Origin of the sequence: Leclercia sp. 1548 (assembly GCF_050435045.1) — a bacterium.
In the GTDB taxonomy this organism is placed as follows: Bacteria; Pseudomonadota; Gammaproteobacteria; order Enterobacterales; family Enterobacteriaceae; genus Enterobacter; species Enterobacter adecarboxylatus.
Map to the genome: position 1 here is coordinate 570,472 of NZ_JBNDJP010000001.1, position 112,479 is coordinate 682,950.

At 54.9% G+C, this 112,479-nt stretch carries 112 protein-coding genes, 3 tRNA genes and 6 other RNA genes (2 of these 121 cut by a window edge); 66 read left to right on the top strand and 55 right to left on the bottom strand.

The window, feature by feature from the left end:
- The 5 genes in view from ABIE02_RS02795 to flgB are tightly spaced (at most 26 nt apart) and all read right to left on the bottom strand, a layout consistent with a single transcriptional unit that may run on beyond the window.
- Positions 1-85, bottom strand: the 5' portion of a protein-coding gene (locus tag ABIE02_RS02795) for a flagellar basal body rod protein FlgF (RefSeq protein ID WP_032617535.1). It extends 671 nt beyond the left edge of the window; the window shows 85 of its 756 coding nt (coding positions 1-85); its start codon is at positions 83-85; the stop codon falls past the left edge of the window.
- Between the two features lie 20 nt (positions 86-105).
- On the bottom strand, positions 106-1,368 hold the full coding sequence (flgE, locus tag ABIE02_RS02800; protein ID WP_117386057.1) for a flagellar hook protein FlgE: 1,263 nt from the start codon (positions 1,366-1,368) through the stop codon (positions 106-108).
- Positions 1,369-1,394: 26 nt separating this feature from the next.
- Positions 1,395-2,099, bottom strand: a complete 705-nt coding sequence (flgD, locus tag ABIE02_RS02805) for a flagellar hook assembly protein FlgD (protein ID WP_032617533.1) — start codon at positions 2,097-2,099, stop codon at positions 1,395-1,397.
- Between the two features lie 11 nt (positions 2,100-2,110).
- On the bottom strand, positions 2,111-2,515 hold the full coding sequence (gene flgC, locus ABIE02_RS02810; RefSeq protein WP_032617532.1) for a flagellar basal body rod protein FlgC: 405 nt from the start codon (positions 2,513-2,515) through the stop codon (positions 2,111-2,113).
- Between the two features lie 2 nt (positions 2,516-2,517).
- The gene (gene flgB / locus ABIE02_RS02815; protein ID WP_032617531.1) at positions 2,518-2,934 is read right to left on the bottom strand and encodes a flagellar basal body rod protein FlgB; all 417 of its coding nucleotides are present in this window, start codon (positions 2,932-2,934) and stop codon (positions 2,518-2,520) included.
- 161 nt (positions 2,935-3,095) lie between these two features.
- Here flgB and flgA point away from each other — a divergent pair, with 161 nt between their 5' ends.
- The 3 genes from flgA (at position 3,096) to flgN (ending at position 4,563) form a co-directional block, all read left to right on the top strand.
- Entirely contained in the window at positions 3,096-3,752 is a 657-nt protein-coding gene (gene flgA, locus ABIE02_RS02820) for a flagellar basal body P-ring formation chaperone FlgA (protein ID WP_077226832.1), read from the top strand.
- Positions 3,753-3,845: 93 nt separating this feature from the next.
- Positions 3,846-4,133 carry a flagellar biosynthesis anti-sigma factor FlgM gene (gene flgM / locus ABIE02_RS02825; RefSeq protein WP_077226833.1) on the top strand — a complete coding sequence of 96 codons (288 nt, stop codon included), beginning with the start codon at positions 3,846-3,848 and terminating at the stop codon, positions 4,131-4,133.
- 7 nt (positions 4,134-4,140) lie between these two features.
- Positions 4,141-4,563 (top strand): flagella biosynthesis chaperone FlgN, encoded by a 423-nt coding sequence (gene flgN, locus ABIE02_RS02830; RefSeq protein WP_032617527.1) that lies wholly within the window; start codon positions 4,141-4,143, stop codon positions 4,561-4,563.
- A gap of 71 nt (positions 4,564-4,634) precedes the next feature.
- Here the strand turns inward: flgN and murJ are convergent, their stop codons facing one another.
- The 4 genes from murJ to rimJ form a co-directional block, all read right to left on the bottom strand.
- Positions 4,635-6,170, bottom strand: a complete 1,536-nt coding sequence (murJ, locus tag ABIE02_RS02835) for a murein biosynthesis integral membrane protein MurJ (protein ID WP_032617526.1) — start codon at positions 6,168-6,170, stop codon at positions 4,635-4,637.
- A gap of 150 nt (positions 6,171-6,320) precedes the next feature.
- Positions 6,321-7,244: a Gfo/Idh/MocA family protein gene (locus tag ABIE02_RS02840; RefSeq protein WP_077226834.1), complete on the bottom strand. Its 924-nt coding sequence runs from the start codon at positions 7,242-7,244 to the stop codon at positions 6,321-6,323.
- A gap of 2 nt (positions 7,245-7,246) precedes the next feature.
- On the bottom strand, positions 7,247-7,897 hold the full coding sequence (locus tag ABIE02_RS02845) for a YceH family protein (RefSeq protein ID WP_059308276.1): 651 nt from the start codon (positions 7,895-7,897) through the stop codon (positions 7,247-7,249).
- A 9-nt stretch (positions 7,898-7,906) separates the two neighbouring features.
- Positions 7,907-8,491 (bottom strand): ribosomal protein S5-alanine N-acetyltransferase, encoded by a 585-nt coding sequence (gene rimJ, locus ABIE02_RS02850; protein ID WP_032617523.1) that lies wholly within the window; start codon positions 8,489-8,491, stop codon positions 7,907-7,909.
- A 389-nt stretch (positions 8,492-8,880) separates the two neighbouring features.
- Here rimJ and mdtH point away from each other — a divergent pair, with 389 nt between their 5' ends.
- The 9 genes from mdtH (at position 8,881) to ABIE02_RS02895 (ending at position 15,565) form a co-directional block, all read left to right on the top strand.
- On the top strand, positions 8,881-10,089 hold the full coding sequence (gene mdtH / locus ABIE02_RS02855; RefSeq protein WP_059308277.1) for a multidrug efflux MFS transporter MdtH: 1,209 nt from the start codon (positions 8,881-8,883) through the stop codon (positions 10,087-10,089).
- Positions 10,090-10,195: 106 nt separating this feature from the next.
- Entirely contained in the window at positions 10,196-10,756 is a 561-nt protein-coding gene (locus ABIE02_RS02860; RefSeq protein WP_032617521.1) for a lipoprotein, read from the top strand.
- Positions 10,757-10,865: 109 nt separating this feature from the next.
- Positions 10,866-11,912 (top strand): dihydroorotase, encoded by a 1,047-nt coding sequence (gene pyrC, locus ABIE02_RS02865; protein WP_230431369.1) that lies wholly within the window; start codon positions 10,866-10,868, stop codon positions 11,910-11,912.
- Between the two features lie 74 nt (positions 11,913-11,986).
- Entirely contained in the window at positions 11,987-12,232 is a 246-nt protein-coding gene (gene dinI, locus ABIE02_RS02870) for a DNA damage-inducible protein I (RefSeq protein ID WP_032617518.1), read from the top strand.
- 269 nt (positions 12,233-12,501) lie between these two features.
- A complete protein-coding gene (gene bssS / locus ABIE02_RS02875) occupies positions 12,502-12,756 on the top strand; it encodes a biofilm formation regulator BssS (RefSeq protein ID WP_032617517.1) in 255 nt (84 codons plus the stop codon).
- A gap of 117 nt (positions 12,757-12,873) precedes the next feature.
- Positions 12,874-13,992 (top strand): N-methyl-L-tryptophan oxidase, encoded by a 1,119-nt coding sequence (gene solA / locus ABIE02_RS02880; protein ID WP_032617645.1) that lies wholly within the window; start codon positions 12,874-12,876, stop codon positions 13,990-13,992.
- Positions 13,993-14,047: 55 nt separating this feature from the next.
- Complete coding sequence (locus ABIE02_RS02885) at positions 14,048-14,161, top strand: YceO family protein (RefSeq protein WP_103792939.1); 114 nt, start codon at positions 14,048-14,050, stop codon at positions 14,159-14,161.
- A 260-nt stretch (positions 14,162-14,421) separates the two neighbouring features.
- On the top strand, positions 14,422-14,988 hold the full coding sequence (locus tag ABIE02_RS02890; RefSeq protein WP_059308279.1) for a cytochrome b: 567 nt from the start codon (positions 14,422-14,424) through the stop codon (positions 14,986-14,988).
- Between the two features lies 1 nt (position 14,989).
- Positions 14,990-15,565 carry a YceI family protein gene (locus ABIE02_RS02895; RefSeq protein WP_032617514.1) on the top strand — a complete coding sequence of 192 codons (576 nt, stop codon included), beginning with the start codon at positions 14,990-14,992 and terminating at the stop codon, positions 15,563-15,565.
- A gap of 45 nt (positions 15,566-15,610) precedes the next feature.
- Here the strand turns inward: ABIE02_RS02895 and ABIE02_RS02900 are convergent, their stop codons facing one another.
- Complete coding sequence (locus ABIE02_RS02900; RefSeq protein WP_059308280.1) at positions 15,611-16,660, bottom strand: rhodanese-related sulfurtransferase; 1,050 nt, start codon at positions 16,658-16,660, stop codon at positions 15,611-15,613.
- A 221-nt stretch (positions 16,661-16,881) separates the two neighbouring features.
- Between ABIE02_RS02900 and ABIE02_RS02905 the strand changes: the two genes are divergently transcribed.
- The 3 genes from ABIE02_RS02905 to ABIE02_RS02915 all read left to right on the top strand — a co-directional run bounded on the left by ABIE02_RS02905 (position 16,882) and on the right by ABIE02_RS02915 (position 19,681).
- A complete protein-coding gene (locus ABIE02_RS02905) occupies positions 16,882-17,808 on the top strand; it encodes a Kdo(2)-lipid IV(A) acyltransferase (RefSeq protein WP_032617512.1) in 927 nt (308 codons plus the stop codon).
- Between the two features lie 149 nt (positions 17,809-17,957).
- Positions 17,958-19,208, top strand: a complete 1,251-nt coding sequence (gene mdtG, locus ABIE02_RS02910; protein ID WP_032617644.1) for a multidrug efflux MFS transporter MdtG — start codon at positions 17,958-17,960, stop codon at positions 19,206-19,208.
- Positions 19,209-19,306: 98 nt separating this feature from the next.
- Complete coding sequence (locus ABIE02_RS02915; protein ID WP_032617511.1) at positions 19,307-19,681, top strand: MysB family protein; 375 nt, start codon at positions 19,307-19,309, stop codon at positions 19,679-19,681.
- Here the strand turns inward: ABIE02_RS02915 and ABIE02_RS02920 are convergent, their stop codons facing one another.
- From ABIE02_RS02920 to mdoG, 3 genes are all read right to left on the bottom strand, one after another.
- Positions 19,682-19,909: a YceK/YidQ family lipoprotein gene (locus tag ABIE02_RS02920; RefSeq protein WP_032617510.1), complete on the bottom strand. Its 228-nt coding sequence runs from the start codon at positions 19,907-19,909 to the stop codon at positions 19,682-19,684.
- Positions 19,910-20,028: 119 nt separating this feature from the next.
- Positions 20,029-22,557: a glucans biosynthesis glucosyltransferase MdoH gene (gene mdoH / locus ABIE02_RS02925; protein WP_032617509.1), complete on the bottom strand. Its 2,529-nt coding sequence runs from the start codon at positions 22,555-22,557 to the stop codon at positions 20,029-20,031.
- Positions 22,550-24,085 carry a glucans biosynthesis protein MdoG gene (gene mdoG / locus ABIE02_RS02930; RefSeq protein WP_127472146.1) on the bottom strand — a complete coding sequence of 512 codons (1,536 nt, stop codon included), beginning with the start codon at positions 24,083-24,085 and terminating at the stop codon, positions 22,550-22,552. The genes mdoH and mdoG overlap by 8 nt, the downstream gene beginning before the upstream one ends.
- Positions 24,086-24,358: 273 nt before the next feature.
- Here mdoG and mdoC point away from each other — a divergent pair, with 273 nt between their 5' ends.
- Positions 24,359-25,519: a glucans biosynthesis protein MdoC gene (gene mdoC, locus ABIE02_RS02935; protein ID WP_032617507.1), complete on the top strand. Its 1,161-nt coding sequence runs from the start codon at positions 24,359-24,361 to the stop codon at positions 25,517-25,519.
- A 34-nt stretch (positions 25,520-25,553) separates the two neighbouring features.
- On the opposite strand, the gene ABIE02_RS02940 is transcribed toward mdoC, so the two are convergent.
- The 5 genes from ABIE02_RS02940 to csgB form a co-directional block, all read right to left on the bottom strand.
- The gene (locus ABIE02_RS02940) at positions 25,554-27,038 is read right to left on the bottom strand and encodes a phospholipase D family protein (RefSeq protein ID WP_191968307.1); all 1,485 of its coding nucleotides are present in this window, start codon (positions 27,036-27,038) and stop codon (positions 25,554-25,556) included.
- Complete coding sequence (ymdB, locus tag ABIE02_RS02945; RefSeq protein WP_059308282.1) at positions 26,974-27,516, bottom strand: O-acetyl-ADP-ribose deacetylase; 543 nt, start codon at positions 27,514-27,516, stop codon at positions 26,974-26,976. The genes ABIE02_RS02940 and ymdB overlap by 65 nt, the downstream gene beginning before the upstream one ends.
- Before the next feature lie 525 nt (positions 27,517-28,041).
- On the bottom strand, positions 28,042-28,368 hold the full coding sequence (gene csgC, locus ABIE02_RS02950) for a curli assembly chaperone CsgC (protein WP_032617505.1): 327 nt from the start codon (positions 28,366-28,368) through the stop codon (positions 28,042-28,044).
- A 60-nt stretch (positions 28,369-28,428) separates the two neighbouring features.
- A complete protein-coding gene (gene csgA, locus ABIE02_RS02955) occupies positions 28,429-28,884 on the bottom strand; it encodes a curli major subunit CsgA (protein ID WP_059308284.1) in 456 nt (151 codons plus the stop codon).
- A gap of 41 nt (positions 28,885-28,925) precedes the next feature.
- Positions 28,926-29,375, bottom strand: coding sequence for a curli minor subunit CsgB (csgB, locus tag ABIE02_RS02960; RefSeq protein WP_032617502.1), 450 nt, complete (start codon positions 29,373-29,375; stop codon positions 28,926-28,928).
- Positions 29,376-30,122: 747 nt separating this feature from the next.
- On the opposite strand from csgB, the gene csgD reads away from it, so the two are divergent.
- Genes csgD through csgG form a run of 4 tightly spaced genes read left to right on the top strand, consistent with a single transcriptional unit; the run spans position 30,123 to position 32,457 of the window.
- A complete protein-coding gene (csgD, locus tag ABIE02_RS02965; protein ID WP_032617501.1) occupies positions 30,123-30,773 on the top strand; it encodes a biofilm master transcriptional regulator CsgD in 651 nt (216 codons plus the stop codon).
- A gap of 4 nt (positions 30,774-30,777) precedes the next feature.
- A complete protein-coding gene (csgE, locus tag ABIE02_RS02970; protein WP_032617500.1) occupies positions 30,778-31,167 on the top strand; it encodes a curli production assembly/transport protein CsgE in 390 nt (129 codons plus the stop codon).
- 13 nt (positions 31,168-31,180) lie between these two features.
- On the top strand, positions 31,181-31,597 hold the full coding sequence (gene csgF / locus ABIE02_RS02975) for a curli production assembly/transport protein CsgF (protein ID WP_059308287.1): 417 nt from the start codon (positions 31,181-31,183) through the stop codon (positions 31,595-31,597).
- 26 nt (positions 31,598-31,623) lie between these two features.
- Complete coding sequence (gene csgG, locus ABIE02_RS02980) at positions 31,624-32,457, top strand: curli production assembly/transport protein CsgG (RefSeq protein WP_032617498.1); 834 nt, start codon at positions 31,624-31,626, stop codon at positions 32,455-32,457.
- Positions 32,458-32,499: 42 nt separating this feature from the next.
- On the opposite strand, the gene ABIE02_RS02985 is transcribed toward csgG, so the two are convergent.
- The 4 genes from ABIE02_RS02985 to ghrA form a co-directional block, all read right to left on the bottom strand.
- Positions 32,500-32,982, bottom strand: coding sequence for a DUF1097 domain-containing protein (locus ABIE02_RS02985; protein ID WP_230431368.1), 483 nt, complete (start codon positions 32,980-32,982; stop codon positions 32,500-32,502).
- 96 nt (positions 32,983-33,078) lie between these two features.
- Positions 33,079-33,633, bottom strand: a complete 555-nt coding sequence (locus ABIE02_RS02990; RefSeq protein ID WP_032617497.1) for a TorD/DmsD family molecular chaperone — start codon at positions 33,631-33,633, stop codon at positions 33,079-33,081.
- Positions 33,634-33,653: 20 nt separating this feature from the next.
- On the bottom strand, positions 33,654-34,391 hold the full coding sequence (locus tag ABIE02_RS02995; protein WP_117386046.1) for a phosphatase: 738 nt from the start codon (positions 34,389-34,391) through the stop codon (positions 33,654-33,656).
- Between the two features lie 83 nt (positions 34,392-34,474).
- Complete coding sequence (gene ghrA / locus ABIE02_RS03000) at positions 34,475-35,413, bottom strand: glyoxylate/hydroxypyruvate reductase GhrA (RefSeq protein WP_103792948.1); 939 nt, start codon at positions 35,411-35,413, stop codon at positions 34,475-34,477.
- Positions 35,414-35,641: 228 nt separating this feature from the next.
- Between ghrA and ABIE02_RS03005 the strand changes: the two genes are divergently transcribed.
- The 4 genes from ABIE02_RS03005 (at position 35,642) to ABIE02_RS03020 (ending at position 36,281) form a co-directional block, all read left to right on the top strand.
- A tRNA-Ser gene (locus ABIE02_RS03005) sits at positions 35,642-35,729 on the top strand.
- A gap of 45 nt (positions 35,730-35,774) precedes the next feature.
- A non-coding RNA gene (locus ABIE02_RS03010) (RtT sRNA) lies at positions 35,775-35,913 on the top strand.
- Between the two features lie 45 nt (positions 35,914-35,958).
- Positions 35,959-36,097: non-coding RNA, RtT sRNA (locus tag ABIE02_RS03015), on the top strand.
- Positions 36,098-36,142: 45 nt separating this feature from the next.
- Positions 36,143-36,281: non-coding RNA, RtT sRNA (locus ABIE02_RS03020), on the top strand.
- 258 nt (positions 36,282-36,539) lie between these two features.
- Here the strand turns inward: ABIE02_RS03020 and ABIE02_RS03025 are convergent.
- A complete protein-coding gene (locus ABIE02_RS03025) occupies positions 36,540-37,445 on the bottom strand; it encodes a LysR family transcriptional regulator (RefSeq protein ID WP_285125467.1) in 906 nt (301 codons plus the stop codon).
- Between the two features lie 110 nt (positions 37,446-37,555).
- On the opposite strand from ABIE02_RS03025, the gene ABIE02_RS03030 reads away from it, so the two are divergent.
- The 6 genes from ABIE02_RS03030 (at position 37,556) to ABIE02_RS03055 (ending at position 39,900) form a co-directional block, all read left to right on the top strand.
- Positions 37,556-38,416 (top strand): pirin family protein, encoded by an 861-nt coding sequence (locus ABIE02_RS03030; RefSeq protein ID WP_164540107.1) that lies wholly within the window; start codon positions 37,556-37,558, stop codon positions 38,414-38,416.
- 20 nt (positions 38,417-38,436) lie between these two features.
- A complete protein-coding gene (locus ABIE02_RS03035; protein WP_336994754.1) occupies positions 38,437-39,114 on the top strand; it encodes an isochorismatase family protein in 678 nt (225 codons plus the stop codon).
- Between the two features lie 146 nt (positions 39,115-39,260).
- Positions 39,261-39,348 (top strand) — tRNA-Ser (locus tag ABIE02_RS03040).
- A 45-nt stretch (positions 39,349-39,393) separates the two neighbouring features.
- Positions 39,394-39,532: non-coding RNA, RtT sRNA (locus ABIE02_RS03045), on the top strand.
- 45 nt (positions 39,533-39,577) lie between these two features.
- A non-coding RNA gene (locus ABIE02_RS03050) (RtT sRNA) lies at positions 39,578-39,716 on the top strand.
- Positions 39,717-39,761: 45 nt separating this feature from the next.
- A non-coding RNA gene (locus ABIE02_RS03055) (RtT sRNA) lies at positions 39,762-39,900 on the top strand.
- Between the two features lie 357 nt (positions 39,901-40,257).
- On the opposite strand, the gene phoH is transcribed toward ABIE02_RS03055, so the two are convergent.
- The 4 genes from phoH to efeU form a co-directional block, all read right to left on the bottom strand.
- Positions 40,258-41,046 (bottom strand): phosphate starvation-inducible protein PhoH, encoded by a 789-nt coding sequence (gene phoH, locus ABIE02_RS03060; protein WP_032617494.1) that lies wholly within the window; start codon positions 41,044-41,046, stop codon positions 40,258-40,260.
- Between the two features lie 499 nt (positions 41,047-41,545).
- On the bottom strand, positions 41,546-42,829 hold the full coding sequence (gene efeB / locus ABIE02_RS03065) for an iron uptake transporter deferrochelatase/peroxidase subunit (RefSeq protein WP_336994755.1): 1,284 nt from the start codon (positions 42,827-42,829) through the stop codon (positions 41,546-41,548).
- A gap of 4 nt (positions 42,830-42,833) precedes the next feature.
- Positions 42,834-43,961 carry an iron uptake system protein EfeO gene (gene efeO, locus ABIE02_RS03070; RefSeq protein ID WP_144837479.1) on the bottom strand — a complete coding sequence of 376 codons (1,128 nt, stop codon included), beginning with the start codon at positions 43,959-43,961 and terminating at the stop codon, positions 42,834-42,836.
- Positions 43,962-44,129: 168 nt separating this feature from the next.
- Positions 44,130-44,963, bottom strand: a complete 834-nt coding sequence (efeU, locus tag ABIE02_RS03075; protein WP_032617491.1) for an iron uptake transporter permease EfeU — start codon at positions 44,961-44,963, stop codon at positions 44,130-44,132.
- Between the two features lie 251 nt (positions 44,964-45,214).
- Here efeU and ABIE02_RS03080 point away from each other — a divergent pair, with 251 nt between their 5' ends.
- Positions 45,215-46,399 carry a NupC/NupG family nucleoside CNT transporter gene (locus ABIE02_RS03080; RefSeq protein ID WP_032617490.1) on the top strand — a complete coding sequence of 395 codons (1,185 nt, stop codon included), beginning with the start codon at positions 45,215-45,217 and terminating at the stop codon, positions 46,397-46,399.
- Between the two features lie 762 nt (positions 46,400-47,161).
- Here ABIE02_RS03080 and ABIE02_RS03085 read toward each other — a convergent pair.
- On the bottom strand, positions 47,162-47,581 hold the full coding sequence (locus tag ABIE02_RS03085) for a DUF3574 domain-containing protein (RefSeq protein WP_200142995.1): 420 nt from the start codon (positions 47,579-47,581) through the stop codon (positions 47,162-47,164).
- Positions 47,582-47,845: 264 nt separating this feature from the next.
- Positions 47,846-49,354, bottom strand: coding sequence for a sodium/proline symporter PutP (gene putP, locus ABIE02_RS03090; protein ID WP_059308297.1), 1,509 nt, complete (start codon positions 49,352-49,354; stop codon positions 47,846-47,848).
- A 420-nt stretch (positions 49,355-49,774) separates the two neighbouring features.
- Here putP and putA point away from each other — a divergent pair, with 420 nt between their 5' ends.
- Positions 49,775-53,737: a trifunctional transcriptional regulator/proline dehydrogenase/L-glutamate gamma-semialdehyde dehydrogenase gene (putA, locus tag ABIE02_RS03095; protein ID WP_144883964.1), complete on the top strand. Its 3,963-nt coding sequence runs from the start codon at positions 49,775-49,777 to the stop codon at positions 53,735-53,737.
- Between the two features lie 116 nt (positions 53,738-53,853).
- Positions 53,854-54,249: a lysozyme inhibitor LprI family protein gene (locus tag ABIE02_RS03100; RefSeq protein ID WP_130589041.1), complete on the top strand. Its 396-nt coding sequence runs from the start codon at positions 53,854-53,856 to the stop codon at positions 54,247-54,249.
- Here the strand turns inward: ABIE02_RS03100 and rutR are convergent.
- Positions 54,246-54,884, bottom strand: coding sequence for an HTH-type transcriptional regulator RutR (gene rutR, locus ABIE02_RS03105; protein ID WP_032617479.1), 639 nt, complete (start codon positions 54,882-54,884; stop codon positions 54,246-54,248). The genes ABIE02_RS03100 and rutR overlap by 4 nt on opposite strands.
- Positions 54,885-55,173: 289 nt before the next feature.
- Between rutR and rutA the strand changes: the two genes are divergently transcribed.
- From rutA to rutG, 7 genes are read left to right on the top strand one after another with little or no spacing between them, the layout of a single operon-like run.
- Positions 55,174-56,265: a pyrimidine utilization protein A gene (gene rutA, locus ABIE02_RS03110; RefSeq protein WP_130589042.1), complete on the top strand. Its 1,092-nt coding sequence runs from the start codon at positions 55,174-55,176 to the stop codon at positions 56,263-56,265.
- Positions 56,265-56,957, top strand: a complete 693-nt coding sequence (gene rutB / locus ABIE02_RS03115) for a pyrimidine utilization protein B (protein ID WP_059308300.1) — start codon at positions 56,265-56,267, stop codon at positions 56,955-56,957. Before rutA ends, rutB begins: the two co-directional genes overlap by 1 nt.
- Before the next feature lie 11 nt (positions 56,958-56,968).
- Positions 56,969-57,355 carry a pyrimidine utilization protein C gene (rutC, locus tag ABIE02_RS03120; RefSeq protein WP_059308301.1) on the top strand — a complete coding sequence of 129 codons (387 nt, stop codon included), beginning with the start codon at positions 56,969-56,971 and terminating at the stop codon, positions 57,353-57,355.
- 7 nt (positions 57,356-57,362) lie between these two features.
- Positions 57,363-58,175: a pyrimidine utilization protein D gene (gene rutD / locus ABIE02_RS03125; RefSeq protein WP_151583917.1), complete on the top strand. Its 813-nt coding sequence runs from the start codon at positions 57,363-57,365 to the stop codon at positions 58,173-58,175.
- Complete coding sequence (locus ABIE02_RS03130; protein WP_148568938.1) at positions 58,172-58,762, top strand: malonic semialdehyde reductase; 591 nt, start codon at positions 58,172-58,174, stop codon at positions 58,760-58,762. The genes rutD and ABIE02_RS03130 overlap by 4 nt, the downstream gene beginning before the upstream one ends.
- A 9-nt stretch (positions 58,763-58,771) precedes the next feature.
- Positions 58,772-59,263, top strand: a complete 492-nt coding sequence (gene rutF, locus ABIE02_RS03135; protein ID WP_336995053.1) for an NADH-dependent FMN reductase RutF — start codon at positions 58,772-58,774, stop codon at positions 59,261-59,263.
- A gap of 20 nt (positions 59,264-59,283) precedes the next feature.
- A complete protein-coding gene (gene rutG / locus ABIE02_RS03140) occupies positions 59,284-60,612 on the top strand; it encodes a pyrimidine utilization transport protein G (protein ID WP_059308305.1) in 1,329 nt (442 codons plus the stop codon).
- Here the strand turns inward: rutG and ABIE02_RS03145 are convergent.
- A complete protein-coding gene (locus ABIE02_RS03145; RefSeq protein WP_032617469.1) occupies positions 60,600-61,523 on the bottom strand; it encodes a DMT family transporter in 924 nt (307 codons plus the stop codon). The genes rutG and ABIE02_RS03145 overlap by 13 nt on opposite strands.
- Before the next feature lie 141 nt (positions 61,524-61,664).
- Positions 61,665-61,841, bottom strand: coding sequence for a general stress protein (locus tag ABIE02_RS03150; protein WP_032617468.1), 177 nt, complete (start codon positions 61,839-61,841; stop codon positions 61,665-61,667).
- 394 nt (positions 61,842-62,235) lie between these two features.
- Here ABIE02_RS03150 and wrbA point away from each other — a divergent pair, with 394 nt between their 5' ends.
- The 3 genes from wrbA (at position 62,236) to ABIE02_RS03165 (ending at position 64,026) form a co-directional block, all read left to right on the top strand.
- Positions 62,236-62,832, top strand: a complete 597-nt coding sequence (gene wrbA, locus ABIE02_RS03155) for an NAD(P)H:quinone oxidoreductase (RefSeq protein ID WP_032617467.1) — start codon at positions 62,236-62,238, stop codon at positions 62,830-62,832.
- Between the two features lie 20 nt (positions 62,833-62,852).
- Positions 62,853-63,080 carry a YccJ family protein gene (locus tag ABIE02_RS03160; RefSeq protein WP_032617466.1) on the top strand — a complete coding sequence of 76 codons (228 nt, stop codon included), beginning with the start codon at positions 62,853-62,855 and terminating at the stop codon, positions 63,078-63,080.
- Positions 63,081-63,453: 373 nt separating this feature from the next.
- On the top strand, positions 63,454-64,026 hold the full coding sequence (locus tag ABIE02_RS03165) for a DUF1349 domain-containing protein (RefSeq protein ID WP_336995052.1): 573 nt from the start codon (positions 63,454-63,456) through the stop codon (positions 64,024-64,026).
- Positions 64,027-64,229: 203 nt separating this feature from the next.
- Here the strand turns inward: ABIE02_RS03165 and agp are convergent, their stop codons facing one another.
- A complete protein-coding gene (agp, locus tag ABIE02_RS03170) occupies positions 64,230-65,471 on the bottom strand; it encodes a bifunctional glucose-1-phosphatase/inositol phosphatase (RefSeq protein WP_336995051.1) in 1,242 nt (413 codons plus the stop codon).
- 148 nt (positions 65,472-65,619) lie between these two features.
- Here agp and ABIE02_RS03175 point away from each other — a divergent pair, with 148 nt between their 5' ends.
- The gene (locus ABIE02_RS03175; RefSeq protein ID WP_336995050.1) at positions 65,620-66,072 is read left to right on the top strand and encodes a winged helix-turn-helix transcriptional regulator; all 453 of its coding nucleotides are present in this window, start codon (positions 65,620-65,622) and stop codon (positions 66,070-66,072) included.
- Positions 66,073-66,178: 106 nt separating this feature from the next.
- Here ABIE02_RS03175 and ABIE02_RS03180 read toward each other — a convergent pair whose 3' ends face one another.
- The 5 genes from ABIE02_RS03180 to ABIE02_RS03200 all read right to left on the bottom strand — a co-directional run bounded on the left by ABIE02_RS03180 (position 66,179) and on the right by ABIE02_RS03200 (position 70,324).
- The gene (locus tag ABIE02_RS03180) at positions 66,179-68,107 is read right to left on the bottom strand and encodes a putative bifunctional diguanylate cyclase/phosphodiesterase (protein ID WP_336995049.1); all 1,929 of its coding nucleotides are present in this window, start codon (positions 68,105-68,107) and stop codon (positions 66,179-66,181) included.
- Positions 68,108-68,124: 17 nt separating this feature from the next.
- Positions 68,125-68,619, bottom strand: a complete 495-nt coding sequence (locus ABIE02_RS03185; RefSeq protein WP_130589047.1) for a molybdopterin-dependent oxidoreductase — start codon at positions 68,617-68,619, stop codon at positions 68,125-68,127.
- Positions 68,620-69,105: 486 nt separating this feature from the next.
- Positions 69,106-69,630 (bottom strand): DUF4865 family protein, encoded by a 525-nt coding sequence (locus ABIE02_RS03190; protein WP_336995048.1) that lies wholly within the window; start codon positions 69,628-69,630, stop codon positions 69,106-69,108.
- Positions 69,627-70,016, bottom strand: a complete 390-nt coding sequence (locus ABIE02_RS03195) for a tautomerase family protein (RefSeq protein WP_336995047.1) — start codon at positions 70,014-70,016, stop codon at positions 69,627-69,629. The genes ABIE02_RS03190 and ABIE02_RS03195 overlap by 4 nt, the downstream gene beginning before the upstream one ends.
- A 5-nt stretch (positions 70,017-70,021) precedes the next feature.
- The gene (locus ABIE02_RS03200) at positions 70,022-70,324 is read right to left on the bottom strand and encodes a carboxymuconolactone decarboxylase family protein (protein ID WP_059309130.1); all 303 of its coding nucleotides are present in this window, start codon (positions 70,322-70,324) and stop codon (positions 70,022-70,024) included.
- 100 nt (positions 70,325-70,424) lie between these two features.
- Between ABIE02_RS03200 and ABIE02_RS03205 the strand changes: the two genes are divergently transcribed.
- The gene (locus tag ABIE02_RS03205) at positions 70,425-71,297 is read left to right on the top strand and encodes a LysR substrate-binding domain-containing protein (protein WP_077227314.1); all 873 of its coding nucleotides are present in this window, start codon (positions 70,425-70,427) and stop codon (positions 71,295-71,297) included.
- A gap of 95 nt (positions 71,298-71,392) precedes the next feature.
- Positions 71,393-73,069: a 2-isopropylmalate synthase gene (gene leuA / locus ABIE02_RS03210; protein WP_336995046.1), complete on the top strand. Its 1,677-nt coding sequence runs from the start codon at positions 71,393-71,395 to the stop codon at positions 73,067-73,069.
- Here the strand turns inward: leuA and ABIE02_RS03215 are convergent.
- Entirely contained in the window at positions 73,021-73,815 is a 795-nt protein-coding gene (locus ABIE02_RS03215) for an AraC family transcriptional regulator (RefSeq protein WP_150870452.1), read from the bottom strand. The two genes, leuA and ABIE02_RS03215, sit on opposite strands and share 49 nt — an antisense overlap.
- Positions 73,816-73,818: 3 nt before the next feature.
- Complete coding sequence (locus ABIE02_RS03220) at positions 73,819-74,538, bottom strand: YcxB family protein (protein WP_223610749.1); 720 nt, start codon at positions 74,536-74,538, stop codon at positions 73,819-73,821.
- 296 nt (positions 74,539-74,834) lie between these two features.
- Here ABIE02_RS03220 and ABIE02_RS03225 point away from each other — a divergent pair, with 296 nt between their 5' ends.
- The 4 genes from ABIE02_RS03225 (at position 74,835) to ABIE02_RS03240 (ending at position 79,147) form a co-directional block, all read left to right on the top strand.
- The gene (locus ABIE02_RS03225) at positions 74,835-75,719 is read left to right on the top strand and encodes an SDR family oxidoreductase (RefSeq protein WP_077227318.1); all 885 of its coding nucleotides are present in this window, start codon (positions 74,835-74,837) and stop codon (positions 75,717-75,719) included.
- 492 nt (positions 75,720-76,211) lie between these two features.
- Positions 76,212-77,204 (top strand): hypothetical protein, encoded by a 993-nt coding sequence (locus ABIE02_RS03230; RefSeq protein ID WP_144884012.1) that lies wholly within the window; start codon positions 76,212-76,214, stop codon positions 77,202-77,204.
- Between the two features lie 306 nt (positions 77,205-77,510).
- Positions 77,511-77,747, top strand: coding sequence for a DUF1272 domain-containing protein (locus ABIE02_RS03235; protein WP_077227320.1), 237 nt, complete (start codon positions 77,511-77,513; stop codon positions 77,745-77,747).
- Between the two features lie 26 nt (positions 77,748-77,773).
- Complete coding sequence (locus tag ABIE02_RS03240) at positions 77,774-79,147, top strand: M24 family metallopeptidase (protein ID WP_419720662.1); 1,374 nt, start codon at positions 77,774-77,776, stop codon at positions 79,145-79,147.
- Between the two features lie 146 nt (positions 79,148-79,293).
- Here the strand turns inward: ABIE02_RS03240 and ABIE02_RS03245 are convergent, their stop codons facing one another.
- From ABIE02_RS03245 to ABIE02_RS03260, 4 genes are all read right to left on the bottom strand, one after another.
- Complete coding sequence (locus ABIE02_RS03245; RefSeq protein ID WP_191152937.1) at positions 79,294-80,268, bottom strand: alpha/beta hydrolase; 975 nt, start codon at positions 80,266-80,268, stop codon at positions 79,294-79,296.
- A 175-nt stretch (positions 80,269-80,443) separates the two neighbouring features.
- The gene (locus tag ABIE02_RS03250) at positions 80,444-81,019 is read right to left on the bottom strand and encodes a helix-turn-helix domain-containing protein (protein ID WP_077227323.1); all 576 of its coding nucleotides are present in this window, start codon (positions 81,017-81,019) and stop codon (positions 80,444-80,446) included.
- A gap of 214 nt (positions 81,020-81,233) precedes the next feature.
- Positions 81,234-82,355, bottom strand: a complete 1,122-nt coding sequence (ompC, locus tag ABIE02_RS03255; RefSeq protein ID WP_077227324.1) for a porin OmpC — start codon at positions 82,353-82,355, stop codon at positions 81,234-81,236.
- Between the two features lie 169 nt (positions 82,356-82,524).
- Positions 82,525-82,974: a helix-turn-helix domain-containing protein gene (locus tag ABIE02_RS03260; RefSeq protein ID WP_077227325.1), complete on the bottom strand. Its 450-nt coding sequence runs from the start codon at positions 82,972-82,974 to the stop codon at positions 82,525-82,527.
- 610 nt (positions 82,975-83,584) lie between these two features.
- On the opposite strand from ABIE02_RS03260, the gene ABIE02_RS03265 reads away from it, so the two are divergent.
- Positions 83,585-84,199, top strand: a complete 615-nt coding sequence (locus ABIE02_RS03265; protein ID WP_077227326.1) for a response regulator transcription factor — start codon at positions 83,585-83,587, stop codon at positions 84,197-84,199.
- An 82-nt stretch (positions 84,200-84,281) separates the two neighbouring features.
- On the opposite strand, the gene ABIE02_RS03270 is transcribed toward ABIE02_RS03265, so the two are convergent.
- From ABIE02_RS03270 to ABIE02_RS03290, 5 genes are read right to left on the bottom strand one after another with little or no spacing between them, the layout of a single operon-like run.
- Complete coding sequence (locus ABIE02_RS03270) at positions 84,282-89,846, bottom strand: ATP-binding sensor histidine kinase (RefSeq protein WP_336995044.1); 5,565 nt, start codon at positions 89,844-89,846, stop codon at positions 84,282-84,284.
- On the bottom strand, positions 89,846-90,229 hold the full coding sequence (locus tag ABIE02_RS03275; RefSeq protein ID WP_117385653.1) for a response regulator: 384 nt from the start codon (positions 90,227-90,229) through the stop codon (positions 89,846-89,848). The genes ABIE02_RS03270 and ABIE02_RS03275 overlap by 1 nt, the downstream gene beginning before the upstream one ends.
- A 44-nt stretch (positions 90,230-90,273) precedes the next feature.
- Positions 90,274-90,528: a DUF1427 family protein gene (locus ABIE02_RS03280; protein WP_077227329.1), complete on the bottom strand. Its 255-nt coding sequence runs from the start codon at positions 90,526-90,528 to the stop codon at positions 90,274-90,276.
- Between the two features lie 2 nt (positions 90,529-90,530).
- Positions 90,531-90,782: a DUF1427 family protein gene (locus ABIE02_RS03285; protein ID WP_077227330.1), complete on the bottom strand. Its 252-nt coding sequence runs from the start codon at positions 90,780-90,782 to the stop codon at positions 90,531-90,533.
- 53 nt (positions 90,783-90,835) lie between these two features.
- Positions 90,836-91,528 carry a hydrolase gene (locus tag ABIE02_RS03290; protein WP_077227331.1) on the bottom strand — a complete coding sequence of 231 codons (693 nt, stop codon included), beginning with the start codon at positions 91,526-91,528 and terminating at the stop codon, positions 90,836-90,838.
- Between the two features lie 322 nt (positions 91,529-91,850).
- Between ABIE02_RS03290 and ABIE02_RS03295 the strand changes: the two genes are divergently transcribed.
- Positions 91,851-93,728 carry an amidohydrolase gene (locus ABIE02_RS03295; RefSeq protein ID WP_077227332.1) on the top strand — a complete coding sequence of 626 codons (1,878 nt, stop codon included), beginning with the start codon at positions 91,851-91,853 and terminating at the stop codon, positions 93,726-93,728.
- Positions 93,729-93,984: 256 nt separating this feature from the next.
- Positions 93,985-94,194 carry a DUF1471 domain-containing protein gene (locus ABIE02_RS03300; RefSeq protein ID WP_077227333.1) on the top strand — a complete coding sequence of 70 codons (210 nt, stop codon included), beginning with the start codon at positions 93,985-93,987 and terminating at the stop codon, positions 94,192-94,194.
- Between the two features lie 762 nt (positions 94,195-94,956).
- On the opposite strand, the gene ABIE02_RS03305 is transcribed toward ABIE02_RS03300, so the two are convergent.
- Positions 94,957-96,411 carry an amidase family protein gene (locus tag ABIE02_RS03305; RefSeq protein WP_336995042.1) on the bottom strand — a complete coding sequence of 485 codons (1,455 nt, stop codon included), beginning with the start codon at positions 96,409-96,411 and terminating at the stop codon, positions 94,957-94,959.
- Positions 96,412-96,534: 123 nt separating this feature from the next.
- Positions 96,535-97,023: a GNAT family N-acetyltransferase gene (locus ABIE02_RS03310; RefSeq protein ID WP_077227653.1), complete on the bottom strand. Its 489-nt coding sequence runs from the start codon at positions 97,021-97,023 to the stop codon at positions 96,535-96,537.
- 85 nt (positions 97,024-97,108) lie between these two features.
- Here ABIE02_RS03310 and ABIE02_RS03315 point away from each other — a divergent pair, with 85 nt between their 5' ends.
- Positions 97,109-98,083, top strand: coding sequence for a LysR family transcriptional regulator (locus tag ABIE02_RS03315; RefSeq protein WP_223263920.1), 975 nt, complete (start codon positions 97,109-97,111; stop codon positions 98,081-98,083).
- Between the two features lie 227 nt (positions 98,084-98,310).
- Here ABIE02_RS03315 and ABIE02_RS03320 read toward each other — a convergent pair whose 3' ends face one another.
- Both ABIE02_RS03320 and ABIE02_RS03325 read right to left on the bottom strand, forming a co-directional pair.
- Positions 98,311-99,459: an FAD binding domain-containing protein gene (locus tag ABIE02_RS03320; protein ID WP_336995041.1), complete on the bottom strand. Its 1,149-nt coding sequence runs from the start codon at positions 99,457-99,459 to the stop codon at positions 98,311-98,313.
- Entirely contained in the window at positions 99,456-100,115 is a 660-nt protein-coding gene (locus ABIE02_RS03325) for a DsbA family oxidoreductase (RefSeq protein ID WP_336995040.1), read from the bottom strand. The genes ABIE02_RS03320 and ABIE02_RS03325 overlap by 4 nt, the downstream gene beginning before the upstream one ends.
- Before the next feature lie 107 nt (positions 100,116-100,222).
- On the opposite strand from ABIE02_RS03325, the gene ABIE02_RS03330 reads away from it, so the two are divergent.
- Positions 100,223-101,143 carry a LysR family transcriptional regulator gene (locus tag ABIE02_RS03330; RefSeq protein ID WP_336995039.1) on the top strand — a complete coding sequence of 307 codons (921 nt, stop codon included), beginning with the start codon at positions 100,223-100,225 and terminating at the stop codon, positions 101,141-101,143.
- Positions 101,144-101,302: 159 nt separating this feature from the next.
- On the top strand, positions 101,303-102,406 hold the full coding sequence (locus ABIE02_RS03335) for an NADH:flavin oxidoreductase/NADH oxidase (RefSeq protein WP_144840094.1): 1,104 nt from the start codon (positions 101,303-101,305) through the stop codon (positions 102,404-102,406).
- A gap of 106 nt (positions 102,407-102,512) precedes the next feature.
- On the opposite strand, the gene ABIE02_RS03340 is transcribed toward ABIE02_RS03335, so the two are convergent.
- Positions 102,513-103,574, bottom strand: a complete 1,062-nt coding sequence (locus ABIE02_RS03340) for a LacI family DNA-binding transcriptional regulator (protein ID WP_071886474.1) — start codon at positions 103,572-103,574, stop codon at positions 102,513-102,515.
- Between the two features lie 221 nt (positions 103,575-103,795).
- Between ABIE02_RS03340 and ABIE02_RS03345 the strand changes: the two genes are divergently transcribed.
- The 7 genes from ABIE02_RS03345 to ABIE02_RS03375 all read left to right on the top strand — a co-directional run bounded on the left by ABIE02_RS03345 (position 103,796) and on the right by ABIE02_RS03375 (position 108,728).
- Positions 103,796-104,236 (top strand): PTS sugar transporter subunit IIA, encoded by a 441-nt coding sequence (locus ABIE02_RS03345; protein ID WP_103793005.1) that lies wholly within the window; start codon positions 103,796-103,798, stop codon positions 104,234-104,236.
- A gap of 8 nt (positions 104,237-104,244) precedes the next feature.
- Positions 104,245-104,511, top strand: coding sequence for a PTS sugar transporter subunit IIB (locus ABIE02_RS03350; protein ID WP_032617437.1), 267 nt, complete (start codon positions 104,245-104,247; stop codon positions 104,509-104,511).
- 31 nt (positions 104,512-104,542) lie between these two features.
- Positions 104,543-105,805 (top strand): PTS ascorbate transporter subunit IIC, encoded by a 1,263-nt coding sequence (locus tag ABIE02_RS03355; protein ID WP_032617436.1) that lies wholly within the window; start codon positions 104,543-104,545, stop codon positions 105,803-105,805.
- A 22-nt stretch (positions 105,806-105,827) separates the two neighbouring features.
- Positions 105,828-106,505: a D-allulose 6-phosphate 3-epimerase gene (gene alsE, locus ABIE02_RS03360; RefSeq protein WP_032617434.1), complete on the top strand. Its 678-nt coding sequence runs from the start codon at positions 105,828-105,830 to the stop codon at positions 106,503-106,505.
- A 235-nt stretch (positions 106,506-106,740) separates the two neighbouring features.
- Complete coding sequence (locus tag ABIE02_RS03365; RefSeq protein ID WP_077227644.1) at positions 106,741-107,211, top strand: PTS sugar transporter subunit IIA; 471 nt, start codon at positions 106,741-106,743, stop codon at positions 107,209-107,211.
- Between the two features lie 55 nt (positions 107,212-107,266).
- Entirely contained in the window at positions 107,267-107,578 is a 312-nt protein-coding gene (locus ABIE02_RS03370; protein ID WP_077227643.1) for a PTS fructose transporter subunit IIB, read from the top strand.
- 43 nt (positions 107,579-107,621) lie between these two features.
- A complete protein-coding gene (locus ABIE02_RS03375; RefSeq protein WP_032617431.1) occupies positions 107,622-108,728 on the top strand; it encodes a PTS fructose transporter subunit IIC in 1,107 nt (368 codons plus the stop codon).
- 179 nt (positions 108,729-108,907) lie between these two features.
- Here ABIE02_RS03375 and ABIE02_RS03380 read toward each other — a convergent pair.
- Positions 108,908-108,995: transfer RNA gene (locus ABIE02_RS03380), tRNA-Ser, on the bottom strand.
- A 178-nt stretch (positions 108,996-109,173) separates the two neighbouring features.
- Between ABIE02_RS03380 and ABIE02_RS03385 the strand changes: the two genes are divergently transcribed.
- The 3 genes in view from ABIE02_RS03385 to ABIE02_RS03395 are tightly spaced (at most 26 nt apart) and all read left to right on the top strand, a layout consistent with a single transcriptional unit that may run on beyond the window.
- Entirely contained in the window at positions 109,174-110,997 is a 1,824-nt protein-coding gene (locus ABIE02_RS03385; RefSeq protein WP_148568922.1) for an ABC transporter permease, read from the top strand.
- 1 nt (position 110,998) lies between these two features.
- Complete coding sequence (locus ABIE02_RS03390; RefSeq protein WP_059308329.1) at positions 110,999-112,078, top strand: ABC transporter ATP-binding protein; 1,080 nt, start codon at positions 110,999-111,001, stop codon at positions 112,076-112,078.
- A 26-nt stretch (positions 112,079-112,104) separates the two neighbouring features.
- Positions 112,105-112,479, top strand: partial view of an ABC transporter substrate-binding protein gene (locus ABIE02_RS03395; RefSeq protein WP_103793008.1) — the 5' portion only. It continues 729 nt past the right edge of the window; the window shows 375 of its 1,104 coding nt (coding positions 1-375); its start codon is at positions 112,105-112,107; its stop codon lies off the right edge, out of view.

Sequence of the window (112,479 nt, forward strand, 5' to 3'; positions counted from 1 at the left end):
CGTTCGCCAGGTTACTGGCGGTGACTGCCTGCTGATTGAGCGTCTGACTGGCAGCGCCCATCGCGGTATATATTGCGTGATCCATTAAGCTATCCCGTCAGCTACTTAGCGGAGGTTAACCAGCGTGTTGAGGATCTGATCCTGCGTTTTGATGGTCTGCGCGTTCGACTGATAGTTACGCTGCGCGACGATCATATTGACCAGCTCTTTACTCAGGTCGACGTTGGAGGCTTCCAGCGCGCCGTTGGTCAGGGTACCGAAGTTACCGGAACCGGCGGTGCCCAGCAGCGCCACGCCTGAAGACTGGGTAGCAGACCAGACGTTGTTACCTTCAGACTGCAGGCCTTCGTTGTTGGCGAAGTTCGCCATGACGATCTGACCCAGCACCTGGTTTTGTTCGTTGGAGTAGTTACCTACCACGGTACCGTCATCGTTGATCTGATAGCTCACCAGGTCGCCCGGCTTGTAGCCGTTCTGGTTGGTTGCCACGATGTTGTTCGCCCCGGTGTTCTGCTGCATGGAGTTCAGGAAGCTCAGGGAGAAGGTCACCGGCAGCGCACCGCTCAGTGGATCGGTCGTCACGTTGATCGCCGGGTTGCCATTTGGGGTCGCGCTCAACACGCCAGCGGCGTTGTAGTTGTAGATACCGTCCAGGTTACCATTGCTGTCGAAGTTCATCTGTGCAGCTTTGGTAATTTTACCGTTCGTCACGCTACCGTCCTGGGTGTAGAGATCCCATTTGTTGTCTGCTTTTTTTACGTAGTAGACATACATGTTGTGGGCGTTACCCTGGTTATCGTAAACGGTGATAGTGCCTTTCTTGTTGAAGCTGTCTGAATCCGGGTTGGCATTGGTCGCGTCAAACGCAATGTTCGGCACGCTGTCCGTGGAGTTCAGGTTGATCTGCTGCGCCGCAGTGCTGGTCGCTTTCGCGGGCATCAGGTCATTAGGGATGGTGATCGCCTGTGGGTTAGCACCGGTCTGAACCGTCGGAGGGCTACCTGCTGCCGGATAGCCGGTCAACTGTAAGCCCTGCATGTTCACCAGGTTGCGGTTTTCGTCCAGGCTGAACTGGCCGTTACGGCTGTAAAAAACAGAACCGTTGCTGTCGAGCATACGGAAAAAACCGCTCTGGCTGATAGCCACATCCAGACCACGACCGGTGTTGGTGGTGGTACCATCTGAAAAGTCCTGGGTGATCCCGGCGACTTTTACGCCCAGACCGACTTTGGAACCGGCGAACATATCCGCGAATGACGCGCTACCGGACTTAAAGCCGTAGGTCGCGGAGTTGGCAATGTTGTTACCAATGACGTCGAGGTTAGTGGCTGCAGCATTCAGGCCGCTGACCGCTTGTGAAAAGGCCATGAGTTACTCCTGGTAAATGTTAGGGCTTAAATAATCTGCCGAACTTCGTCGAGTGTGGTGGTACCGTAAGTGCCGAGATCCAGCGTGTTACCGCCACCGCTGCGGATCACACCCTGCACCATCGCAAACTGCAGTGGCTGGGCCACCAGCTGCGTGCTGCCGCTGCTGGCGGAAATCGCTACGTTGTAAGAGCCGTTTGGTGCCGTGCTGCCGTCGGTCTGAGTACCATCCCAGGTAAAGGTATGGACGCCCGCTTTCAGCTCGCCAATGTCAATGGTCCGTATCACTGCACCGGACTTATCGGTGATAGTGGCCGTCACTTTGTCTGCGCTCTGCTGCAACTCAACACCAAATGGCGTGGTTGAGGTGGTGGTCGAGCCTTCGGCACCACTGGTGCCCGCCAGAACGGTCGAACCAGGGATCATCACGCCATGGCCAATCAGCGTGCTGGCCTGCATCGACTGGCTGTTGTCGATCTGCCCGGAAATAGAACCCAGCGTGGTGTTCAGTTTCTCAATGCCGCTCACCGTACTGATCTGCGCAAGCTGCGTGGTCAGTTCGTTGTTCTGCATCGGGTTGGTTGGATCCTGGTTTTTAAGCTGGGCGACCAGCAGCGTCAGAAAGCTGCCCTGCAGATCGGAAGCATTGCTTCCGGTGAGGGAGTTACTGCCGGTAGTGCCACCGACGCCAGTCGTAGCCGTCCTGTCATTTACATTGACTGCAATGGACATTGATCTCTCCTTTACTGGCCCAGAGTGAGCGTTTTAAGCATCATGCTCTTCACGGTGTTCAGCACTTCTACGTTAGCCTGGTAGCTGCGGGACGCCGACATGGTGTTAACCATTTCACCCACCACATCCACGTTCGGCATTTTGACGTAGCCACTGGCGTCGGCCAGCGGGTTGCCCGGCTCGTACACCAGTTTGTCCGGGGCCTGGCTCTCAATCACGTTGGCCACTTTTACCCCGCCGGTTGCCGCACCCGGTGCAGCATCCACCTGGAACACAACCTGTTTAGCGCGGTAGGGTTGGCCATCCGGGCCGGTCACGCTGTCGGCGTTCGCCATGTTACTGGCGGCCACGTTCAGACGTTGGGATTGCGCGGTCAGCGCGGAACCCGCGATATCAAAGATATTGAGTAAGGCCATTATTAGTTGCCTCCCTGCAGAACACTCATCATGCCTTTAATCTGTCCACCGAGAACGGTCAGCCCCATCTGGTACTTGAGACTGTTATCAGCGAACTGCGTACGCTCCCGATCCATATCGACGGTGTTACCGTCCAGAGATGGCTGATCCGGGATGCGATAAAGTAAATCGGTATTGGGGGTCGTGACGGTCTCTGCAGGAATATGACGTGCAGAGGTCAGCGCAAGGGCAACACCGCTGTTTTCGGCCCGACCACGCTCCATCACTTTCTTTAATTCACTGGAAAAATCGATATCACGCGCCTGAAACCCGGGGGTATCGGCGTTTGCGATATTGGCGGCCAGAATCTCCTGACGCTGGGCACGCAAGTTGAGCGCTTCTTGCTGAAAACGTAGCGCGGCGTCGAGTTTATCGAGCATGTCTCCTCCGCTGATGGCAAAATTTCAGTGGATAGCTTAAATCTCAACCCGTCTCCGTCATCGACGGAATAAGCGCAAAATGCGTCGCTATTTATTGCGTTGATGCCCACCCGCTACAGGTAGAATCCTGCTCATTCTGTAATCCGACGGTAACGGACGATATGGCACTCAAAGGTGGTTTGACCGCAACCCTGCTCCTCTGGAGCGCTCTCTCTCAGGCACAGGATCTGAATGCTCAGCTGACGGCGTTTTTTGCCCAGCGACTGGCTGGATTTAGCGATGAGGTTTCGGTTCAGATCCGCACGCCAGCCAACATGCTCCCCACCTGCGAAACGCCTGAATTCAGCGTCGCTGGCAACACCCGACAGTGGGGTAACGTGAGCGTCACGGCACGTTGTGACACGGGAAAACGGTTTATACAGGTTGCAGTTCAGGCGACGGGCGATTATGTTGTCGCGTCCCGGAACATCCCCCGGGGTGCGGCCTTGCAGCCAGACAGCGTTACGCTGAAACGCGGCAGGCTGGATCAGCTCCCGCCGCGCACGATTCTGGATATTCACCAGGCGCAGAACGCCGTTAGCTTGCGCGATCTGGTGCCCGGGCAACCTCTGCAACTGTCGATGCTGCGCCAGTCATGGCGAGTCAAAGCCGGACAGCAGGTCATGGTGATCGCCAGCGGCGAAGGCTTTAGCGTTAACAGCGAAGGGAAAGCGTTGAACAATGCGGCCGTGGCGCAAAACGCCCGCGTCAGGATGATTTCAGGCCAGGTAGTGAGCGGCACGGTCGATTCTGATGGGAATATTCTGATTAACCTATAATCTTTTTAAAGATTATGCGGCGACTGCCGATAAATCATTAACAAATGATAATGTCAGGCGCTAACGCCGCCAACCCTCGATGAGGACACCATAATGAGCATTGATCGTACATCGCCCCTGAAGCCGGTTAGCACTGTACAACCTCGCGAAATGAATGACACTGCGACAGCTAAAACGCGCACGCAAAAATCTGCTGCGACTAACAGCACCAGCGTCACGCTGAGCGATGCCCAGGCAAAACTGATGCAGCCAGGCAGCAACGATATCAACATGGAACGTGTTGAAGCGCTGAAAACCGCGATCCGTAACGGTGAGCTAAAAATGGATACCAGTAAAATCGCTGACGCGCTGATCCAGGATGCGCAAAGTTTCTTAGAGTAATCGCCGTATGAGTCGTCTGACGGAAATAATGGATCACATGACGGTCGTATTAAACGACCTGAAAACGGTTATGGACGCCGAGCAGCAGCAGCTCTCTGCCGGGAATGTCAACGGCAGCGCACTGCAGCGCATTACCGAAGATAAAAGCTCCCTGCTGGCCACTCTGGATTATCTGGAGCAGCAGCGACGTACCGAGCAATCTGCGCGCCATAGTGCAAATGATGATGTGGCCGATCGCTGGCAAACTATTACTGAAAAAACTCAGCATCTGCGCGACCTCAATCAGCACAACGGCTGGTTACTTGAAGGACAAATCAGCCGCAACCAGCAGGCGCTGGACGTGCTGAAGCCGCACCAGGAACCGGCCCTGTATGGCGCGAATGGCCAGACATCCAGCTCACGCAGTAGTGGGAAGAAGTTTTCGATCTAATTGCCCGAACGGGACAGACAGAGAACGGGGAGTACCGACAGGTACTCCCCTTTTTTGCTTTAGATTTTGCTTTAGGCCGTACGGCGGGCGAACTCTTTTACCTTAAAGCCCAGCACGGCGAGGGTTGCGAAGTAGGCCACAACACCCACCACCACTACCGCCATCAGGCGCAGCAGTCGATAAGGCATCGTGCCCAGCGACCAGTCCGGCATCACGTACAGCATGCCAACCAGCGCCGCAGCCATCACCAGCACCGCAATGACCAAACGTAACAGGAAGCTCGACCATCCCGGCTGCGGGGTAAAGATCTGCTGCTTTCTCAGCTGCCAGTAGAGCAACCCGGCGTTAAGGCAGGCCGCCAGACCGATGGAGAGCGACAGACCGGCATGCTTCAGCGGGCCAATAAAGGCCAGGTTCATTACCTGCGTCATAATCAGGGTGACGATGGCAATCTTCACCGGGGTCTTGATGTCCTGACGCGAGTAGAAACCCGGGGCCAACACTTTCACCACGATCAGCCCCATCAGGCCGACGGAATAGGCCACCAGCGCCCGCTGGGTCATGGCGGCGTCAAAGGCGGTGAATTTTCCGTACTGGAACAGGGAAACGGTCAGCGGTTTGGCGAGAATGCCCAGGGCCACCGCGCTCGGCAGTGCCAACAGGAAGCAGAGGCGCAGCCCCCAGTCCATCAGACGGCAGTACTCATCATGGTTGCCGCTGGCAAAGCTGCGGGAGAGTGACGGCAGCAGGATGGTGCCCAGCGCCACCCCCAGCACCCCGGACGGGAACTCCATCAGGCGGTCGGCATAGTACATCCAGGAGACCGACCCGGAGACAAGGAACGAGGCAAAGATGGTGTTGATGATAAGGGAAATCTGACTCACCGAGACGCCGAGGATCGCCGGCCCCATCTGCTTCACTACCCGCATCGCTCCGGCATCACGCAGGTTAATGCGCGGCAGCACCAGCATGCCGATTTTCTTCAGGTGCGGCAGTTGATACGCCAGCTGTAGCACGCCCCCCACCGTCACCGCCCAGGCCAGCGCCAACACCGGCGGATGGAAGTGCGGCGCGGCGAACAGCGCAAAGCCGATCATGCTGACGTTCAGGAACGTCGGGGCAAACGCCGGGACCGAGAAGCGGTTCCAGGTGTTGAGGATCGCCCCCACCAGCGACGCCAGCGAGATCAGCAGAATATAGGGGAACGTAATGCGCAGCAGCTGCGAGGTCAGGGCAAATTTATCGGCAGTATCGGCAAATCCTGGCGCGGTGACCATGATCACCCAGGGTGCCGCTAACATCCCGATCACCGTGACGATCGCCAGGGCAAGGGTCAGCAAGCCCGAGACGTAGGAGACAAACACCTTAGTCGCATCTTCCCCCTGTTTACTTTTGTATTCAGCCAGGATGGGGACGAAAGCCTGAGAGAATGCGCCTTCGGCAAAGATACGGCGCAGCAGGTTGGGCAGTTTAAAAGCAACAAAAAAGGCGTCAGTCGCCATCCCTGCGCCAAAGACCCTCGCCACAATGGCGTCGCGCGCAAAGCCGAGCACGCGCGAAAACATGGTCATCGAGCTGACGGCAGCCAGCGATTTTAATAGGTTCATTAATGTGAGCGTCCACTACCTGAAACAAAACGCCTGCAGAGCAGGCGTAATTTCGCCGGGCGGCGCGATGCTTACCCGACCTGGAAAACTGAAAACGCGCCTAGTCTACTCGTAAACATAGGAATTGCTATGGGCAGATGTTACAGCGAGTTATTCGCTCATGGCCTCGCGCCAGAGCTTCTCCACGATACGCTGGGCGCGGATCGCCTGTTCCCCCGAGGTTTCAGGAACCGTCTGATTTTGCACGCATTCGATAAAGTGACGCGCGCAGCCCGCAAAGCCGCGCTGTTCGAGGGTGCTTTGCCAGCCCGGGATTGCTGGCGTAATGACACCTGTCCCCCGCTCCTCACGCCACTCGCGCATGTCGGTAATATCCAGAAGCGCACCGTCGGTCACCGCCTGGATCCACTCCCGCTGGCTGCCCGCCCGGCGGTGCATAGAGGTGGTTATTTGCACATTGCCCGCGCTGAAATGGTGCTCAGCATAGACCATCGCCCCCTGATCGTTGGTTTGCAGCGTGCCGCCGGTGAGCCGGGCCTCATCCCCCGCCAGCCACAGCGCGGTATCCACCACATGAAGATAATCATCCAGCAGGGTAAAGCGCAGATCGTTTGGCCCGATACTGTCGGCCCGGTGCTTGTCCATCCGCAGCGATGCCGCACCGGTGAGCTGCGTTTTGAGCTGCCGATAGAGGGGCGCGAAGCGGCGGTTAAAGCCGACCATCAGGGTAAGCTTCTTCTGTGCAGCGAGATCAATGAGCCGCTCGGCGTCGGCCAGGTTGTCGGCCAGCGGTTTATCGACGCAAACATGCACGCCCGCCTGTAGCAGCTCGCTGACAACCTGATAGTGAGTGACGGTGGAGGTGTGGACAAAGACCACATCACAGTCGCGGGCCAGATCCTGTAGCGACGGATAATAAGGCATGCGCACGGACTCGCAGATCCGCAGCGCCTTATCCCGCGACGGCGACCAGGCACCCTGCAATGTCCAGTCTGTTGCAGTGCTCAGCACCGGCAGCCAGGCTTTCTGGGCGATTCCGCCCAGCCCTACAACGCCTACACGTAATTTTGTCACCGTTAATCTCCCAGATGTGCCAGCAGCGAATCGAGTCGCTGTTTCAGTTCTTCGACTTCATTTTCCAGCGCTTCAACGCGAGCCAGCAGGGTCTCATCCGCAACCGGCGCTGCGGCCTCGGGTGCCGCGTCGGCGGTGTCAACTTCACCGCTGAAAAGGTGCATATAGCGGCTCTCGCGCTTGCCTGGCTCACGCGCCAGACGCAGAACAAAAGGCCCATCTTCCCGGGTGGCAAGGCCCTCAAGCGCCTGCTCTACCTCCTGCATATCTGCGAACTCGTGCATGCGCGCGGCCCGGGTACGCAGTTCGCCAGGCGTTTGCGCCCCACGCAGGAGCAGAGTGGCGATCAGCGCCACCTCAGCCGGGTTCAGCTTTAACGCGCCAAACTCGGAGTTACAAAACCGCTGTTCATATTTGGTGACGCGGTTGCCAAAGCCGCTGACGGTGCGCAGATAGTGCCGTTTTACCAGCGCATCGAGTTGCTCCTGCACTTCATGTTCAGCCAGATTCATCACCGGTTCACGGTTGGTTTTTTGGTTACAGGCCAGGGTAACGGCATTCACCGAGAGCGGATACTGTTCCGGCGTGGTGACCTGTTTTTCCAGCAGGCAGCCAATGACGCGCGCTTCTGTGGCGGTTAGTTGGTATTTCATCTCTGTTCCTTAGCGTCCTGCGCTCCACTCTTTAGTCGTCAGCGCTGTCAGGACATGATCGCGCCATTCGCCGTCAATCAACAGGTAGTCCTTTGCATAGCCCTCTTTGTCAAATCCGAGGCGCGCCAGCAGATCGCCACTGCGCTGATTGTGCGGCATGTAGTTGGCCATGATGCGGTGCATATGCTGGGTGCGCTGCATATAGCGGATAGCCGAGGTTAAGGCCTCAAACATTAGCCCCTGCCCCTGCCATTTTTGCCCGATGGAATAGCCCAGGTAGCAGGCGTGAAAAGATCCCCGCACCACATTAGAAAAGTTGGCGATCCCGATGATCTCTTTCTCATCGGGGTCAAGCAGCGCAAAATAGAACGCCGAGCCTTGCTTGTGAAACTCGGCAATCATGCTCAGTCGGGCCTGCCAGCCAGAAGGATAACAATGGCTCTCATCCCGCACGGGCTCCCAGGGTTTTAAAAACTGACGATTCTCTGCGTAGTAGTCCGCCAGACGCCAGGCATCACGCTCATGCACCAGACGAACCACCAGCCGGTCAGTCGTCAGGCGCACTTTCGGCACATTACTGCGATAGCCAAACATGGATACAACTCCTTCCAGTTACAACCTTGACCCGTTAGCTTTACTATACCTGCGCCGCTGCCGTCTGGGAAAACAGTGACATACCATTTTGAAGACTTTTCACATTTTTCGATTAAAAGCCTCAATCAAAGTCCCTTTTTGATAAAAAAATATTGTCGCCTGCGCTGTGGGAAAAAACCGGGCGAGGCCGCAGAATATTAGCGCGCTCATCATCTTTATACCCTAAATAATTCGAGTTGAAGGAAGGCGGCGACGCAGCGAATCCCCAGGCGCTTACCCCAGTAAGTGACAGCGCTTGCGCTGGCCCCAAAGGGGCGAGGCCATGGGCCGAGTCATGTCAACGCACCGGCAACTTGAAGTATGGACGGGTATATTTCCCTGGAGGGGAAATGTCCCGTATCTCACACGCACGCCGTCTGGGCAAATACTTCCTGCTCGTTGATAACATGCTGGTTGTGCTCGGCTTTTTTGTCGTTTTTCCGCTAATTTCAATTCGCTTTGTCGATCAGATGGGCTGGGCGGCGCTGATGGTCGGCATTGCGCTGGGTATGCGCCAGTTTGTTCAGCAGGGGCTGGGGGTGTTCGGCGGCGCAATTGCCGATCGCTTCGGCGCCAAACCGATGATCGTCACCGGCATGCTGCTGCGGGCGGCAGGGTTTGCCACCATGGCCATTGCCCATGAGCCATGGGTGCTGTGGGTCTCCTGCATTATTTCCGGGCTGGGCGGCACGCTGTTCGACCCGCCGCGTACGGCGTTGGTGGTCAAACTGATCCGCCCTCAGCATCGCGGACGCTTTTTCTCCCTGCTGATGATGCAGGACAGTGCCGGGGCGGTGGTGGGCGCACTGCTGGGCAGTTGGCTGCTGCAATATGATTTTCGTCTGGTGTGCGCCACGGGCGCGGTGCTGTTTATCCTTTGCGCGGCCTTTAATGCCTGGCTGTTACCGGCATGGAAACTCTCCACCGTGAAAGCGCCGGTGCGCGAAGGGCTGGATCGGGTCTGGCGCGATAAACGTTTTATCACCTATGTGCTGACCCTGGCAGGTTATTACATGCTGGGGGTGCAGGTAATGCTGATGCTGCCAATCATGGTCAACGATGTGGCGGGCTCCGCAGCAGCGGTGAAATGGATGTACGCCATTGAAGCCTGCCTCTCTCTTTCTCTGCTCTACCCGATTGCCCGCTGGAGTGAAAAACGGTTCCGTCTTGAGCACCGTCTGATGGCGGGGCTGCTGCTGATGTCCCTGAGCATGCTGCCCATCGGCATGGTAGATTCCCTGCAACAGCTGTTTATGCTGATTTGCCTGTTCTATATCGGCTCAATCATTGCCGAACCGGCCCGGGAAACCCTGAGCGCCGAACTGGCCGACCCGCGCTCGCGGGGAAGCTATATGGGCTTTAGCCGTCTTGGGCTGGCGATTGGCGGCGCGCTGGGGTATGCCGGTGGCGGCTGGTTATTTGATGCCGGAAAAGTCTTCCATCAGCCTGAGTTGCCGTGGGTCATGCTGGCGTTGATCGGGGTTCTCACCTTCTTTGCGCTGGGCTGGCAGTTCAGCCATAAACGTCGCGTGCCCGGCATTCTGGAACCCGGCGCCTGATCGACGGGCAGACGCAGATATCAGTTTTTTCTGCTGGTCTGCCACTCTCTCCCCTGACATACTGGCGCGTCAGGATTGAAGCGCTGACACTATGTCGAGGAAAACCATGAAAAAATTCGTTATTGCCACTGCGTTGATCGTCAGCGGCCTGCTGGTTGGTTGTAATCAGCTCACCCAGTACACCGTCAGTGAACAAGAGATCAATCAGGCCCTGCAAAAGCGCAATAACTTTGCGAAAGATATTGGCGTCCCGGGCGTGGCCGATGCGCATATTGTCCTGACCAACCTCGCCAGCCAGATTGGCCGTGAAGAGCCGAACAAAGTGATGCTCTCCGGGGATGCAAGCCTGGATATGAACTCGCTGTTCGGCAGCCAGAAAGCCAATATCAAACTGAAATTAAAAGCGCTGCCGGTCTTCAATAAAGACCAGGGCGCAATCTATCTGCAGCAGATGGAGATTACCGACGCTGTGGTGTCCCCGGATAAAATGAAACCGGTTCTGCAAACGCTGATGCCCTACCTGAATCAGTCGCTGCAAAACTACTTCAACCACCAGCCGGCCTACATCCTGCGTGAAGACAACAGCAAGGGCGAAGCGCTGGCGAAAAAGTACGCAAAAGGGATCGAAGTGAAACCGGGTGAGATTGTTATCCCCTTCGTCGATTAACCTCTGAGGCGCTTCGGCGCCTTTTTTTGCGGAAAAGAGTGCAAACGAAAACGTTTCCCTCTATTCTTTGTGTCCGGCAAAAATCATCTCACTCAGCCGGAGCCTATCCATGACTGCACCATCCCAGGTTTTGAAAATTCGCCGCCCAGACGACTGGCATATCCATCTTCGCGATGGCGATATGCTCAACACTGTCGTGCCGTATACCAGTGAAATTTATGGCCGCGCGATTGTTATGCCAAACCTGGTACCGCCCGTCACCACGGTCGACGCGGCGATTGCCTATCGTCAGCGCATTCTTGCTGCCGTGCCTGCCGGTCACGATTTTACCCCGCTGATGACCTGTTATCTGACCGACACGCTCGATCCAAACGAGATCGAACGCGGCTTTAACGAAGGGGTCTTTACCGCCGCCAAGCTCTATCCGGCCAACGCCACCACCAACTCCAGCCATGGCGTGACCAGCATTGATGCGATTATGCCGGTGCTGGAGCGCATGGAAAAACTGGGAATGCCGCTGCTGGTGCATGGCGAAGTCACCCATGCCGAGATCGACATCTTCGACCGCGAAGCGCGTTTTATCGAGTCTGTGATGGAACCGCTGCGCCAGCGTCTGCCGGGTCTGAAAGTGGTGTTTGAACACATCACGACCAAAGATGCGGCCGAGTACGTGCGCGACGGTAACGAACTGCTGGCCGCTACCATCACTCCGCAGCACCTGATGTTCAACCGCAACCACATGCTGGTAGGCGGCGTGCGCCCACACCTCTATTGCCTGCCGATCCTCAAGCGTAATATCCACCAGCAGGCGATGCGTGAACTGGTCGCCAGCGGCTTTGAGCGCGCCTTCCTCGGCACCGACTCTGCCCCGCATGCCCGTCACCGCAAAGAGGCCAGCTGTGGCTGCGCAGGCTGCTTCAACGCCCCTACCGCACTGGCCAGCTACGCCCAGGTGTTTGACGAGATGAACGCCCTGCAGCACTTCGAGGCCTTCTGCTCCCTTAACGGCCCTCGCTTCTACGGCCTGCCGGTCAATGAGACCTACGTTGAGCTGGTGCGTGAAGAGAGCCGCGTGGTGGAGTCTATTGCGCTGACGGATGACACGCTGATCCCGTTCCTCGCGGGTGAAACCGTGCACTGGACGGTGAAAGGTTAAAAATTGTTGGCCCCCTGTTGTAAGTTCCACAATATGACTGTATAAATAAACAGTATATTACACAGGGGGCAACTATGCGTATCGAAGTCACCATTGCCAGAACAACTGCTTTGCCTGCTGGTGCGCTGGACGCGCTGGCGGGTGAATTTTCCCGCCGTATAAATGACTCCTTTCCCGAACGCGAAGGTGCTGTCACCGTGCGTTATGCCGGGTCTAACAATCTTTCGGTTATCGGTGGTGCCAAAGAAGATAAAGAACGCATCAGCGAAATTTTACAGGAAACCTGGGAAAGCGCTGACGACTGGTTTATTACCGATTAATTTTCTCCCTCTTTGTTTTTTTTGCCGGGTCGCCCCGGCTTTTTTTCGTTTTCATAACGGAACTGCGAATAATCTGACTGACTCCATCAAAAATCATCTGCAAGATGATGTTTTAATGTTCAAACAATCCTAAAAGACACAAAAATGTCTTGCTCCCTGTTTCTTTTTCCCTTCATAAGCCTTATTTATTGATATACTGAAATTGCTTCAGAAAAACACGCATTGAACCTCACAGTCGTTGTCTTTTAACACGTATTCAGGGGGTTATGATGGAAAAGAATAATGAAGTCATCCAGACACATCCACTTGTTGGCTGGGATATCAGCACTGTAGATAGCTACGACGCACTGATGCTGCGTTTGCATTACCAGACCCCGGACCACCCTGACACCGAAGAAGCGGAGGTTGGGCAGACGCTATGGTTAACAACAGATGTTGCACGTCAGTTTATTTCTATTTTAGAAGCCGGTATTGCAAAAATAGAATCCAGTGACTACGAGGCAAATGAGTACCAGCGACATTAATGTAATGTCTCATTCTCACCCCAAAAGGCACCTCACGGTGCCTCATTTATTTCGCCCTTGTATAACCGTCCGGTCTTAATTACCCTGCTAAGCAACGAAACGCGTAAAGAGAACCAGATGAAATACGATCTAATTATTATTGGCAGCGGATCTGTCGGTGCAGCGGCAGGTTATTACGCAACCCGGGCGGGGCAAAACGTACTAATGATTGATGCCCATATGCCGCCCCATACCGAAGGCAGCCACCACGGCGACACCCGCCTGATGCGTCATGCTTACGGAGAAGGTGAACGCTATGTGCCGCTGGTATTGCGTGCGCAGGCGCTATGGGATGAACTGGCCCAAATCAGTGGTGAGCCGGTCTTTGAACGCACCGGCGTCGTCAATCTCGGGCCGTCTGAGTCGTCCTTCCTGGCAAACGTTGAGCAAAGCGCCCGTCAGTTCAATCTTAACCTTGAGCGGCTTGACGCGGCGGCGGTGATGAAACGCTGGCCTGAAATTCAGGTGCCCGAGGGCTATATCGGTCTGTTTGAAGCCGAATCCGGTGTGCTGCGCAGCGAACTGGCGATAAAAACCTGGATTGCACTGGCGAAAGAGGCTGGCTGTGCGCAGCTGTTTAACTGCCCGGTCAACGCGATTACGCATCAGGACGACGGCGTCACCGTCGAAACGCCCGAAGGCCCATACCGCGCCAATCGCCTGCTGGTGAGTGCTGGCACCTGGGTGTCGCGTCTGGTGCCAGACCTGCCGATCCAGCCTGTGCGCAAGGTTTTCTCCTGGTTCCAGTCCGACGGCCGTTACAGCCACCAGAATCACTTCCCGGCGTTCACCGGCGAGCTGCCTGACGGGGATCAGTTCTACGGCTTCCCGTCGGAAAAAGATGCATTGAAGATTGGGAAACACAACGGCGGGCAGGTGATTAACTCCCCGGAAGAGCGCAAGCCGTTTGGTGCTTACCCTGGCGATGGCTCCGAAGCGTTCAAATTCCTGCGCAACATATTGCCGGGTATCGGGGGCCTGTTATATGGCGCAGCCTGTACCTATGACAACACGCCGGACGAAGATTTCATCATCGACACCCTGCCGGGTCACGACAATACGCTGCTGATCACCGGCCTGAGCGGTCACGGTTTCAAATTCGCCAGCGTGCTGGGTGAGATTGCCGCGCAATTCTCTCAGCAGATCGCCCCGCCATTTGATCTCACGCCTTTCTCCCTGTCGCGCTTTAGCCGATAATGCTGCCAGGCTTCGGGTTGCCGAAGCCTTTCTTCCTTTTATTATCGGTATCCTCATGCGTCGTATTGTGAATTATCTGGTCAATAATATTCGCGAGCATTTAATGCTCTATATTGTGCTGTGGTCGTTACTGGCGATCCTCGATATTCTGTACATTGTATTTTTCTGATGAGATATATTGACACAAATTGACAATTCTTAAGATAACTATAATTTCAGAATAAATTATTTGAACATCATAAATTTGTCATAACCCGCCTCTGATCAGCCTTCCTACAAACCATTAACAACCATATTGACTATTAATATAAACATTCATTCGAAAATACTGAACAACAAAAATTAATAATGAATATCTGTAAATATCATTTGCATTAATGTTTCACCCACGCCATTTTTAGCGCTCGCTAATTAATTTCGGTATTCACAATGCAGGTGCGTAATTCCCCCACACGCTATGGCGTTATTTCCATGAGTTTACATTGGCTGATGGCTATTGCGGTATATGGCATGTTTGGCCTTGGATTATGGATGGTTACTCTCAGCTATTACGATGGCTGGTATCACCAGGCACCGGAACTGCATAAAAGCATCGGCTTTATGCTAATGCTGGCCCTGGTGGTGCGTCTGCTGTGGCGCCACTACTCCCCGGTTCCCCCGGCGCTGAAAAGCCAGTCGCGCGCCACGCGCCTGACCGCCGCTGCGGCGCATGTTGCTCTGTACGCGGTGCTGTTCGCCATTCTCATCAGCGGCTATTTAATTTCCACTGCTGACGGCAAGCCAATCAGCGTCTTCGGTCTGTTTGACGTCCCTGCCCTGTTGGCCGATGCCGGAGCGCAGGCCGATCTGGCCGGGACTGTTCATCTGTGGCTGGCCTGGGGCGTGGTCTCGTTATCTGCACTGCATGGTCTTGCGGCCATCAAACACCACTTTATCGACAAAGACGCCACCCTGACACGTATGTTGGGCAAAGCGTCACCTGACTCTGGAGCATAAAATGAAAAAAAGCCTGCTGGGATTAACCTTAGGTTCTCTGCTGTTCACCACCGGTGCTGCGGTAGCAGCCGACTACAAAATTGATAAACAAGGTCAGCACGCCTTTGTGAACTTCCGCATCCAGCATCTGGGCTACAGCTGGCTGTACGGCACCTTCAAGGATTTCGACGGGTCCTTCACGTTTGATGAGAAAAATCCCGCGGCCGATAAGGTGAATGTCACCCTGAACACCAACAGCCTGGATACCAACCACGCCGAGCGCGATAAGCACCTGCGCAGTGCAGATTTCCTTAACGTTGCGAAATACCCGCAGGCCACCTTTACCTCTACCGAGGTGAAAAAAGAGGGTGAAGATCTGGATATCACCGGCAATCTGACGCTGAACGGCGTGACCAAGCCGGTTAAGCTGGATGCAAAACTGATTGGTCAGGGTGATGATCCGTGGGGCGGCAAACGTGCTGGCTTTGAAGCGACAGGTAAAATCCATCTGAAAGACTTCAACATCACGACCGATCTTGGCCCGGCGTCGCAGGACGTGGAGCTGATTATTTCAGTGGAAGGGGTTCAGCAGAAGTAATGCCCTCGCCCGGTCAGCATCCTGCGACCGGGCAAGGTTTTAGCGTTATTCCGGGTCAGGAATACCCAGACGGGTGTTCAGACGCCCACGCGACTTATTGAAGATCTTATTGCCATTCTCGCGACCGGCACGGCGGCGGCGCTGCTCCTCTTCCGGCAACATGCTCTCCTCGCTACACAGCTCGCTGCAACAGCCGTTGAACTTCTCTGCGCAGGACGGGCACTGAATAAACAGCAGGTGACAACCGTCGTTTTTGCAGTTGGTATGGGTATCGCAGGCGGTGCCGCACTGATGGCAATGGGCGATCACATCGTCAGAAATACGCTCTCCCATCCGCTCATCAAAGACGAAGTTCTTACCGATAAAGCGTACCGGCAGCCCTTGCTCACGCGCGCGACGGGCATACTCAATGATCCCGCCCTCGATATGCCAGACCTTGTTGAAGCCTTTGTGTTTCATGTACGCGCTGGCTTTTTCACAGCGGATGCCCCCGGTGCAGTACATGACAATTTTCTTGTCCTTATGCTCTTGCATCATCTCAACCGCTTTTGGCAGTTGCTCACGGAAAGTATCCGCCGGGATTTCGAGCGCGTTTTCAAAGTGGCCCACTTCATATTCGTAGTGGTTACGCATATCGATAAACACGGCGTCGGGATCGTCAAGCATGGCGTTCACATCGGCCGCTTTCAGGTATTCGCCCACATCGCTGGCGTTAAACGTCGGATCGTCAATGCCGTCGGCCACAATGCGTTCACGCACTTTCAGGCGCAACACCCAGAAGGATTTACCGTCATCATCGAGCGCCACGTTCAGGCGCAGGCCATCCAGCGCCGGATCGAAGGCGTAAAGAAATTCCCGCAAGGCGTCGACTTTGCTCTCCGGCACGCTGATCTGGGCGTTAATGCCTTCATGGGCCAGATAAATACGGCCAAAGACGTTCAGGGCGGTTAACGCCTTGTACAGCGCGTCGCGCGTCGCCTGTGGATTAACGATAGTGAAGTATTTATAGAACGAGATCGTCGTGCGCGGTTCGGTTTCAGCCAACATACGCGCTTTCAGCTCTTCGTTCGAAATGAGGTTGTGTAACACTGGCATGGTGTACGGTTCCTGCAATCGTAGTGAGAATGAAAATCGGGCGGCATCATATAGCAAACAATGAGAATTTACATCCCCTCATTTTGCGCTACATTTCTCACCTCAAAATGCGCAGAGCATAACAATTGCGGCTTCAATGAACATTTCGTTGCTATGCGTTTTGGATATGAAACGAATAATGCGACAATCTGCCGACAGGACGTATCAAAAACAGGAATGACATGACTCAATTACCTAAATTTTCCATTGCGCTATTACATCCTCGTTACTGGCTGACCTGGGCTGGCATCGGTTTATTATGGTTACTGGTGCATCTGCCCTATCCCGTGATCTACCGTCTTGGCTGCGGCATGGGTCGCCTGGCAATGCGCTTTATGTCACGCCGCGCCTACATTGCCCGACGCAATCTGGAACTCTGTTTCCCGCACATGAGCGAGCAAGAGCGTCACGAGATGGTAGTGAAGAATTTTGAATCCGTCGGCATGGGGCTGATGGAGACAGGCATGGCGTGGTTCTGGTCCGACAAACGCATGGCGCGCTGGACCGAAGTGACCGGCACCGGAATGGAGCCAGTGCATCAGCTTCAGGCGCAAAAAACGGGCGTACTGCTGATTGGCGTCCATTTTCTGACCCTTGAGATCGGCGCGCGGATGTTCGGCATGCAGGCTCCCGGCATCGGTGTCTATCGCCCGAACGATAATCCGGTGATCGACTGGCTGCAAACCTGGGGTCGGATGCGCTCCAACAAGAGCATGATCGACCGTAAAGACCTTAAGGGGATGATCCGGGCGCTGAAATCCGGCGAGGTGATCTGGTATGCGCCGGACCATGACTACGGCCCTGGTGCCAGCGTCTTTGTTCCGTTTTTTGCCGTTGATGAAGCGGCCACCACCACCGGCACCTGGACACTGGCCCGTTTGTCACAGGCAGCCATTGTCCCCTTCGTACCGCGCCGGAAGGCCAACGGTAAAGGCTATGAGCTGATGATGCTGGAACCTGAGTGTTCTCCGCCTCTGGACGATGCGATAACCACCGCGGCGTGGATGAATGAGGTGGTTGAGAAGTGCATCCTGCTGGCACCTGAACAGTATATGTGGCTGCACCGCCGGTTTAAAACCCGCCCTGAAGGGGTGCCTTCCCGCTATTAATGTCTTCTCCTGCGGCCTGACCGGCCGCATCTCCCCTTTGACGTATGATGCTTTCCCACATTGCAGCAACCATCACCCAGGCGCATAATTAGCAGGCTTATTAATTCCTTCAAATAATGATGCCGCTGCGCATCATAACGCGGGTAGCTATGTCTCCTTCAGAAACGCCAATAAACTGGAAGCGCAACCTTATCGTAGCCTGGCTGGGCTGCTTTCTTACGGGAGCCGCCTTTAGCCTGGTGATGCCTTTCCTGCCGCTGTATGTCGAACAGCTGGGCGTCAGCGGCCACAGCGCCCTTAACATGTGGTCCGGGCTGGTGTTCAGCATCACCTTCCTCTTCTCCGCCATCGCGTCGCCATTCTGGGGCGGGCTGGCGGATCGCAAAGGGCGTAAAATTATGCTCCTGCGTTCGGCGCTGGGCATGGCAATTATTATGTTGCTGATGGGGATGGCGCAAAACATCTGGCAGTTTCTGATCTTACGCGCCGTGCTGGGGCTACTGGGCGGATTTGTGCCCAATGCCAATGCGCTTATCGCCACGCAAATTCCCCGCAACAAAAGCGGTTGGGCGTTAGGAACGCTCTCCACCGGCGCTGTAAGCGGCGCCCTGCTCGGCCCGCTGGCCGGAGGATTACTGGCAGACAGCTACGGCCTGCGCCCGGTATTTTTCATCACGGCGGTCGTCCTGTTTGCCTGCTTCCTGCTGACCTTTTTTTGCATCCGGGAAAATTTCACCCCCGTACCCAAAAAAGAGATGCTGCACGCCCGTCAGGTGTTTGCCTCGCTGAAAAATCCCCGTCTGGTGCTCAGTCTGTTTGTCACCACCCTGATCATTCAGGTGGCAACCGGGTCCATTGCGCCGATCCTGACCCTGTACGTCCGTGACCTTGCGGGCCACGTCAGCAACATCGCCTTTATCAGCGGCCTAATCGCCTCGGTTCCTGGCGTGGCCGCCCTGATCAGCGCCCCGCGGCTGGGGAAACTGGGGGATCGCATCGGCCCGGAAAGGATCCTGATTGTCGCGCTGGTGATCTCCGTTCTGCTGCTTATCCCGATGTCCTTCGTGCAATCGCCGTGGCAACTGGGCGTGCTGCGCTTTTTACTCGGGGCAGCCGACGGTGCCCTGCTGCCCGCCGTACAGACCTTGCTGGTTTATAACTCCACCAACCAGATTGCCGGGCGTATCTTCAGCTATAACCAGTCGTTTCGTGATATCGGCAACGTCACCGGCCCGCTTCTCGGGGCCGGTATTGCTGCCAGCTACGGCTTTCGCGCAGTGTTTATTGTCACCGCCTGCGTGGTGATGTTTAACGCTTTTTACTCCTGGATCAGTTTGTCGCGCGCCGTCCGGCAGCCACGGGCTGTTGCTACGCCGGATAAGGTATCTGCGCCTGATTAAGACAACTCCGTGAATGCTTTTACGGCTTTCATACTTGCAATCATGGAGAATCAGCTATTCTTTCCCTGAACACCATGTCAAATCACAGGGAGACGCCGATGACTATGTTTGCCACTCTAGAGGAAGCGATTGATGCCGCGCGCGAGGAGTTCCTCGCTGATAATCCCGGCATTGAGGAAGATGACGCGAATATTGAGCAGCTCAATATTCAGAAATATGTCATGCAGGATGGGGACATTATGTGGCAGGCCGAATTCTTTGCCGATGACGGTGAAGATGGCGAATGCCTGCCGGTGCTGACCGGTGAAGCGGCCCAGGCAGTGTTTGATGGCGATTATGACGAGATTGAATTGCGTCAGGAGTGGCTTGAAGAGAACACCCTGCACGAATGGGATGAGGGTGAGTTTCAGCTCGAGCCGCCGCTGGATACCGAAGAGGGCCAAACTGCAGCGGATGAGTGGGATGAGCGTTAATTACTCATAGGGCCCATGATGAGCGTCGATGGGCAGTAGCAGGGTGTCGAAAACCAGCGAGAATGGCAGATCCAGCACCGTCAGGTAACGCCATGCGGAGTCGCGAACATCCCACTGCACGCCCGGGTAGTATTGATTGCCGTGTCCCTGTCCAGGGATGGTCCGGCTGATAATACTTCCGCAGCCGCTCAGTAATAGCGCCATCGTAATGACGATGAAAAATCGCATCCAGTACCTCCAAAGATAAAAATACCGGCTCGAGAGCCGGTATTTATTTGCCCCGCGACGCGTCGCCTGCACGGGCCTGCAGATTCACAGGCCAGTCAGGCATAGCGCCACTCTGCGTATTACTTCGCTTTTAACGCCTTCGGATTCATCTTCAATGTCTGGTAATAGTTCACCCATGAAGAGTATTTCTCCGGGGCAGACCAGACACGATAATGCAGGCGCGACATCGTTACCGGGTCGCTCAGCAGCACCAGACGACGATCGCGGTTCAGCTTCTCTGGCGTCTCGTTCAGCGCCTGTTCAACGTGACGATCGCGGGCGATCTCCAGCACGCGGCTGGCACGGTGACGGGCAGTCGCCATGGCGGTGGCCAGGGCGTTGAAGGACGGGTTAAACACCGCGTGCATAAACCCATCGTCCAGCGAACGGCTGCGGTTGAGTTCCAGATACTTGTCGGTATCCACCAGCACCTGTGGCGGAGAATACTCTTCCGGGATCAGGAACAGCTTCCAGCGTTTGGTGCGCAGCCCGATCGTTGAACGGCTGGAGAACACCGACACAAACGGCGACAGGATCAGCGAGAACACAATCGGTGCCAGCCAGAACAGGAAGCGCAGATCCAGCCACGCCATCCCGACTGCCCACACCAGGCCGAGCAGCATTTGCGAGCCGTGACGCATAAAGGCTTCACCCCATGGGGTGGAGTCATCATCACGCTGCGGCGAGTTCCAGACCACTTCCCAGCCAAGGAACGCGCTGACCACGAAAACGGTGTGGAACAGCATACGTACCGGTGCCAGCAGCACTGAGAACAGCACTTCCAGCAGCAGGGAGAGCGTTACGCGGAAGAAGCCGCCGTACTCTTTCGAGCCTTTACACCAGATCAGCACGATACTCAGCAGCTTCGGCAGGAACAGCAGCACCATTGTCGACGCAAAGAGCGCAATCGCCAGTTCAGGACGCCACTGCGGCCACACCGGGAACAGCTGACGCGGTTGCAGGAAGTACTGCGGCTCGGTCAGGGCGTGGACGACCTGCAACGCGGTCGACAGGGCCAGGAACATGAACCACAGCGGCGCGGAGAGATAGGACATCACGCCGGTCAGGAACACGGCACGGTGTACCGGGTGCATCCCTTTGACGAGGAACAGGCGGAAGTTCATCAGGTTGCCGTGACACCAGCGGCGGTCACGCTTCAGTTCATCCAGCAGGTTCGGCGGCAGCTCTTCATAAGATCCCGGCAGGTCGTAGGCAATCCACACCCCCCAACCGGCACGACGCATCAGCGCCGCTTCCACGAAGTCATGCGACAGAATCGAGCCAGCGAACGAGCCTTCACCCGGCAGCGGTGCCAGCGCACAGTGCTCGATGAACGGCTTCACGCGGATGATAGCGTTGTGCCCCCAGTAGTGGGACTCGCCCAACTGCCAGAAATGCAGACCGGCAGTAAACAGCGGCCCATATACGCGGGTTGCAAACTGCTGGCAGCGCGCATACAGCGTGTCCATGCCCGATGCTTTTGGCGAAGACTGGATGATCCCGGCATTCGGGTTGGCTTCCATCAGACGTACAAGGCCAGTCAGGCAGTCACCGGTCATCACCGAGTCGGCATCCAGCACCACCATATAGCTGTACTGATTGCCCCAGCGACGGCAGAAGTCATCGATGTTGCCGCTTTTACGCTTCACACGGCGACGGCGACGACGGTAGAAGATCTGCCCTTCGCCCTGCACTTCGGCGATCAGTTCCATCCAGGCTTTCTGTTCCGCCACGCAAATGTCGGGGTTGTAACTGTCACTCAGAATGTAAACATCGAAGTGTGCGGCGTTCCCGGTGGCCTTTACCGACTCCCAAGTGGCGCGCAGGCCAGCGAAGACACGATCCACGTCTTCGTTACAGATAGGCATGATCAGCGCAGTACGGTGCTCAGGATTGAGAGGTTCATCCCCCACCGTTGACGCAGAGATGCTGTATTTGTCCCGACCTATCAGCAGCTGTAAAAAGCCCATCAGCGCGGTCCAGAAACCGGCCGATACCCAACAGAAAAGGATGGCAAACAGCAGCAGGATGCCGCTTTGCAGCACATACGGCAGGATCTGCATAAACGAAACCAGCAGATCCTGGCCGAACATATCGGCCGGATTGATCAGCGCCCAGCCCTGGTAAGGCAGAATGGTTTTCATATACCAGGTGGCGACGACGGTCTGCGCGATGGTCAGCAGCAGCAAGATGTAGCGGCGGATGCTGCCGACGGTACGCCATTTTTCCTCACTGGCCTGTTGCTCTTTGGTCAGGCGGGAAAGATAGCGCGGGGTCACGTCACGGCCACGCAGGCGATCCCAGAAACGGCCTACCGGGTTGGTACGCCAGGGATCCGGGAACATAGAGGAACGCGTGGCTTTCGGCATGGCCTCAAGCTGGGTACGCCCTTCGTCATCGCGAATCAGCTGGCCTTCGGCCAGTGAGTCGGGCCAGGCCTGCTCAAGGCGGCTTTTAACCGAGCCAAGCGGGGTATCATCTTCACGGGTAAACGCGTGATGATCGGCATCCAACGCGGTATGCACCTCGCTGATGTCACCCTTCGGCAGTGCCGCCTTCTCGATATCGGTCAGCGGCATGGCATCGATATACTCAGTTATCTTATTCATTGGCAGGTAGCTGATAGCTCCAGGTTTCACTCAGCGGCTGGTCAGCGTTCACCAGGGCGGCGCGCATCTCAGTCGGTTGTTTCGCGTCTTTCAGTTTCACACGCAGGGTTAAACGCCAGCCTTTGGTGACCGGGTTATAACGCACGCTGTTTTCAACGATTTCACCGTTATCACCGATGCTCGCCTGCGCGGTGACCGGGGTCTCCGGCGCCAGTTTACTCATCTCCTGACCGGTGAAGTCCACCACGAAAGCGATAGTGCCATCCGGCTGACGGATCAGATTCGACTGTTTCACATCGCCGGTGGAACGGCGGGTCTGCAGCACATACGCGCTTTCTGGCGCATGCAGCTTGTCTTCGTCGCGGCTCATGGTGATGGAGTAGTTAAAGTTCATCTCTTTACCGGCTTCCGGCAGCTGATCCGGCGTCCAGTAAGCGACGATGTTGTCGTTGGTTTCGTCGTTGGTTGGGATCTCCACCAGCTCCACTTTACCTTTGCCCCACTCGCCTTTCGGGGTGATCCACGCGCTTGGACGCAGATCGTAACGATCGTCCAGATCTTCAAAGCGGGAGAACTGACGACCACGCTGCAGCAGGCCGAACCCTTGTGGGTTTTCCATGCTGAAGCTGCTTACCGCCAGGTGTTTCGGATTGTTCAGCGGACGCCAGATCCACTCGCCGTTTCCGGCCAGGATCGACAGACCGTTAGAATCATGCAGTTCCGGGCGGAAATTGGTGGCTGGTGACGGCTGGTTAGGCCCGAACAGGAACATACTGGTCAGCGGTGCCACGCCCAGTTTGCCCACTTTATCGCGCAGATAGACTTTAGACTGCACATCAACCACGGTGTCGCGGCCCGGAATGATGGTAAAGCGATAGGCACCGGTCGCACGAGGGGAGTCCAGCAGCGCATAGATGGTCAGGCGTTTGTCGGTCGGTTTTGGACGCTCAATCCAGAACTCGCGGAAACGAGGGAACTCTTCCCCGGAAGGCAGTGCGGTATCGATCGCCAGGCCACGTGCAGAGAGGCCATATACCTGGCCGCCGCCGATGACGCGGAAATAGCTTGCCCCCAGCATGCTGACAATTTCGTCGTTCTTATCTTTACTGTTAATGGGGTAAAGCACTTTAAAGCCCGCGAAGCCCAGGTCTTTTACGGTGTCTTTATCGTGTTGCACATTGCCGAAATTAAAATAGTCCGGGCTGTATTTGATTTTGCGTACCGCGTTGGATGTCACTTCATTAATGGTGACAGGCGTATCGAAGTACATCCCCTGATGATAAAACTCAAGCTTGAACGGGGTTTTAATCTTATTCCAGTACGCTTTATCGTGATTAAACTGGATCTGCTGATAGTCCGCATATTTCATATCGCGGAAAACGGAGGGCAAGTTACTTTTTGGCGCTTCGTACCCCTTACCTGCCATCGATTTTGCCTGTTTTGCGACGTCGTCGATGGTAAAGGCCAGGGCCGATGAGGTATACAGAGACAACAAGACGGCTGCCCCTAACCAACGCATTTTCATCATTTGTGGTTTATGTTTCATAATAAGTAAGCACTTCCCCCTTTGTGTGCTTATATCGATCCGATCCATTTTAATGGAAAATCAGGCATTCCGACAACATAATCACCGCTTTGTTCAGCGTGCTGGCTCAGGGAGTAAGCAAGTGAAAGTAACCCGTATTCACTTTGCGTGCTTATCCTGGAGACAGTCTGTCGGACTTCGTGTAGGGTTGGCCCCGAATGTAACCACTATTGGTCTTAGGGATAAGGCGATAAGTCTGAGAATGCATAACGCACTATGAGTACCGTACCCGCACAACGCGAATATTTCCTTGATTCTATTCGGGCCTGGCTCATGCTGCTGGGGATCCCGTTTCACATCTCCTTGATCTATTCGAGCCACGTCTGGCATGTCAATAGCGCCGAGTCCTCATGGTGGCTGACGCTGTTTAACGACTTTATTCACTCATTCCGAATGCAGGTCTTTTTTGTTATTTCGGGTTATTTTTCTTACATGCTGTTCTTGCGCTACCCGCTAAAGCGGTGGTGGAAAGTGCGCGTGGAGCGCGTTGGTATTCCGATGCTCACCGCCATTCCCCTGCTGACGCTGCCGCAATTCATCATGCTGCAATATGTCAAAGGCAAAGCGGACACCTGGCACACCCTGTCGCTGTACGAAAAATACAATACTCTTGCCTGGGAGCTGGTCTCGCATCTGTGGTTCCTGCTGGTGCTGGTGGTGATGACCACGGTTAGCCTGTGGGTGTTCAGCCGCATGCGCCACCGTCTTAGCACCCAATCAGGGACACTTCTCGCGGACATCACCTGGGGCAAACTGTCGGTCCTGTTTTTACTGCTGGGTATTGCCTATGCCGCCCTGCGCCGCACGCTGTTAATCGTTTATTCGCCGATCCTCAGCGATGGCCTGTTCAATTTTGTGGTCATGCAGACCCTCTTCTATCTGCCTTTCTTTGTTATTGGCGCCCTGGCGTTTGTCCATCCCAAACTGAAAGCCCTGTTCACCACGCCATCGCGCGGCTGCACCCTTGGCGCGGCACTGGCGTTTGTCGCCTATCTGCTGAATCAGCGTTATGGCAGCGGCGATGCATGGATGTATGAAACCGAAAGCGTGATTACTATGGTGTTGGGGCTGTGGATGGTAAATGTGGTCTTTGCGCTGGGACACCGCCTGCTGAACTTTAAATCCGCGCGCGTCACCTATTTTGTTAATGCGTCGTTGTTCATTTATCTGGTGCATCATCCGTTGACGCTGTTTTTCGGCGCCTACATCACGCCGCATATCAGCTCAAACCTGCTGGGCTTTATCGCCGGACTGGTGTTTGTGGTCGGGATCGCGATTGTGCTATATGAAATTCATCTGCGTATTCCGCTGCTGCGCTTTTTATTTTCCGGTAAACCGGCCAGCAAACCCGCCAACTCTCCGCAGACCACCAGCTAAACCTTTGTGCGCCGGTTACGCAACCGGCGCCGCTTTACAGAAGCCACTCTACAGGCAGCCAGTAGGCAAGCCGCACCAGCATCCGCTGCCAGAAGCGGGTTTTGGGTTCCTTTTTATGTACAATCTCCTCCCCATCCTTGCGCTCAATCCAGTTCAGACGCCCCAGCTTATCGAGCTTTAACTGCCAGGCCTCGTGACGCTGGCTGCGTACAAAACGGGTATGGATCAGTCGCGCCAGCACCTCGCTTTCTATAACGAAGCCCATTTCTGTGTTGAGCATGGTTGAACGGGGATCAAAATTCAGCGAACCAATAAACACCTTCTCGCCATCGATACTGAACGTCTTGGCATGCAGGCTGGAGCCGGAGTTACCGGTGATGCCGCGATCGTGGATGACCGGCACGCCATCCTGGGTCGGCTTAAGTTCATACAGCTCAATGCCGTGGCGTAACAGCTTCTTGCGCCAGCGGGCATAGCCAGCATGCACCACGGCGACATCGTTGGCCGCCAGCGAATTGGTCATGATGGCGACTTTTACCCCTTTGCGCACCATCTGCAGCAGGAGCGCTACCCCCGCCCGGGTCGGGACAAAATAGGCTGAAATAATTGCAATTTGCTCAACCGGCGAACCCATCACGTCCAGCAGGCGCTGGGGCAACAGCGAATGGCGCTTTGCCCGGCCCTGCCCTTTACGCGGATCGTCGCTAAGCAACCGGGTTTTAGCCCAGATCAACGGCAAATTACCGGCTTCCAGGCGGGTGATAAACTCGCTGGACTGGAGTTTATCCAGATAGCGGCGGGTGATATCGTCCCGATACCACTCTTCAGGCGGCTGTATTTTATCTTCGATCTCGGTTTCCGACAGTTCCAGCACCTGCTGGAGCGTGGAGACCGACGCACAGTTCCAGTAGCGTTCAAAGTCATCCGCCACATCCTTCACCACCGGGCCTGTTGCCATCACATCCAGATCGGAGAACAGCGGCTCCTCACCCGCCCCAAAATAGGCATCCCCGATGTTTCTGCCGCCAACAATAGTTACTTCCCCATCCACGGTAAAACTCTTGTTATGCATCCGCCGATTAAGGCGGGCAAAATCGGTGAGATAACCCAGGGCGCGCAGAGTGCGAAACGAGAAGGGATTAAACAGGCGTACAGAAAAATTGGGATGCGCGTCCAACAAGCGCAGGATGGCGTCCAGCCCCTGCGTGTTGTTGTCGTCTAACAGCAGGCGTACACGCACGCCGCGCATGGCGGCGGAGAGCAGCACGGAAAACAGCAGCCTTCCTGACATGTCGTCTTCCCAGATGTAGTACTGCACATCCAGGGTTTTTTCCGCCATCTCCGCCAGCCGGTAGCGGCAGGCGAATGCGTCCAGACTGTTATCAAGAGGGAGAAGTCCACAAAGGCCAGGATGTGCAGAACTGACCGGTGCAATAGCGCGTCCTAGTCGCGTGTTATGCGTCGGTTTCCTGTCCTCGTTGGGTAAGCAGTCGCTTGTATAGCCGGGCATTTTCTTCATCATAGCAGACAAAGTATACCCGCTCCGGCAGAGGCTTGCGGGTGAGATAATCCGAAACCGTATTAACGGCGATTTCCGCGGCGGCGGCGCGGGGATAACCGTACACGCCGGTGCTTATCGCCGGGAATGCCAGGGAGTGATAACCGTTGGCTGCCGCCAGGTTCAGGCTGTTGCGGTAGGCCTCTTCCAGAATGCGGGCTTCATGATGATCGCCCCCATGCCAGACGGGACCGACGGTATGGATCACCGCTTTGGCCGGCAAATCACCCGCCAGGGTAATGACCGCCTGGCCCGGCGCGCACTCGCCCTGCTGCTGACGCACCACCTTGCAGGCCTCAAGCAGGGCTGGCCCCGCTGCCCGGTGGATGGCGCCATCCACGCCGCCGCCCCCCATTAATGAGGGATTAGCGGCATTGACGATCACATCAACATGCAGGGTGGTGATATCACCCAGAAAAACTTCAATACGCGAGTTCATATTCAACCTCTGCTGACGTTTTTCTCTTAAGTGTATCGCAGAGGATGGGCCATGTAAGGCCTGTAAACAGAAAACCGCCCCGCCATGGTGGTAATCCACCCGAACGATAGCCCGCGATTTTTCAGGACTGGGGGGTATGTCATGGTGATGGCCACGCGATCCCCGAAGACCGCCGCGCCCTTTACGACATCGGAATCGCGCCGTTGACGGGTGCGCATTTTACTCTTCTGCGGGCAGGTCACGGAAATCGTCTGCGATGCAGGCGGAATGATGCAAGGCTCGTCGCGCCCCTTATCGGTAAAAGGGATACATTGCTGGGGTTAGCGAAGCGGCAGGGAGAGGATTTAAATAGACAGGATATCTGGCAAGACCACCGGGAGGAACTTCACTAAACATTATCCCTGCAGATGAAACAACAGGCCTTAAAACGGGCCGTCGACTGGCATCGGCGATGCCAGTAACATCAGACGCGAGTCAATTTCAGTAACATCAATCAATCCATAAACTTAAAGAATATTTCATCCCTTATGCTTTCGACGGCGGCCACTGTTGCGACAGATGCAGCGATTTACCGTCCGACACCGTGACTATGACATTTATCTTATCGTTGGGACCTGAGTTAAGGGTCATTCGGGAAAGATTGACCGTTTTATTAGCGGGTAACGAGACGGTATTTTGCTGCCGCGAAGTGCTTTGACCACCGGGGCCGCTGCGCGAGGTGAGAATTTGCACCTGACATAAACAGGGTTCCGTCACCGTGACCTGGGGAATAATGGTCAACATGTCGCCCTCAGTGGCCGTCTGAAAGGTGATCTGACTGCTAAGTGCAGCAAGCAATAAAAGTGTATTCATGATCTTCTCCCAAAAAAAAACAGGGCCTCAGCCCTGTTTTATCGTCGTACGGACGTCAGCTTAGTACTGGCCAGCAGTCACGGTGTTGCCGAAGCCAACCTGAGTGATGTTAGCAGTCGCGCCGTTCATAGTTTGATTCAGCTGGACGTCGTTACGACCACCAGACTGACGAACGTTAGCGGTGAGGTCACGACCACTCCACTGGCTGATAGTTGCCGAGTTACCCTGGCCTCTCTGGTTCAGATCGATTTCGCTGCTATCAGCGCCCTGTGACAGGTCAGCATCGTTACCGAAACCGCTCTGGCTAACGGTGATTTCAGACCCACGAGCGTCGCTTTGCAAAGCGTCTACGTTGTTACGACCACCGTACTGATAAACAGTCAGTGTTTCTGGGCTGATGTTATTACCACCGTTGTTGCCGCCGCCATGATTATTGCCCCATTGTGGAACGGAGCCAGCCATAGCACTGCCAGAAACCACGATTGCTGCAATTACTGCCACTTTTAAAAGTTTCATTGTAAAGCCCCCATCGGATTGATTAATTCGTCATCAAATAACTAGCGTTGGATAACGCGAATTGCCATTTGTGACTGTCTCTGTACTACAACTGCCGTTTTTTGCGTACCGTACTGCGTAATATTCGCTCTGTTACCAGAACCTTTCTGAATAATCATTGCGGTATTACCATATGCACCTTGATTAATACTCGCACTGTTCGAGTTCCCTTTTTGATCAATGTAGGCAAGGTTATAACTGCCTGATTGTTCAATGTTCGCCCGATTATTTCCGCCTTCCTGGGAAACGACAGATAACAATTTTGAGCCCTGCTGGAGAACAGTTGCGTTATTATTTACGCCCTGCTGTCCAATAATAGCGGCCTGGTTATAAGATGATTTACTCAATTCATTCACCGCAAAATTGTATTCTGAAGCTGCCAAATCAGAGCTAGCGAAAACAAATCCAGGTGCACCCAGTAATGTAAACATTAATAACAAACTGTTCTTCATGTTATCACCCTGGACCTGGTGGTAAAATAACTTGTGTTAACAAGGCTAAATATTTTGTTAACCCGGCGTTACGATGAAGAGTATGTCTGCCGAAACAATTTTAATATCTCACCCGCCAGTTGTATTTTTATTTTCCCCGTCACCCCAAAGTATTAAAAAAAATTAAACAGCGTGGCGATACAGCCATTTAACAGGCGACATTTAATGGCGAAAGCCGGGTTTTGGAAATGGATAGAAGAGAAAATCCTGATTTGCCGTTTCGCCTGACTTGCAGGTGCGCCATCACGATATATCCATGATAGCGTGACAAAGTGCGTGATTTCTTAAGACGTTTACACATTGTAAAAAGAGGCTTAGCGTTTTGACCTCGCTCATACCTTCCCGCTAATAACCTCAAAACTATAAATTATAGTAAAATCATTAAGATAATATAATTTGTATGATTTTTTAAATGTGTGCATCAATATCTTTGTGTACAACTTTATGATGAACTCTAAGCAATTCATGAACTCATTTTTTACAAGTTAATATTGATTTTTACATCTTGTTACACGTTTAACACTTGCTTTAAAAACCGTAATAGCTAGATTGAAAACAGAAGTTCGCAATTGTTTTTTTATTTTCCCTTACTTCGAGGGATATGGTCTTTCTTCTACACACAGCAGTGCCACATCTGTCAGTACTTCTGGTGCCCCCAATAATATTATTGGGGGCAGCTGCCAGGTGTTTCAAAAAAGGGGTTTCATCATGTTTAATGAAGTCCAAAGTTTTCATGGTCAGACATTATTGTTAGTGACCAAACCTTCTTTGCAGGCGACAGCCTTACTACAGCATTTAAAGCAGAGCCTTACATTGAGCGGGAAATTGCATAGTATTCAACGCTCTTTTGATGACATTACACCTGGCAGTATTATTCTTTTCGATATGATGGAAGCGGATAAAAAACTTATCCAATACTGGCAAGATATTTTAAGCAGAAAAAACAACAATATCCGTGTGTTATTGTTGAATACGCCTGAAGAGTATCCATTCAGAGATATTGAAAGCTGGCCGCATATCAACGGTGTCTTTTACGTCAACGAGGACGAGGCACGCGTAGTTGACGGCTTGCAGGGCGTTCTGCGTGGGGAATGCTACTTCTCGCAAAAACTCGCCAGCTACCTCATAACGCATTCCGGAAATTATCGCTATAACAGTTCAGAGTCTGCTTTGCTGACCCATCGCGAAAAAGAAATTCTGAATAAATTACGCATCGGAGCTTCAAATATTGAAATCGCCCGTTCGTTATTTATCAGCGAAAATACGGTAAAGACCCATCTTTATAATCTTTTCAAGAAGATAGCTGTTAAAAACCGGACGCAGGCGGTTTCATGGGCAAATGATAACCTCAGGCGTTAACAGTATGAAACGCACAACGAGTTGGATTGCCGCAGCAAGCTTTTGGCTTGCTGCCGGGAATCTGCATGCGGTTGAAGTAGAGATCCCAGGATTGTTAACCGATCACACTGTCTCGGCTGTTGGTCATGCTTTTTATCGTGGCTTCAGCGACAAATGGGAAAGTGACTATCCTGGGAACTTAACGATCAATGAACGGCCCAGTGCGCGATGGGGTAGCTGGATCACCATAACGGTGAATCAGGACGTTATTTTCCAGACCTTTTTATTCCCAACGAAAAGAGATCTGGATCAGAACGTAATCTTCGCTCTGGCTCAAACCGAAGAAGCAATAAATCGTCTGCAGATTGATAAAGCTCTGCTCAGTACCGGCGATTTAGCGCAAGACGAGTTTTAATTCGGAGGCATTCATGCGTGTTGTCTATGCAGTTATCGCTCTACTGCTCATTCCATCATTGAGCTGGGCCGGAAATATGACGTTCCAGTTCCGTAACCCTAACTTTGGGGGAAACCCTAATAACGGCTCTTTTCTTTTAAACTCGGCCCAGGCGCAAAACTCCTATAAGGACCCAAGCGCCGATGATGACTTCGGTATTGAGACCCCAAGCGCACTGGATAACTTTACCCAGGCGATCCAGGCCCAGGTTCTGGGCGGATTATTGACCAACATCAACACCGGTAAACCGGGCCGTATGGTGACCAGCGACTTTATTGTCGATATCGCCAATGCGGACGGACAAATGCAATTAAATGTCACAGACCGGAAAACGGGGAGAACCTCCACCATTCAGGTCGCTGGCTTGCAAAGCAATTCCACCGACTTTTAGACATAGTTGAGATAAGGACAATAATCATGCAGCGCTTTCTCATACTTGTTGCAGTGTGCTTATTGAGCGGTTGTTTAACTGCTCCCCCCAAACAGGCAGCAAAACCGACATTAATGCCTCGCGCCCAGAGCTATCGCGATCTGACCCAGTTACCGTTACCAACGGGTAAGATCTACGTGTCGGTATACAATATTCAGGATGAAACCGGTCAATTTAAACCTTATCCGGCAAGTAACTTCTCCACCGCAGTCCCGCAAAGCGCCACCGCGATGCTGGTCACGGCGTTAAAAGATTCTCGCTGGTTTATTCCTCTGGAACGTCAGGGGCTGCAAAACCTGCTCAACGAACGCAAAATTATTCGTGCAGCGCAGGATAACGGCACCGTGGCGATGAACAACCGTATTCCGTTGCACTCACTCACGGCGGCAAACGTCATGGTTGAAGGCTCGATTATCGGTTACGAAAGTAATGTGAAATCGGGGGGTGTGGGGGCGCGCTACTTCGGTATCGGCGGTGATACTCAGTACCAGCTTGACCAGATTGCAGTGAACCTGCGTGTGGTTAACGTGAGTACCGGGGAAATTTTATCCTCGGTCACCACCAGCAAAACCATTCTCTCGTACGAGGTTCAGGCCGGGGTGTTCCGCTTCATCGACTACCAACGACTGCTGGAAGGCGAAATCGGCTATACCTCTAACGAACCGGTGATGCTCTGCCTGATGTCGGCTATCGAAACCGGGGTCATCTTCCTGATTAACGACGGTATCGATCGCGGTCTGTGGGATCTGCAAAACAAAAACGAAGTGAAAAACGATGTTCTGGTGAAATACCGCGAAATGTCATCGCCGCCAGAATCCTGATAGAAAGCGCATTAAAAAGGCGAGACCCTGGTCTCGCCTTTTTTATTTGCTTAACGCCGTGACGTTTCGCGCGCTGTGTTTGCGCGCCGCCAGCCACAGTCCGCTGTTTTTCATGGCATAGCCAAACACCAGCCCTAACGCCAGCGAAGGCACCACCAGCCGCCAGTCACCCTGCCCTGCAAAAGTGGCGCAAGCACCCATAAAGGTGCCAGGCACAAACGACAGCAGAAGATGCTTTGCCTGGATGCACATCAAAAACGCCACCACGCCGGTCATGACGTAGCCGACGATCTCCAGATGGGGTGCCAGCGCGCTGCCGTGGATGATGATCATCGCCCACGCTACGCCGCTCATCAGCGTACATGCAGAGATAAACAGCCCCTTCACGCCACCCTGCGGGCAGGCGAAATAGGCGGTACAGCCCAGAAAGCCCGCCCAGCTCAGGAGTCCGAGGGAGACGGCAACCCAACCCCATATCCCGGAGAGGATGCCTGTCGTGATTGCAATAGAAAGTAGTATGTTCATGGCGCGCATCTTAGCAGATACGCGGCCATGAAATGAGATCAGGAACACAAAATATGCAAATTGAGATTTGCTGTTACATTCAGAAAGTGATCCAGATCACTCTTCGTTCTCTTCCTGCAGTTCGTCCCACATAGCGGCAATGGCGTCACGGGTCAGCGGTGCCATGGTTCGCCAGAATGGCGAGGTGGCATGAGCCTCGACCTTGCCGAGAAACGCCCCGCACCAGGGTAAAATATACTCACCGAAAAGGGTTTCCAGCGCCTCGTTTTCGTCTTCTGCCGCGTGGTCTTCAATCCAGGAAGCCGCCAGCAACAGCGTGCCAATATGGTCGGCCGGGGTATCCGTCAGCGGCATACCGCGTGAAGAGAGAAACGCACGCACTTCGGCTTCGGTTGCGCCCTCTTCCCAGGCGGAGCGATAAGGCGACACGCGACACTCTTCGCCAACAAAGAGCGCGTTGTAATCAGCTGAAATCTGCTGCATGTCGCAGCTGTTTTGCAGACGTTGCAGCAGCTCATCCTGCTCAAGTGGCCAGCTTTCGGCCAGCTTGCCTTCGCGGACCAGGGTAAATAGCGGCACCAGCAGCGGATCCTGCGGCTGGCGATAATAAAGGGAACCCAGTACGCGACAGAGGATGGAAAACTCGTTCATTTATTTAGTCCATTACACAGTTAAAATTCAGCAAATTCGGGAATCGGTGCCATGCCACGCGACGCCAGAAAATCAAGTAAACGACGAGGCGTTACGTTCAGAATGCGCTCTTCAGGGAAGCCCACCGCATCGAGGATCTTAAGGCACTCGCTAAAATCACCCAGCGTAAAGGCCGTGTGGGAATCCGAACCCAGCGCCACGTAGCCACCGGCGTCACGCACCGCAGCCGCGACTTCACGGCAGTTGGCTTCACTGCCTTTGCGGGAGTGAATAAACGAAGAGTTGTTGATCTCCAGCGCCACGGAATGCTCAGCCGCCGCCCGGGCGACAGCCTGAATGTCGATAGGGTATTTCGGGTTACCCGGATGGCTGATGATATGCACGTTGCCGCTGGCGATGGTAGCAATCATCGCCTCGGTATTGGTAGCTTTGTCCTGCGGAGCAAATACCGGCTCATGAAAACCGGCAAGGATCAGATCCAGCGAGGTCAGCATCGGGCCGGTACAGTCAATCTCACCCTGGGTGTTTTTGATGTTGGCCTCAATGCCGCGCAGGATCCCTACGCCATCCACCACCCGCGGCCAGATGCGCATATTCACAAAGTGCCAGTAGTGCGGAGCATCTGCCATATCCGGGCCATGATCGGTGATCGCAAAGAGTTTAATGTTCTTTAGCTTTGCCTGGGTGATGTAGTCATGAAGATTGCTGTAGGCGTGAGTACTGGCAACGGTGTGCATATGCAGGTCAACGGGGTACATCGTTCTCTCCTCTCGTGTTTCCCAAAGGATAGCAGTTATCCCAGGCGTTTATTAGCAAAAACCCGGCGATGGCCGGGTTTGACTCAGTAACCGCGCTGCCTGTCGACCTGCCCGGTGACCGGCTCGCCTTTTTCCAACTGAGTGATGGTGCGCGCGATATAAGCCACGGCTTCGGCCGGACGCGTTACCGCCGCCACGTGCGGCGTCATCGCCACCCGCGGGTGCGCCCATAAAGGGTTGTCGGCGGGCAGCGGCTCTTTACTGTAGACATCGAGCATCGCGCCTTTGAGCTTGCCGCGCTCCAGCGCCGCCAGCAGATCGGCCTCCACCACATGAACGCCGCGGGCAAGATTCATCAGGTAGCTATTATCTGCCAGCTGATTCAGCAGGCTGCTATTGATAATCCCCACGGTCTCCGCCGTGTTCGGCAGAAGGTTAATCAGCACGCGCGTGCCCTGTAAAAATTGCGGCAGTTCATCCATACCGGCAAAGCTGGTGACACCCGGATAGTCTTTGCGCGTCCGGCTCCAGCAGCGAAGCGGGAAGCCCCAGGGTGCCAGCGCCTCGGCCACCTTCGACCCCAGCACCCCTGCCCCGAGGATACCGATGGTGAAATCTTCACGCTGATAATCGGCCAGCGGCTCCCAGCGCGCCTGCTGTTTTAACGCCTGATAGTCGTCAAACCGGCGGAACCAGTGCAGTACCTGACTGGTGGCGTACTCCTGCATCTGCTGCCCCATCCCCGTATCTTCAAGACGAAACAGAGGAATGGATTCTGCCAGCATCTCCGGGTGCGCCTTGAGCTTGCTGAGGATCGAATCCACCCCAGCTCCCAGGGCGAAGACCGCTTTCAGTTTACGCCCTTGCAGCATTTCTACCGGAGGATGCCACACCAGGGCATAATCCGCCGGGTCATTATCGCCGCGTTTCCACTCACGAACTCGTGCGCCCGGCAGCGCCGCCGAAAGCGTTTTTATCCAGTAAGCGTTATCAAATGTCGGGTGGTAAAAAATGATGTCCATTGCGATTGCCTTCTGTTGCGCTGTTTTACGTTCATTTTCAACTGCATCGCAGCATAACAAAATTTGTGCCCTTGGTCGTTGTAGATAAAAGAGGCACTTTCAGCACATTAAGAAATCAGGTTGGTTGAAGTTTGTCTCAACGCGCTAATTTACTGAAAAAGTTGATTGACGTCCGTAAGGCTTTTCCTTACATTAGCGCCCGTCCCAGCAACAACGGGATAACAATATGGTGAGGTGTCCGAGTGGCTGAAGGAGCACGCCTGGAAAGTGTGTATACGGCAACGTATCGAGGGTTCGAATCCCTCCCTCACCGCCATATTTAAAGAAGAGCTCGCATGAAAATGCGGGCTTTTTTTTCGCATGTAGCACGCCTGCGGGAGGGATGAGAACCCTCGACTGAGGGTTCGACAACGGGCGACAGCCAGTTGGACAGACCATGAACGCAGTGAGTGGGCTGCCCGCAGGGCGAGCGAAGCGAGTCAATCCCTCCCTCACCGCCATATTTAAGATAAGAGCTCGTACGAAAGTACGGGCTTTTTTCGTTTATATTCTCCCGAAAGGGAGGGATGAGAATCCTTGACCGAGGGTTCGACAACGGGCGACAGCCAGTTGGACAGACCACGAACGCAGTGAGTGGGCTGCCCGAAGGGCGAGCGCAGCGAGTCAATCCCTCCCTCACCGCCATATTCAAGATGAGAGCTCGTACGAAAGTACGGGCTTTTTTCGTTTATATTCTCCCGAAAGGGAGGAATGAGAACCCTCGACTGAGGGTTCGACAACGGGCGACAGCCAGTTGGACAGACCACGAACGCAGTGAGTGGGCTGCCCGTAGGGCGAGCGCAGCGAGTCAATCCCTCCCTCACCGCCATATTCAACATGAGAGCGCGTACGAAAGTACGGGCTTTTTTCGTTTATATTTTCCCGAAAGGGAGGGATGAGAGCCCTCGACCGAGGGTTCGACAACTGGCTACGGCCAGTTGGACAGTCTAAGAGCGCAGCGAACAGGCTGCCCGTAGGGCGAGCGAAGCGAGTCCATCCCTCCCGGTGCTTAATGCGACACCGTGCGGTCTGGGCCCCTCACCCTAAACCTTTGCCCAAGGGAGAGGGAACAAAGCGCCACCAGGCCTCACTCCTCCACCATCCTCGCATATTCCTCAGTCAAAAAATCCACCAGCGTTCTCACCGAAGGTAACAGCCCACGCCGGGAAGGATAGACCGCATGAATAACCTCCCTGCGCGGCTCCCATGCCTCAAGCACTTTAACTAACTCCCCGGACGCCAGCTGCTCCTTGACCATCAAAATCGGCAACTGCACAAGACCCACCCCAGCCATGGCGGCCTCTCGCAGTGCCAGCATGTCGGTGGTGATCAGACGCGGTTGAAAATGGATCTCCGCTTTGGCCCCTTCCGGCCCGCTCAGCGCCCACTTATGAACTTGTTTCCCCTCCCCCAGGCTCAGGCCGGGCCAGGCGCTCAGTTCAGACGGCGCACGCGGCGTTCCCAGCCGGGTAAGCAACTGCGGTGCCGCCACCAGACAATGGCCTCTGTCGGCAAGCACCCGCAAAACCAGATCGCTGTCGTCAAACGGACGCGGGCGAACGCGGATCGCCACATCAATCCCCTCGGCCACCAGATCCACCCGCCGGTTGGTCGCCTCCAGCTGCAGATTAATACCGGGATAGCGCGCCATAAACCTCGCCAGCATCGGTCCGACATGCACATGCAGGAGCGTCACCGGACAGGTGATCCTGACCACGCCGCGGGGTTCCGCCTGCAATGCCGCAACGGCCTCTTCTGCCGCTTCGGCTTCTACCAGCATCGCCTTACAGTGCTGATAGAAGGTATGCCCCACCTCCGTGACCGTAAACTGACGGGTGGTACGCTGGATCAAGCGCACGCCGAGCCGCGTCTCAAGCTGCGCAATCCGACGGCTTAGTTTCGATTTAGGCTGATCCAGCGCCCGGCCCGCCGCCGCGAAGCCACCGTGATCCACCACTTTCACAAACCACACGAAATCATTCAGATCCTGCATAACGCCCTCATAGTTCCATATCAGGAACAGTGCATGTCATTTTCACCGTCTACCGGGATATTAAGCCTGAATATAAGCTAATTACATCGACAGAACATCAGGAGAAGAGGATGAAAAACGTAACAGGTATTTATACCGCACCCCGCCAGCACTGGGTTGGCGACGGTTTCCCGGTGCGTTCGATGTTTTCTTACCAGACCCACGGCGAGCCCCTTAGCCCGTTTTTACTGCTGGACTACGCCGGGCCGTACAGCTTCCCGCCAGATGGGGCAAAACGCGGCGTGGGCGAGCATCCCCACCGCGGCTTTGAGACGGTCACGATTGTCTATTCCGGCGAGGTGGAACACCGCGACTCGACGGGTAAAGGCGGCGTGATTGGCCCGGGCGATGTGCAGTGGATGACAGCTGGCTCCGGCATTCTGCATGAGGAGTTCCACTCCAGCGCCTTTGCACAGCAGGGTGGCGAGCTAAAAATGATGCAGCTGTGGGTCAATCTGCCCGCCAAAGACAAGATGGCGACGCCGGGCTACCAGAGCATCACCAAAAGCCAGATCCCGGTGCTGACATTACCCGACAACCGCGGTGAACTGCGGGTGATCGCCGGACGTTACGAGGAGGTCACCGGCCCGGCGCAGACTCACTCTCCGCTGAACCTGTGGGATATCACCCTGCGTCAGGGCAGCCTTCTGACGCTCACTCAGCCTGAAGGCTGGAGCACGGCGCTGGTCGTGCTGGAAGGCAGCGTGACGGTGAACGGCTCCGCCCAGGCGGGTGAAGCGCAGCTTGTCGTGCTGAGTCAGGAAGGCGAGAAGCTGCATCTGGAGGCCAGCAGCGACGCCAAAGTGCTGATGATGGCCGGAGAATCCCTGAATGAACCCATCGTCGGCTACGGCCCGTTCGTGATGAACAGTAAAACCGAAATTGCAGAAGCTATTCGCGATTTCAATTCCGGCCGCTTCGGCCAGATCTGAACGTAATAAAGGAGAGAACCATGTCGACCCCAGCTAACTTTAGCGGTGCGCGTCCAGTTATTGATGTGAATGATGCTGTGATGCTTCTGATCGACCACCAGAGCGGGCTGTTCCAGACCGTTGGTGACATGCCAATGCCGGAGCTGCGCGCCCGCGCCGCGGCGCTGGCCAAAATTGCCAGTCTGGCGAATATCCCGGTGATCACCACCGCCTCCGTACCGCAAGGGCCAAACGGCCCGCTGATCCCGGAGATCCACGCTAATGCCCCGCATGCGCAGTATGTGGCGCGCAAAGGCGAGATTAACGCCTGGGATAACCCGGAGTTCGTGGCAGCTGTGAAGGCGACCGGGCGCAAGACGCTTATTATTGCTGGCACCATCACCAGCGTCTGCATGGCCTTCCCGTCGATCAGCGCGGTGGCTGACGGCTATAAAGTCTTTGCCGTGATTGACGCTTCAGGCACCTACAGCAAAATGGCGCAGGAGATCACCCTGGCGCGTGTGGTGCAGGCAGGCGTTGTGCCCATGGATACCGCAGCCGTGGCCTCGGAAATCCAGCGCACCTGGAATCGTGATGATGCCGCCCAGTGGGCGGAAGTCTACACACACATTTTCCCGGCATATCAGTTGCTCATGGAAAGCTACGGCAAGGCGCAAGAGGTGATGAAGAACAGCGAAGCGCTCGATTCACAGCGTTAATGGTTCGCTCCATGGCCTGAAAACCGTGGAGCTGATTATTGCTTAACCGAACGCGCATTAATGCAGAAAATCTGCTTGACCGATTTAGCCTGACTCCCTATAGTAGCGCCCCGTTGCCCCCGAGAGGAAAGGCAGCAAAACAATATGGTGAGGTGTCCGAGTGGCTGAAGGAGCACGCCTGGAAAGTGTGTATACGGCAACGTATCGAGGGTTCGAATCCCTCCCTCACCGCCATATTCAAGATAAGAGCTCGTACGAAAGTACGGGCTTTTTTCGTTTATATTCTCCCGAAAGGGAGGGATGAGAACCCTCGACTGAGGGTTCGACAACTGGCGATAGCCAGTTGGACAGCCTGAGAGCGCAGCGAACAGGCTGCCCGCAGGGCGAGCGCAGCGAGTCCATCCCTCCCTCACCGCCATATTTAAAGAAGAGCTCGCATGAAAATGCGGGCTTTTTTTTCGCATGTAGCACGCCTGCGGGAGGGATGAGAACCCTCGACTGAGGGTTCGACAACGGGCGATAGCCAGTTGGACAGCCTGAGCGCGCAGCGAACAGGCTGCCCGTAGGGCGAGCGCAGCGAGTCAATCCCTCCCTCACCGCCATATTTCAGATGAGAGCTCGTACGAAAGTACGGGCTTTTTTCGTTTATATACTCCCGAAAGGGAGGGATGAGAACCCTCGACCGAGGGTTCGACAACGGGCGACAGCCAGTTGGACAGACCATGAACGCAGTGAGTGGGCTGCCCGCAGGGCGAGCGAAGCGAGTCCATCCCTCCCTCACCGCTATATTTTAGATGAGAGCTCGCATGAAAATGCGGGCTTTGTTTTCGCATGTAGCACGCCTGCGGGAGGAATGAGCTCCCCCGACCGAGGGTTCGACAACGGGCGACAGCCAGTTGGACAGACCGCGAACGCAGTGAACAGGCTACCCGCAGCGAGTCCATCCCTCCCGGAGCCCACTGTCACTCCGTGCGCTCTGGGCCCCTCACCCCCGCCCTGAATGGAGAGGGGGCCGACCGTGCCAATATTTTTGTGGGGATTCTTCAACCCCATCGGAGAAGAAACAAAGCGCAGCGCCATCAGGCATCTGCCCCGCACAAACAACAAAGCCCGGTTTCCCGGGCTTTGCACACAGCAACAGACTCAATAGTAGGCGTTCAGTGTTCGCTGACAGAGCGCCGAACGCACACAGTCATCTTTCGTAAACTGTACTATCCCTACCATCTCATCCTCAACGAAACGTGCCAACGCATCGCTCAGACCCGATTTTACGCCGGCCGGCAGGTCGCACTGGGTGATATCCCCGTTCACGATCACCGTCACGTTTTCCCCGAGGCGCGTCAAAAACATCTTCATTTGCGCAGCAGTTACGTTCTGAGCCTCGTCGAGAATCACAACTGCATTTTCAAATGTACGTCCGCGCATATAGGCGAACGGCGCAATTTCTACCTTGCCAATTTCTGGTCGCAGGCAGTACTGCATAAAAGATGCGCCCAAACGCTTCACCAGCACGTCATAAACGGGCCGGAAATATGGCGCAAATTTCTCCGAAATATCACCGGGCAAGAAGCCGAGATCTTCATCGGCCTGCAATACCGGGCGAGTGACAATGATCTTATCGACGTCTTTATGAATCAGAGCCTCTGCCGCTTTGGCTGCACTTATCCAGGTTTTCCCGCAACCGGCTTCACCGGTGGCGAAAATCAGCGACTTTCTCTCAATAGCATTCAGGTACTGCGCCTGAGCGTCATTGCGTGCAACAATTGGCGCCATATCCCGGCTGTCCCGCGCCATGCCAATTGCTTCAACGCCACTCATCTGCACAAGCGAGGTGACCGACTCTTCTTCACGCTGTTTATGGCTACGTGAATCCCGTCTCAGCACACGTTTTGCTTCACGACGAGCTTTGATCACTGCTTTTTGTCTTCCCATGGATAGCACCTTGAGTTGTTGGTATTCATCACTCGTACCGGCATCGGTACGATTATGCGAACAAACATCTGAGGGTTGGCTTCCTTCTAAGCCATAGCTTGCTTGGTTAAATGACCCAACCGAATCGCTATGCTCACCATTCGGTGGATCGGAAAAATCAGGATTTACTGGGGAGGGGGAGAATTTTTCGGTGAAGAGATCGCTGCCGGAGTGTGAACCTCCGCGCCGGGTGCTGCGTTTGTTGCCTTTACCTTGTCCAGTTGAGGACCCAACCATTCGCGATCTCCAGAGCGATTCATGATCACTGTAAGGTTTACCGCTTTCTTAATGTAAGTACATCAGGATTTAGCATGAATGCAACATTATTTTTACCTGAGTGCAACTTTTAAGATTCACCTGACAGCGTTAGTTAGTCTGCTATGGGAATATTACAGAATTATAACAAGAGTTTAGCGGGACATAAAAATAGGTCCCGCTTATGGGGTAAGCGGGACGGGATTCAGGCTTCGAGCAGCCCCTGCGCAAGCCAGCCGTTTTTATCGCGCACGCCTGGCAGAGCAAAGAAATAGCCCCCGCCAATCGGCTTAACGTACTCCTCCAGCGCTTCGCCGTTCAGGCGCTTCTGCACGGTCAAAAAGCCCTGCTCCAGATCGTGCTGGTAGCAGACAAACAGCAGGCCCATATCCAACTGGCCAGAGTTAGTCACCCCCAGCGAGTAGCTGTATCCCCGGCGCATCATCAGGTTGGACTCGGTCTCCTTTGTGCGTGGGTTAGCGAGGCGGATATGGCTGTCGAGCGCAATGGTCTCGCCATCAGGATCGCTGGCGTAATCCGGCACGTCGTGCTCGTTTTTCATCCCCAACGGCGCGCCGCTGTGTTTGTCGCGGCCAAAAATGGTCTGCTGCTCCTTGAGCGGCGTGCGGTCCCAGAACTCAACGTGGAACTGGATAATGCGCACCGCCTGATAGCTGCCGCCCACCGTCCAGGCTGGTTCACTCTGGTCGGCCGTTACCCACACCACTTTGTCCATCAGGGGCGCATCCTGGCTGTTCGGGTTGGCGGTGCCATCCTTAAAGCCGAGCAGATTCACCGGCGTCTCTTTGCCTTTGCTGCGCGCGGCGTGGTCAGAGATAAATCCTTCCCGCTTCCAGCGTACACTCAGCAGATCCGGGGTGTGTTTAATCAAATCGCGCAGCGCGTGAATCACCGTATCCTGGGTGTTGGCGCAGATCTGGATCAGCAGATCGCCGTGGCACAGGGCCGCATCCAGGGAGTCATTCGGGAAACGCACCATCTTCTGCAACGATTTGGGTTTTTGCGCGGCGAGACCAAAGCGATCGTCAAACAGCGAGGCCCCCAGCGATACCGTCATGGTCAGGTTATCCGGGGCGATATAGGCACCCAGGATCCCCGAATCCATCGGCGGCAGACGCGGGTTCTGCGTATCGGGCGCCGGGCCGCCGGTGGTCAAAAATGCAATGCGCTGCGTCAGAAGGCGGAACAGACGTTCCAGCTCGCTTTTGTCGCTGGCCAGTACATCAAAGGCCACCAGCATCATCGATGCCTGCTGCGGGGTTAAGATCCCCGCCTGATGCTGGCCGTAGAACGGCTGCGTCTCCATCCGCGCATCCGGGGAGAGCGTGCCCGGGGCACTCTGCGGTTTTGCCGCATGCGCCACCGGGCAACCACCCGCCAGGGCAAGAGCGCCGCCAAGCGCCCCTACCCCTTTTAACAACCGACGTCGTGAAGGTTCAGCCACGTCGAACTCGTCATGCTTGTTCATCAACTTAGTCCAGACCCAGTACGCCACGCAGCTGAGCCAGATCTTCCGCCAGAGTGGTGATCGGCCCTTTCAGGGCATTACGGTCAGCATCGGTCAGCTTGTCGTAGGTTTCAAACCCGTCTTTGGTGCGGTATTTCGCCAGAATAGTGGTGACTTTCTTAAAGTTGGCATCCACTTTCGCCAGCAGAGCGCTGTTATCTTTTTGCAGCTGTGGACGCAGCAGGTCAACGATCTTCTGGGCACCTTCGACGTTGGCCTGGAAGTCCCACAGGTCGGTATGGCTGTAGCGATCTTCTTCCCCGCTGATTTTGCTGGCCGCCACTTCTTCAATCAGACCCGCTGCCCCACCCACAACTTTTGACGGCGGGAAGGCCAGCTCGCTGATGCGTTTTTGCAGCTCCAGCACGTCGCTGTTCAACTGCTCCGCGTATTGCTCCATCCCTTTGGTTGAGTCGTCGCCAAACAGCGCTTTCTCCAGGCGGTGGAAACCGGTGAATTTCGGATCGGCGGCTTTCTGCTCGTAGTCATCCTCACGGGCATCGATGCTGCCATCCAGGTCAGAGAACAGCTCGGCGATAGGCTCGATGCGCTCGTAGTGCTGGCGGGTTGGCGCGTACAGCGATTTAGCTTTTTCGATATCGCCTGCTTTCACGGCGTCGGTAAAGGCTTTTGTGCCGGCAACCAGATCCGCGGTCTCTTTGGTCACGTAGGCTTTATAGGCGGTGATGGCATCGCCCAGGCTCAGCAGCGCGTCGCCTTTGGCGGCGTCGGCGGTGGCAGCGCCTTTAACAATCAGCTTGCCTTTCGGGTTGGTCAGCAGGCCGCAGGTCATGTCGTATTCACCCGGCTGCAGGTTGGCAGTCATCTTCTGGCTGAAGCCCGGCGCGATGTTCTCACGCTCTTCCACCACCATGACCCCTTTGAGGATCTCCCACTCCAGCGCTTTCTGGCTGTGGTTCTGGATGATGAACTGGGTTTTACCGCTGTTGACCGTGATGGTCATCGGCTCACACTGTTTATCATTGACGGTAACTTTAACCTGCGGAACATCCGCGGCCTGTGCAGCGAAGGCAGACGCAATCAGCGCTGCCACGCCAGCCTGTAACGCACTGCGACGAAATTGAATTGCCATGACCCTTCCCTTTAACAAGTATGTTGTAACTATACACGTCACCCTGCAAGCTACCTCTGCATTGGCTTCGTTTGCTCACCCCAGTCACTTACCTGAGTAAGCGCCTGGGGTGCCTCAGCCTTGCCGACTGGATGCAACTTGCATGATTTTGTAGACAAAATAAGCACTTCAGGACGCGGTATGCGACGGCTGCGTGCCTGGCCGCGATGGCATAAAGAACAGCGCCAGCGCCGGAATGAGATAGATGAAATAAACAGCCACTTCACTGACGCTCGGCGTTTCCTGATAACCGAAGATCCCTTCCAGCAGGGTGCCGGTCAGCGAATGGGTGGTCAGGACGTTACTGAGATCGAACGCCACATCCTGGAAGTGGTTCCACAGGCCCGCCTCATGGAAGGCGCGGATCGCCCCGGCGGCCAGCCCGGCGGCTACCAGCAGAATAAACAGGCTGGTCCACTTGAAGAAAACGCCGAGGTTAAGACGGATCCCACCCCAGTAGAGCAGGAAACCGAGCACCACCGCGGTTGCCAGACCCAGTACCGCGCCGAGCGGCGGCCAGATCCCGACATCCTGCTGGAAAGCAGCCAGCAGGAAGAAGACCGACTCCAGCCCTTCACGCGCCACGGCGAAGAAGACCATCATGATCAATGCCCAGCCGTGGTGATTGCCCTTTGCGAGGGCGCTATCCACCGCCTGTTCCAGCTGAACCTTAACGTTACGCGACACTTTGCGCATCCAGAACACCATCCAGGTGAGGATCACCACCGCAATGACTGCGACGATGCCTTCAAACAGCTCCTGCTCTTTTTGCGGGAATTCCCCGGTGGTTTCGTTAATCGCAATCCCCAGACCGAGACAGAGGGCGGCCGCCAGGAAGACGCCAATCCACATCACCCCAATCCAGCGACCACGCTGGGTTCGTTTCAGATAGCTGGCGATCAGGCTGACAATAAGGGCCGCTTCGAGGCCTTCACGTAACATAATGAGAAATGGAACAAACATGCCGACACCTTAAATGTTTATCACGGTCAACTGATGCAAAGAAAGGTAAATTCTTGTGATAGTGATTATCATTACGGCAATAAGAAATACAAGCGAAATATGCTGCATTTTGATGACAGGATGTAAACCCATAAGGGAAATATAATCACCACAGTGACTAAAAGGTGAATAAGTTATCACGCAAAAGTTCATTTACGGTTAAAGCAGGCTGTGGCTAAATATGCGCCTCATTAATCTGCTGAAAATCAACTATGTATCAATTCCTGCACTTTCTGCTGGCGCTGGTGGTAATCCTTGCGCTGGCCTGGCTGGTCAGCTTTGACCGCCGTCATGTTCGCATTCGTTATGTCATCCAGCTTATTGTCATTGAAATTGCGCTGGCGTTCTTTTTCCTCCACGCCGAAAGCGGTCTGTTTGTTATTCAATACGTCTCGGGCTTCTTCGAGTCATTACTGAAATATGCCGCCGAAGGAACCAACTTTGTATTTGGCGGGATGGGTGAAAAAGGGCTGGCGTTTATTTTCCTCGGTGTGCTGTGCCCGATTATCTTTATTTCTGCGCTGATCGGTATTCTGCAACACTGGCGTATTCTGCCGGTGATTATCCGCGTCGTCGGCACCCTGCTGTCGAAGGTAAACGGCATGGGCAAACTTGAATCCTTTAACGCCATCAGCTCCCTGACGCTGGGCCAGTCGGAAAACTTCATTGCTTACAAAGGGGTGTTGGGGGATCTCTCCTCACGCCGTCTGTTCACCATGGCCGCTACCGCGATGTCGACCGTCTCACTGTCGATTGTCGGAGCCTATATGACCATGCTTGAGGCAAAATATGTGGTCGCGGCGCTGATCCTGAATATGTTCAGCACCTTTATAATTCTCACGGTGATTAACCCGACCCGCCCGGAAGCGGAGCCGGAAATTAAGCTTGAGAAGATGCATGAGTCTCAGAGCTTCTTTGAGATGCTGGGCGAATATATTCTGGCCGGATTCAAAGTGGCGATGATTATTCTGGCGATGCTGATCGGTTTTATTGCCCTGATCAGCGCCGTTAACGCCCTCTTCTCTACCGTGTTCGGTTTAAGCTTCCAGCAGATTTTAGGCTATGTCTTCTATCCGCTGGCGTGGCTGGTAGGCATTCCGCTGAGCGATGCCCTGCACGCGGGCGGCATTATGGCGACCAAACTGGTGGCGAACGAGTTTGTGGCGATGATCGAGCTGCAAAAAATTGCGGCGCAGATGACCCCGCGCGGGCTGGGCATTCTGTCGGTGTTCCTGGTCTCCTTCGCTAACTTTGCCTCTATCGGCATCGTGGCCGGGGCAATTAAAGGGCTGAATGAGAAACAGGGCAACGTGGTGTCGCGCTTTGGCCTGCGCCTGGTGTACGGTGCCACCCTGGTGAGCCTGTTGTCGGCGAGCTTTGCGGGATTGGTGTTGTAGTTAGTTGCCCGGCGATGTTTGCCGGGCCAATAACGTCAATGCAAAACGGCTACTCGGGTTATTGCCAGCCAGTTAAGCAATTCGATATTTCTAAATGAGTGAAGTGGAAAAGTTCCGTTCACTAAAGCACCTCTGCTTTATGCCCCCTCCGCTGCGGTGAACGTGCCAGGGGGGCTCGCCGCCTCCCCCCTGGCTACCCCGGCTCCCGGCCAGGAAAATCGCCGCTTCGCGGTGCACTCAGCTTATTCCTTCAGGCTTTCGGGTCGGGCACCAGCCTGCATCCCTGCAGGCTATGCCCTCTCGGCGCGTCCCTGCGCCTCGCCCCGGCCTTCCGGAAACGCTTCGTCGATTTTCAGCCGGATTCCCCCCACCCTCACGCTTCTCAGTCGCCTGAAAGGGGCACCGGTGTTGAGTCCCCGCTGAAACCGGCGAACCGGAGACCGGATGACAAGGGCTGGACGCCAGGGATGGCGGCCAGAGGCGAATCGAGACAGGATGTCGAGTTGAGCCGACCGCAGGCAGCCGGTCGGGAGGTGAGCGCAGTGCGAAGCACCGGTTTCATTGCGGGGCCGCGGGGATTGACAAGGGGGGCCCGGCGGCCCCCCTTGTCACGTTCACGGGTTGTGGAATGCCATGTTCTGCTGAACATGAGGTGAACGGAACAATCCGCCGGACTTAACTGGCTGGCATTACAACGCGCATTGCCGTTTTTGAATTAACCCTCTCACTTTGGATGAGGGCAACAGGCCAAACAGCATCACCTCAAAACTGCACGCACACCGGCTGGTCGACGCGCATCACTGACTCCTGAGCAAAGCGCTGCTTATAGATGCCGCGCAACGCCTCGATATTGCTTTCGCTCCGGGCATCTTTGCCGTGGATGAGCATCAGCGCCTTACTCGACTCGCGCGCTACTTTTCCGTCGTTACCCAGCCATTGCCCACGCGCCTCAAACACCGTTAAGCCATCACGAAAACGCGGGGTGACGTCCTGGTCAACAAACTGCTGCCACTCCTGGCCGGTGATCGCCTCCCCTGCCGGACGGTTCAGGCCAAAATAGAGCGTGGTCTGCTGCATCTGGTTATCGGCTTTGCAAGTGTTATCCGCTATGCTGTGCGATGGGGCGTTGCATCCTGCCAACAGTAAAAGCGCACCCGCCATCAGCCCTGTTTTGATTATCATTGTTCGCTATCCTCATTGTTATATGCCCTTCATGCTTCACGCTGCATGTGCGTTGGCTACGCACCGTCACCCCAGTTACTCACTTATATAAGCGCCTGAGGATTCACGTCCTTGCCACCTTCCTGCGACGCGAAGTATTCAGGGGCAACCCACAGCGATATCAACGTAAATCACGGATTTTGGCAAGAAAAAAGCCGGGCATGCCCGGCTTAGATTACGAAGGTAAGGGTTCTCCCTCTCCTTCGTGGAGAGGGAGAAAACACATTATTCCGCCTGTAACTTCGTTGGCGGCGCGGTGTGGTACTGCGCATCCGCTTCCGCAAAGCGTTTCTGCATCGCGGCAGACGGCGCTTTACCCAGCAGGCTGAAGACCACAATCCCGATGCTGGCGAAGATAAAGCCTGGAATGATTTCGTACAGCCCCAGCCACGCGAATTGTTTCCAGACGATAACGGTGACGGCACCAATAATCATCCCCGCCAGCGCACCGTTGCGGGTCATGCGTGACCACATAACCGAGAACAGCACCACCGGACCGAAGGCCGCACCAAAACCTGCCCAGGCGTAGCTTACCAGGCCCAGCACGCGGTTTTCCGGGTTAGCCGCCAGCGCGATGGAGACCAGCGCCACCACCAGCACCATAGTGCGCCCGACCCACACCAGCTCTTTCTGGCTGGCGCTTTTACGCAGGAACGCTTTGTAGAGATCTTCCGTAATGGCACTGGAGCAGACCAGCAGCTGGCAGCTCAGGGTGGACATCACTGCCGCCAGAATTGCAGAGAGCAGAATACCGGCAATCCATGGGTTGAACAGGATCTGCGTCAGCTCGATGAACACGCGCTCGGCGTTCTGGTTCACCGCACCTGCCAGCGATGGGTTGTTGTTGAAGTAGGCAATACCGAAGAAGCCGACCGCACAGGCCCCGCCCAGACAGAGGATCATCCAGGCCATGCTGATACGACGGGCATGAACGATGGTGTGGTGAGAGTCTGCCGCCATAAAGCGCGCCAGGATGTGCGGCTGGCCGAAGTAACCCAGCCCCCAGCCCATCAGCGAGACAATCGCCACAAAGTTCAGGCCTTTCAGCATATCGACGTTTTCGATGCTCTTCTGCTGGATCACCGCCAGAGAATCACCCAGGCCGCCCACGGAGAGGATCACAATCACCGGGGTCAGGATCAGGGCAAAAATCATCAGGCTCGCCTGCACGGTATCGGTCCAGCTAACCGCCAGGAACCCGCCCACGAAGGTGTAGAGGATGGTTGCCGCAGCACCCGCCCACAGCGCGGTCTCATAGCTCATGCCGAAGGTGCTTTCGAACAGACGCGCCCCGGCCACGATGCCGGAGGCACAGTAGATGGTGAAGAACACCAGGATGACCACCGCAGAGATAATACGCAGCACCCGGCTGTTATCTTCGAAACGCCCGGTGAAGTAGTCCGGCAGGGTCAGGGCGTTATTGTTGGCTTCGGTATGCACGCGCAGACGCCCGGCCACCAGTTTCCAGTTAATCCATGCCCCCACGGTCAGACCGATGGCAATCCAGCTTTCAGAGATCCCGGAGATGAAGATAGCGCCCGGCAGCCCCATCAGCAGCCAGCCGCTCATATCCGATGCGCCCGCCGAGAGCGCGGTGACGACCGGCCCCAGGCTACGCCCACCCAGAATATAATCGTCAAAGTTTTTGGTAGAACGCCATGCAAGGAACCCTATCAGGATCATGCCAAAAATATAGATAAGAAATGTCACCAGCATCGGTGTGCTAATTGCCATTTAAATACTCCGCAAAAATGTTCGACAGCCTTCCCGGCAGTCTTTATTCCACCCCCGGAACGAGGGGGTGATGATGTGTGTTTGTGTTGGCCGCGCGTATCCTGCCGTATGCGCTGCTCTGACACAAATGATTTAACACTGCATTTACATCAATTTCATCCCCGGTTTCACAGCAGATTGCTGGAGGTTGCACTCGCTCACGTTTTTCGCGGTTGCACCTGCAAAAAGTGTTAAGCGCCGCATGAAACCAGGGTTGAAAATGAAAATCCACATCTTTTTTGCGGTTAACCATGCCGTAACAATCCATTCATTTTCCAGCTTGCAAACCGGGTCACATTTAACGAGGTTGCACAAAGTTGCAACATAGTGGATATTTCACGTTAACTACACTAGCGCTACTGAATCACAGGAGTTTTTGGCATGGGCATGACCACCATGGGGGTTAAGCTGGATGACGCGACCCGCGAACGGATTAAATCGGCAGCCACGCGAATTGACCGCACGCCACACTGGTTAATTAAGCAGGCCATCTTTAATTATCTGGAAAAGCTGGAGAGCGACGACGCCCTGCCAGAGCTGCCTGCCCTGTTGGCCGGTGCCGCTAATGAGGGCGACGAGCACGCCGAGGCCGTCGAAGAGATCCACCAGCCGTTCCTCGAATTTGCCGAGCAGATCCTGCCTCAGTCGGTGAGCCGCGCGGCCATTACCGCCGCCTACCGCCGTGCCGAGACCGATGCCGTCCCGATGCTGCTGGAGCAGGCGCGCCTGCCGGAGCCGATTGCCACCCAGGCCCATAACCTGGCGTATCAGCTGGCCGAAAAACTGCGCAGCCAGAAAACCGCCACCGGCCGTGCCGGAATGGTGCAGAGCCTGCTGCAGGAGTTTTCCCTCTCCTCCCAGGAGGGCGTGGCCCTGATGTGTCTGGCGGAAGCGCTGCTGCGCATCCCGGACAAAGCCACCCGCGACGCGCTAATCCGCGACAAAATCAGCAACGGCAACTGGCATTCACACATTGGCCGCAGCCCATCGCTGTTCGTTAACGCCGCCACCTGGGGTCTGCTGTTCACTGGCCGTCTGGTCTCCACCCATAACGAAGCCAGCCTTTCACGCTCCCTGAACCGCATTATCGGCAAGAGCGGCGAACCGCTGATCCGTAAAGGCGTGGACATGGCGATGCGTCTGATGGGCGAGCAGTTCGTTACTGGCGAAACCATCGCCGAAGCGCTGGCCAACGCCCGCAAGCTGGAAGATAAAGGCTTCCGCTACTCCTATGACATGCTGGGCGAAGCGGCGCTGACCGCTGCCGACGCGCAGGCCTATCTGGTCTCTTACCAGCAGGCGATCCACGCCATTGGTAAAGCCTCGAATGGCCGCGGCATTTATGAAGGCCCGGGGATCTCCATTAAGCTCTCCGCCCTGCACCCGCGTTACAGCCGCGCCCAGTACGACCGCGTGATGGATGAGCTTTACCCGCGCCTGAAGTCCCTGACCCTGCTGGCACGCCAGTATGACATCGGGATCAACATCGACGCCGAAGAGGCCGACCGTCTGGAGATCTCCCTCGATCTGCTGGAAAAACTGTGCTTCGAGCCAGAGCTGGCAGGCTGGAACGGGATTGGCTTCGTGATCCAGGCCTACCAGAAACGCTGTCCGTTCGTGATTGATTACCTGATCGACCTCGCCACCCGCAGCCGTCGCCGCCTGATGATCCGTCTGGTGAAGGGCGCCTACTGGGACAGCGAGATCAAGCGCGCCCAGATGGAAGGCCTGGAGGGCTATCCGGTCTATACCCGCAAGGTCTACACCGACGTCTCTTATCTTGCCTGTGCCAAAAAGCTGCTCGGCGTGCCGAACCTGATTTACCCGCAGTTCGCTACCCACAACGCCCACACCCTGGCGGCCATTTATCAACTCGCCGGTCAGAACTACTATCCGGGCCAGTACGAGTTCCAGTGCCTGCACGGCATGGGTGAACCGCTGTACGAGCAGGTCACCGGTAAGGTTGCGGATGGCAAACTGAACCGTCCGTGCCGGATTTATGCCCCTGTGGGCACCCATGAAACCCTGCTGGCGTATCTGGTGCGTCGTCTGCTGGAAAACGGGGCCAACACCTCCTTTGTTAACCGCATCGCCGATGCCACTCTGCCGCTGGACGAGCTGGTGGCGGATCCGGTGCTGGCGGTGGAAAAAATGGCCGCTCAGGAAGGTCAGGTGGGTCTGCCGCATCCGAAGATTGCCCTGCCGCGCGAGCTGTACGGTGCAGGCCGTATCAACTCCTCCGGTCTGGACCTGGCGAACGAACACCGTCTGGCCTCGCTCTCTTCGTCGCTGCTCAACAGCGCCCTGCAGAAATGGCAGGCCAAACCGATCCTTGAGCAGCCAGTGAGCAACGGCGAAATGCAGCCGGTGGTCAACCCGGCCGAGCCGAAAGACATTGTCGGTTTCGCCCGCGAAGCCACCGAGCAGGAAGTGGATCTGGCCCTCGACAGCGCGGTGAACAACGCGCCAATCTGGTTCGCCACGCCGCCGCAGGAGCGTGCCGCGATCCTGGAGCGCGCTGCGGTGCTGATGGAAGATCAGATGCAACAGCTGATTGGTATTCTGGTGCGCGAAGCCGGTAAAACCTTCAGCAACGCGATCGCCGAAGTGCGCGAGGCGGTTGACTTCCTGCACTACTATGCCGGTCAGGTCCGTGACGACTTTGACAACGAAACCCATCGCCCGCTGGGGCCGGTAGTCTGTATCAGCCCGTGGAACTTCCCGCTGGCCATCTTCACCGGTCAGATTGCTGCCGCGCTTGCCGCCGGTAACAGCGTGCTGGCGAAACCGGCCGAGCAAACCCCGCTGATTGCCGCCCAGGGGATCAACATCCTGCTGGAAGCGGGCGTACCGGCAGGCGTGGTGCAACTGCTGCCAGGCCGCGGCGAGACCGTGGGCGCGAAGCTCACCGCCGACAACCGTGTGCGCGGCGTGATGTTCACCGGCTCCACCGAAGTGGCCTCCCTGCTGCAACGCAACATCGCCACCCGTCTGGATGCCCAGGGCCGTCCGACCCCGCTGATTGCGGAAACCGGCGGCATGAACGCGATGATCGTGGACTCCTCTGCCCTCACCGAGCAGGTGGTGGTGGACGTGGTCGCCTCGGCCTTCGACAGCGCCGGACAGCGCTGCTCTGCCCTGCGTGTGCTGTGCCTGCAGGATGACATTGCTGACCACACCCTGAAGATGCTGCGTGGCGCGATGGGCGAATGCCGGATGGGCAACCCAGGCCGTCTGACCACCGATATCGGCCCGGTAATTGATGCCGAAGCCAAAGCGAATATTGAGAATCACATTCAGGCGATGCGCGCCAAAGGCCGTCCGGTATTCCAGGCGGTGCGTGAGAACAGCGAAGACGCCCGCGAATGGACCAGCGGCACCTTCGTGGCGCCAACCCTGATCGAGCTGGCCAGCTTCGACGAACTGAAAAAAGAGGTCTTTGGCCCGGTGCTGCACGTGGTGCGTTACAACCGTAACAACCTCGATCAGCTGATTGAGCAGATTAACGCCTCCGGTTATGGCCTGACGCTGGGCGTGCATACCCGTATCGACGAAACCATCGCCCAGGTGACCGGCAGCGCGAAAGTCGGCAACCTGTACGTGAACCGCAATATGGTTGGCGCGGTCGTCGGCGTGCAGCCGTTTGGCGGCGAAGGGCTGTCGGGCACCGGTCCGAAAGCCGGTGGTCCAATGTACCTGTACCGCCTGCTGGCGAACCGTCCGGCGAATGCCCTCGGCGTGACCCTGGCGCGTCAGGATGCACAACTTCCGGTGGACGCCCAGGTGAAAGCGGTGCTGACTCAGCCGCTGGAAGCCCTGGCCACCTGGGCAGAAAAACGTCCTGAACTGCGGGCGCTGTGCCAGCAGTATGGCGAGCTGGCCCAGGCGGGTACGCAGCGTGTGCTGCCTGGTCCGACCGGCGAGCGTAACACCTGGACCCTGATGCCACGCGAGCGCGTGCTCTGTGTGGCGGATAACGAGCAGGATGCGCTGATCCAGCTGGCAGCCGCACTGGCGACCGGATGTGAAGTGCTGTGGCCGGAAGATGGCCTGCACCGCGACCTGGCGAAACAGCTGCCGAAGGCAGTAACCGCGCGCATTCACTTTGCGAAAGCGGATGTGCTGACCAGCCAGCCGTTTGATGCGGTGATCTATCACGGCGATTCCGACCAGCTGCGCGAGCTGTGCGAACAGGTTGCGGCCCGTAGCGGCGCGATTGTGTCGGTGCAGGGCTTCGCCCGCGGCGAGGACAATCTGCAGCTGGAGCGTCTGTACGTGGAGCGCTCCCTGAGCGTGAACACCGCTGCCGCAGGGGGTAATGCCAGTCTGATGACCATCGGCTAAACGTGCAATCTTTCCCCGGTGGCGCTACGCTTACCGGGGCTACAGATAGCGTGACAATGTGGTTTTCACCGGCCGGATAAGCGTAGCGCATCCGGCTTTTTTACACGGAGAGAAACATGAAAAGAGCTTTTATTGCCGGAGCAGCGTTACTGCTGAGCGCCAGCGCGCTGGCGGATGAGTGCGGTAACGCCAGCACCCAGGTTGAGATGAACACCTGCACCGCGCAACAGTATCAGGCGGCGGATAAAACCCTGAACCAGACGTATCAGGCCGTTATGAAGCGCGCCGCGACACCCCAGCGCGATCTGCTGAAAAAAGCCCAGCAGGCGTGGATCGCCCTGCGCGATGCCGACTGCGCCCTTATCGGTTCGGGTACCGCAGGCGGCTCCGTGCAGCCGATGATCATTAACCAGTGTATGACGGAGAAAACCAACGAACGGGACGCTTTCCTGGCCTCGCTGATGCAGTGTGAAGAGGGCGATTTAAGCTGCCCGCTTCCGCCGTCCAGTTAACGCACCCGGATCCCTTCGATAATCATCCGCTGCACGTTATCCACGGTGCTGTGGAAGAAGTCATCATCCTTGAGCGACTTGCCGGTCACCGCCTCCACCTGGGCGGAAAAGTCGGCGTAGTGCTGGGTGGCGGCCCAGATCATAAAGATCAGATGGTGCGGATCCACCGGGGCCAGTTTGCCAGTGTCCACCCAACCGGCAATGATCGCCGACTTCTCATCTACCAGCGATTTCATGTCCCCGCTCAGCACCGTTTTCAGCAGCGGTGCCCCCTGCAACATCTCCAGACAGAACAGCCGCGAGGCCTGCGGATAGTCGCGGGAGACCTCCAGCTTGAGGCGGATATACTGCTGGATCGCCACCAGTGGGGTCAGCTCTTCGCGGAACGCCTTCAGCGGCGCCAGCCAGATATCGAGGATCTGTTGCAGCACGGCCACGTACAGCGCCTCTTTTGAGGGGAAGTAGTAAAGCAGATTGGTTTTCGACACCCCCGCCAGCTCGGCTACCTGCTCCAGGCGCGTGCCGTGAATGCCAAACTGCGAAAAGGTCTCCAGCGCCGCCGAGAGAATGGCCTGTTTTTTCGCGCTCACTGCCTGGGAACGTTTACCGCCCGTTTTCACTGCGCCTTGTACCATTGGCTCACTCCTTGTTGATCTGCACCCAGCATAGCAAAAACCCCTGAGTTACCACGACAATCTGCACCGCTACCGCGCACGACTGCCTGCTTTGTGTGCAACTATTTTGACCAGACAGTCCACTTTTATCGCCTGCTTTTCCTCAACCAATCATTAACACATTAATAACATTAGTAATTTCAAACCTGGCATCCGCTTTGCAAAACAGGCTTACGCGGCTGAACAGGAGATGCAGGATGCAGCGCCACGTCTGACTTTCACCCCATGTTGAGATGAAGAGAGGTTAGTGATGAAAATTGGCGTATTCGTTCCCATTGGCAATAACGGCTGGCTTATCTCCACCCACGCGCCGCAGTACATGCCGACCTTCGAGCTGAACAAAGCCATTGTGCAAAAAGCGGAGCACTACCACTTCGATTTTGCCCTGTCGATGATCAAGCTGCGCGGCTTCGGCGGCAAAACCGAATTCTGGGATCACAACCTGGAGTCCTTCACGCTGATGGCCGGGCTGGCGGCAGTCACCTCCCGCATCCAGATCTACGCCACCGCCGCCACGCTCACCCTGCCCCCGGCGATTGTCGCGCGGATGGCCTCCACCATCGACACCATCTCCGGCGGCCGCTTTGGCGTCAACCTCGTTACCGGCTGGCAAAAACCGGAGTACGAGCAGATGGGACTCTGGCCGGGCGATGAGTATTTCTCGAAGCGCTACGACTATCTCACCGAGTATGTTCAGGTCCTGCGCGATCTGTGGGGCACCGGCAAAAGCGACTTTAAAGGTGAGTTCTTCACCATGAACGACTGCCGCGTCAGCCCGCAGCCCTCGGTGCCCATGAAGGTGATCTGCGCCGGGCAGAGCGATGCGGGGATGGAGTTCTCGGCAAACTATGCCGACTTCAACTTCTGCTTTGGCAAAGGGGTCAATACGCCGACGGCCTTCGCCCCCACCGCGGCCCGCATGAAACAGGCCGCTGAAAAAACCGGGCGCGATGTCGGCTCCTATGTGCTGTTTATGGTGATAGCCGATGAAACCGACGAAGCGGCGCGGGCGAAGTGGGAGCATTACAAAGCCGGGGCCGACGACGAAGCCCTGAGCTGGCTCAGCGAACAGAGCCAGAAAGATACCCGCTCCGGGGCAGACACCAACGTGCGGCAGATGGCAGACCCGACCTCCGCAGTAAATATCAATATGGGCACCCTGGTCGGCTCTTATGCCAGCGTGGCGCGGATGCTCGATGAAGTGGCGAGCGTACCCGGTGCCGAAGGTGTGTTGCTCACCTTTGATGATTTCCTGGCCGGAATTGAAACCTTTGGCGAGCGCATCCAGCCGCTGATGACGTGCCGATCGCATCTTCCCGCTATCACCAGGGAGGTCGCGTAATGACGATCCTGCCCGCACGCCCGGAAGCTATCACCTTCGATCCCGCCCAGAGCGCGTTGATCGTGGTGGATATGCAGAACGCCTACGCCAGCCCTGGCGGCTACCTTGACCTCGCCGGGTTTGACGTCTCCGCCACCCGGCCAGTAATCGACAATATTCGCACCGCGGTGGCTGCGGCTCGCCAGGCCGGGATCCAGATCATCTGGTTCCAGAACGGCTGGGATGAAGAGTACGTGGAGGCAGGCGGCCCCGGCTCGCCCAACTTCCACAAATCCAACGCCCTGAAAACCATGCGCCAGCGCCCGGAATTGCAGGGCAAGCTGTTGGCGAAAGGCGGCTGGGACTACCAGCTGGTGAACGAGTTGGTGCCGCAGCCGGGGGATATCGTGCTGCCGAAACCGCGCTACAGCGGCTTCTTTAATACCCCGCTGGACAGCCTGCTGCGCAGCCGGGGGATCCGCCATCTGATCTTCACCGGCATAGCCACCAACGTGTGCGTGGAATCGACCCTGCGCGACGGCTTCTTTCTTGAATATTTCGGGGTGGTGCTGGAAGACGCCACCCACCAGGCAGGCCCGGCGTTTGCCCAGCAGGCCGCGCTGTTTAACATCGAAACCTTTTTCGGATGGGTCAGCGACGTCGCCACCTTCTGCGACGCCCTTACACCATCCACCTATGCCCGTATCGCCTGAGGAGTGAGCCAATGCCAAAATCTGTGATTATCCCGCCAGGCACCAGTACGCCGATCGCCCCCTTCGTGCCAGGTACGCTGGCAGATGGCGTGGTCTACGTCTCGGGCACCCTGCCGTTCGACGCCCACAACAACGTGGTGTTTCCCGATGACCCAAAGGCGCAAACCCGCCACGTGCTACAGACTATCCAGCGCGTTATCGAAACGGCGGGCGGGACGATGGCGGACGTGACCTTCAACAGCATCTTTATTACCGACTGGAAAAACTACGCCGCGATTAACGAAATCTATGCCGAGTTTTTCCCTGGCGATAAACCGGCGCGGTTCTGCATTCAGTGCGGGCTGGTCAAACCCGAGGCGCTGGTGGAGATCGCCACCATTGCCCACATCGGTCAGTGAGGTTGCCATGAACCTTTCAATTTCACCCCCGCCCTTTGCGGGCGCGCCGGTGGTGGTGTTAAGCGCCGGGCTGGGCGGCAGCGGCAGCTACTGGCTGCCCCAGTTGGCCGATCTGGAGCAGGATTACCAGGTGGTCTGCTATGACCAGCGTGGCACCGGCAACAATCCCGGCGAGCTGCCGGAGGACTACAGCCTGGCGCAGATGGCCGATGAGCTGTGGCAGGCGCTCAGCACCGCCGGGATCGGGCGCTTTTCGGTGGTCGGCCATGCGCTGGGGGCGCTGATCGGCCTGCAGCTGGCGTTGGATCGTCCTGGCGCGATCGACGCGCTGGTGTGCGTCAACGGCTGGCTGACGCTGCATCCCCATACCCGGCGCTGTTTTCAGGTGCGCGAGCGGTTGCTGCATGCCGGTGGCGCGCAGGCGTGGGTAGAAGCCCAGCCACTGTTTCTCTATCCCGCCGACTGGATGGCCGCCCGTCAGCCGCGCATGGAGGCCGAAGAGGCGCTGGCGCTGGCCCATTTTCAGGGTAAAGCCACCCTGCTGCGCAGACTGAACGCTCTCAAGCGGGCCGATTTCAGCCGCCTGGCGACAGAGATCCGCTGTCCGGTGTTAACGATCTGCTCTGCCGACGATCTGCTGGTGCCAGCCGTCTGTTCATCCCAGCTCCACGCCGCCCTGCCCGACAGCACCCTCACGGTGATGCCCCGGGGCGGCCACGCCTGCAACGTTACCGAGCCGGAGGTTTTCAACGCCCTGCTACAAAACGGGCTTGCCAGTCTGCTGCATCGCCATGAACGTTTATCGAAGGAGTTGCCATGAGTGAAGCCATCACCCCAACCGCGCAGCATGCGCTGTTTACCGAAGCGCGGACCCATAACGGCTGGCTGGACCGCGCGGTCAGCGACGAGACGCTGCGTGAAATATACGAGCTGATGAAGTGGGGGCCGACCTCAGCCAACTGCTCTCCGGCGCGGATGGTGTTTATCCGCACCCCGGAAGGCAAAGAGAAACTGCGTCCGGCTCTATCCAGCGGCAACCTGCAAAAAACTCTCACCGCCCCGGTGACGGCCATCGTTGCCTGGGACAGCCAGTTTTACGATCGGCTGCCAGAGCTGTTTCCCCATGGCGACGCCCGGAGCTGGTTCACCGCCAGCCCGCAGCTTGCCGAGGAGACCGCCTTTCGCAACAGCACCCTGCAAGCCGCGTATCTGATTGTCGCCTGCCGGGCACTCGGGCTGGATACCGGGCCGCTGTCCGGCTTCGACCGGGAGACGGTGGATGCCGCCTTCTTTACCGGCAGCAACCTGAAAAGCAATCTGCTAATCAACATCGGTTACGGCGATACAAGCAAACTTTACGGCCGCCTGCCCCGCCTGAGCTTTGATGACGCTTGCGGGCTGGTATAAGGAGCAACCATGAACATTGATAAACAAGTCTTTCGTGATGCCATGGCCTGCCTCGGGGCGGCGGTGAATATTATTACCACCGACGGCCCGGCCGGACAGGCGGGCTTTACCGCCAGCGCGGTGTGCAGCGTCACCGATTCGCCGCCGACGCTGCTGGTGTGCCTCAATCGCGGTGCTTCGGTGTGGCCAGTTTTTAACGACAACCGCACCCTGTGCGTTAACACCCTGAGTGCCGGGCAGGAATCGCTCTCCAATCTGTTTGGTGGCAAGACCCCGATGGCAGAACGCTTCGCCGCCGCCCGGTGGCAGACCGGGGACACCGGCTGCCCGCGGCTGGACGACGCGCTGGCCTCGTTCGACTGCCGCATTAGCCAGGTGGTGAGCGTCGGCACGCACGACATTATGTTTTGCGAGATCGTTGCTATAACCCGCCACCCGGTGCCTCAGGGCCTGGTGTGGTTTGACCGCGGCTACCACGCCCTGATGCGACCCGCCTGTTAACCCTCCTTAAGGAGCAGCTGATGGCACTATTCGGTTTTCCTCACTGGCAGTTGAAATCGACCTCTTCAGACCGCGGCGTGGTCGCGCCGGATGAACGCCTCCCGCTGGCGCAGACCGCGGTGATGGGTGTCCAGCATGCTGTGGCGATGTTTGGCGCCACGGTGCTGATGCCCATTCTGATGGGGCTGGATCCCAATCTGTCGATACTGATGTCGGGGATCGGCACGCTGCTGTTCTTTGTCATCACCGGCGGACGGGTGCCAAGCTATCTCGGCTCCAGCGCGGCCTTTGTCGGGGTGGTGATCGCCGCCACCGGCTTTAGCGGGCAAGGGATTAACCCGCAACTGAGCGTGGCGCTGGGCGGGATTATCGCCTGCGGGGCGATCTACACCGTCATTGGCCTGGTGGTGATGAAGCTCGGTACCCGCTGGATAGAACGGCTGATGCCGCCGGTGGTCACCGGGGCAGTGGTAATGGCGATTGGCCTGAACCTCGCCCCCATCGCCGTGAAAGGGGTGTCCGGCTCGGCGTTCGACAGCTGGATGGCGGTGGTCACGGTGCTGTGCATTGGCCTGGTGGCGGTGTTTACCCGGGGGATGATCCAGCGGCTGCTGATCCTTGTGGGGCTGATCCTCGCCTGCCTGATCTACGCCCTGCTCACCAGCGTACTGGGGTTTGGCAAACCGGTCGATTTCGCCCTTGTGCAGCAGGCGGCGTGGTTTGGCCTGCCGCAGCTGACCTCACCCACCTTTAACGGCCAGGCGATGATGCTGATCGCCCCAGTGGCGGTAATTCTGGTGGCAGAGAACCTCGGCCACCTGAAGGCAGTAGCCGGAATGACCGGGCGCAATATGGACCCGTGGATGGGGCGGGCCTTTGTCGGCGACGGGCTGGCGACCATGCTCTCCGGCTCGGTGGGCGGCAGCGGCGTGACCACCTATGCCGAGAATATCGGCGTGATGGCGGTGACCAAGGTCTACTCGACGCTGGTGTTCGTGGCGGCGGCGGTAATCGCCATCCTGCTGGGCTTTTCACCCAAATTTGGCGCGCTGATCCACACCATTCCGGCAGCGGTAATTGGCGGGGCGTCAATCGTAGTGTTTGGCCTGATTGCGGTGGCCGGGGCGCGGATCTGGGTGCAGAACCGGGTCGATCTCAGTCAGAACGGCAACCTGATTATGGTCGCCGTGACCCTGGTTCTGGGCGCCGGTGATTTTGCTCTCTCCCTGGGCGGCTTTACCCTGGGCGGGATCGGCACCGCCACCTTTGGCGCGATTGCGCTTAACGCCCTGCTCAGCCGCCGGATGGCGGCAGTTCCGCAGGGCGAAGCCGTGACTCAGGAACCTTGATCCAGCGTGGCGCTGTCGGCCTCCGCCAGCGCCTTTTTCTTTCTTTTAAGCTTCAGCTCGCTCACCAGCACGCCCGCGATAATAAAGGCTGCTCCCACCAGGGCGAGTAACGGCAGGCGCTCCCCGGCCAGACGGCCAAAAATCCCTGCCCACACCGGCTCCCCGGTGTAGATCACCGTCGCCCGGGTTGGCGAGACGCTGCGCTGCGCCCAGTTCATGGTGACCTGAATAATGGCGCTGAAAATCCCCAGCCCGAGGGCCACAATCACCAGGCCTGACGAGAGCGGCGGCACGGACTCTCCCGCCGGGAGCATCGACAGAAACGCCACCAGCGAGGCGGTAGCCAACTGCACAACGGTGACGCGCTTGACGTCCACCTTTCCGGCCCAGGCACTGATCAAAATAATCTCAGCGGCAATCGCCACCGCACCTACCAGGGTAATCATCTCCCCCGGCCCGAGCGCCAGCAGGTTATCGTCTGGCCCCGCCAGCAGGATCAGGCCGATAAAGGCCAGCACGATGCCGATGCAGGACATCACACCCGGCATGCGGCGCAGGCACAGCCACTGCAAAAGCGGCACCAGCGGGACATACATGGCGGTGATAAAGGCTGATTTACTGCTGGGGATCGACTGCAGCCCCCAGGTTTGCAGACTGTAGCCCATTGCAATGGAGACGCCGATCGCCAGCCCGGCTTTCAGTTCGGTCATGGTCAGGCCAGGCAGCGTTTTCAGGGAGATGATCGCTACCGCGATAGCCGCCGTGGCGAAGCGCAGGCCAACAAAAAAGAAGGGATCGCTGAGCGTAACGGCGTACTGCACGGCAAGAAAAGTCCCACCCCAGAACATGGTGATAAGGATCAGGATCGCTTCCTGCGGTTTGATCGAAAAGGCATAACGGGAGGAGGACATGAGGCACCAGCACAATGAGTCAATCCGCTAGTGTGAAAGGAATTTGATAACACTTCAATAACAGACATAAAAAAACCGCCGGGAGGCCCGGCGGCGGGGGGTGCCAGGGGTCATGAGACCCATACTTCAGACGGCTGCAACTTAACTGCTTTTGTTGCCGCCATGGCTATTTTTGCCCCCTTTTTTGCCAGCTTCGGATGCGCGTTGAGGATCGTTTTTGAAGTTCCCCCCGCTTTGCTGGCCACCTTTACGTCCTGCTTCTGATGCTCTTTCACGGTCTTCTGCAAAATTACCTGACCCACCACGATGGTTTGCCATGTCGGACCTCCAGAGTTATAAAACATAAGACTTAATACTGTATTCAGTGAAAGCGAATTCTTTCACCTGATGGCGCTAAAAAAGTGTCTTTAACTGCGCCACGTGAACCTAAGCTTAGTGGAGTATGGGTATTCAGCCAGCTAACCGTAATATTCTGCAATATGAAATCAGCCTTTCGTATGACGTTCGCTAAAACGAAACCATAAGCCGTTCTTATCATTCTAAAAATCCACAATACCGAAAATGTTTCATTTTGCTACGTAAAAGAGGCCTCCCTGTTTTATGTTTGAAATCAAATAAATGCCCTCAAAATTTGCAGTCTCGCCGTCACGTCATATCTTTAAAAGAGCGCAGCATGCCGCTGCCTTCAAAATCATGCGAGGAGTGAAGCGAAATGACGAAAATTCTGGTGCTCTACTATTCCATGTACGGACACATCGAGACCATGGCTCATGCAGTGGCGGACGGCGCCAGGAAAGTCGAGGGAGTGGAGGTGGTGATCAAACGCGTACCGGAAACCATGCCGGCAGACGCTTTTGCCAAAGCCGGAGGCAAAGCGCAGGATGCGCCGGAAGCATCACCGCAGGAGCTGGGCGATTACGACGCCATTATTTTTGGCACCCCGACGCGCTTTGGCAATATGTCCGGGCAGATGCGTACTTTCCTCGACCAGACCGGTGGCCTGTGGGCCAAAAATGCGTTACACGGCAAGATCGCCAGCGTATTTAGCTCTACCGGCACCGGCGGCGGTCAGGAGCAGACCATCACGTCGACCTGGACGACCCTGGCTCATCACGGGATGGTGATCGTGCCCATCGGCTACGGCACGCCGGAGCTGTTTGATATTTCACAGGTCCGCGGCGGCACGCCATACGGTGCCACGACCATTGCCGGGGGTGACGGCTCACGCCAGCCGTCGGAAGCAGAACTGAACATTGCCCGCTATCAGGGTGAATACGTTGCCGGTCTGGCTGCTAAACTGAAAGGTTAATACTCAACAGGAGGTTCACTATGCCAACTCAAGAAGCTAAAGCACATCGCGTCGGAGAATTTGCGCGTTTACGTAATACGTCACCAGAGATCGCCGAGGCGATTTTTGAAGTCGCAAACTATGACGAAAAACTGGCCGAGAAAATCTGGGAAGAAGGCAGTGATGAAGTGCTGGTGATCGCCTTCGACAAAACCGACAAAGACTCGCTGTTCTGGGGCGAGCAGACCATTGAGCGTAAAAACGTTTGATACCAACGCGAACGACTAACGCCTGATGGCGCCAGGCTTATCGGGCCTACAGAATCCGTTCAGAGTTGGGATTCGGTAGGTCGGATAAGCAAAGCGCCACCCGACACGTTACCCCCCCTCTTTGGGTGTGTAGTGCATCCATTTTAGTGGACTCTCTGAATGGGGAGTCCTCTACTCTGATGTACAAATACCCTCGAAGAGGATCTACACGGAAGGCTTTTTCTGAACGTTACATCCGCTTAATTTTACGTCCGTAAACTCAAGGACATCGACGATCTGAAGGTCGTTATGAATGATGACGTTTGGTATTAGGGGTGCTTAGGTTTCTACTGATGTGTTTGTGAAGTCAGCCATAACCCATTCTGGAGCTGTTATGTTTACATCGTTTGCCTGGATAAATGAGCCTGCAAAGTGGCAGTGCCAGAATGACACTCTACAGGTCACCACCGATGATAAAACTGATTTCTGGCGCAAAACCTGGTACGGGTTTGAACGCTTTACCGGTCATGTCTTTGCCACTGAGGTTGAGGGCGATTTTACTTTCCAGCTCAAGATCTGCGCAGACTTTACCACGCTGTACGATCAGGCCGGACTGATGATGATAGGTAATGAACAGCACTGGCTAAAAGCGGGTATTGAATATAACGATGGCGCGCCCGCTATTGGCAGCGTGCTGACACTCGGCCATTCCGACTGGGCTACAGGAATGTTTCCCGGCGATGCGCGAGCGTTCTGGCTGAGGCTCACGCGTAAAGGAGACAGCCTGAGACTGCAGTATTCAACAGAGGGACAGACGTGGCCTTTAATACGCCTGAGCTATTTTCCGCCGGGGCCGGTCAGGATCGGTACAATGTGTTGTACGCCAGAACGGGCTGGGCTTGATGTCGTGTTTCAGGACATCCTTTTAACGCCGCCGCTGAATAAGGCACTGCATGATTTGAGCTAATGTCACAAGACCAGCAATAAAAGGCGATTACGTCGCCTGTCTGCTTCTCTATAAAGATGCCCTCAGGCTATTGATGAAAACATCAAGGTGTATTAATCAAAGCGTTAACAGGAAAAAAAGAGCCCATCTATTCCATGGACTCTTTCTCATATGCCTCGGTTAATCTGCCCCACTTTTAGGGTCAGTACAGAGAGGCGATAAACTTATTTCGCCGCCGTATTCAGCACCGTATTAAACGTCTCTATCGGACAGAAGCCATCCGCATCCACCGGGCAGCCGTTCAGTGCCAGAGTGACACGCTGCGCCGGGGCTTTTAACGACAGGACCTGGGCATTACGTAGCTGCTCCGTACTCTGATAAATATACTCAATTTTCATCAAATCCCGGTTGCCGGTCTTATCGTGCCAGCGCTGGAAAACGATCTTGCCGCCAATCGGCGTGCGCTCGTACTGACCGGGCAGTTGATAAGGCTTGAAATCGAGGGCTTTCAGCAGCGAGGCGATGTTCGAGTCATGCCCCACCAACAGCGTGATTTTCGGTGCCTTCGCCTGGTCGGTGACCAGCACGTTATCAATGTATTTCACCAGCGGTTTCGCCACGTTCCGCGCCACCTCCGCCGAGGTGAACAGCGAGTCCTGATAACCATTTTTCAGCTGAGACAGCACCCGCCACTGCTGGTCGGTTTTGATCTCGCCCCACGCCACCTGATCCAGCGGGAAGCCTTCGTAGTATTGCAGGGTAAAGGCATCCACCAGCGAGTTACCCACCTTCAGCGGGCCGGAGACGCCAGGCTCTTTCTGGTATTCGGCGCTGTAAGTGTCTTTCGCCCCGGTCAGGGAACAGACCTGTTTCTCTTTGCAGGAAGGCGAATCCTTGTAGTCGGTCATCTGCTCCAACAGGCTGTAGCTCTCGTCGAGCTTCATCCCCTGGCGCTCGTTGTTCATCGCCTGCAGCGCTTTCTCGCGGAATTCCGGGGAGTTATCGGTAATAACCGGGTTAAAGGTCGGATCCATGGTGCCCATTTGTTCCTGATGGTGCACCGGCACATCGCAGCCCGGGAAGGCCCCGGTAATGAAGAACTGCGCGGTCGCCACCGTGCGTTGCAGGCTGTTGGCGTAGGCATAAACGCTGTTCGCCGTCGGGCACTCCCCGGCGGTTACCACGCCCTCCTCTGCCAGCCACTCGCGCATGTAGTGGCCCATATAGACCTCCAGCACCCCGCCTTTGGTGGTGAGCTGCCCGCCAGGCACATCCCACTCCGGCCATTTTTCCGGGGTTGACTGCTCCAGCACGCTGCCGTTATTGGCCAGCGGCGCACGCAGGTTATGGCGGCTCATAATCAGAACCTGTTGCAGCTGATACCCTTCCGGCACGGTTTGCGCCTGGACGCCGCCCGACAGACCGATGCTGCATGTCACGGCGACAGCGATTAGTGCTTTTCTCATCCCTAATTCCTCACTCTGATTTATTGTCGTAAACAGTGTGACAGATTTGTGACGGATTACCTGGAGCACACCCGCAAAGTGGCGGCAAACTTTGTGCGGCGGCGAAGAATGGTTTTATAATAAAACTCTGTGCTGATAAGGAGCCACCATGAAACGTACCCGCCTGGAAGAGAGTCCCTGCGCTGTTGCCCGCTCGCTGGATATTATCGGTGACTGGTGGTCACTGCTGATTGTGCGCGATGCCCTGAATGGGATTAAACGCTTTGGTGAGTTTCAAAAAAGCCTTGGGATTGCGAAAAATATGCTGGCGACCCGGCTGAAATTGCTGGTGGACGAAGGGATCATGGTGCTGCAACCCGCCTCTGACGGGAGTGCGTGGCAGGAGTACGTTCTGACGGAAAAGGGCCGCGCCCTGCAAACCGTGCTGCTGGCCCTTTCCCAGTGGGGAAATGCGCATCTGTTTGCTGAAGGGGATGTGGGAACGGTGCTGGTGGATGCCCGGGATCGCAAGCCGCTGCGGCCGCTGGCGATGGTGGCAAGTGACGGGCGGGAGCTGGGGCCGGATGAGGTCGTGCCGAAGTATCCGCAGTCGGAGGGGTGACAGGTCATCACCCCGTTTAACTCACCGCGCAAAGCCGGGTTTACCTGTTCGGACTGCCCTACTTTTCCCTCTAACGTCTTCGCTCTGGCAGAAGACCGTTCGCGATTTAACCGTTTCTGATTCTGCCATCGATACCAGGCTGAGGCTTGCCAAACAGATAGCCCTGGGCGAGATCGCACCCCAGTGCCTGAAGATTTTCCAGCTGTTCCTGCGTTTCAACCCCTTCAGCCACAGTTTGCATGTTGAGGGACTTCGCCATGCCGGTGATAAGTTTGATGATCTTCAGGGCATCTTCCTGCGTGGATATGGAATGCACAAAGGATTTGTCTATTTTGATTTTATCGAAGGCCAGCTTACTCAACCGCGAAAGCGAAGAGTAACCCGTGCCAAAATCATCAATGGAGATTTTCACGCCCACTGCTCTGAGCTTGTTGAGCGTATTCATCGGCGTACTGTTCTCGGTAAAGAGAGAAGACTCTGTCACTTCCAGTTCAAGACGATCAGCCGCAAGGCCTGTCTCTTTCAGAATGGACAGCACCATACTGGCGAAGGCTTTGCTGCTGAGCTGAACAGGCGAGACGTTAACGGAGATTTTGGCCGGTACCGCCCAGGTAGCCGCTTCCCGGCAGGCCATTTCAAGCACAGACTTTCCCATCTCGTTAATCATGCCTGTTTTTTCTGCAACGGGAATAAAGCTATCCGGCGACAGAAGCCCCTTCAGAGGATGCACCCAGCGAATAAGGGCTTCATAGCTGTAAATATCCTGGCTGAACGAATCCACAATAGGCTGATAATAGACCACGAACTCTTTATTCATTAAGGCCATGGCCATATCGTGTTCAAGGGTTCTGCTTTCCAGCAGCTTCTGTAGCATGCGTTGGCGGAAGACTTTGATCTGGCCGGAGCCTTGTTTTTTGGCTTCATAAAGCGCCAGGTCGGCAAATTTATAGAGATAGTCGGCGCGGCGTTCCGTTTCGGAGATCACAATCCCCACGCAGGTCGCGATATTAATAATGGTGTTATCTATGGTGTAGGGCTGGTTGATAGCGTCACATATTTTTTGCGCTCGCGACACAGCGCTGCTCTCTGTCAGGCCACGCGAAAGAAACGCAAACTCATCCCCACCTAAGCGATAGAGCGTTTCTGTCGTCAGGCTCATGGACGTCAGGCGGTCGGCTATCTGGCGCAGCAACATATCGCCGGCATCATGACCATAGGTATCATTGACCTCTTTGAAGCGATCTAAATCAAACAGCATCACAACCACAGAATTATTATTTTTCTCTGCTACCTCGATTATCTTTTTTAAATTATCCCAGAAGAACTGGCGGTTATTCATCCCGGTCAGCGAGTCATGATAGACGTCATATTCCAGCTGCGTATTCTGGATTTGCAGTTTTTCTTTCGAGGTTTGCAGCTCTTCAGCCAGGCTCTGGACCTGAAGGTGTGCCTTGAGAATATTTCTGTTTTGATAAAATATCAGCGTACCCAGTATGGCGCTGAGTATGATCAGCAGGACAGAGGTCGCGGAATAGACATAATACAGCGTCTGAATTTTAAGGTTGGCGCTGTTAATCGAGTTAACATCTTTATTTAACGCACTGGATGAAAGGTTGCTGAGCGGCGCATCAAGGGTATGCATCGTCTTCAGATATGTCTTGAGCTCTGAGCGATTCATTTGCTCAAGATGGAGATCGAGATATTTCAGGGACTTTTCCAGCTCCGCAGCCAGGGCCTGATGCGCTTCAGAGCTTTCAATATAATACCCCAGATCCCCTTCTTTCATTAAATCACTCTGGCTGAGCATAATGTCGAGGCGCAGGCGTACATCATCGATGGAGAGCGTTTCATCGATAGCATAAAGACCCAGCATGGACTCAAATCGGTAATATTCGGATACCAACTGTGCCGCCGACCAGGAATCAGTGTAATGCGTCAGTTTTTGTAACTCTTGCTGCCTTTCATGCACAAGGAAAGAGACATACCCGGTAGAGATAAAGAGGAAAAAAATGATGCCCGCCAGTATCCTGTTCATGAAGCTCTCCTGAACGCCTATTCGATCATCATTTTGCTGACCTGCCACGCAGACCTTGAATAGAAAATCTGATTATTCAGTTCAGGCATGCTGTCATAAGGATACACGACGAATAACGGGCCTTTATCACGGATACGCATATACTCCCCGTTGACTTTTAAGGCCAGGATAACGTTGTATTTTAGGGCATCGCTAAGAGGGATCACGGTTGTGTAATCATTGAGCGCGGTGATTTTAAGGACAGACCCTTTCGCCCCAACATACTCCATGAGCTTTTTCAGTGGCACGCCCGTAAAGGTCGTGCGCCCATCATACCAGGGAGAGGTGGTCTTAAAACTCACCAGGCCCAGTTTCTCAAGGCTGGCGATATCAAAGACGGCTTTGCCCTCTTCATTTGTATTTTCTATATTACCGGACAGTGTTAAAAGGACTTTGCCGACAGGTTTGGGAAGTTCACCAGCCCAGGCCTGGATGGTTACCACAAAGCTTAACAACAAGACAATTAACCGCATTCTAACCTCATCCTTCTGTCAATTGGTAAGAAGTATAATTTAGTTATTATGCTATTAATATATGTCACCGGACTATTATGGATTCAGCAAATTCATTGAAAAATTCTAACTATAGAAATCAACGAGTTAGACATGCCCGCACGCTATAATTTAGATTAAGTCTGGTCTGAAAAAGTATTAGACGCAGGTTAAATTTATTCCGGGCGTACAAAAAACAAGCCAGCACGTTATACAACGCAAATAAACACCCATAAACATAATGGTTTAATTCACTTTGTTGCTACGGGGAAGGGTTGTTTTGCGCAACACAGCGGTGATGAATACACCCGCACATTTTTCATGCCTGTCACGGGGCGTAATTATACGCAACAGGATATATAAGCCAGGCCGCCGCTACCGTTTGAGACGGAAAGCGGGTTGCTCGCCCCGCTCTCCTCTGAATGTGCCAACCCGATCCCGCGAATCTCCCCCGCAGGGAAATCACGCCTAAGGAAGGACTACGGTTGAACCCGTCGTACCGCTCGCCACGTAGCCGATGCGATAATTCTCTTTTCCCGCCTGCGGCGCGTCACCAAACCCGACCTCCAACACCTGCCAGCGGCTGACATCCCATGCGCACAGCGGCGTACGCAGGGTGAGCGCCGACAGGTCGCTGTGGGGGACGATCGTCTGGCGATCCATCGACAGCCAGGCGGCCTCTTTTACCTCATCAACAGCAGGCAGGCGCAGCGCCAGCCAGGTATCGATCTGCGGCCAGCCAAAATCCTCGGTCAGCTTGCGAAAGCCAGAGCTTTGTAAAAACTGCGCCATCGCCCCGACATTTTCCCAGACGTAGAGCGGCGCATAGCGGTTTTCTTCGGTATGGGCGTCTTCACGTCGCGAGACGAGAAACGCTTTAAACAGCAGCCCGGCGAAACCGTTCAGCCGGGCACCGTTCTGCGCAATGCGCTTCTCAACGATGGCCATGTCATAGTCGGCAGGCAGGGTGAAGCGGTATTGCATCACGATCATAACCCCTCCTCCGACAGCATCCGTCCCTGGCTGAAGCTCCAGTCATCGGCGGTGTTAAAGTGGATCATCACCATCACATCATCCGGGTGTATGCCCAGCGCCGCGTGCAGCCGATCGCACAGCAGACGGCAGAAATTTTGCTTCTGCTCGCGCGAGCGGGGCTTGCCCGCCAGAATGTGGAACTGAATAAAATTGTCGCTGCGTCCTCCACTTTTATAGTGGCGGTCAAACAGGCGCTGCCCGGCGGGGATCGCCTCGAAAATCTGAAAGCGATCGCCGGGCGGGACGGCAAACTCCGCCTCGAGACTCTGCTGCAGGATGTCGGAGATCTGCGCGATCTGCACGTCGCTGTACCCCGGACGCAGGGAGATACGGGTGAAAGGCATCGGGGTTACTCCTCGTCCAGGCAGCCAAGGGCCGACACCGCCGCAGGCCAGCCGGCGTAGAACGCCAGATGGGTGAAGGCTTCGGTGATCTCCTCTTTGCTCAGGCCGTTTTGCTGCGCAAAGTCGATATGCCAGGGCAGCTGCTGGACGCGCCCCAGGGCCGTCAGGGCGGCCAGGGTGATCAGGCTGCGATCGCGCGGGGAGAGCGCATCACGCTTCCAGATATCATTGAAAAGGACCTCCCTGCTCAGCTCGGCCAGTTTGGGTGCGACGCGGGACAGGGTTTCCGCAGTCAGTGATTTCGCCATGGTGTGCTCTCCGTATTGACAGTAAGCCGATTCTGGCGCGATATTTTCATCCTGAAAATCAAATAATATGCGGCTTACCATCCCGTATTTCAGGACGATTATGAACAAGATCCCGCCCACGCTCGACCTCGATGCCCTGCGCAGTTTTGTCACCGGCATGGAGTGCGGCAGCTTCGCCCAGGCCGCCATTCGCCTCTGCCGCTCCACCTCTGCGGTCAGCGCCCAGCTGAAAAAGCTGGAACAGCAGTGCGGGGCAGACCTGGTGATGAAAAAGGGCCGTGGCCTGGCGCTGACCCGCGACGGCGAAATCGTCATGAGCTATGCCCGCCGGATGCTGGCCCTGAATGATGAGATGCAGTGCGCCCTGAAAGGGGAACAGTTACAGGAGGAGATCCGCATCGGCATGCAGGAGGATTTTGGCGAGTCGCTGATGCCGGGCATTCTGGGGGAATTTAAACGCCACCATCCCGATGTGCGGATCATTGCCCGGGTCGATCGCAACCGGGCTTTGCTCACTGCCTTTGATGATGACGCCCTCGATATGGTGCTGCTATGGCAGAACGCACAGGAAAAGCGCCAGGGCCAGCTGATTGGCCAGCGCCAGATGGCGTGGATCCAGCCCCCGGAGATGGACATCGGTGCCCTGCTGGCCCGGGGCGAACCTCTGCCCCTGGTCATGTTTGACTCCCCCTGCCTGATGCGCGCCCGTGCCATCGACTGCCTGAACCAGGCGGGCATCCCCTGGCGGGTGGTGTTTGTCAGCCACAGCCTGAGCGGCATCTGGGCGGCGGTGCAGGCGGGACTCGGCGTCACGCTGCGCACCCGTATCGGCATGCCGGGCAACTTGCGGGTGGCGGAGAGCGTTCTGCCTGCGCCAGGAAGCCTGGGGATCACGCTGGAACAAAAGAGCGGAAGCACAGCCCAGACGAAGCTGGAGCAGCTGATGGAAGAGGCGCTGCACAGGGCGATGTGATGTGGCGGATCCTCGCCACAGGTTGTCAGTTTTGCGCCAGTGCCCTGCCCCCTTTTTCGCCAGGATAAAAACACAACATCACCTGGAGAATAACCATGCTGCCCAATCCCTCGCAAAAGTACGCCGCCTTTGCCCCCATTGCGTTACCTGACCGCCAGTGGCCGGAAAAGACCTTAACCCACGCGCCACGCTGGCTCTCTACCGACCTGCGCGATGGCAACCAGGCGCTGGCCGAACCGATGGATATTCCGCGCAAGCTGCGCTTCTGGGAGCAACTGCTGACATGTGGATTTAAGGAGATCGAGGTCGCCTTCCCTTCCGCCTCAGAGACGGACTTTCAGTTTGTCCGTCAGCTGATTGAGGAGCAGCGGATCCCGGATGACGTGACCATTCAGGTGCTCACCCAGGCCCGCAGCGATCTGATTGAGCGCACCTTTGCCTCTCTCGAGGGTGCCAAACGCGCCACGGTGCATCTTTATAACGCCACCGCGCCGCTGTTCCGCCAGCTGGTGTTTCGCCAGAGCAAAGAGGAGATCGTGCAACTGGCCGTCAGCGCCACGCGCCAGATCCGCGCCCTGTGCGAGGCTCACCCGCAGACTCGCTGGTGCTACGAATATTCGCCAGAGACGTTCTGCTTCACCGAACCGGACTTCGCCCTGCAAATCTGCGAGGCGGTGGCGGATGTCTGGGAACCCTCTTCCGCCCGGCCGATGATCATCAACCTCCCCGCCACGGTCGAGGTGAATACGCCCAACGTGTATGCCGATCAGATTGAGTACTTCTGCCGTCACTTTTCTCGCCGGCGTGACGTCTGTATTAGCGTGCATCCCCATAACGACCGCGGCAGCGGCGTCGCCAGCGCCGAGTTGGCTCTGCTTGCCGGGGCCGATCGCGTGGAAGGGTGTCTGTTTGGCAACGGGGAGCGCACCGGCAACGTCTGTCTGGTGACGCTGGCGATGAATCTCTACAGCCAGGGGATTTCGCCGCAGCTCGACTTCAGCGACATGAAGCAGGTGGTGGAGCTGGTGGAGCAGTGCAACCAGCTGCCGGTGCATCCGCGCCACCCTTATGCCGGTAAGCTGGCGTTTACCGCCTTCTCTGGCTCTCATCAGGATGCCATCAAAAAAGGGTTTCATGCCCGGGAACAGTCAGCCTCACCGCGCTGGGAGATGCCCTATCTTCCCGTTGATCCGAACGATATCGGTTGTAGCTATGAGGCGGTGATCCGCGTCAACAGCCAGTCCGGGAAAAGCGGCGCGGCCTGGATGCTGGAGCAAAACCACGGTCTGGTATTGCCCCGGGCGTTGCAGCAGGACTTCAGCCGCCACGTTCAGGCCCACACCGACCGGGAAGGCAACGAGATGACGCTGAGCGCGCTGTGGCAGCTCTACCGCGAGCTGTATGGCCCGCATCAGCTCGCCCCGCGTCAGTTGCTGGACTACCGGACGGAGAGCCAGCCGGACGGTGGGCTGGTATTGTCGGCCCGGGTGCAGACCGCCGAAGGTATTGTGACCTTAGAGGGGAAAGGCAACGGCCTGCTCTCTGCCGCCGCCAGTGCGATAAAAACCTGCTTTAATCTGACATTCGCGATCGAGGATTATCACGAGCATACCCTCGGCAGGTGCAGCGAAAGCCGGTCGGCGGCCTATATTCGTTGCAGCACTAAGCAGGGTGTGAGCCGCTGGGGAACGGGCATCGACAACGATGTTTCCCGGGCATCGCTTCAGGCATTGTTGAACGCATTGCCGGAAAGCGACTCAGGCTGGAAGTAGTCGCTCGGTGTCACGCCGAGGGTGCGACGGAACATGGCGCTAAAGGCGCTGTGACTCTCGTAACCGAGGTCCAGCGCCACCCGGAGCACGGACTGCCCCTGCGCCAGGCGGTTCAGGGCCTCCATCAGCCGCGCCCTGCGCAGCCATTCGCTGAACGCCAGCCCGGTCTGTTGGCGAAAATGCCGCAGCAGGGTACGTTCGCTGATGTTTAACTGGCTGGCCGCCAGCGCCGTTGTCCAGCGCGCGCCCGGCTCGGCCTGAATTTGGCGGCACAGCGCCAGCAGTGCCGGTGCCTCTGGCTCGGGAAGATTGAACGGCAGCACGCTTATTCCGCGGATTTCATCGAGGATCAACTCATAAATGCGCTCGGCCCTGCTGCCCGCCGCGTAGCTTTCTGGCAGGTGCAGCGAGGCGAGGATCAGCTCGCGCAGCAGGGTGGAAATTTGCACCACCTGGCAAACCGAGGGCAGATCCGCCCGGGCAAAAGGATCGATAAACAGCGTCCGTGCCGCCACGTTGCCGGTGATCAGCAGACGGTGCTGCGTCCCGGCAGGCAGCCAGACGCCCCGCCCCGGCGGTACAATCCAGAACCCCTGCGCGGTCTCCACGCGCACCACCCCGCTCAGGGTATGCAGCAGCTGGGCGCAGGTGTGACTGTGCCACGGCTCCGTTTCGCCATGCGTGTAATCATGGGCGAAAGGCACCAGCGGGCGAGTGGCAAAGCTGAATTGCTGTTGGGTTGTCATGGTTTATTTATTTTGCGCTATCTGCTCGTTGATAAAATCAAACACCTCTGCGGCTTCGCTGGCCGAAGCAAAAACCCTTTCCGGTATCACCACACAATTATCGTTCATCATATGGATAAAAATAAATCCACCTTTCCGGTAGCTGTCCTTAACGTTTTTCCAGTAGATTTTCCCGCTGGCGGTGTTGGTGATATTTTCAATAAAGAAGCGGTTTAGCTTCACTTTCTGTAAGGTCTCCGGGTCCTCCTGCTCAACCCGCTGGTGTTTCTTCATGATGTTATTCATCAACACGTCATAGAGTTTGAACAGGGCCAACGCGACACCAAACAGCACCAGCAGAGCGATACTGAAGTTACGTGTTCTGGCAAAAAAAGCAGCGTCGGGGGCGGTTTTCAGGCTTAACATCAGCAGCGTAATAAGCGTAAATAACGCCGCTACCCCTAAAACAGAGACCGCCGCCTTTTGAATGAGTGAAAGATAACCGTAGGGTTTGAGATACTCTTTTTTATGATCGTTAATAAGTTTACTGGCTTTAGTGCGCTCTAAAATGGATAACGAATAATCCACAACGATCCTGTTTTTCCTTACCATCTTCTCCCTCTTGCTTATTTGCGCCTGGTGTTTTGCGGATTCTAACATATTGACTGGGGGTTGAGAGGTCACCACAAAAAAACCTTGCGGCGCTGATTCCCCTCTCCCGGTAACCAGGCGGATATCCACCATTTCTGACCCGGTTACGGCGGAGTAAATTTATTGCCCCGCAACGCGCCGCGACAGCGTTCACCTGAACGACACCTCAGGCGTATTATTTCCCGTATGACACGCAAGCATCCGCATAAATAATTGCCCTGATGAGATATTGATTTCTGCGTACAGGGCGTACCCTATATTTGGGTAAGACATCCTGCGTAAAAAAGCAAAAATATATTCAAAAGAAGAATCGTCCGAATTTTGCCTCCCGGAAATGTGTGTCACGTCACAGTGACTATTATTTATATTCATTGACTAAGGAGGTCGGGATGACATCAGGAAACATCACTTCAAAACACTATCCACGCCCACCGTTTGTGGAGCAACCGCAACAAACGCCAGGACTGGCATCGGAAATGAAGCCAATCCCCGATCATGGCGAAACCAGTTATATCGGTTCTGGCAAACTTGCAGGTAAAAAAGCACTTATTACCGGGGGTGATTCCGGTATTGGACGCGCAGTCGCGATCGCTTATGCCCGCGAAGGTGCCGATGTGGCCATTGGCTATTTGCCGGAAGAAGAATCTGATGCTGCGGCCGTTATCGCGCTGATTCAGGCTGAAGGCCGTAAAGCCGTGGCGATCCCCGGTGATATTCGGGTGGAATCGTTCTGCGACACGCTGGTTGAACGGGCGGTGAGTGAACTGGGCGGCCTCGACATTTTAGTGAATAACGCGGGCAGACAGCAGTATTGCGAGTCCATTGAAGAGCTGACGACAGCCGCTTTCGATGCGACCTTCAAAACCAACGTTTATGCTCCCTTCTGGATCACTCGTGCCGCCCTGCGTCACCTGTCAGAAGGCGCGGTCATTATTAACACCTCTTCGGTGCAGGCCTTCAAGCCTAGCGAGATCCTGCTGGATTATGCCCAGACTAAAGCCTGTAACGTGGCCTTCACCAAATCACTGGCAAAACAGCTGGGTCCTAAAGGGATTCGCGTCAATGCTGTAGCACCGGGTCCTTACTGGACGCCCCTGCAATCCAGCGGCGGTCAGCCTCAGGAAAAAGTGCAGCAATTCGGTGCCGATACCCCGCTGGGAAGACCTGGCCAGCCTGTTGAGATAGCGCCACTGTACGTTCTGCTGGCGTCTGACAGCAGCTCTTACGCATCCGGTCAGGTCTGGTGTTCTGATGGTGGTACTGGCGTCGCCTGAGTCAATAAACCTGATGCCGGTGATAAATAAGGTTGATTATAAAGTCCGTTACTTTATGCGGTAACGGACTTTTATAAAACCTGGCACTGGCCTATTTAATTATCACGCCAGCTTGTGGCGATCGTTTTAATAACCTGGACAGGATGGGGATTATTTTCCCGTCACATAATCATACGTCTTAATAATAGCAACGCTGAGTTGCATAACCCCGACGCACTTACAAATCATTACAATATAGCTTTGTATTTATTTGCTTCAAAAAGTGTCCGGGCCAACATTATCAACTATCCTGAAATCATGGGTTAGTTACATTTACTGTTTTTATTTAATTTAATCTTTAATGACATCGTTATTATAAATTGCCCCACTTCGTCCTTAAAGAGCCTTAATGTTGAAGTTGATAATGTTTCCTGTTTTTTCAATCAGTTCCTGGTACTGAACGCAAACTCCCGTTTTGCGTTCCGGCGTAAGATTATTTAAAGGACAACAGCTATGACTCACATTCACGATCATTCCACTGCTAATACTCAGTATGTTGAGCCGCGTCTGCCTCTGCCCGACGCGGGCAGCAGCAGTGCAGTATCATGGGGCGCCATCTTTGCTGGCGCGGCGGCGGCAGCGTCTTTATCGTTGATTATGCTTATGTTGGGCGCAGGATTGGGCCTGACGACTGTGTCTCCCTGGGAAAATGACGGGCTTGATGCCGGTACTGTCGGTATTGCGGCCATAGGGTGGCTGACGTTCACGCAAATTGTGGCGTCAGGCATGGGCGGCTATTTAGCCGGACGCCTGCGCACCAAATGGGTCTCTACCCATACCAATGAAATTTACTTCCGCGATACTGCCCACGGATTTTTGGCATGGGCGGTTGCCGCGCTGGTCTCGGCGATGCTGTTAACCTCTACGGTCAGCGCCATCGTAGGCGGCAGTGCTAAAGTGGTCGGTTCCGTTGCGGGCGGTGCAGCTGCAGCCACCGTCGGCGGCGCAGCGGGGATGGCGAAAGATTCCTCTGACGGCTCAGGTTCGCCAATGGACTATTTCGTTAATTCCATGTTCCGTCCGGGTACGCCAGCTGCTGCTCCAGCAAACCCAACCGCGACGCCAGATGCGCCAGCAGCACCCGCTGCACCGGCACCTGCCGCGCCACAGCAGGAACTCTCTCCCGCTCAGTTGAATGAAGTGACCGGTATCTTTGCTAACAGTATCAGTACCGGCCAGTTACCTCAGGAAGATCGCCAGTATGTCGCGCAGCTGATTGCTCAACGTACCGGTATCAGTCAGCAAGAAGCTGAACAACGGGTTCAAACCACCTATGACAAAGCCCAGGCGAAATTAAAAGAAACGAAAGAGAAAGCGCAGAAGGTTGCTGATGAAGCCCGCAAAGCCACCAGCTATCTGATGCTCTGGACATTCATCTCGCTGTTGGCCGGTGCTTTTGTAGCCAGCTTGTGTGCGACCTGGGGCGGCCGTCAACGCGATCTTTAATACTTAATTAAGCAGGAGGTTTACATGCGCTCACTATTACTGTTCTTTTTAGGTGTCCCGATCCCAATCATTATCCTGATTGCGCTGTTCTGGCACTAATCAGTCTCTGACAGGATAGATTCAGTCGAAGCATAAATGCCCTTACGGGCATTTATGCTTTCTACGGGAACTGACTCATGAAGAGATAGACGCGAAAGCCGTTCCGACACTATGGACAACGCTCTCAACCCTGCGATATCGCTGTCGCGGGGTTGCGGTCTCTCTGGCATAGTGAGGCAGACGCAACCCGCTGAAAGGAAGAAACCTATGCTCGAACTTCGCCCGAACTGTGAATGGTGTGATCGCGACCTGCCTCCTGATGCCCTGGACGCCCGAATCTGCTCCTTTGAATGTACCTTCTGCGCCGCCTGCGCTGAAACTCACCTCAACCATCGCTGCCCCAACTGCCAGGGAGAGCTGGTGCGCCGCCCGGTGCGACCGGCAAATAAACTGGTAAATTCCCCTGCGTCCACCGTACGGGTTCATGCCCGGAAAAGCGCCTGACAGCCCTGCTCCTGACGATGAGGTCAATGATGATCCAGCTCCAGCCTATCCCTGCGCCGCGCCATTTCACCGATGTGCCCCCGGTGTTGCTCACCGATGCCACCCTGCTTGAGCGTAAAAATAAGGTGCTGACCCGCATGAACGAGGCGGGCTTCGATGCCCTCGTGATTTACGCCGATAAGGAGCACGGGGGTAATTTTGAGTATCTGACCGGGTTTGTGCCCCGCTTCGAGGAAGGCCTGCTGATACTGGATAAATCAGGCGCTGCGACCGCTATTCTGGGTAATGAAAATCTGAAGATGGCGCAGCATTCGCGGATCCCGGTCACGCTGAAGCACTGCCCGTTATTTTCGCTGCCGAACCAGCCGATGGAGAATGAAACCTCGCTGGAGACGCTGTTCAGTGAGACCGGGCTTCACAGGCTGAACCGAATCGGGCTGGTTGGCTGGAAAATGTTTACCGCGACCAGGGCTGATAATACGCAACTCTTCGATCTGCCGTACTTTATCGTCGAGGCGCTCAAGAACAGCACCGGCGCGCAGCTGGTGAACGCGGCGCACCTGTTTATTTGCGGCGACAACGGCGCCCGCGTAACCAACAACGAGAACGAAATCGCGCATTACGAGTATGGCGCTAACCTTGCCTCCGGCTGCATGTTGCAGGCCATGAACGCGGTGGAACCGGGGATCCGCGAAACCGAACTCGGGGCGCTGCTCGCGGCAGAAGGCCAGTATCAGACGGTGGTGACCATTGCCGCCGCCGGGCAGCGTTTTGAGAAAGCGAACTTTTATCCCACCTACAAAAAGCTTGAGCGCGGCCAGCCCCTGTCGATGACTACGGCCTTTAAAGGCGGGTTATCAAGCCGGACCGGGTTTGTGATTGCCGACGAGGGCGAGCTGCCCGAAGCGCAAAAAGATTATCTCGATCGGGTGGCGAAACCCTATTTTGCCGCGGTTGCCAGCTGGCTTGAAACTATCCGCATTGGGATGCCGGGGGGTGAACTGTACGCCCACATCGAACAGGTGCTCAACAAAGCGCAGTATGGCTGGCATCTGAATCCGGGCCACCTCAGCGCCGATGAAGAGTGGCTCTCCTCCCCTGTTTATCCGCACTCCGCCGAGACGCTGAAAAGCGGGATGATCCTGCAGATCGATATTATCCCCTCCGTACCGGGCTATACCGGGGTCAGCGCCGAGGAGAGTATCGCCCTGGCAGATGCGGCGCTGCAAAACAGAATCCAGGCGGCGTACCCGGCGCTGTGGGCGCGGATCGTCACCCGCCGGACGTACATTCGTGAAGTGCTGAAGATTAAGCTCGCCGATGAGGTGATCCCGCTGTCGAATACCGTGGCGTATCTGCGTCCGTTCCTGCTGGCGAAGGAGAAGGCGTTTACCTGCTGAGTCGCATCGCAAACCCGGAGGGTGACGCCCAGAGGCTATCGATGAATACAGGCGTCTTAGGTGCCAGGGAAAACACCAAAAAAAAGCCCGCGCGCCGCGGGCATAAAGTATGACAAGCACATCAGTGGAAGGTAATAGTCAGAGAGTTATTGCAGATGCGTTTTAAGCTCCGATGAAGCCTGTTGTAAAGCCGTCCGCACGGTCGGCTCCTGGCTCAGGGCATTAAGAAGGCCGTAGTCATGGATCATGCCGTTATAGCGGGTCACGGTTACCGGCACGCCGGCGGCATCGAGCTTACGGCCAAACGCTTCGCCTTCATCACGGAGAACATCCAGCTCTGCGGTCTGAATAAGCGTCGGCGGCAATCCTTTCAGTTCTGCTGCGCTGGCGCGCAGAGGTGAAGCCAGGCTGTTCGCGCGATCCTGCTCGGAAGTTGTGTAGTTGTCCCAGAACCACTTCATCATGTTTTTAGTAAGGAAATGATTTTCCGCAAACTGGTTGTAAGACGCATTAGAAAAGTGTGCATCCGTTACCGGCCACAGCATCACGTTGTAGCGGACGTCAGGGGTATGGTTACGCTCGGCCTGCAGGGCGACAGAAGCAACCATATTGCCGCCAACGCTGTTACCGACCAGTGCCAGACGTTTACCGTCCACGCCAATTTCTGCTCCGTTTTGGGCAACCCACTTCGTTGCCTCATAGGCCTGGGTGATGGCCACCGGGAAATGCGCTTCTGGTGACGGGGTGTAATTTACAAATACTGCTGCCGCCCCGGAGCCGTTGACGAGATCACGGACCAGACGTTCATGGGTCTGGAAGTCACCCAGTACCCAGCCGCCGCCGTGGAAAAACATAAACACCGGCAGCGTTCCGGTCGCGTTCTCCGGCTTAACAATGGTCAACGTGAGCGGTTTTCCGAGAACGGTAATGGTCTTTTCAGAGACGCTGGCAGGGGGTAATTTTACCCCAGCTTGGGCGCCAATAAGCACGTTACGTGCTTCGGGTACAGACAGCTGCTCTATCGGTTTTCCGCCTGCGCTATTCAACGCCTTAAGAAATGCGTCCACACCATTGGTCGGTAACGGTGCATTCTCCATAGTACCCGCAAATGCTGCGCTCATCTGAGCAGCAAGAAGTACCGCCAAGGCTTTACGTTTAACGTTCACAAATATCCCCTGTAATTGTCGTTCAGTCATCACCCATTAACGGGCGTTTTTTTCATGCAATAAAAATTTCATTTCTCTTCACCGCAGGCGGGTTGCGCGGCGATGACGTAATAGTTCATGACACAGCCGATCATTTTCGCGTCATTAATGATTCAAGGATGCTGATTAAGCACTTATTATTCAGAATGAAATTGCGTCTGATATATCCCGGCGTATATCCCGTGAGTTGCCTGATGGTGCGTGTAAATGAGACCTGGCAATTGAAGCCATTTTCCAGTGCGACATCCAGCAAAGGTTTATCCTCCCGGATTAAAGCATAAACAACATTAATCACTCTTCGGGTACGGACAAACTCATAAACGCTGAACCCCGTTAACTGGTTAAAGGTACGTTGCAGATGCCATACTGAATACCCACTCTTGCGGGAGATGTCCTGCACACTAAGGGGTGAGCCAAGGTGGTTTTCAATCCAGACCACCATCTCCTGAATAACGGCAAACATCTTTTCGCTACGCACACCTGGCCGGTAAGACGTTGTATTGCGTAGCTCAATCGCTTTCTCGCCGTCTCTGTTAAGGGGAATATGCAAATGCAGCGTGACCTGCTTACCACTCTCCCTCACCCTCATATGAGGCAGGCGAGCCATGTTTACAGCGGGAACAAAGGGTGCTCTTGTCTGAACAGGATGATATGCAGTCCGCAACATGTTTTACTCCTTACTAAAATAGGGCTACGAATAATGCAGCGCTAATTTATGGCCCTGAGAGAAGGCAATACCTCATCGTCATCTTTCAGGGATTCATTCAGGCAGCCTTTTAGCCCTTGCTGCATGACGTGAATGACGATGCAGGCGGCCAACAGGAACAAAAAAATTAAGAGCCTTTTTCATTGACGGCTCATAAAAGTTATTAGGTCGGGTATCAGAATTGATACACCAGGCCTAATGCCACAATGTCATCTGTCGATATCCCTGCTGCTTTAGTGAAGGTATTTTTTTCGACCCTGTTAATTTTGTAATCCACATAGGCCAGCATATTGCGGTTGAAGTTGTACGTTGTTCCAAAATCAACAAACTTAACTAAATCCTGCTTTCCATAGACGGTGCCCTCTCCGGCTCGTCCAAGGTCTTTGGCACGTAACTGGTTGTAGGCAATGAAAGGGACCCAGCCAGAATCGAAGGTGTACTGGGCAAAAGCTTCAAAAATGTGTGACTCATTTGCGAAGCCATAGACGTCAGAGCTGGCGCGGGAACCAAAGCGTGATGAGTTGTAGGCCTGGGTGAACATCACCCCGAGATAGACATTATTGGCATCATATTTAAGAGAGGCAGAATAGGCCTCAGCGTGGTCTCCGCGCCCCATAATACCCGATGCATTATTTTGTTCATTTGTCCTGTCGGAGTGGGTAAACGCACCGACAGCTTTTATACCATTGCCAAAAGCATAGGAAAGGGACATGCCATAACCGTCACCATTCTGACGTAACACATCCCGTGCCCCTGGCTCGCCGCCACCATCATTTTTAGCCTGGTACTGAAGCGCGAAGTTAAGATCGTCGACCAGTCCAAAGAAGTCCGTATTTCGGTAAGTCGCCAGACTATTACCCCTACGGAACATAAACTGATCGGTGTTATAGGTTTGTGCGTCAAATTCAGGCTGCATATCCGTCTGACTTAGCGCATCGTATAAAACGCCGACGTTGCGTCCATAATCAAATGACCCAAACTCTCCCACTTTCACACCTGCAAAAGCGAGGCGAGTAAACATGGAATCATTTTCACCTTCTGACTGACTTGCATTAAACTGACTCTGCCACTGACCATATCCTGTCAGCCTATCTGATATTTGTGTCTGGCCTTTGAAACCGATACGCATATAGGATTGATCGCCATCCTGGCTTTTGTCATCCGTCATGTAATGCAATCCTGAAACAAGACCGTATAAGTCGAGTCTGTTGCCATTCTGGTTATAAATCTCCGCTGCTGACGCTTCTCCAGCCAGCATGACGAAGGGCACGGCCAGTGCCACATAACGAAATCTCATCTCTTTCCCTTAAAATGGTGAATACTTGCTTGAAAAATTTTTCGGCATTCTGCGGGTCGTTGTTTTTAATAAATTAGCTATGCCGTTACTGCATCGATACCGGGTTGTTTTTATTTCTTCGGGATTCCCGCCTTCCGATTCTCACTACCGGAATGCGAGACCTCCAGGCTCAATCTCTCAAAAAAAACACACCTTCATAGTCATGACCTATTTTTCCAGAGATCCTGTAAAAAATATCTTCTTGCCCGGAACATACTTTTCGAAAGCGAGACGGTGTTTGGTTGAAATATTTCTTGAATGTCCGGCTGAAGTTTTGCTGACTGGTAAATCCATTCTCACAGGCGACGTCTTTCAAATCTTTGTCGGTGAACGCAATAGAATGTGCCGCCCTTGCTATACGTCTTACTCTCATATACGTCGCCAGGTTATAACCAGTTTGTTCACGAAAAACCCTCTGGAAATGCCAACGGCTATATCCGCTTCGGTGGCTGACAGCCTTCACCCTGAAAGATTCGTCATACAGATTTTCTTCGATCCATGGAAGAATATCTTTAATGACGTTAGATATGATTTTATTATTCGCCATCGCAAACTGTTGGTCAGAGGTCGTCTGTGCCATATCATTTTCCAGTGTAAAAATTTAAGCGCCGTGTAAGTTCGGGGTCAGGAATGAACGCGTATGTCTGGAAAGGATTATCAGGGATACCGAACAAAAGCTGTAGTATACAAAGGGATAGTTATACTGGGGGATAGTTATACTAAGAGATAATTGAAAATCGCTTTACGTTACCCTTGCCCTTTTTACCTTTGATCGATAATCGGAATAAAATAGCATCAGTTTTTTTAGTTTCGAAAACATGACATCCGATAGCAAGCGATAAAATTTAAGTTATGGCGTCCTCTATTATTTGGCTGTGAAAAACGTGCGCAAAATTTTATGGCTGATCGATGTTAACGCATCATAAATAAAACCCTGCTATATATAATGAGACCGATCATTCTCATGTCGATATTCCCATAAAAAGAGTATGGCCTTATTATTAGGAATAACCTGATTGTATAACATTCATACGCATAATTGCTGCTGTATCATTGCATTACCGTTATAAGGCACGCAATGATACTTTTTGCACGCATTTCATACGAAACTTTATTTGAAAAGCGTTATTAAAAGGATATATTGAGTAACCTGCATATAACAGCACTCGCCAGAGTCATAATGAGTTAATATGATGAAAAAAGTTTATATCGTGGATGACGATCAATCCGTCATTGCTGCACTGCAAAATCTTCTTCGCTCAGAAGACTATCTTATTGAAGCCTTTACATCGCCTTCAGAATTCCTGAACTTACAGGACTATGATGCGTCCAGCTGTCTCATTGTTGACCTGAACATGCCGGGTTTCGATGGATTTGATGTTTCAACGGTGCTCAACGAGCGTGGCTATTCCATCCCGACGATTTTCCTGACAGGACATGGCACCATTCCCGTGTCTGTAAAAGCAATGAAAGCGGGGGCGTTTGAATTTCTCACCAAGCCCGTTCTCCCGGATGAGCTGATAAACAGTGTTGCAGACGCGCTGGCGCTGGCAGAAAAAAGTGCCGTGTTGTCCCAGGAAAAATTGCTGCTGACTACGCGGTATCACTCTCTGACACCACGCGAAAAAGAGCTGATGCAGCATATCCTCCGTGGATTGCTGAATAAGCAGATTGCTTCAGAAATGGAAATCAGTGAAATCACAGCCAAAGTCCATAAAAGACGCGTTCTGGACAAAATGGTTGTACGGTCAGTACCTGAGCTGATAAGAGCCGCTGAAAAACTTGGCATTCTTCATGATAATTAACTGCCCTGACTGGCGAGAAATTCTTTCCAGCCAGAGCAGTTAATCGGCCTCCCCCACCCTGCTGTGGGCGTATTGACCTTATTTAATCAGACTGGGTTATCAATGGAAGCGTAAACCAGAACAGGCTTCCTCCTTCTGGACGATTCTCTGCACTTAATATTCCACCATGCCGCTTGATGATGGCATGACTGATGGTCAATCCCATTCCCATACCTTCAGGTTTGGTGGTATAGAAGGAATCAAAGATTTTATCGATAACCTCGTCAGATAGCCCCGTACCACTGTCAGCCACTTCAATGCGAATCACATCCTCTGATGGATTCCAGGACGAGATTTTTAACGTCCGTGACCCTTTATTGTTCCCCATCGCTTCGATCGCGTTAATGGCGAGGTTGAGCATGACCTGCTGGATTTGCACACTTTGACACATGATGGCATCACCCTGCGCAGCGAGATCGAGTTCCAGGGCAACGGCGCGACGCTCCAGTTCAAGACGCGATAAGCCTATGATGTCCCTGGTGATCACGTGGAGACTCGCCGGAGCGAGTTCAGATGCCTGGTTACGGGTCAGGGCTTGCAGACCCCGTATGATTTCCCCGGCGCGACGCCCTTCCCTTATGATCTCATCGAGACTGTTTACCGCATGCTCCAGATGCGCAGGCTCGCGTTTCAACCAACGCTGACTTGCGCCCGCATTCGCCACAATCGACATCAGCGGCTGGTTTATTTCATGTGCGATGGAAGAGGTCAGCTGCCCAACGGTAGTGGCACGCGCAACGCGGGCAAGCTCCACCTGCGCGATCCTGACGGCATCCTCAGCCTGACGCTGCGCGGTAATATCGGTAAGCGTACCGAAGTATTCCGCAACGTCTGGCCAGTTCTCATTCGGTTCGCCAATGCCTTTTATATAACGGCATTCACCATCATCGCGAATGATACGAAACTCGGCCTGCATCACAACGCCATGGCGTACACTCGTTTCGATCAACTCACGAAGAGAGTGAATATCATCCGGGTGTACACGGCTCTGAAATTCAGCCATGGAAGTGGTGGCTTGATCTGCCGGAAGACCCATAATGCGCTTATATTCGTCCGTGATGTACTGAATATCTGGCTCAACATGCCAGTGCCAGGTTCCGGTATTACTGATTTTTTCACCCAGAATAAGTGATGTCTGGCTTGCCCTGAGTTGCTTTTCGATTTTTTTCCGCTGGTTGTTTTCATCAACCAGTTCGGCATACAGGCGGGCCGTTTCCAGTGAGACCGCCGCCTGGGCGCCTAACATGGACACAATCCTGGAGTGATCGGCGGTAAAGACATCAGGCATTAACCTGTTCTCAAGATAAAGCACGCCAACCATCTGCGCCTGCCTGAACATCGGGACGCACATCACAGCAGCCCCGGATGCAACCAGATAGTTGTCCTGGCTAAAGGGACTGAATGTCTCTGGCTTACCGGTGCGAATCTCCTGTCCCGTCCTGATGACCGCGGAGAGAACGGAAAGGGGAAGATCGCTGGCCGTTGGAATTTCCCGGACAATTTTCACTTTTACGCCATCAATCGTCGTCGATGCCCTCGCCTGAATCTCAGGGATGGTGCCATCAATTAAACGGATCAGCATGCAGTGTTGTGCGCCAGCGCGTTCGACCAGCATCATCATCAGGATATGGATCAGCCGATCCAGATTAATTTCCTCTGTAAGGGCGCGCATGACAGTCACCATGCTTTGTAAATCGCTGATGACGGCGCTTTGCTCAAAGGAGACGGTACTCAGTGCTGTCTGAGAGTGATGGCTGACAAGTGCCGGATACTGTGTTTCCAGTTGATGCACTTTCGCCCCAGCCCCCCAGCGGTCCCAGGCCGCAATGGCGCCTTTAAGGTAGCCTTCCGCGGCAAAGGGCATGTTTCTGGTGCTGGCCATGCGTGCAGCCAGCTCACATGCCAGTCCGTTGATATGATGGAACTGACCTTCACGGGATAACGTAATCGCTTTTTCAAAATACTCTGCGGCCTGTGCGGTCTCGCCCTCCAGACGAAGCAGTTCAGCCCGTAGCAACGCCTCTTTATCGCTGAACGTTTTCGTGTTTTCACTGGACCAGGTCACGATGCGATCAAGATGGATATTCAGCTGCTGACGCAACGCTTCATCCATGCTGCCGGCCTGAAGCGGTACGGTGAGTGAAAGCGCGCTATATAAATGGAAATCAAGCATATGCACATGCCCGGGGATGAGACGGGTATAGAACCCGGCATCTCTAAACCACCGATTGGCGGCACCATATTCATTAGCAAAGAAGTGGGCCATCCCTTTATACAGACGCGACCAGAATTGCATCAGGTACATTGGCTCTACCGCGTTCTCAGGCTTAACAACCTCAAGTACCGGTGGCAGGAAATGGTCCCCTGAGAACGTCGTGCCGCGGGTTTTCCGCAGGAACAGGACAAAATCCTGCTGCATGCTCAGGATCACCTCCACGTCGCGATACTGCACCTTACGTACGAACTGTATACCGCGCGCGATGGAAGTGGACACGCCTTCAAGATGATCGCCCCGGGCTAGATAGTTCATGATGATATGCCGGAGCGCCAGGCAAGCTGATGTCCTGTCGCCTGTTTCAACACCTGTGTCAAAGGCTGCTTTCGCGCGCTCGATGGCATAGGTTAGCGGCATCGTCCAGACACTGACCTGATCGAGTGGCAGGAGCGTGCGAGCTTTAAAGCTGACAAAATCGTGCTTATACACCAACTCCCGGGCCAGCAGCGTGCTGGCGAAGCCCCGGCTGTATTCATCATATTGATCCCCGCATACCACGCCGTACCACGACAGCGCCAGGGTGGATGCCCCGCTCAGTCCGCGCGCCATGCTGAGATGAAGCAATTTACACAGGAGCATAAAGTGCAGACGCGGGTTGGTGAATGCCGCGAAAGTGCTGGCGCTGGCCAGCAGATTCATGATTGCCGCCGTGTCCTTGCAGGTGACCACTGGAAGTGAACGGAATCGGGTATAAGGGTTTTTACCTACGTCTTCCTTAAGCACAACCCTTGCTTTATCACACTCCTGCTGGCTCGGATTACGGTTCAGGTGGATGCCAAATACCGCAAGCCAGGCCAGAGCCGTTTCCAGTGCGAGCGGACTGTCCGACTGGCGCATATGAATTTCTGCGATTAAACAAGCGGTCTCAGCTTTATCGGTTATCTCACCGGGAAGAGACTGGATGGTGTGACATAACGCCAGCGCGGCCGGTAAATTACCGTTAAGAAATTCGCACTCAGCTTCCTCCAGCAAAAACTCGACGCTCTCTTCATTTCCTGCACTGCTATTGATTAAACGGGTCACCTTCAAATAACGCAGTGCCGAAACGTAGTCGCCTGTCATTTTTGCTCGCCTGGCCGCGTTCACCATCAGCTGGCATAACTCGCGGGCATTGGGCGTCAGAAGTGACGGATTTTTCACGGAGAGCAAGTGATGGGCGGCCCGGAAAAGGAGCGCGTTCGAGATATCAAGACTGGATTCGCGCATGTAATAGTGAAGTGCCGCGTAATGGAATCCATCTTTTTCTTCGTCGTCCAGAAGACTGAGCGCCGCCTCGTGCATGCTGTCGTGCAAAAACGCATATCCTGATGCATTCAGCGAGACCAGTCTGGCCGTAACGGCAGGCAAAAGCGTCGTTTCAATATCTTTTACAGATTGATTGATAATTTTGCCTGTGACATCCAGTTCACCGGCACTGCCGAGAGAGGCTAATTTGCCCAAAAGAACCCGGGTTGCAGGCGGCAAGGCAGATAAATGGTGTAAAACACTGGCGGCCACATTTTCCGTATAGTGGCAGTTTTTGAGCGCCTGCGAATCATATGTCCATTTAAAGGGAGCGTTGTGCGTGATTAAACCCTCGCGCACAGCCTGTCTGAAAAATTCATGGGTCGCGAGTGGATTACCATCTGTTTTTTCATGAATGATCGCTGCCAGTTCTGCCATTTCCTGATGACGGCTGTGGAAGAGTCCGGCAAGCCAGTCGGCAATATTTTTTTCTGAAAGCGGTGCAGGCGTAACGTCCGTAATACGCGCGGCACGGGCGCGAATACAGTTCAAATTGGCTGCGATTGTCGGGCAAGGTAAGGAGACACTGTCCCTGTAGGTCATCACCAGCAATAGCGGAATATCTTCGCTTAACGTGAGCAGATTTTGCAGCAGAAGCAGTGTGGCCTGATCGGCCCAGTGGACATCATCAATCAGCATCACCAGTGGACGGCCCGGTGCCGTAAACGCTTTTACCAGGCTACATGCCACCAGATTGAGACGATCGCGCGCATCTACGGAATGCGCGTGCGTCTGCACCGCTGCCCTCTGTTTTAGCAGTATCCCAAGCTCAGGAACCAGGTTCACTGCCAGCCCGACATATTTACCCAGCAGACAGGTAATGTGCGTTTTCCAGCACGTCATCTCTTCAGTAGGAAGGCCCAGAACATGCAGAGTCAGCGTTCTGAATGCGGCAGTAAAGACGGCATAAGGTAAAACAGGAGAATGCTGATCCGCTTTCACCACTGTCATCAACGCGTTCTGATTACGAAGCAGTTTCAACGACGACGCAATAAGCGAAGACTTACCCGAACCCGGTACGCCACTTATCGCGACCAGACTGTGTTTGCCGCTTTTGCTGACCTCCTCAAAAGCCGAAAGGATCTCCTTTGCCTGGGGATGTTCCGTAAAGAGGATTGCGGGGGCGAAGGTGGAAGGCTGCAAATCCTGAAGCCCGAGGGCGAATGGCTCAATGATCCCGTCGGGCCTTAATGTTGAAGCACACCGACGAAGATCGGCCAGCACACCCTCGACGGTCTGATAGCGGTACTCCGGTGATTTGGCCAGCAATCGCAGGATAATCGAAGATAAAACAAGCGGCACATCCTGGCGGATCATATGGGGGGGCAAGGCTTCGGAGGCAATATGATGATGGACCCATTCAGCATGGCCTCCTTCAGCGTTGCCATACGGTAATCTTCCGGTCAGTAATTCATAAAGCACAATGCCAAGGCTATAGAGATCGCTGATCTTATCGACCGGATGGGAAGATCTGTAGGTATGTTCCGGAGACATATAAGCCAGCGTCCCTCCCGAAACCGGGATGCTGGACTGCTGAAGCAGATCGTTCTGTATCGATGAAAGCCCAAAACCCCCCAGGCGAACCTCACCCTCATCGGTGAAAAAGAAATTGGCGGGCTTTATGTCACCATGGATCAGCCCATGCTGATGCATCATGCTCAGGGTTGCGCAGAGTTTGGCTGCACAGCTAAGAAACTCCCGAACAGTGTCGGGGGGCATGCACAACCTGTCGGCCAGAGTATTGTAATTGAAAGGGTTATATACCAGAGCATAACGCCCCTGATAAAGGGTAAATCGTTGGGGTTGCAGTGCCCAGCTCTCAGATAATTTTGCGCGAAGGCCATATTCATTTTTGAGCAACCGCGTGACATGAAATACCGACTCTTCATTTCCTGCCGTCGCCAGGACAAAGGTTTCCCCCGTCGTGGCATGTTGACACAAAAACCAGTCGATATTGCCTTCCTGAGCCAGCAGGTTGAAGCTGATCTCCTCTGACAGGACGATCTGATCGTTTTCTACGGTATTTAACACTTCCGGATTCGTACTCATTAAGGTGTGGCCTTCGAGGAGAACTCATGACGAATGTATTCAAATAATGTATCAATTTCGATCGGCTTAGGCAGAAACGCAAGTGCGCCCAGATCGAGGGCCTGCTGCAACATGCCCTCATCTCCGTTACCGGAAATGATAATACCCGGCGGTTTTTCAAGCAGCCGGGTAAGATTGATGAAAAGCTCAAAACCATTCATGCCTTTCAATTGCACATCAATGATAAAAAGCGCGGCATTGGCCATCGCTGCTTCATCACAAAGAAGAGATTCCGCCGACTCGAAGGCTTCGGTCTGATAGCCTTCAGACTGGAGAAGGTTGGTTAGACCATTGCGGACAGAACGTTCATCATCGACGACGACAATGCGCTGCGACAGCTGCATGCTGTTTTCCTTAAAGAATTCACTTACTTATATATGGCGCTGACTCAGGAGGTTTTGTCACCGGAGGGCGGCGGGGTGTCCCCGATTTTATGGTGATACTCATGGCGGAACCAGTGGAAATTAACCGGCTCGCGTTTAATTATTTTTTTAATCAGTGGGATAGCGTGCTCCCCGACCTGCATTCCTAACAGCCCTACCAGAGCAATGATCGGCGGTGCCGGAGAATTCACGTCGAGGACAGCATAAACAAGCCCAGCCAGAATCCCTACCGATAACGAAACAGAATAGGTTTTCAACATTGTCAGCCCACCTGTTTAGCACTGAGTGTGGTGAGGGTTGGCCGCACTTCCTCAGCAACCTGTGTTTGCTCGCTGGCGGGTACCCTGGCAGTCGAATCGCTGTGAAAAAGTTTTCCACCCAGCGCACTGCCGATCACCATGCCAAGCAGGCCAACAAGCGCTACTGCCGGCGGAGCCGGAGACTGCACCTTCAGCAAGGCATACATCACACCGATTAATGCCCCTGCTCCCAGAGAAATCAATAAAGGACTCATGGGTCCTCCTTTACGTATCGGCTGGCCCATTGAGGGCCAGCCAGTATCACTGATTAACGAACCGGAGCCGGAACCGGGGCCAGCGTTTTGTGCTCGCTCTTCTGACGAGAAGGTGCCTTGTGAACCATGGTGTAGGCATAGTCAACACCAATGCCATAAGCACCGGAATGCTCTTTCGCAATGTTCATGACGGCGTCGTAAGTGTCGCGGTGAGCCCAGTCACGCTGCCACTCCAGCATCACCTGCTGCCAGGTTACCGGGATCACGCCAGCCTGGATCATGCGCTGCATGGCATAGTCATGCGCTTCTTTGGTCGTGCCGCCGGATGCGTCAGCCACCATGTAGATCTCGTAGTCGCCTTCCAGCATCGCGCACAGGGCAAAGGTGTTGTTACATACTTCGGTCCACAGACCAGACACAACCACTTTTTTCTTGCCGTTAGCTTTCAGGGCATCACGCACTTTCTGGTCATCCCAGGAGTTCATGGAGGTACGTTCCAGGATGTCCTGGCCCGGGAAGACGTCCAGCAGTTCCGGGAAGGTGTTACCCGAGAAGCTCTGGGTCTCAACGGTGGTCAGTACCGTTGGGATGTTGAAAACTTTCGCTGCTTTAGCCAGGGCAACAACGTTGTTTTTCAGAACCTGACGGTCAATTGACTGTACACCGAAGGCCATCTGCGGCTGCTGGTCGATGAAGATGATCTGGCAGTTCTGCGGCGTTAATACTTCAAGTTTGCTGTTGCTCATAATGGTGTCCATTGAGATAAAAGTTACGAAATTCCGCGGTTATAACGGTGTGATTGACATCATTCCTGTTGGCCATTAAGCGTCCCTGTTTACATCGCTATAACGGTTGGTGACTGTCTGAGGCTCAGTGTAGGAAGCTTTTATTTTTCGGACTATTATCTTTAGGTATACTATACGTTTGTATACCTATCCCTTTGTATAACTGGACGTTTTCCAGCCTTCCTTACCATAATCCCGCTACCCCAGCCTCTGCCTGTCAGGCAGGCAATTCTCAGTCCGCGGAACGTGTTACCGCTTCGGACAACCCAATCCAGGAGATCTTATGGTTACCCTCGGTAAAGCCGATATCATTCTTATTAATGGACGGTTTCATACTGTCGATCGCGAAAATCCGGTTGCCACAGCGGTAGCAATTCGCGACGGGAAATTCCTTGAAGTCGGCAGCCAGTCAGAGGTGATGGAACACCACTGCGATGGCACAAAAGTCATTGATTTGAAAGGCCACACTGCCGTTCCGGGACTGAACGACTCTCACCTGCACCTCATCCGCGGAGGGCTGAACTACAACCTCGAATTACGCTGGGAAGGTGTTCCTTCGGTAGCAGATGCTTTACGCATGCTGAAAGAGCAGGCGCTTCGTACCCCAAATCCGCAGTGGGTACGTGTGGTGGGGGGCTGGAATGAGTTCCAGTTTGCGGAACGCCGTATGCCAACCCTGGATGAGATCAACGAAGCGGCGCCTGATACGCCGGTGTTTGTTCTTCACCTGTACGATCGCGCGCTGCTGAACCGCGCCGCATTGAAAGTCGTCGGCTACACCAAAGACACGCCTAACCCGCCGGGTGGCGAAATCCAGCGTGATGCCAACGGCAACCCAACGGGTATGTTGATTGCCCGCCCGAATGCCATGATCCTCTACGCGACACTGGCAAAAGGCCCAAAACTGCCGCTGGAGCAACAGATCAACTCCACACGTCAATTCATGCGCGAGCTGAATCGTCTGGGCCTGACCAGCGCTATTGATGCCGGCGGCGGCTTCCAGAACTACCCGGAAGACTATGAGGTGATCGCGGAACTGCATCAGAAAAACCAGATGACCGTTCGTATTGCCTATAACCTCTTTACTCAACGCCCGGGACACGAGCTGGAAGATTTCGAAAAATGGACCGATATGCTGGTTCCGGGTCAGGGCAGCGATTACTTCCGTCATAATGGTGCAGGCGAAATGCTGGTCTTTTCCGCTGCCGATTTTGAAGATTTCCTCGAACCCCGGCCAGATCTGGCGCCAGGAATGGAAGACGAACTCGAGCGCGTGGTTCGTCACCTTGTGGAATACCGCTGGCCATTCCGTCTGCACGCCACTTATGACGAATCGATCAGCCGTATGCTGGATGTCTTTGAGAAGGTCAACCGCGACATTCCGTTTGATGGCTTGCAGTGGTTCTTCGATCACGCTGAAACCATCACCCAGCGCAATATCGATCGTATTAAGGAACTGGGCGGCGGTATTGCGGTGCAGCACCGTATGGCCTTCCAGGGCGAATATTTTGCTGAACGTTATGGTATTGAGGCCACTCGTCACACCCCGCCTGTCGCGCGCATGCTGGAAACGGGTGTACCTGTCGGTCTGGGTACAGACGCAACGCGCGTGGCCAGCTATAACCCCTGGACTGCGCTGTACTGGCTGGTCTCAGGGCGCACCGTAGGTGGGATGCAGATGTATGATGTTAACGCGCGTCTGGATCGCGATACCGCGCTCATGCTATGGACACAGGGGAGCGCCTGGTTCTCCAGCGAACAGGGGAAAAAAGGCCAGATCAAAGTCGGCCAGCTGGCGGATATGGCCGTGCTGAGTAAAGACTTCTTCAGCGTTCCTGAAGAGGAAATTAAGGGCATTGAGTCGGTACTGACGATCGTGGGCGGAAAAATCGTTTATGCAGCCGGTTCGTTCAGTAGCGATGCGCCACCTGCCATTCCGGTTCTGCCAGAATGGTCGCCGGTGGTGAAAGTGCCGGGTCACTACCGCAGCGCCCCGCCAACGGCGGCAACGCGTGTAGGCATGCAGCAGATGCCTCATCAGTGCAGCGGCCCGTGCGGGGTACATAGCCACTCGCACGACATTGCTCGCGGCGCCAACCTGCCGGTTTCCGAGGAGAACGCCTTCTGGGGCGCGCTCGGCTGCAGCTGCTTCGCATTCTAAACCCACGACGGGTTTTATCCTCTCAGCCGCCCCGCATAAGTGCGGGGCGGTTCGTCCTGCGCCTTACCTGCTGATTCATCAACTCATCGAAACGTCAGCGCACATTCAGGGTAAATATCGCACAACTAAATTACTTCAAATATTTTGATTTGTTTAAGCAAGATTATGGGATTTTCTCACCGCCTGAACATCATTACTATTCATTCCATCAAGACAAAACCTGAATTAACTTAAAATACACTCTGAGGGAATGACCATGAACACCATCAAAACTTTTGTTGCAGTAGCGCTTTTCGCCCTGATTTCTTCCACCAGCTATGCGCAGACAGTGACTGCATCAGCGTCTACTCTCGACGCTGCGGAAGCTAAAATTGCGCATCAGGCAAAAATGGCTGGCGCAGAGTACACCATTACCCAGGCCTATGCCGGTAACCAGGTACACATGACTGCCCGACTGATTAAATGATCTGTTGCGGACAATTCATACAGAATAGGGCTGACCGCTGGCAGTAAGGCCAGTCAGTTAAGCCCGGTGGATTGTTCCGTTCACCTCATGTTCAGCAGAACATGGCATTACACAACCCGTGAACGTGACAAGGGGGGCCGCCGGGCCCCCCTTGTCAATCCCCGCGGCCCCGCAATGAAACCGGTGCTTCGCACTGCGCTCACCTCCCGACCGGCTGCCTGCGGTCGGCTCAACTCGACATCCTGTCTCGATTCGCCTCTGGCCGCCATCCCTGGCGTCCAGCCCTTGCCATCCGGTCTCCGGTTCGCCGGTTTCAGCGGGGACTCAACACCCGTGCCCCTTTCAGGCGACTGAGAAGCGTGAGGGAGCGTGAATCCGGCTGAAAATCGCCGAAGCGTTGACCGCAGGCCGGGGCGAGGCGCAGGGACGCGCCGGGAGGGCATAGCCTGCAGGGATGCAGGCTGGTGCCCGACCCGAAAGCCGGAGGGAATAAGCTGAGGGCACCGCGAAGCGGCGATTTTCCTGGCCGGGAGCCGGGGTAGCCAGGGGGGAGGCGGCGAGCCCCCCTGGCACGTTCACCGCAGCGGAGGGGGCATAAAGCAGAGGTATTTTAGTGAACGGAACCCTTCCACTTCAGTAACTTAGAAATACCGAATCGCTTAACTGACTGGCATTACTGCCCTCTGGCAGCCCTTTTCTTATTTACTTAAGACCGGAAGACCGGACTCCGCACTACTGCGTTGCCTTCATTTACCTGATTTATCAGGTTTCATTCGCCACGGTTAAATCGGGTAGCACCCGCTTACCAATAACCTTCTCAATAGCTTCGGCAGCATGAATAACCGCGTAATCCTGTCCTGGGGCGCCATACACCGTGACCCCGAACGGCAGACCGGTTGCATCCGCACCTGCGGGTATGGCTACCACTGGCACACCGGCTTTGCCGGTACATTTGGCCGCCACCGTCATCGGAGACAGCAGGACATCAGCACTGCCTTTCTTCAATGCGGCCAGAATCCCTTCGTGCAGGCTCAGCGCAACATCATGCCTGCGGTCGTTAATGTATTGTGCAGAGCGAATATCAGGGGACGCTTTGGCAGCGTCGAGAAGAGACTGACCATAGGGGATCGCCTCCGGGTGTGATTTATTCCACTCAATAATATCGCCCATAGAGGTCATACCGCACGGCTTAAGCCCGGCGAGCAAAGTGTTAAGACTGCTATGGAACTCGGAACGGAAAACGCATGAACGCACTGCGTTAAGCTGCTCTGCAGCGGGCATATCGCAGGGATCGACTATGATGGCGCCAGCCCGGGACAGCGAGGCAAGAAGGTCGTTGAAAATAGCTTTATGGTCATCGTTATTCACATTGTCGGCCATAAAGCGGCGGGGAATACCAATTCGCAGACCCTGCAAATCGTTGTGCCTGCTCGCGTCATCAGAAAAATTAGCAAGCGTGGCGGTGTCATTCATATCCGGTCCTGCTATAGCCTGAAATATCAGCAGAGCATCATCGACAGAACGTGTCAGGGGGCCGGGTGAGTCCTGGCTGGGGACAAGCGGAATAAGCCCGTGACGACTGACCTGTCCTACGCTGGGCTTAAACCCGACAATCGAGGTGTGCACGGCCGGGGCCTGAATAGAGTTCTGCGTTTCAGATCCGATTGCGAAGGCACAGAACCCCGCTGCCACAGCCGCAGCGGAACCGACGCTTGAACCCTGGCCGCGTCCATACTCTACCCCTAGCGGATTGCGAACCACGCCACCTGCCCCACTGAACCCCGATGGCATGGTGTCTGCCACAAAATCTGCGAATTCAGTCAGATTGGTTTTGCCCAGCAATACTGCGCCAGCGTCACGCAGACGCGACACTAACGTTGCCTCATAAGGAGGGATAAACTCCGCCAGTGCACTTGCCCCGGCAGAAGCGAAACTGCCGTCCCCGGTAAAGACATTATCTTTCGCAAGATAGGGTACGCCATGGAGGGGGCCTCTTGAATGCCCCGCAGCGAGTTCGTCATCTGCTCGTTTTGCCTCTTCCAGGGCGAGCCGGGAAATACTTCTGACGCAATTAAGGCCTTTCTCACCCGGATTACATTGCTGGATACGATTTAAATACCATTCGGTCGCTTCGACAGACGTGAGTTGGCCGGATGCTATAACCTCACCAATATGCCGGGCAGAGCCTGTGGTCAGAAGAAGGGAAATATCTTTCATATTCCGGGTTCCGTAATGAATAAACTGAACCCACAAAATACAAGAACAGTCTGCGCGCACTTATACAATTCCGCGCATTTAAATCGGGATTAATAAACCTAAAGGTTGAAAGTGTGAGATGCTTTAAAGTGCTTCCCGCGTAGCGAACTTTTCAAGCGCCGGTCCGTCGAGACGATAGCGAACCCACTCCGTCAGGGGAAGAGCATCGATACTCATATAAAAATCTTTTGCAGATTTATCCCACTCAAGAACATTCCATTCGATCCGGCTGCATTTCCTGCTGATGGCAAGCTGCGCAATATACTGGAGCATCAATTTACCCGCCCCTAAACTGCGATAGTCAGGCATAAAATAGAGATCGTCCATACTCAGGCTGTGACGGCCTAACCATGTCGAATAGCTCATGGAAATCACAGAGTATCCGGCCATATTTCCATCAATTTCACAAACATACGCTTCTGCGGTGGTATCCGTAGAAAACAGTGACGTTCTTATCTCTTCCACATCGGGGACCGCGTCCTGGGGGCCTTCCCTGTAAACGGATAATCCGTTGATCATGTTATAGATGGCGTCAGCATCCTGTGGATTTGCCTGCCTGATCGTCACACTCATAACCATTGCTTCCCCTCTGGAGTTTGTCAGTTGTCAGGATAAACGGTATTGTTCAATGAATTAAGTGCAATAAAATCAATCGAAGGTGAATTTCGTGCATCATGTTTTGAGGCGTCTGGATCTCAATTTACTGCCTATTTTCGATGCCGTGTTCAGGCACCGTTCTGTCAGACTGGCCGCAGATGAGTTGTCAATGAGCACCTCGGCGCTGAGTCATGCTTTAACGCGATTGCGAGAATTCCTGAAGGATCCGCTTTTCTACCGCGAAGGACATAAAATGTGCCCAAGCGTGTATGCTTTGCAGCTCGCCCCGCATATTGCTGAAGCTTTGCAGGCGCTGAACCAGCACCTCAGCCCGGTGAAGCCCTTTGATCCCCTGACCAGCAACGAGTTTTTCCGTATTGCCGTCACGGATTACACGGCGTTTTGTGTGTTTCCTGTCTTAATGAAGGAGATCCATAACATTGCGCCGGGTATCAATTTTGAACTCTGCCATCTCCCCCATAATCCGGCCCTCAATGAACTCCTGGCGGGTGAAGTCGATCTGGCGCTGAGTTTCAGTGAGCCTGACGAAGTTAAACACCCCGATCTGGATGAAATAGATCTGTTCCAGGACGAGTTCGTTGTGATCAGCAACGCTCGCCGCCAAACCCTCTCACTTGAGGATTACCTTAAAGCCGGTCACCTGGTCGTCACCCCATGGAATGAAAAAAGGGGCTTACTGGACACCCACCTTGAACGCATTGGGCTTGAACGACGTATCACCCTTAAAACGCCGTCAATGTTAAGCTCACCCCATGTTGTCGCCGAAAGTGAACTGCTCATGGCAATCCCTACCTTTGTCGCCGGCAAAATTGAAAAGATGGCAAATGTCAGAACCTTTAAGCTCCCTTTCTTTGCCCCTCCGTTTACCGTGAAAATTTTCTCGCACAAACGCAGTGGCAGAAAAAAATCAACCGAGTGGTTAAAGGAGTACATATCGAACTGCATCCATCATGCAGACTACGTGAATAATCTGCCCTCCAGCGCTTCTGCAAATGCTACCGATCGGCGGGCATAAAGATGTAGTTATTAACCTGTAAGCGATTGTCGTTTGTGAATAAGCGGCCAGATTTGGCAAGAAGAATTAACCTTTTCACTTAAACACCCGGGTTAAATAGGTTTCCTCAATGGCCTTGAATTCTGTTTAACCCCTGGCGTCTGCTTAACCCTGACCCAATTCATGGCATGCAGAATGAGTTCCGGGCAGGACGGAGACACGTTAAGCAGACCCAGCACAGCTTCCGCCTACGCGCTGCCAAAAAGCAGTCGATTTCCCATGCTCATCCCCATTTGGCGTAAATATTTGCCGCGAAAGAGTTGTTCCCCTTCCCATTCGGCAAGGGCTTTGTCGGTATCGTCAGGCCAGGCCTTCAACGCATCCCCTAATGCCAGCGCATTGGCGGCTGCTTTTGAGGTGCTCGCCGCAGTATGAGGGCGGGGGATCGCGGCCGCGTCACCCAGTAAGATCACCCTGCCCTTCACCATCTTATCGACGGCGAGGTCGCGTATCGCCTGAGCAAAAGGTTCCTTTGTTGCCTGCACGATGTCGCGGAATCCGGGCGGGAGCAAACGCTGAGCCTCTTCCTTCAGGTGCGCTTTCCAGCGTGCAGACAACAGCCCTTCCGGCACGGAATAGCTGCGCGCAACACCGTCGGTCCCCGTCATGATCGCTTCACGCTGCACGTCATCGACCACCCGATACCAGACCCAGTTGTAAAAACGGTGTCCAGGCCGTAAATCGTTATCCGCGCCCGGCACCAGATAGCCCAGAATGTGCGACCCTTCGTTGCTGGCGAAAGCAAAGTCGCCGTGAAGCTGCTCTCTGGCGAGCGCAGGCATGTCGTTTTCAGGCACCAGCCCGCGCCAGGCGATATACCCGGCATACTCTGGCGTGTCGCTCCAGAGCAGTTTACGCACAAATGAACCGTTGCCGTCAGCGCCGATAAGCAGATCTCCGGTCACCTTTGTCCCACTTTCAAACAGGGCCGTGACATGGTGGTTATCAGGAAACGCCACATCCGTAAGCGCATGGTTTTTGTGATAATGAATATCGCTGATCGTCGAGCGCATCAGGGAATAGATCAAGGACCACGAAGTTTGCACCTGAGGCGCATACTGCCGGTGTTCCACCGAGCCGTCCGGGCGATACACGACTCGGTGCGATGAGCGCACGCCCAGATCGTCCCAGTTGCGTTCGATGCCGCTGCGGCGAATGAGCTCCACCACTTCGGGCTGAAGCACAATACCACCGCCCCTGCTGTCCAGATCCCGGGCCGAGCGCTCGAAGATATCCACCTCCCAGCCCGCCTGCTGCAGCATATTCCCGGCAAATAATCCCCCTAAGGAGCCGCCAATAATAATGGCCCGTTTTCTGGGGCGTGTTTCACCGATCATATCTGACCCCCTTCCGTTTTAATCGGGTTGCGATACGCATTCATGATGTAATAGCGGAGCTGATCCACCGGAACGGCGCCTGTCAGCCGGATACCGGCAATATCAAGGGTTGGCACGCTATTGATATCGCCCTGCCGCGCCAGGTCTTCCAGCTGGATCACCTCCGCTTCTCCCGCGGTACTCAGCAGATAATTGCGCGCGGCCTCTTTGTCCATCCCGCACTCGCCTGCTATCTCCGCCAGAACATCCAGGTCGCCAATATTTCTCCCCTCCTCGAAGTAGGCCTGGAACAGACGTTTAACCAGCAGGGATCGGGCCGGTCCGGCCCCGGCAAAGAGCGTCAACCGATGCGCAGCAAAGGTATTGGGCACCCGCTGAATCGCCGGATAGTTGAACGTGACATCGTCAGTTTTGCCCTTCTCAACGGTGTGCTCATCCAGCTGATGTGAATACGCCCAGCTACCGAATTTCGCGCGTCGATAGGCGGTACGGTCCATGCCTGCCAGCGGCATACCCGGGTTGAGTTCAAGGGGGAGCCAGTCAACCTCGACCTCGACGTCTTCGGGCAAGGATTGCAGCACCTTTTCCAGACGCGCATCTGCGATCCGGCACCAGGGACAAATAAAATCTGACGTAACCTTGATGGATATTTTCATGTTTCACCTCTCACTGAGCGGAAGGCTAACACTGTTACTTAAAGGTGATAATATGATTAAAACAGCTAACAGAGTTGCGCGATGCGCAACGATGCGGGGAGAGTAAAATGGATATGCTGGCATCGCTTGAGGCCTTTATTACCGTGGTCGAAGAAGGCGGGTTCGCACCTGCGGGCAGGAAATTAGCGCTGGCGACGTCCTCGGTAACCCGACAGATTGACGGACTGGAAAAGGTGCTGGGCACGCAGCTGCTGACCCGCTCGACACGCAGCGTGGCGCTGACGGCGGCCGGGCATGTGTATTTCGAGCACGCGGTCAGGATCCTCAACGACCTGGAGTATGCCAATCAGGAGGTGCGGGACCAGACGGGAGAGCCGCGGGGAGTGTTACGTATAAGCTTACCGGTCTCGTTTTCCAGACTGCATATCGCCCCGCTGCTGGCCCCCTTTTCTCACCGCTATCCGTTAATTTCCCTGGATCTGACCTTTACCGACGAGGTCGTCGATCTGGTGGAAAAGCGGCTAGACTTGACTGTCCGACTGGGTAAGGTCGACACGCCCAATCTGATCGCACGCAAGCTACTTTCCCAGCGTCGGTGCGTCTGTGCCAGCCCGGACTACCTGAAAGCGAAGGGGTATCCTGATGCGCCAGGCGATCTTAAAAACCACAACTGCCTGATCTTTTCCTATTCATCCGGCAAAACGAAGTGGTATTTCAACGGGGAAAGCCAGGTCGCCATCGATGTTAAAGGCACCCTGAAATGCAATAACTCGGAAATATTGCGCGAGGCGGTGTTAAGCGGCTATGGCATCGCGCTGCTGCCGGACTGGCTGATTGGCAAGGATATTGCCGAAGGGAAGCTGATCAGGTTACTGCCGCAATGGCGCGCGGAAGTGAATGACGGAGAGGATGATTCCGCGATTTATGCCATCTACCATCCCACCCGCAGGAACACCAAAAAAGTGAAGGTGTTTGTCGATTTTCTGATGGCGCATCTTTCACCCGAGCCGGAAAGTGTAGAGCACTAATGCTGTAGCGTTGCGCCAGGCGCAACGCACTTTTGCGCAAACGGGAGGTTCAGTTATCACTGCCTGTGCGTTATGTTGATGAATATTCAAGGATAAAAATCGTCGCATCCTGACCAGGACCCGGCCCCTTTTCTAACGCTGCAATCTGGAGTGACATGTATGTCTCAACCCAAGCTGTTTACACCGTTACGTATCCGCAATCTTGAACTCGAAAACCGTATTGTGATCGCCCCCATGTGCCAGTACTCCGCCGAAGAAGGCTGCATGACTGACTGGCATACCCTCCATCTGGGACAACTGGCACAGTCCGGTGCGGGCCTGCTCACCATTGAGGCAGCCGCCGTCTCCCCCGAAGGCCGCATTACCTACGCTGATGTCGGTCTCTATGATGATAAGACAGAAGAGGCGATGGGCCGGGTGCTCGCCACTATTCGTAAGTGGTCAGATATTCCGGTTGGCATCCAGCTGGCCCATGCGGGGCGCAAAGCTTCAACGTACAAGCCCTGGGATAAGCAGGGGCAAATCCCACCGGATCAGGAAGGTGGCTGGCAAACTTTAGCCCCGTCTGCGGTGCCTTACAGCGAGGGTTACACCCTCCCGACCGCCCTCGACAGCAACGGCCTGGCCGAAATCCGTAACCAGTTCGCAGAGGCCGCCAAACGTGCCGCCCGACTGAATATCGACCTGATCCAGATCCACGCCGCGCATGGTTATCTGTTACATCAATTCTTATCCCCGCTCTCTAACCAGCGCACGGATAATTACGGCGGGTCGCTGGAAAACAGAGCCAGATTCCCGCTGGAGATTGTCGATGCAGTGCGGGAAGCCTTCCCGGCCGATAAAGCCATCAGCGTGCGTATCTCCGCAACAGACTGGGTCGATGGCGGGTTTAATCTTGAGGAAGCGGTCGAGTTCTCGAAGATGCTGGAAGCCCGTGGCGTGGATGCGATTCACGTTTCCAGCGGCGGCCTGCATCCCGATCAGCAGATTGATGTCTACCCTGGCTATCAGGTGCCGCTGGCAAGAGCGGTGAAAGCTGCCGTGAAGATTCCGGTGGTGGCGGTAGGGTTAATCACTAACCCTGAACATGCGGAATCCATCGTCGCCAGTGGGGATGCGGATATCATTGGTATCGCCCGTGGCGCGCTCTACAATCCGCGCTGGCCATGGCATGCAGCGGCGGAACTGGGTGCTCAGGTACATGCGCCCGATCAGTATCTGCGCTGTCAGCCGCATACGCTGAAGAACCTGTTTAAGTCCTGATCGTGTTGCTGAGGTCAACCCGCGGCTCAGAAGCATTGCGCCGGGGGATGACCAGGGGTTGATCGTTATCCTGCCGTATTCGGCAGGATAACTCATCAAAGCGATTTTACCGGGAGGAAGGCTTGCGGGTGCTGGCGCGTACTTGCAGCGTTGAGGGCAACTCAATGGCTTTATCTGTCGATTTGCCGTCCAGGAGATCCAGCAAGGTTTTTCCTGCGACCGTCCCCGTTTCACTCCACGGAAATTCCACCGCAGTCAGAGCCGGGGAGCACACTGCGGCGAGGGTACTCCCACTCAGGCTTGCCAGTGCCAGGGTGTCAGGCACTTTTTGCCCCGCACCGTGGCAGGCCATAATGCAGCCGCAGGCAATTTCATCCGAAGTGCAGATCAGCGCATCCAGCTCAGGCCAGGTAATACGGATATCCCCCAGCAGGTTTAAACCGGTCGTAATCCCGGCTGGCAGGTGAGAAGTCACCACCCGATGTGGGGAGTGGTTAACCGAGAGCATCGCGCTGTTCCAACCGCTCAGAACCTGGCGGAACATAATGTTATTGGAGGCGGTGCAAAGCAGGCCGATATTTTTATATCCGGCCTCTGCAAGCGATCTGACCAGCTTTTTGATGGCCGCAGCGTAGTCAACGCCAATACTGACCCAGCCTGCATCGCGATTAATGGCACCAATCTCAACCACCGGCACGCCGGTGTTACTTATCATCTGCGAACAGCTGCTGATGTTATCAATATTGAATTGAATGATCGCCGCCGGGTTGTAGGCGAGCATTTGCGCAAACGCGTTTTCTTCACTCTGCCCACCCTGCCCGGACTCGATAAACATCATGCTATAGCCCTGCGTCGCGAGTACGGTCTGCAGCGTTTCGGAGACGGCCAGAAAACCCGGGGCGGAAAAAGCAGGCACCACGCCCATCACCAGGCGGGAGTCAGCAGAGGCCAGACTGCGGGCCTGCAGGTTGGGTACATAGCCCAGCTCGCTCACCGCCGCTTCAATACGGGTGCGCAGTTCAGGATTCACTTTCTCAGGCATACGTAACGCGCGTGACACGGTCATCGTGCTCACGCCGACCAGTTTTGCAACTTCAGCGAGCGTAATTTTACCGGTGTTTTTCCTGCGTTTTTCTCTCGCGCTATCGTCCGCATCTAACGTGTGCACTGATGTCCTCCTTTCGCCTGGCTGGGCAGCCATTGTAAATGATGTTTACCGTTTTGCGCATTGCCCAACTGCAAAGTAATGAGCAGTATCGTTAATAAAGTTAGCGGTAACAAGAATTTTAACATTCCAGCCATGTTAGCGCTAACTTTGAGAGCAAGATCACGGTAAGCCACAAAGGCATTCCACTATAGTAAACTCACTTTCAACGCATCGGGGTATTTATGATTACGACCTGGTTACCTGCAGAAAATATCCAGATTGTGGATTCAGTCAGCGACTGGAAACAGGCCATTAGGTTATCTGCTCAGCCCTTACTGGCGAAAGAGACGATGACCGAAGCTTATATTGACGCCATTTTTAACAGCCATCAGGAATTGGGGCCTTATTATGTTTTAGCCCCTGGCCTGGCGATGCCTCATGCTCGCCCGGAACAAGGCGCAATTAAAAACGGGTTATCGCTTTTACATATTAAACAAGGCGTTTCTTTTGACGCAGAAGAGAATGACCCTGTTTACGTTGTGATTATGTTGTGCGCACTTTCGGGAGATGAGCACATCAATATGATTACCGCTCTGGCGGACATTTTTAGCGATGATGAACGACTCTCAGCGCTGCTGAAAGCATCATCAATTGAAGAAATTCAACGCGTTATAAAGGGATAGAGGTAAAGATGAAAAAGGTTCTGATTGTGTGTGGTAACGGGTTAGGCAGTAGTTTTATCGTTGAAATGAACGTGAAAAAAATCATTAAAGAGCTGAATAAAGAAGCAGAAGTTTCCCATACCGATCTGACATCGGCAAAAAGCGAAACTGCCGATATTATTCTTAGCGCCCGGGATATTGCGGAACATCTGTCCGGCCATTCTGCCCAGGTATTTGGTTTATCTAACCTGCTGGATAACAATAAAATCAAAGAAATTCTCTCGGAAAATCTCTGATTAATTATTTGCGGCCTTACGGAGTCATTCTATGCTGCAGTTTATTATTCATGATGTGTTGGGTACACCCGCCATACTGGTCGGTCTGTTTTCCCTGATTGGCTTATTATTACAGAAAAAAGCGTTTTCTGAGGTTATTTCCGGAACCCTCAAAACCATTATGGGTTTTGTGATATTAACATCCGGGGCGGCGATCGTCGCGACGACGTTAACAACCTTTAGCCAGCTGTTTGAGCATTCATTCCATATTCAGGGAGTCGTACCCAATACCGACGCGATGGCGGCGCTGGCGCAGAAAAACTACGGCACCGCCACGGCAATGATTATGGTGCTGGGGATGCTGTTTAACATTGTCCTTGCCCGTATCACACCGCTGAAATACATCTTCCTGACGGGGCACCACACGCTCTATATGTCGGCGATGCTGGCGGTGATCCTCTCCGTTGGCGGTCTGTCGCCGTTCTGGGTGGTACTGGTGGGGGCGGTGATCCTCGGCATCATGATGGTGGTCTCGCCGGCCATTCTGCAGCCGTTCACACGCAAAATAACAGGCACTGATGACCTGGCGCTGGGGCACTTTGGTTCAACCGGCTATCTGCTGTCGGCGCTGGTGGGGAAAGCGATCGGTAAAGGCAGCCCGTCGATTGAAGAGCTGAAGGTCCCAAAATCCCTGAACTTCCTGCGTGACTCCTCGGTCGCCATCTCACTGACGATGATGATCCTGTTCGTGATTCTGGTGCTGGTTGCAGGCAAAACCTTTGTTGAGTCCAGCATCAGTGGCGGTCAGAACTTTATTATCTTCGCCATTATCCAGTCGCTGACCTTCGCGGCAGGCGTGTGGATCATCCTTGCGGGTGTTCGCATGATTATTGCCGAAATTGTTCCGGCCTTTAAAGGCATCGCCGACAAGCTGGTAAAAGACGCTAAACCGGCCCTCGACTGCCCTACCGTCTTTCCGTTTGCCCCGAACGCGGTGATCGTCGGATTTCTGTCAAGCTTCGCCGCCGGTCTGGTGAGTATGTTCCTGTGCCCACTGTTTGGTTTAAGCGTCATCGTTCCCGGCCTGGTGCCGCACTTCTTCTGCGGCGCGACGGCGGGCGTTTACGGCAACATCTGCGGCGGTCGTCGCGGCGCGGTGGTGGGTGCTTTCGCTCACGGTCTGCTGATCTCATTTTTGCCTGCGATTTTGCTGCCTCTCATGGGCGACCTTGGCTTTGCATCCACGACCTTTGGCGATGCGGACTTCGGCGTTGTGGGCATCATTCTCGGGCATGTCGTTTCACTGTTTAACTAATTAATTCTGCTGGAGGTGAAGTATGGCGGCTAAATTTTCGCCCTCGTTAATGTGTATGGATTTAACGCAGTTCAGAGAACAAATTACGGCCATGAACAGCCGGGCTGATTTTTACCACGTCGATATTATGGACGGCAGCTATGTGAAGAACATTACGCTGTCACCGTTCTTTATCGAAAACCTGAAGAAAATTACCGATGTCCCTATTGATGTACATCTGATGGTGAATCACCCGGAAGATATTATTCCCATGTGCATTGATGCAGGGGCCGATATTATCAGCTTCCACCCGGAGACGGCGAATAACAAAATCTTCCGTCTGCTGAACCAGATTAAAGATGCGGGCCGTCGTTGTGGCGTGGTGTTGAACCCGGCTACCCCGGCGGATGCAATTAAAGAGTACGCCCACCTGCTGGATAAAGTGACCGTGATGTCGGTGGACCCAGGCTATGCGGGGCAGAAATTCATTCCAGAATCACTGAATAAAATCAAGCAACTGATTGCCATGCGCGAGGAGAATGGTTACCACTACCTGACCGAGATTGACGGCTCCTGCAACGAGAAAACCTTCAATGTCATCTCCCGGTCCGGCGTGGACGTCTTTATTGTAGGAACCTCGGGCCTGTTCTCCCTGGCGGATAATGTCAGCGAGGCCTGGGATAAAATGGTCGATATTTACCAGCGCGAAGTCGCTGCCTGAAAATTGCAGCGCACTCAGCCGTATTGAGCCATAGCGCAGGGCAAAGAGTCTATGTAACCGGTCTGGCTCTTTGTCCTCGCCCTTGATTGATACGGTTGAGGGTGCTGTAACCCTGTTATTTCTGGCGTTTCCTTATATCACCTTGCCCTACGGCAGGTATTGTTTTGCCCCTACTTTTAGCTAACGCCGTTTACCCGGCTGCCCAGGCATAAATTTATATTAACGAAGGATAATTATGGATATTTCGAATGTACTTAATGTAAAGAGCATCAAATTAAACATGATGGCTAAAAGTAAAGAAGAAGCCATTGAAGAATTAACTGATTTATTGGTGCAGGATGGGGCTGTCATTAATAAAGAAGATTTTCTGAAGGATGTCTGGCTACGCGAGGAGCAAGGGTCCACGGGTTTCGAAAATCATATTGCCATCCCGCATGGTAAATCTTCAGGCGTTGCCCGTACTGCCCTGGCGATGGGACGAACTCAATATGAAATTCCCTGGGAAACGATGGATGGTAGCGATGTCCGCTGCATTATCTTATTTGCGGTCTGTCTGGTGGATCAAAATGCAACGCACATCCGACTCTTATCCCAGGTCTCAGGCTCTCTGGCCGATGAGGAGATAATAGAAAAATTACTGCAAGAAAATGATCCCCAGAAAATCATCGATCTGTTGAACGCTGAAAACGAAAGCGCTAACGCTTAACGTCATTATCACCTCTGCCATAGCATGGCAATAAAGTCACTCCTGGAGAACCGTTATGAATATTGTCGGAATTACAGCTTGTACTGTTGGCATTGCCCATACCTATATAGCGCAAAAGAAAATTGAAATTGCAGCAAAAAAAGCCGGACACAATGTCAAAATTGAAACGCAAGGCACTATTGGTATCGAGAACGCATTAACCGCCGAGGAGATTGCCCAGGCCGATATCGTCCTGTTAGCCGCCGATGTGAAAGTATCTGGTGAAGAACGTTTTGCCGGAAAGAAAGTCGTTAAAGTCCCCACAGAAATGGCCGTTAAGTCGCCAAATAAGCTTATCGAGAAACTTACTGAATTGGTCAATTCATAATTTTTACCTGTGCGTATCCTGTCTGAAAGAAAGGACATAATGTATGAATATAAAAGAAATATGGAAAGCAGCAAATCCTAAAGGACATTTGCTGACGGCTATCTCATACTTGATTCCCATTGTCTGTGCTGCTGGATTTATTATTGCTATCGGTATGGGTCTTGGGGGTACGGTTCAGGACGCATTAGTGCCGGGCCAGTTTGATCTGTGGCAGGCCTTAGCCACCCTGGGGGCCAAAGCACTCGGACTTTTACCCGTCGTGATTGCCATCGGTATTTCCGGCTCGATCGCGGGCAAGCCCGGCATTGCACCGGGTTTTGTTGTCGGTCTGGCGGCTAACACCATTGGTGCCGGTTTCATCGGCGGCATGATTGGGGGTTATATCTCCGGCTATATTGCTCTGGCAATTATAAAAAATGTTAACGTCCCGGCGTGGGCCAGGGGCTTAATGCCGACATTGATTGTGCCATTTTTTGCCTCCATTATCAGTGCCCTGATCATGGTGTATATCATCGGTACGCCTATTGGTATTTTTACCGATGCACTCACCTCCTTCCTGAGAAGTATGGGGACCTCATCTAATTTACTCTTAGGGGCGGTTATTGGGGCGTTATGTATCATTGACTTTGGCGGGCCGATCAATAAAACCTGCTTCGCATTTGTTTTAACGCTTCAGGCGCAGGGTATCAATGAGCCTATTACTGCCCTTCAGCTCGTTAACACGGCAACACCTATCGGTTTAGGGCTTGCATTTTTTATCGCCAAACTTCTTCGCAAGAATATCTACAATAACGAAGAGATCGAGATGTTGAAATCGGCGGTACCTATGGGGGTCGTGAACATTGTTGAAGGCTCTATACCTATAGTAATGAATGATATCGTTCGTGGTATCACTGCGGCGGCCATCGGTGGCGCGTGTGGGGGTGCGGTTACCATGGTATATGGTGCGGATGCGACAGTACCTTTTGGCGGCGTGTTGATGATCCCAACTATGTCGAATCCTGTGGCGGGTATTATGGCCTTGCTGGTCAATATAGTCGTAACAGCCACTGTTTATGCCGTTATCAAAAAAGACGTTCCTCGCGATGTTATTATCAACAACGATAATGAAGAGGAAGATCTCAATCTGGATGACATTAAAATAAGCTAAATGGACACCTAAGCATCGTCAGGGTGTTTTCTCGCAAGGCCAGTGAACAAGGCATTCAACGTTCACTCAGTGGCAGTGAATCGCAGGTAGCACGACGATGCTTCATAGACGCCCATTTTTGCTGTAAACAACAAAAGCAAAAAACCCTGCGATATTGCTATCGCAGGGTTTTTCAAATTTGGCGGAAGCGTAGAGATTCGAACTCTAGAACCCTTTCGGGTCGCCGGTTTTCAAGACCGGTGCCTTCAACCGCTCGGCCACGCTTCCAAAGTGAGGCGCACTATAAACATCTCTGCGCGCTATGTAAAGAGGAGAAGTGAAGAATTTGATAATGTTCCGGTTTTGCACGCCCCGCACTTTTTTGCACATATGTGCAAATTTTTAGCAAAAATGTAACATTGCCTCGATATATTCCTGACTGTCTTTTACAGCCAGGGGTCAACGTGTGTCTTACCAATCTGATATCCACCCACGCCACAGCGCGTGGCAAAAGCTCCGCCATACTCTGTCGATTATCAGTCATGAGCCGGCCAACCTTCTGGCCGTGCTGCTGCTCGCTCTGTTCAGCTGGATAATCCTGGCTCCGGTCATTTCCGTACTGCTGAACGCGCTGCTGGTGCAGAGCGGCGATGAAGGCCGCACCGGTGCCACCGAAGGGACATTCACCGCTTATTATCTGCTGCGCACCCTTAGCTCGCGCATGTCCGATCTTCTGCTCTGGACACCGTTGCTCAACACCCTCGCGGTGGCGCTGAGCACCGTCGCCATCGCGCTGGTGGTGGGCATCGTGCTGGCGTGGCTGGTCAATCGCACCGATATCGCGGGCCGCAAGTGGTTTGCCACCCTGCTTATCGTGCCCTTTATGCTGCCCTCCTGGACCTTCGCCCTGGCGTGGAGCACCCTTTTTAAAAACCACGCCATCGGCGGGCAGCCGGGATGGCTGGAGGCGATGGGGATCCAGACCCCGAACTGGATGGCTTACGGCTACTTCCCGATTGTGACCATTATGGTGTTGCATTACGCCCCGCTGGTGATCCTGATTGTTGGCAACGCCCTGAAGCGCATGGACAGCCAGATGGAGGAGTGTGCTCAGGTCCTCGGCGCATCCCGCCGGGTTATCGCCTTTAAAATTATCATCCCGCTGGTGCGCCCCGCGCTGCTCTCCGCCGCCCTGCTGATTTTTGCTGACTGTATCGGCGAGTTCGCCCTGCCCTATATTCTCGGCCTGCCGGTGCACTTCGATACGCTTTCTACCGGGCTGTACCGGGCCATCGGCACGCGCCAGTCCGGCGTGGCGGCGGTGATTGCGGCGGTGATCATGCTGATGGGCATGCTGACCCTGCTGCTGGATATGAAAATGCTGCGTGAGGCGAAACGCTTCGTGACCCTGGGTGGCAAAGGCGTGATGGAACGCCGCCATAGCCTGGGACGCTGGCGCAGCGTCGCGACCGCCCTGCCGCTGGCATTCGTCCTGCTGGGGGTGGCGATCCCGCTTCTGACCCTGTTCCTGTCGACGGTCATGATCCTGCCGGGCCGCTTTAGCGCCGATAACTTCACCCTCGATTACTGGATTGGTCACAACCTTGACACCGTGGCCCTGCACAACGGGATCCTGCTGAGCGCCGAATTCTGGCACACGGTGTGGAACACCCTGGTCATCGTTGGCTCGGCGTCCCTCGCCTGCGGCGTGCTGGGCCTGCTGGTGGGCTACGCGGTGCTGCGCTGCCACTTCCGCTGGGTCGCCGCCGTCCTGCGTCAGCTGACCTTCCTGCCCTACCTGGTGCCGGGTATTGCCTTCGCCGCCGCCTTTTTATCGCTCTTTGCCGTGGCCCGCGGACCGGTTCCGGCGCTGTATGGCACCCCGCTGATCCTGATCCTCGCGCTGATTGCCGAAAAAATGCCGTATGCCAGCCGCTCCGGCATCGCGGCGATGACCCAACTTGGGAAAGAGGCCGAGGAAGCGGCGCGGATTGCCGGTGCCGGCTGGTTCGCCCGCCTGCGCCGTATCGTCATCCCGATTCAGGCCGCGCCGCTGGCGACCGGGATCCTGCTGCCGTTTATCTCAGGGATTAAAGGGGTCAGCCTGTTCGTCATCCTCGCCACCCCGGCGACGGACGTGCTGACCACCTGGTCCCTCCGCCTGATTGACTACAACTACCAGCAGGCGGCCAATGCCGTGGTGCTGATGATTGCCCTCATTTCATGGGCTGGCACGGTGATGATCCAGAAGATCACCGGGACTGGTCTGGCTGATGGTCTGGAGAAATAAGATGCCCACTATCCACTTAACGAATCTCAGCAAAACCTATCCGGGCAGCGATGCCCCGGCGGTCAACAACATCAACCTGACGGTGAAAGATGGCGAATTTATGTGCCTGCTGGGGCCATCCGGCTGCGGTAAGACCACCATCCTGCGGATGATTGCCGGCATCGAGCACGCCAGCGGCGGGGAGATTAGCATTGGCGATAACGTTGTCGACTCCATCGCCCGGGGCACATACGTGCCGCCGGAAAAACGCGGCATCGGACTGGTCTTTCAGAGTTACGCGCTCTGGCCGCATATGACCGTCGAGCAGAACGTCGATTTCGGCCTGCGGTTACAGAAAGTGCCCACCAAAGCGCGTATCGCCCGCTGTCAGGACGTGATGGAAAAACTGCGTATTGCCGATTACGCCAGGCGCTATCCGGCGCAGCTCTCCGGCGGTCAGCAGCAGCGTGTGGCCCTGGCCCGCATGCTGGCGGTGAATCCTGGCGTACTGCTGCTGGACGAGCCGCTCTCGAACCTCGACGCCACGCTGCGTCTGGAGATGCGCGCCGAGCTGCGCCGCCTGCATGAAACCTTCGGCACCACCATCGTCTTTGTCAGCCACGATCAGTGGGAAGCGATGACCCTTGCCACCACCATTGCGGTGATGAGCGCCGGGCAGATGCAGCAGGTGGGTACCCCGGATGAGATTTACGCCACCCCGGCCAACCGCTTTGTCGCGGAGTTTATTGGCACTCCGCGCTTGAACATGATCCCGCTTCACCAGCCCTGTAGCGAGCTGGCACAGCATCTGCAGCGGCGCTTTACCCTGCACGAGCAGACCCAGCTCTGCGGTATCCGCCCGGAGGAGATCGTGTTGAGCGCCGAGTCGTGTAGCAACGCCGTTCCCATGACCATCGATAACATTATGCCCACCGGCGGCAGTTGGGTGATTGAGCTGGTGGCGGGCGAAGACCGGCTGTTCCACTCCACGCAGCTGCGGCCGCGCTGGCAGGCCCGTCAGCAGGTGCATTGCCAGCTCCCGACCTCGTCCCTGCACTTTTTTAACCGCAACGGACTGCGTCACGACGTGACCGCGAATTAACCTCCATTGACTCTTAAGGAACACACATGAAGCGCAAGTTGTCCGCCGTCCTTATCACCAGCGCCCTGCTGAGCAGCGCTGTCGCTCAGGCTGAAACCGCCGATCTGCAAAAGCTGATCGCCGCCGCGAAACAGGAGCAGCCGATTACCGTTTACGCCTCGACCGGGAAAATCGTGCAACAGGCCAAAGCCTTTAGCGAGCAGTACGGCTTGCAGGCCGTGGGCGTGAAGGCCGATGCGCCGCAGATCATTGAGATCATGAGCCGGGAAGCGCAGGCCAAAAACGTCCGCGCCGATGTCGCTATCGTTGAGGACGCCCCTGCCGGGATGACGCAGCTACTCAAAAAAGGCTATGTCCAGAGCTGGGTGCCGGACGATCTGAAAGGCGACATTCCCGCCCGC

Excerpts from the sequence above, each read along its gene's own strand:
- flgE (WP_117386057.1), bottom strand. The coding sequence starts at position 1,368 with ATGGCCTTTTCACAAGCGGTCAGCGGCCTGAATGCTGCAGCCACTAAC.
- flgD (WP_032617533.1), bottom strand. The coding sequence starts at position 2,099 with ATGTCCATTGCAGTCAATGTAAATGACAGGACGGCTACGACTGGCGTC.
- flgC (WP_032617532.1), bottom strand. The coding sequence starts at position 2,515 with ATGGCCTTACTCAATATCTTTGATATCGCGGGTTCCGCGCTGACCGCG.
- flgB (WP_032617531.1), bottom strand. The coding sequence starts at position 2,934 with ATGCTCGATAAACTCGACGCCGCGCTACGTTTTCAGCAAGAAGCGCTC.
- flgA (WP_077226832.1), top strand. The coding sequence starts at position 3,096 with ATGGCACTCAAAGGTGGTTTGACCGCAACCCTGCTCCTCTGGAGCGCT.
- flgM (WP_077226833.1), top strand. The coding sequence starts at position 3,846 with ATGAGCATTGATCGTACATCGCCCCTGAAGCCGGTTAGCACTGTACAA.
- flgN (WP_032617527.1), top strand. The coding sequence starts at position 4,141 with ATGAGTCGTCTGACGGAAATAATGGATCACATGACGGTCGTATTAAAC.
- murJ (WP_032617526.1), bottom strand. The coding sequence starts at position 6,170 with ATGAACCTATTAAAATCGCTGGCTGCCGTCAGCTCGATGACCATGTTT.
- ABIE02_RS02845 (WP_059308276.1), bottom strand. The coding sequence starts at position 7,897 with ATGAAATACCAACTAACCGCCACAGAAGCGCGCGTCATTGGCTGCCTG.
- rimJ (WP_032617523.1), bottom strand. The coding sequence starts at position 8,491 with ATGTTTGGCTATCGCAGTAATGTGCCGAAAGTGCGCCTGACGACTGAC.
- mdtH (WP_059308277.1), top strand. The coding sequence starts at position 8,881 with ATGTCCCGTATCTCACACGCACGCCGTCTGGGCAAATACTTCCTGCTC.
- ABIE02_RS02860 (WP_032617521.1), top strand. The coding sequence starts at position 10,196 with ATGAAAAAATTCGTTATTGCCACTGCGTTGATCGTCAGCGGCCTGCTG.
- pyrC (WP_230431369.1), top strand. The coding sequence starts at position 10,866 with ATGACTGCACCATCCCAGGTTTTGAAAATTCGCCGCCCAGACGACTGG.
- dinI (WP_032617518.1), top strand. The coding sequence starts at position 11,987 with ATGCGTATCGAAGTCACCATTGCCAGAACAACTGCTTTGCCTGCTGGT.
- bssS (WP_032617517.1), top strand. The coding sequence starts at position 12,502 with ATGGAAAAGAATAATGAAGTCATCCAGACACATCCACTTGTTGGCTGG.
- solA (WP_032617645.1), top strand. The coding sequence starts at position 12,874 with ATGAAATACGATCTAATTATTATTGGCAGCGGATCTGTCGGTGCAGCG.
- ABIE02_RS02885 (WP_103792939.1), top strand. The coding sequence starts at position 14,048 with ATGCGTCGTATTGTGAATTATCTGGTCAATAATATTCGCGAGCATTTA.
- ABIE02_RS02890 (WP_059308279.1), top strand. The coding sequence starts at position 14,422 with ATGCAGGTGCGTAATTCCCCCACACGCTATGGCGTTATTTCCATGAGT.
- ABIE02_RS02895 (WP_032617514.1), top strand. The coding sequence starts at position 14,990 with ATGAAAAAAAGCCTGCTGGGATTAACCTTAGGTTCTCTGCTGTTCACC.
- ABIE02_RS02900 (WP_059308280.1), bottom strand. The coding sequence starts at position 16,660 with ATGCCAGTGTTACACAACCTCATTTCGAACGAAGAGCTGAAAGCGCGT.
- ABIE02_RS02905 (WP_032617512.1), top strand. The coding sequence starts at position 16,882 with ATGACTCAATTACCTAAATTTTCCATTGCGCTATTACATCCTCGTTAC.
- mdtG (WP_032617644.1), top strand. The coding sequence starts at position 17,958 with ATGTCTCCTTCAGAAACGCCAATAAACTGGAAGCGCAACCTTATCGTA.
- ABIE02_RS02915 (WP_032617511.1), top strand. The coding sequence starts at position 19,307 with ATGACTATGTTTGCCACTCTAGAGGAAGCGATTGATGCCGCGCGCGAG.
- ABIE02_RS02920 (WP_032617510.1), bottom strand. The coding sequence starts at position 19,909 with ATGCGATTTTTCATCGTCATTACGATGGCGCTATTACTGAGCGGCTGC.
- mdoH (WP_032617509.1), bottom strand. The coding sequence starts at position 22,557 with ATGAATAAGATAACTGAGTATATCGATGCCATGCCGCTGACCGATATC.
- mdoG (WP_127472146.1), bottom strand. The coding sequence starts at position 24,085 with ATGATGAAAATGCGTTGGTTAGGGGCAGCCGTCTTGTTGTCTCTGTAT.
- mdoC (WP_032617507.1), top strand. The coding sequence starts at position 24,359 with ATGAGTACCGTACCCGCACAACGCGAATATTTCCTTGATTCTATTCGG.
- ABIE02_RS02940 (WP_191968307.1), bottom strand. The coding sequence starts at position 27,038 with ATGAAGAAAATGCCCGGCTATACAAGCGACTGCTTACCCAACGAGGAC.
- ymdB (WP_059308282.1), bottom strand. The coding sequence starts at position 27,516 with ATGAACTCGCGTATTGAAGTTTTTCTGGGTGATATCACCACCCTGCAT.
- csgC (WP_032617505.1), bottom strand. The coding sequence starts at position 28,368 with ATGAATACACTTTTATTGCTTGCTGCACTTAGCAGTCAGATCACCTTT.
- csgA (WP_059308284.1), bottom strand. The coding sequence starts at position 28,884 with ATGAAACTTTTAAAAGTGGCAGTAATTGCAGCAATCGTGGTTTCTGGC.
- csgB (WP_032617502.1), bottom strand. The coding sequence starts at position 29,375 with ATGAAGAACAGTTTGTTATTAATGTTTACATTACTGGGTGCACCTGGA.
- csgD (WP_032617501.1), top strand. The coding sequence starts at position 30,123 with ATGTTTAATGAAGTCCAAAGTTTTCATGGTCAGACATTATTGTTAGTG.
- csgE (WP_032617500.1), top strand. The coding sequence starts at position 30,778 with ATGAAACGCACAACGAGTTGGATTGCCGCAGCAAGCTTTTGGCTTGCT.
- csgF (WP_059308287.1), top strand. The coding sequence starts at position 31,181 with ATGCGTGTTGTCTATGCAGTTATCGCTCTACTGCTCATTCCATCATTG.
- csgG (WP_032617498.1), top strand. The coding sequence starts at position 31,624 with ATGCAGCGCTTTCTCATACTTGTTGCAGTGTGCTTATTGAGCGGTTGT.
- ABIE02_RS02985 (WP_230431368.1), bottom strand. The coding sequence starts at position 32,982 with ATGAACATACTACTTTCTATTGCAATCACGACAGGCATCCTCTCCGGG.
- ABIE02_RS02990 (WP_032617497.1), bottom strand. The coding sequence starts at position 33,633 with ATGAACGAGTTTTCCATCCTCTGTCGCGTACTGGGTTCCCTTTATTAT.
- ABIE02_RS02995 (WP_117386046.1), bottom strand. The coding sequence starts at position 34,391 with ATGTACCCCGTTGACCTGCATATGCACACCGTTGCCAGTACTCACGCC.
- ghrA (WP_103792948.1), bottom strand. The coding sequence starts at position 35,413 with ATGGACATCATTTTTTACCACCCGACATTTGATAACGCTTACTGGATA.
- ABIE02_RS03025 (WP_285125467.1), bottom strand. The coding sequence starts at position 37,445 with ATGCAGGATCTGAATGATTTCGTGTGGTTTGTGAAAGTGGTGGATCAC.
- ABIE02_RS03030 (WP_164540107.1), top strand. The coding sequence starts at position 37,556 with ATGAAAAACGTAACAGGTATTTATACCGCACCCCGCCAGCACTGGGTT.
- ABIE02_RS03035 (WP_336994754.1), top strand. The coding sequence starts at position 38,437 with ATGTCGACCCCAGCTAACTTTAGCGGTGCGCGTCCAGTTATTGATGTG.
- phoH (WP_032617494.1), bottom strand. The coding sequence starts at position 41,046 with ATGGGAAGACAAAAAGCAGTGATCAAAGCTCGTCGTGAAGCAAAACGT.
- efeB (WP_336994755.1), bottom strand. The coding sequence starts at position 42,829 with ATGAACAAGCATGACGAGTTCGACGTGGCTGAACCTTCACGACGTCGG.
- efeO (WP_144837479.1), bottom strand. The coding sequence starts at position 43,961 with ATGGCAATTCAATTTCGTCGCAGTGCGTTACAGGCTGGCGTGGCAGCG.
- efeU (WP_032617491.1), bottom strand. The coding sequence starts at position 44,963 with ATGTTTGTTCCATTTCTCATTATGTTACGTGAAGGCCTCGAAGCGGCC.
- ABIE02_RS03080 (WP_032617490.1), top strand. The coding sequence starts at position 45,215 with ATGTATCAATTCCTGCACTTTCTGCTGGCGCTGGTGGTAATCCTTGCG.
- ABIE02_RS03085 (WP_200142995.1), bottom strand. The coding sequence starts at position 47,581 with ATGATAATCAAAACAGGGCTGATGGCGGGTGCGCTTTTACTGTTGGCA.
- putP (WP_059308297.1), bottom strand. The coding sequence starts at position 49,354 with ATGGCAATTAGCACACCGATGCTGGTGACATTTCTTATCTATATTTTT.
- putA (WP_144883964.1), top strand. The coding sequence starts at position 49,775 with ATGGGCATGACCACCATGGGGGTTAAGCTGGATGACGCGACCCGCGAA.
- ABIE02_RS03100 (WP_130589041.1), top strand. The coding sequence starts at position 53,854 with ATGAAAAGAGCTTTTATTGCCGGAGCAGCGTTACTGCTGAGCGCCAGC.
- rutR (WP_032617479.1), bottom strand. The coding sequence starts at position 54,884 with ATGGTACAAGGCGCAGTGAAAACGGGCGGTAAACGTTCCCAGGCAGTG.
- rutA (WP_130589042.1), top strand. The coding sequence starts at position 55,174 with ATGAAAATTGGCGTATTCGTTCCCATTGGCAATAACGGCTGGCTTATC.
- rutB (WP_059308300.1), top strand. The coding sequence starts at position 56,265 with ATGACGATCCTGCCCGCACGCCCGGAAGCTATCACCTTCGATCCCGCC.
- rutC (WP_059308301.1), top strand. The coding sequence starts at position 56,969 with ATGCCAAAATCTGTGATTATCCCGCCAGGCACCAGTACGCCGATCGCC.
- rutD (WP_151583917.1), top strand. The coding sequence starts at position 57,363 with ATGAACCTTTCAATTTCACCCCCGCCCTTTGCGGGCGCGCCGGTGGTG.
- ABIE02_RS03130 (WP_148568938.1), top strand. The coding sequence starts at position 58,172 with ATGAGTGAAGCCATCACCCCAACCGCGCAGCATGCGCTGTTTACCGAA.
- rutF (WP_336995053.1), top strand. The coding sequence starts at position 58,772 with ATGAACATTGATAAACAAGTCTTTCGTGATGCCATGGCCTGCCTCGGG.
- rutG (WP_059308305.1), top strand. The coding sequence starts at position 59,284 with ATGGCACTATTCGGTTTTCCTCACTGGCAGTTGAAATCGACCTCTTCA.
- ABIE02_RS03145 (WP_032617469.1), bottom strand. The coding sequence starts at position 61,523 with ATGTCCTCCTCCCGTTATGCCTTTTCGATCAAACCGCAGGAAGCGATC.
- ABIE02_RS03150 (WP_032617468.1), bottom strand. The coding sequence starts at position 61,841 with ATGGCAAACCATCGTGGTGGGTCAGGTAATTTTGCAGAAGACCGTGAA.
- wrbA (WP_032617467.1), top strand. The coding sequence starts at position 62,236 with ATGACGAAAATTCTGGTGCTCTACTATTCCATGTACGGACACATCGAG.
- ABIE02_RS03160 (WP_032617466.1), top strand. The coding sequence starts at position 62,853 with ATGCCAACTCAAGAAGCTAAAGCACATCGCGTCGGAGAATTTGCGCGT.
- ABIE02_RS03165 (WP_336995052.1), top strand. The coding sequence starts at position 63,454 with ATGTTTACATCGTTTGCCTGGATAAATGAGCCTGCAAAGTGGCAGTGC.
- agp (WP_336995051.1), bottom strand. The coding sequence starts at position 65,471 with ATGAGAAAAGCACTAATCGCTGTCGCCGTGACATGCAGCATCGGTCTG.
- ABIE02_RS03175 (WP_336995050.1), top strand. The coding sequence starts at position 65,620 with ATGAAACGTACCCGCCTGGAAGAGAGTCCCTGCGCTGTTGCCCGCTCG.
- ABIE02_RS03180 (WP_336995049.1), bottom strand. The coding sequence starts at position 68,107 with ATGAACAGGATACTGGCGGGCATCATTTTTTTCCTCTTTATCTCTACC.
- ABIE02_RS03185 (WP_130589047.1), bottom strand. The coding sequence starts at position 68,619 with ATGCGGTTAATTGTCTTGTTGTTAAGCTTTGTGGTAACCATCCAGGCC.
- ABIE02_RS03190 (WP_336995048.1), bottom strand. The coding sequence starts at position 69,630 with ATGATCGTGATGCAATACCGCTTCACCCTGCCTGCCGACTATGACATG.
- ABIE02_RS03195 (WP_336995047.1), bottom strand. The coding sequence starts at position 70,016 with ATGCCTTTCACCCGTATCTCCCTGCGTCCGGGGTACAGCGACGTGCAG.
- ABIE02_RS03200 (WP_059309130.1), bottom strand. The coding sequence starts at position 70,324 with ATGGCGAAATCACTGACTGCGGAAACCCTGTCCCGCGTCGCACCCAAA.
- ABIE02_RS03205 (WP_077227314.1), top strand. The coding sequence starts at position 70,425 with ATGAACAAGATCCCGCCCACGCTCGACCTCGATGCCCTGCGCAGTTTT.
- leuA (WP_336995046.1), top strand. The coding sequence starts at position 71,393 with ATGCTGCCCAATCCCTCGCAAAAGTACGCCGCCTTTGCCCCCATTGCG.
- ABIE02_RS03215 (WP_150870452.1), bottom strand. The coding sequence starts at position 73,815 with ATGACAACCCAACAGCAATTCAGCTTTGCCACTCGCCCGCTGGTGCCT.
- ABIE02_RS03220 (WP_223610749.1), bottom strand. The coding sequence starts at position 74,538 with ATGGTGGATATCCGCCTGGTTACCGGGAGAGGGGAATCAGCGCCGCAA.
- ABIE02_RS03225 (WP_077227318.1), top strand. The coding sequence starts at position 74,835 with ATGACATCAGGAAACATCACTTCAAAACACTATCCACGCCCACCGTTT.
- ABIE02_RS03230 (WP_144884012.1), top strand. The coding sequence starts at position 76,212 with ATGACTCACATTCACGATCATTCCACTGCTAATACTCAGTATGTTGAG.
- ABIE02_RS03235 (WP_077227320.1), top strand. The coding sequence starts at position 77,511 with ATGCTCGAACTTCGCCCGAACTGTGAATGGTGTGATCGCGACCTGCCT.
- ABIE02_RS03240 (WP_419720662.1), top strand. The coding sequence starts at position 77,774 with ATGATGATCCAGCTCCAGCCTATCCCTGCGCCGCGCCATTTCACCGAT.
- ABIE02_RS03245 (WP_191152937.1), bottom strand. The coding sequence starts at position 80,268 with ATGAGCGCAGCATTTGCGGGTACTATGGAGAATGCACCGTTACCGACC.
- ABIE02_RS03250 (WP_077227323.1), bottom strand. The coding sequence starts at position 81,019 with ATGTTGCGGACTGCATATCATCCTGTTCAGACAAGAGCACCCTTTGTT.
- ompC (WP_077227324.1), bottom strand. The coding sequence starts at position 82,355 with ATGAGATTTCGTTATGTGGCACTGGCCGTGCCCTTCGTCATGCTGGCT.
- ABIE02_RS03260 (WP_077227325.1), bottom strand. The coding sequence starts at position 82,974 with ATGGCACAGACGACCTCTGACCAACAGTTTGCGATGGCGAATAATAAA.
- ABIE02_RS03265 (WP_077227326.1), top strand. The coding sequence starts at position 83,585 with ATGATGAAAAAAGTTTATATCGTGGATGACGATCAATCCGTCATTGCT.
- ABIE02_RS03270 (WP_336995044.1), bottom strand. The coding sequence starts at position 89,846 with ATGAGTACGAATCCGGAAGTGTTAAATACCGTAGAAAACGATCAGATC.
- ABIE02_RS03275 (WP_117385653.1), bottom strand. The coding sequence starts at position 90,229 with ATGCAGCTGTCGCAGCGCATTGTCGTCGTCGATGATGAACGTTCTGTC.
- ABIE02_RS03280 (WP_077227329.1), bottom strand. The coding sequence starts at position 90,528 with ATGTTGAAAACCTATTCTGTTTCGTTATCGGTAGGGATTCTGGCTGGG.
- ABIE02_RS03285 (WP_077227330.1), bottom strand. The coding sequence starts at position 90,782 with ATGAGTCCTTTATTGATTTCTCTGGGAGCAGGGGCATTAATCGGTGTG.
- ABIE02_RS03290 (WP_077227331.1), bottom strand. The coding sequence starts at position 91,528 with ATGAGCAACAGCAAACTTGAAGTATTAACGCCGCAGAACTGCCAGATC.
- ABIE02_RS03295 (WP_077227332.1), top strand. The coding sequence starts at position 91,851 with ATGGTTACCCTCGGTAAAGCCGATATCATTCTTATTAATGGACGGTTT.
- ABIE02_RS03300 (WP_077227333.1), top strand. The coding sequence starts at position 93,985 with ATGAACACCATCAAAACTTTTGTTGCAGTAGCGCTTTTCGCCCTGATT.
- ABIE02_RS03305 (WP_336995042.1), bottom strand. The coding sequence starts at position 96,411 with ATGAAAGATATTTCCCTTCTTCTGACCACAGGCTCTGCCCGGCATATT.
- ABIE02_RS03310 (WP_077227653.1), bottom strand. The coding sequence starts at position 97,023 with ATGAGTGTGACGATCAGGCAGGCAAATCCACAGGATGCTGACGCCATC.
- ABIE02_RS03320 (WP_336995041.1), bottom strand. The coding sequence starts at position 99,459 with ATGATCGGTGAAACACGCCCCAGAAAACGGGCCATTATTATTGGCGGC.
- ABIE02_RS03325 (WP_336995040.1), bottom strand. The coding sequence starts at position 100,115 with ATGAAAATATCCATCAAGGTTACGTCAGATTTTATTTGTCCCTGGTGC.
- ABIE02_RS03330 (WP_336995039.1), top strand. The coding sequence starts at position 100,223 with ATGGATATGCTGGCATCGCTTGAGGCCTTTATTACCGTGGTCGAAGAA.
- ABIE02_RS03335 (WP_144840094.1), top strand. The coding sequence starts at position 101,303 with ATGTCTCAACCCAAGCTGTTTACACCGTTACGTATCCGCAATCTTGAA.
- ABIE02_RS03345 (WP_103793005.1), top strand. The coding sequence starts at position 103,796 with ATGATTACGACCTGGTTACCTGCAGAAAATATCCAGATTGTGGATTCA.
- ABIE02_RS03350 (WP_032617437.1), top strand. The coding sequence starts at position 104,245 with ATGAAAAAGGTTCTGATTGTGTGTGGTAACGGGTTAGGCAGTAGTTTT.
- ABIE02_RS03355 (WP_032617436.1), top strand. The coding sequence starts at position 104,543 with ATGCTGCAGTTTATTATTCATGATGTGTTGGGTACACCCGCCATACTG.
- alsE (WP_032617434.1), top strand. The coding sequence starts at position 105,828 with ATGGCGGCTAAATTTTCGCCCTCGTTAATGTGTATGGATTTAACGCAG.
- ABIE02_RS03365 (WP_077227644.1), top strand. The coding sequence starts at position 106,741 with ATGGATATTTCGAATGTACTTAATGTAAAGAGCATCAAATTAAACATG.
- ABIE02_RS03370 (WP_077227643.1), top strand. The coding sequence starts at position 107,267 with ATGAATATTGTCGGAATTACAGCTTGTACTGTTGGCATTGCCCATACC.
- ABIE02_RS03375 (WP_032617431.1), top strand. The coding sequence starts at position 107,622 with ATGAATATAAAAGAAATATGGAAAGCAGCAAATCCTAAAGGACATTTG.
- ABIE02_RS03390 (WP_059308329.1), top strand. The coding sequence starts at position 110,999 with ATGCCCACTATCCACTTAACGAATCTCAGCAAAACCTATCCGGGCAGC.